The sequence below is a fragment of the Thermococcus chitonophagus genome (assembly GCF_002214605.1).
GTDB classification, from domain to species: domain Archaea; phylum Methanobacteriota_B; class Thermococci; order Thermococcales; family Thermococcaceae; genus Pyrococcus; species Pyrococcus chitonophagus.
Window position 1 is genome coordinate 1,163,706 of record NZ_CP015193.1, and the last position, 111,178, is coordinate 1,274,883.

A 111,178-nucleotide genomic window follows, 5' to 3' on the forward strand; every position below is an offset into this window, starting at 1 on the left:
GGAGAGGCTGAGTGCTCCAAAAACTCCAGCAATCTTGGGGCTAAACAAGTTAACTGCCAAGAGGGGTCCAACGGCGTTAGCAACTTCATTTGCTCCAAGGTTGAATGCCATATAAGCCCCTCCCGTTATGGCCACCCACTTGTAAACTATTTCAAGCACCTTAATGCTTTTTATTCTCCTAAAAACTCTGGAGTACATCCTAAAAAGCAGAAAACTAAAAACTCCAGCCAATATTGGAGAGGCCACCCAGGCGATAATGATTTTTAGGAGAGTAATCCAATTGATCCTCAGACCTAGAGCCAAGGCAACCCCGATAGAACTACCAATTATAGCCTGAGCTGTGGATACTGGCAACCCTCTTATCGTCGCAAGCGTCATCATTAATCCCGCTGTCAGCAAAACTACTATTGCAACCTCAGGGGTTATCTGAACAATTCCCTTGCCAACCGTTTCCATAACCTTACTACCCTTCAGGTATGCCCCTAGGGTCGTAAATATCACAACTATTAGGGTTGCCTGCCTAAAGCTCAGGACTCCCGAGCCAACCGAAGTCCCCATGACGTTCGCCGAGCCGTTCGCGCCTATGTTCCACGCGAGATAGAAGGTTACTGCCAGTAGGGGAATGATCAGGCTCATTAGCTCCACCTCTACTGTTTAAAAAGCCCTAAAGCCAATTGTGTTCGATAAGGGAGCCTATATACTCTATATAGTTTATAGATCCCATGTTAAAAAGGGTGAGAATAGGTTAATAAATTTTAAGGATCAGAAAAATTAACTCGTGTAATCCTCAAGAGTTTTGGCTTTAACTGTGATCTCGCTTTTGTATGAGATTTCAACAAGGCCATCATTTTCAAGCTGTTTAAGAGTTTGAAGGAGTCTTGGCATAGAAGTTTCAAGCTCAGAGCTTAGCTTCTTTAAGCTTACGGCCTTCTTCTTTGTGGCCAAAACTTTATACACAAACTCCTTTGAATGCATGCAGAACACCAAATAATAATTTGAAAAAGGAGGTTAATTAATATTTTTGGACAATTATGTCCATCACGATTCGGGGACTCCTTCCCTGAACCATCTGGTCATATTGTTAATAGCACTAACAGCCTTTGTATTGTTGAAGGGTAGAATGTACTGGCCGGCACTTATAATCAAGATTACACCCTTGTTCTTCATGGCCTCTTTTACAATCTTCGGAATTAACTTCGGATCTATCTCACCCTCAATTATTGCGTACAGTTTCCCATCGTAGAATACCCCAATTAGAGGAACTCCTTGAACACCGATCAGGCGAGAAAAGTTATAGTATATTTGGAAGTTCTTTTCGTTGCTACGAACTTCGTAGAAAGTTAAGCTACCGTTACCAAAGTATTCGGGCAGTAGCTTTTTCATCTTCTGGCAGTGAGGGCAGGTATCAAGACCATAGATATAGAAGTGAAACTTTGATTTGTCTAATCCCTGAAGCCAGTCTTGAGTTGTCGTGCTACTTGGAGTTTGAGCCATTGTTCCCTGGGTTCCAGTGCTACTTGAAATTTGAGTTTGAGATTGAGTTTGATTTGAGGATATGCATCCGAGGGAAAAGGACGCGAGCAAAAGTACGAGTAGGATAACCCTGACGAACTTCATTTTAAACCCCCACACCGAATGGCAATGCCCCTTAATATATCTATCCCAAGAAATCAAGCAGTGTTTTTGCTTTCATTTTCTTTTTAAGCTCGTTGTACGCTTCACTTCCATCGCACTCTGGAGCATAGGAAAGCCCTGCCTCTTCTAAAATGAACTTCATAATCCCAAAAGCCATGACAGCTTTTCTGCCCTCCATTTCAACGACAATGAAGGGAACTCCGTTTCTTCTTCCGTATACAACATCAAAGTTTATCCCATCGCATATGCTCACGTCAATAAAACTCACTTTCTCCCCAGTTTTAGTTTTTCGAGTTAGGGCCCCAGGGAACTTTCTTTTTAGCTTTTCAATTACTCTTACTACCTTATTAAGATCTTCCTCTGAGAGTTCCTCCCTTAACTTTATTCTCTCTATCATCCCACCACCGGGTATCACTAACCCTGGGGACTTAAATTTTTAAGGAAAACTAAGGTCGCACGAGAAAACATGACGGCCAGCGGTGTAGCGATTAGTAGTCCAAGGAACAGTCCCACGGCCCCTAGGTTGACCGTTATTAGTGTCATTCGGAATTGAGAGGAATAAAGTTAAGCCTCCATATTTTACCGCGTACTCTAGGTACTCTCCCCCACTCAGGGATAACTTCAGGCTTTTTCCAATGGCCTCCTCGACCTTTACACCGTACAGAATGATAAGGTACGGCGTGGCATAGAGGAAGTAGCCAATGCCAATGACAACGACGAATGCAAATATAAGCCCTAGGGGACCGAGGAATACCAAGGTTCCGACTACAAGCGAGACCAGAAAGAGGAGGAGATCGAACTTCAAGAACTCCAAGAAATATCTGTTAGCCGTGCTAAGGAAGCTATCCCATGAAAACTCATCCCTGTTTATCGCTCCCAAAAATCCGGCCGAGAGGTAAGCTGAGATTACCGCAACGAGCAGTCCAAAAAGGAGCGAAAAGGGAATAGGAAGACCACCTCTTGGAGGAGAAACGAATGACCAGAGCGTTGGAAGGGCCTCTGGTAGCGTTATCCTAATTCCTACATATTTTCATGGAAATTCACAACCCTAGCAACACTATCAAGGGAAATAATGCTGGCAATGACTGGAATCACTATTATCCCAGGATTTCTCACTGTATATTTCCACCCCTCATTTAACAACCTGAGGAATTTTACCATACAACCACCTGAAGTTAATTAAAGTTACTTCTTAAAAGGATATCGAAGTACTGACAATTATCCTGTCTGGATAAGAGTATACATTTGATCGCTGTCCTATTTCGTTAACCCATAATTTTTTTAAGCATTCGACGAAGCTACTAACGGTGATCGTCGATGGTTCAAATAATTGACACGACGTTTAGAGATGCCCACCAATCTCTTCTTGCAACTAGATTGAAAACTGAGGACATGCTTCCAATCGCTGAAGATATGGATAAGATAGGCTTCTACTCAATGGAGGTTTGGGGAGGGGCAACTTTTGATGTTTGCATCCGCTATTTAAAGGAGGATCCCTGGGAGAGGCTCAAGGATTTAAGGGAGAGAATAAGGAAGACAAAGCTACAGATGCTACTTAGGGGAAAGAACCTCGTCGGCTACAAACACTATCCAGATGAAGTTATCGTGAAGTTCATCGAGAAGGCGTACGAGAATGGGATAGATATCTTCAGGATTTTTGATGCACTTAACGACGTAAGAAACATGGAGCTTGCAATAAAAACCGTCAAAAGCGTCGGTGCAGAAGTCCAGGGAGTTATAGCCTATACTACTGGGCCCGTATTCACTCTCGAGTATTATCTGCAGAAGGTTGAGGAGCTTATAGGGCTAGATGTTGACGTGATAACTATAAAGGACATGGCTGGCCTTTTAACTCCCCAGATGGCCTACGATCTCGTTAGGGAAATAAAGCTGAGTTATGGAGTTCCTGTAAACGTTCACACTCACTCAACGACCGGCATGGCAGTGGCAACGTACCTTAAGGCGGTGGAGGCAGGGGCTGATTTTATCGATACTTCAATAAGTCCCCTAGCGTTTGGAACCGCCCAACCCGGGATTCAAACTATCTATCACGCCCTTCCAGAAAAAGACAGGCCAAACTTAAATCTTGATGCCATTAGGAGCGTTTCAAAGTACCTAGAGAAAATCCTAGAGGAGAAGTATTCGTGCCTGCTGAGCAAGAAAGTTTTACAGGTAAATCCCGAAGTTCTAACCTATCAAGTTCCCGGGGGCATGATGTCAAATTTGATTGCTCAACTCAGGGAAATGAATGCTCTAGATAGGTTAAATGAAGTGCTAGAAGAGATACCAAGGGTTAGAGAAGACTTAGGATGGCCTCCACTGGTTACTCCCGCGAGCCAGATAGTTGGAACCCAGGCGGTGTTAAACGTTCTCTTTGGGAGGTACAGAATGCTAACCAAAGAAGTTAAGGCATACCTCCTGGGTAAGTACGGCAAGCCTCCGGCCAGGATCAAAGAAGATCTAGTGGGAAGGGTTAAAGATGAGGGAGTTAGGGAGGAGAACAAGGGAATAGAAGAGTGCAGGAAGGAGCTAATCGAGATGGGCTTCATAAGGGAGAGCGAGTGCGAGGAGGATGTGCTAACTTACTGCCTCTTTCCCCAGGTTGCCATCGAGTTCTTCAAGGCAAGGAGAAAGGGAATTAATGGAAATGCTATCCCCAGGGAGGCTAAAAAGTTTAAATTGTTCATCAATGGAGTTGAATTCGATGTGGGCATACTGGAGCAGTGATGAAGGGATTAGCCCCGCTGAGGTGGTGATGAGGCTGGCCCATCGCCGAGCTCCCTCTTAAACCTCATGGCATCCTCACACATATTTGAATTGTTGAAGTATACGAAGCTCTCCTCAACGTGAAAGGCGAGGACCTTATCTCGTATTTTCCTAAGCTCTTCATCGCTGTACCTATGAGAATAGATTATCCTATCGTTCTCGTACCTACCATGGAGCCTGTAATAGTTTACATCTCCGCGGTGGAGGGGAATCGCAACGAGTGGATCCACAACATCAATAACATCAAACTCCTTCACGAACTTCTTTCTTCCCTTTTCACTCCATCCCCTCAGCTCAACTGCTATCTCAATATCCCTTTCTATCTTTGAGAAGAACTTTTCGGCGTTAGTAAAACTCTCATCGCTCTCCTTGAAGCTCTTGGGGAGTTGAATTAAGATGAATCTAGCATTAAGTAGCTTTGCTTCATGTAGCGTTATCCTCCAGTAGTGCAGGACTTCGGAAGTGGGCTTAAGCAGGCCAACGTTCTTACTAGGCCTAACGTTACTCCTTCTCCAAGTCGGGCTATTAGGAGGATGCGTGATTCCCTGAAATGCCTTAATCGAGAACACAAAATCCTTCGGAGCCTTCTTCCTCCATCTCTCTAGCGTTTTGTCTTGGAGTATCCTATAGAAGGTCTGCTGTATCTCTACGGTCTTGAAGTCTTGGAAGTACTTTTCTTGCTTCTCGCAAAAGCCACATGTTCCAACGAGGATCATAACCATCCCAAAAGGATTTTGAACTTTCCTTTAATATCACTTTTCGGGCCGATGACGAAGGTGGGCACTCGCCGATTTGATGAGGTCGTGGGGGGAGGAGCCAGAGGCCCTCCCAAAGATTATTAAACGGTTGGGCGAAGGAGGGTTAGGTGAGCCTAATGAAGACGGAGAGAGCAAAGGAGATACTCCTCCAACTTCTCAAGATACCCTCTCCTTCCGGGAGAGAGGACAGGATAGCCCTTTACATAATGGAATTCCTCCACAGGCTTGACTATGATGTTCACATAGAGAGCGACGGCGAGATAATTGATCTTGTTGTTAATCCAGAAGCGGAGTTATTTTTCGAAGTTCACATGGACACGATAGAGCCTAGAGCAGAGCCATTTGTGAGGGGAAACATAGTCTATGGAACGGGAGCCAGCGACATAAAGGGAGGGATTGCATCAATCCTTCTAATGCTTGAGCAACTGAAAAAAGAGGGCAAGAATCTGAACGTTGGAATAGTTTTCGTTAGCGACGAGGAGAAAGGAGGAAGGGGCTCCGCTTTATTCATGGAGCGCTACAAGCCGAAGATGGCGGTGGTTCTTGAGCCTACGGATTTGGAGGTCCACATAGCGCATGCAGGAAACATAGAGGCGTACTTTGAAGTTGATGGGAAAGAGGCACATGGAGCATGCCCCGAGAGTGGTGTGAACGCTATTGAGCAGGTCTTTGAGATGTTGCAAAAGCTTAAGGAGCTCGAACCCTTCAAGGTGAAGGGGAAGTACTTCGATCCACACATAGGTATACAGGAGCTAATATGTGAGAACCCCTACTACCTAATTCCCGCGCTGTGTAGGGGAAGGCTTGAGGCCAGACTTCTGCCAGAACAAGAAGTCGAGGACGTTCTAGACTTAATTGACCCAATACTTGATGAGTACACGCTGAAGTACGAGTACACGGAGATATGGGATGGTTATGAGCTGAGTGAAGATGAAGAGATAGTTCAGATAGCAAAGCAGGCGATGGATGTCGTTGGCCTCGATGAGTTTGGGGCAATGAGGAGCTGGACTGACGCAATAAACTTCACATACAACGGGACTAAGACGATAGTATTTGGCCCAGGAAACCTTGATATCTCACACACCAAGTTCGAGAGAATTGATGTAAGGGACGTCGTCAAGGCTAGTGAATTTCTCATGGCAATAAACGAAATATATGGATCGAAGTAGCTCTAAATGGGAATTATAAAACTAAAAAAACTACCAAGCAATTCATGATAATGCTAACCTCTTTCTAAATTTTTAACGTAGAGATATCAATTAATGCCAAGGAGAACTTCTAACTCCATTTAAGGGCATTGTAACAAATACACCGATATTCTCGAGAGGAAAATAAGTCAAGAGAAAGGAGCGTGTTTCTGACCAGCTCATCGTTTAAGGTTATAAGATAAGTCTAACTTTTTCGAGAACTTCCCTGGGGTTCTTCCCAAAGATTATAATCATTGGCTCCTTCCCTATGTCACCTAGGTGGTATATTATATCTGGCCTGTTCTTTGCTCTTTTTACCGCAGTTTCAATGCCCCAGGGTATCGTGGCTCCTTCCTTCTCTTTAACCTCTATTGGCTCCTCCCTTCTGTCATAGAAGGAAACCTTAAGCCCCTGTTCCTTGGCCAGCTCAACTATCTCCTCGCTGTACCTTACGTTTATCGCGCTCCTGTATTCTGGGTAGAACCTCATATACGCGAGGACGGCCCTAGCTAAGTGATCACTCACTCCGAACTCTACTGGGCCTACGGCCTTCACTGAGTTTCCATACTTCACTATCCTTCCCTTAACTCCAGCAACATCTTCGATAGTTCTGGCGTAGGGAAGCGGTAAGGAGTATACAAAGTTCGTGCCAACCTCTGGGATAAGATGAACAGGGCTCATTTCCTCAAACTTCCTGACTGCCTCGCTCAATTCCTTGTAAATTCTCCACTTTTCAGCTGGAATTTCTATCCATGCGGACTGGTTCACGGGACAGTGACCGTGGCCTATTCTATGACCGGTGGCAATTCCCAGGGTTATGAATTTCTTTGCCACTCCTATCGCATCCTCCAGACCAAGCCCCTTGGCGAGGTTGGCAGTTATTGCAGCTGAGAAGGAACAGCCTGTTCCGTGCGTACAGCCCTCCACCTTGGGAGCCCTGTACTCCTTAAAGGTGCCGTTGTGGTACAGAACGTCTATCGCATACTCTCCGGACAGGTGGCCTCCCTTTACAATTACCGCTTTCGCTCCAGTCTCTTCAGCGATTTTCTTCGCTGCTCTTCTCGCATCTTCCACGGTTTTTATCTCCATCCCGCTGAGCTTCTCAGCTTCAAACCTGTTTGGAGTTACCAATGTAGCCAGCGGGAGGATGTACTTGACCAGGGCATCAACGGCATCTTCCCTCAGAAGAGGAGCCCCGCTCTTGGCTATCATTACCGGATCAACGACCAATGGAAAGTCGTACTTCTCCACGGTCTTTGCGACGGCCTTTATTATCTCGGCATTGCTCAACATCCCTGTCTTTGCTGCATCAACCCCTATATCCTCAACAACCGCCCTTATCTGCTCAGCAACCACCTCAGGAGGTATATCGTGGATGGCCGTTACTGAGGTTGTATTCTGGGCGGTGACCGAGGTTATTGCAACCAGCCCGTGAACGCCGAATGCCGTGAATGTCTTCAGATCGGCCTCAATCCCCGCTCCTCCTCCGCTGTCGCTACCGGCAATTGTTAATGCAGTCTTAACGAGCCTCATCCTAACACCTCCTCCACGATTTTTCTTAACTCCTCAGTTGCTCTCTTAACATCATCGGCCCCCATAACGGCCGATATCACCGCTATTCCATCTACCCCCGTCTTCAAGACTTCACGTGCGTTCTCTCTGTTTATCCCACCGATGGCCACTACTGGAATGGAAACACTCTCAACAATTCTTCTCAGGCCCTCAAGTCCAATAACTCTCACATCACTTTTAGTTTTAGTTGGAAAAACTGAGCCAGCTCCCAGATAGTCCGCCCCTTTAGCCTCGGCATCTAGGGCCTCCTCTAGGGAATACACGGAGGCTCCAATTAGAAGACTAGGGGCAATTTCCTTGGCAACCTCAATTGGCATATCCTCAGGGCCAAGCTGAACTCCATCGGCATCTACAGCTAAGGCGACATCAATCCTGTCATCAACGAAGAATAGGGCATCGTATTCCCTCGTCAACTTCCTGAGCTCTCTCCCCATCTTGTACATCTCTCTCGTTGGAGCATCTTTTATCCTCATCTGGATAGCGGTAGCCCCGCCTTCGAGTGCCTGCCTAACTGATTCAACTTCGGGTTTAAGCCTCCTGTCCGTTATAACGTAAAGCTTGAGGTACTTCTTAAAGCTCAATCTCCCTCACCCTTGCGAGCTTTTCCACATCTTCAGGCTTCAGAAGGTAGAGCCAGTCGTAAAGCCTTACGTGGAAGCTTCCTGGGGTCTTAGCTTCCTCATAAGCTTTCTCGGCGGCAATTCCGAAAGTTGCTATGGCACTTACAGCCCCAATGAGAGGTTCAACGACTGCTATGAATGCCCCTGTAATTGCCGACACCATGCAACCCGTTCCAGTGACTCTACCAAGCATTTCGTGACCGTTGTAAACAGCGTATACCCTTTTTCCATCACTTACGTAGTCAACTTTTCCGGTTACAGCAACTACCGTTGAGAACTCCTCTGCAGCTTTAAGTGCCAGTTCCTTAGCTTTCTCCTCGTTATATTCGGCAGAATCAACCCCTCTAGTTTTGCCGTGCTCTCCGAGGAGGGCCGATATCTCACCAAAATTCCCCCTTAGAACGGTAACACCCAGCTCGAGTATCTTTAGAGCGGTTTCCGTTCTCAGCCTTGTTGCACCAGCCCCCACGGGATCTAGAACTATGGGCTTATTAAGGTCATTGGCTACTTTGGTAGCCTTAATCATCGAGTCTATCCAGAACTTGTCAAGAGTTCCTATGTTTATAACTACGGAATCTGCAATTCCAATCATCTCCTCGAGTTCTTCCTGGGCATGAGCCATTACAGGGGAAGCTCCTATGGCCAAAAGTGCATTCGCAGTTGAGTTCATGACAACGAAGTTGGTTATGTTATGAACTAAGGGCCTTTTCTTCCTTACGAGCTTTAATGCTTCCCTTATCACCTCAACCACCTCTCAAGAATGTAGTATAGAACTGCCGAGGTCACGAATACGGGAATACTTGCTCCAATTTGGTTTCCAATCGAGCTGAGCCCAGGAATGTGGACTCCCACTAAGCTCTCCATTGTTAGACCCAGGTACAATAAGAATCCCATAACCCACGCAATAATACCTGAGACCTTTACTGATTCATCGGAGAGAAGCTTATCTGCATCGTACTTCTTCTTGACTAAGAAGTAGTCCGTTATCATTATCGCGGCCAGAGGCACGAAGGCTCCACCGATTAGTAGTAGGAATGCCTCGTACTTATCTACCGGGAATATCAAGGCTAAAACTGTTCCCACGATGCCTACCAGTATGACGTGTAGCTTGGCATTCGCCCTTGGATTGACGTTCTTCCACGTTATTGAGGCCGAGTAGATGTCCATGAATGTTGTATTGAGCGTTGAAACTAGCACAATAAGCATCGCCGGTATTCCGAGGCCGTATGCAGCTATTATGCTTATGGGATCTGGCTGTTTAATTGCAACATTGCTCAAAGCCCCCAGGAAGTAACAGAACGCTGAACCTGCCAAGTGGCCTAAGTAAGTCCCCCAGGCAGCATCTTCCTTTGTCTTCGCGAACCTCGCGTAGTCGGCTATCGTTGGTGCCCAGCTCAAGGGCATGGCAATTACTAGGTCTAAAGCTATAAGGAGTGGCAGGCCTCCCTCTCCGGGCTTGTTCCAGAGCTCTAAGAACGAGTACTTGGAGAATATCACGTACAGCAGCCAGATGCTGAGCACTCCTAAGAGAGCGACTGAAACTTTCTCTAGCCACCTCCACTTCTCGGGTCCTACAAGTGTCCAGACCGTAACTAGAATACCTAGGATGATCACCCAAGCGGAGTATGTTCCTGGGAAAATGGCATCTAGGGCCTTGGCACCTACAAGTAGCATTATCGCCGTCCATCCTATGAGCTGGAGGTAATTAAGAATCGATGGTAGCACAGAACCTCTTCCCCCAAGGGGCCCCCTAGATAAAACCATCGTAGGCAATCCAGTTTCCTGACCCTCCACAGCTATCAAGCTCATAACGGCGTTACCTAAGAGGTGTCCAATGATTATCACCAGAAGGGCCTGCTTGAGGGAGAGGTAAGGCGTTAACAGTGCCCCGGCCCATATCACTGCTATTCCAAAGTCCGCTCCGAACCATATTGAAAAGTTACTCCAAAAGTCGAATATTTTATCCCTAACTGGCTTTATCTCGTACATCCTCACTCACCCCCAATATCCCAGAATATCAACTCAAACTTTGAGACCTCAAGGAATACCTCCTTTGCCTTTCTTCTCTCAAACTCTCCATGCTGCTCAGCGAGCTCGTTGAGAATTGACCCAAGTTTTCTCACATACTCTCCAAATTCTTCAGAGCTCCAGTGGTCTATAAACTCCTGATATGGGCTCTTCTCCTTTTGGTGGCTTTTGACCCAGGACCAAGCCTCATAGTACGCTTTCTCCTCACAGTAAAACGCCGTAAATCCCTCCAAGAAGCTTCCCAGGCTTGCAACGTTCAGGAGGTAGTTTACGTAGGCCTTTGCCCTCCAGTCAATCTCTCCCTCTAGTGAGATGCCGAGAGCTCTAGCTTTAGACTCGAACATCTCGAGCTCCTTCGATATGTAGTAGATAGACTCTGCGAAGAATTGAAGGAGATTGTCGGGAGCTTTAGCCATTAAGATTGCCATGAACCTCAACGCGTTCTTCACGAAGTAGTAGTCGTTTACAAGCCATTTAGCAAAGTTTTCCTGGGGAAGCCTGTTCTCTGCTATCCTAATGAGGAAATTATGAGGTAAGAACTCGCTCCAGATGGGTCTTGCTTCCCTTAAAAGCTCCTCAGAAAACATCTCCACCCCTCCAAGCCATCTCCCAGAATGCTAACTCAAATTTGCTTCCCGTGATGAATATCCTTTTCATTCTCTCGTAGTCCCCAGGATGTCCATCTATGAGTTCCCTCAGCCTTTTAACAAGCCCTAAGTACTCGTCGCTCAGGTAAACCTGGGCCCACTCCCTATAAATCTCGTTTTCATTGTTCTTGAGGGCGTCTATGTGATATTCAGCTATCTCAGCATAGCTCCAGAAGCACGGCAACAACGCAGTCAACCCTTCAACCCAGCTCCCCTTATACGCCGTGGAGAGCATGAAGTCCATGTAGGCGGAGTTTACTAGAGTTGGCTCGGTTTTTACTGCATCCTCAAGTGTAAACCCTAGCTTATTAAGCAACTCCTCATAGTTCTTCATCTCCGTGGTTATCTCCTCCCTCGCCAGCTCAAGTATCTCGGCCATTATTGGATACTCAGCTTTAGATGCTATAACCGAGAGTGCCCTAGTTAGACCTACGAGGTAGTTGAAGTCCTGAAGAACGTAGAACTTGAACTTCTCGATTGGTAAATCTCCCCCGTAAAGGTGAACGACGAAGGGATGCTCAAAAATTCTCCTCCATATGGCATCGGCCTCCTTCCTGAGCCTCTCAGTCACCATTAGGCTCACCAGAAATTCCTAACTCCAGAATTTTATAACCTTTTTGTTGAATTTTAAAACCTAGTTATATACTGGAGCAAAAAATAACGATCAGCGCTCATACGTCCCAACTAGCTCGGCCTCGGCGATAACGTGCCCTTTCATGGCCTCTTCCAGTTCCTTTCTAGTAGATCCTGGGGCCAAATTTAGGGTTATGTCGAGGGCATAGACCTTAAAGTGGTAGTGGTGAACCCCATGTCCTGGAGGAGGGCAGGGGCCGTCATAGCCTATCCTCCCGAAGTCGTTAATGCCTTGAATCATTTTCACCGGACTCTCTACTTCACCTTTTTTGGGAATGCCTTCGGGGATCTCCTTAACTGGAGGGATGTCCCAAGCTATCCAATGCGTGAAAGTTCCCCTGGGAGCATCAGGGTCGTCAACTATTATGACGAGAGATTTTGCATTTTCAGGAATGTTCGAAATGTAGAGGGGAGGGTTAATGTTAATACCGTCACATGTATACTTTTTTGGAATTGGCTCATTCTCCTGAAAAACTGATGAAATTGAAAACTTTGACTCGCTCTTTTCTCCCAAACAGCCAGATAGGAGTACAACAGTCATTAAAATTAGGGGAATTACTCTCTTCATATTTCATCACCTAAAATATCCCTCACAGAAATTCTGACTTCCTTTATCTTGGCTTTAAGGGCCCAGGAATCCTTTATCATTGTGAAAACTATCGTGTCCCTGTCCTGTGTTACCCTGACAACCGATGTTGCCAATTCCTCTATTACAGGGATGGGCCTCGTTGAAAGGTTCTCCATGAGATCAAGCTCAAAGAAGTAGAACGCAAGCCTGTTTTTATTAGTTATGTATGTCTTTATAGAATTTATAAGCTCAGAGGTTCCCATTGGAGTGTCGTTTAAAGCAAAGAGTCTATCCAAGCCGAACACAAGATCTATGAAGTTCTCCTTGGGAGAAACAGAATAAAATGCCTCCCTGTATCTACTTAAGTATACCCTTAAGTCAGTCTCAAACCTGAGCTTCTCGGCTATTCTTCCAACGTCATCCGAACCACCTATCTTTAGTATCTTGGAATTCTCAAGGTTAAGGTTACCTAGGATCAGTTCAAGATGCCTAGCGTATATAGGGAATGTATCTAATATGTCCTCAATTAATAGGGGGATATCGTTGGCCCTAGAGTACTCAATAAGGGAAAGTAAAAGGGCTTCAATCCCTAAGGAAGTTTGGTTCTCGACTATGACAGTTTCCCCGAACTTCTTATCTTTTATAACCTCCCACAGTAGTCCAAACTTCATTGCTTACCACCAACATCAACCGTTATCTCTTTTCCAACTAGTTCGGGATTTGGACTCTTGACTATATACAGATGAGCCCCTGTGGTGTAGGGTTTCGTATTCACTATTGTACTTGCTATTCTACTCAGCTCCACCCTTGCTATGCTCGGGAGTGCGTTGAATATCCTCTCATTAATTAGGTAAACTGATTTCCTATTTTTATTTCCAAGGGCTTTTTGAATCTCGAATATTGCCAAATAGAGCTCTTGTGGTGTTGTTAGCCTGCTGAGGACTGATTCCACTCCCACAGATATTGTTATACATTCTTTAAATTTTGAAAAAACCTTGTCCATAGTTTCCCTGTACTCCTTGAGATAAACCCTAGGATCTGGATGGTATCTTATCTTCGCAATAACGTTTCCAACGTTGATACTTCCTCCGGTTTTTACGACATAAACGGTATTGGTGTCAAAACTTACCCCAAGAGCTTCAAGGTGGGAAACTATGATGGGAAATGCGTCAAAGTTGTCGTCTATAATCACTGGGACCCCTTTTGATTTCGCATACTCGACTATTTGAAGAATTGTAAACTCGGGAACGTATGAGGGCGGGTACTTTATTAGGACTACTTCCCCATATTTTACTCCGTCCAAAAGCCCCTCTAATATATCCAATAGACCCCACCAAATGTATATTAATGACTAGGGGTATAAATTTATTGCACCGCCTTTTCCGTATTCTCCGATACTTCATATAGAGATTCCCAATCGACACAATGATCAGAAGCTCTAACTGTTTTCATATGCTTCCTGCAGAGGCCATAGCTCAGAACACAGGAATCTATATACCCAAACCACCTGCACGTTCTGCACGACTTCATGTAACCACCAAAGGTAAAAATAAAAGGGAGTATTTATCCTTTATGTCTCCCTGAAGAGTCCGTACTTCTTCGGGTCATAGAAAGGCGGAGTTACAGTCACTGCCTTCTTCCTCTGTCCCCTTATGTCAACCTCAATTTCAATTCCAGGCTTCGCATACTCCTCTTTGACGAATGCTATTCCGATTCCTATGCCTAGGAGCGGCGAAAGCGTTCCGCTTGTGACTTCACCTATGAGCTCCCCATTGGCGTAAACCTTGTAGCCTTCTCTCGGAATTCCCTTGTCTACCATCTTAAAGTGAACCAGCTTCCTCCCAAGTCCGCGCTCCTTCTGCTTGAGGAGTGCGTCTTTTCCTATGAAGTCCTTGTCCCAGTAAATCGCGAACTCAAGGTTTGCTTGAAGAGGCGTTACCTCATCGATATCGGTGCTTAGTAGCTGAAGCTCTTTGGTTTCGTTTCCATATAACGTGTAACCCGCCTCAAGCCTGAGTGTGTCCCTTGCTCCTAGACCAGCGGGCTTTATGCCGTACTTCTTACCCTCTTCGAGGATCCTCTCCCACACGTGGAGGGCCTTTTCAGGCTCTCCCCTTTTGCTTTCGTCTGGGTGGTAGGGATTCGCATCCTCTATGTAAACCTCGAAACCGTTCTCACCGGTGTAACCGCTTCTTGAGAGGAGCATTTTTACTCCGTCAAGCTCAACCCACCTAGCCTGGAACCACCACATTTCGTTTATGTCGATTCCAAACAAGTCCTGAGCTAGATCCCTCGCCTTCGGTCCTTGGACGGCGAACATTGCAATATCGTAGGTCTTAAGTTCAATCTCAAGATCAAGCTTCGTAAACTGCTCAATTGTCCTCTTTAGGTATGTGAACCAAGCATACAGCTTCTCAAATGCGTCAGCGTCACACACCATAAAGTACTCATCGTTGCCCATGTTAAAGACGAGTGTCTCATCTTTTATTGCGCCCCTCTCGTTGAGAACGAGAGTGTAAGTTCCGCTTATCGCTGGAGGCTTGCTTACATCGTTGGTAGTTACATATTGTAAGAACTTGAGGGCGTCCTTACCCCTAAATACTATCTCTCCCATATGGGATACGTCGAATACTCCAACTGCATTCCTAACGGCGAGGTGTTCCTCCTTTATGCTAGAATACCATATGGGCATTTCCCAACCGGCGAATTCCTCTATCTTTTTGGCATGTTCCTTATGCCAGTCGAAGAGATGAACTCTCTTGGCCATTTCGATCACCATCTTAAGCTATTTCATTTACGTAATATAATTTTTGTGTCCGAAATTTCGTGAAAACAATAGGCTATCCCCGAAAATATTCCAATAGTTCCTGTCATACATTCAACCAATATCCTCATAAAGATTTAAGGCAACCACAGAACGATGGAAGCGGAAATACCCTACATAATTTTTCAGACTAAGAGGGGCAAATTCGCAATCGATGCATACTTAGTAACGAGAATAGAGAAGCTAGAGAGAGTTGCTACTCTAATTCGTAAGGCAGAAAGTGTTGAAAAAATATCTACACCTCCCCAAATTGCAAAAGATTTTGAGAGAGAATTTGAGGAGTTCCTAGAGAGACTAATGAGAATAACAAGAAGCAGGGCAGGTAGGCTAATGAACAAAAGACTCGGCAAGATGAGGAGGTGGAACATCTTCAGGTTTCTAGGCATTCCAACGGGTCATTCTAGGCACATATCGGAAGAAGAAAGACTCGCAAAGGACAATAGGGAAGCACTTCTCGCCTTAAGCATACTCGAGAACGTGATTTCAGAAAATATAGAGGTTATTGGTTATGGAACTGCAAAAGTAGAGATAAAAGGGAAGGCAGTATATCTAAATGGAAAACTTGACCCAGTCTATACGGAACTCCTAAAGACGGATATGCGAGCCGCGCTGGCACTTCTTGAACTTGTTAAATGAGCTCTCTCTCAGTCTTTGTTAGCCTTTTTGCCCCGCTCTTTGTTATAACTACAGTATCTTCTATCCTGACACCACCAAATTTTGGAATGTATATTCCCGGTTCTATCGTTATAACCATTCCTTCTTTGAGTACCGTTTCGTCATACTGACTTATTCTTGGCCATTCATGGATCTCAAGACCAACTCCATGTCCCAGGGAGTGTATGAAGTAATCCCCATAACCGTACTCTTTTATAACGTCCCTGGCAATACTATCTAGCTCCTTCGCAGTCATTCCCGGCTTTGCAGCTTCAACAGCCTTTTTCTGAGCTTCGAGAACTATCTCGTATATCTCCCTCTGCTTCTCATTAGGTGAACCAACCACTATAGTTCTCGTGATGTCGGAGTTGTAGTGGTTGTAGAGGGCTCCAAGGTCTATCACCACTAGGTCGCCCTTTTCTATTCTTTTATCGCTCGCAACACCGTGGGGCAACGCAGACCTGTACCCGCTCGCAATTATAGTGTCGAAAGCTGGTTTTTCAGCACCATTCATCTTCATCAAGTATTCAACTTTTGCAGCTACTTCTCTCTCCCTCTTTCCTTCAGTGATCTCCTCTATGGCAGCCATAACAGCTTTGTCAGCTATCTCACAAGCCTTTTCTATTATTTCCAGCTCCTCATGGGTTTTCACTATTCTGAGCTCTTTTATCGTGTCGTCAATTTTCTTGAAATCTTTTATACCTGCCTTTTCTTTGAGCTCGCTTACAAAGGAATATGATAAGCTTCCCTCAATTCCCAGTGAATCTACTCCTTTGAGCTTCTCGTACAATTCGTCTATTTTCTTGAACTTTTCAACATTCACACTGCTCTCCTCTTTGGCCATTTCATACTCTAGCTCAGGAACGTATAGTGTTGCTCCAGAATCCATTACAATGAGGTATCCACCCGCGAGAGGCGATGCTCCAGAGAAATAATAAACATTTGGAGCTTTTGCGAGGAATATCGCATCAATATTGTTTTTTTCTAGAGAGTTAATAAGTTTCTCAATTCTTTCTTTCATTTTATGTCCCCCGTTTGGCATATATAATAGCTATAAAAATGTTTTTTGTTCCCAAAGCTTTAATACCACGCACAGAAGATTCATACAGGTGTTGCAATGTTTGGCTGGAGAGGAAGGTTTGGGCTTATAGTGCCGTCTTCAAACACAACAATGGAGATGGAGTTTCACAGATATCTTCCAGAGGGAGTATCACTCCACACTGCCAGAATGCCACTTCGAAATGTAAACGAGGAAGAGCTAACTAAAATGACCACATTCGCAGTTGATGCGGCAAAGCTTCTAGCGGATGCTGGAGTTGAATTAATAGCCTTTGGTTGCACAAGTGGGTCTTTTATTGGGGGTAAGGACTTTGAGAAAGAGCTCGAGATAAAGATCGAAGAGGAGGTTAACATTGAAACTTTCACAACGAGTACCGCAGTTCTGGAGGCCCTTAACACCCTCGATGTGCAGTCCCTGCTCGTGATAACCCCCTACATAGATGAAATAAACCAGAAGGAGAAGGAATTCTTAGAGGCTAATGGCTTTGAAGTTCTTGACATACGGGGGCTTGGAATTGAGGAAAACCTTGAGATAGGTCGACTTGAGCCCTACACAGCGTACAGACTTGCGAAGGCAACGTTTACGGATGAAGCAGATGGAATATTCATAAGCTGCACAAACTGGAGGACATTCGAAATAATAGAGAAAATTGAGACAGATCTTAGAGTCCCAGTAGTCACGAGCAACCAAGCAACATTGTGGATGGCCTTGAGAGCATTAGACGTGAGAGATAAATTGCCCCTAGGCAAGCTACTAAGGGAATACTAAAATGATAGAGGTAATATTCCTGGGAACGGGAGGAATAAAGCCCACACCTGAAAGAAATGTGCCTGGGATAGCTATCAAAATAGGAAAGGAGATTATTTTATTTGACGCTGGGGAGGGAACATTAAAGCAAATGGAAATTGCAGGACTTAGCCCCATGAGGATAAGCAGAATATTTATCACTCACTTTCACGGAGATCACTACCTTGGTATTCCCTCCCTTATCCAGACCATGAACCTATGGCACAGGGAGGCTCCCCTCTATATATATGGGCCTCCAGGAACTGTTGACTTCATAAGAAATCTTTTAAATAGTGGATACTTTAGGCCGAGCTTTAAGGTCATTGTTACGGAGTTAGTTGAGGGAGAAGAGGTTAAAGGAAGGGAATACAGGATAAAACCGTTCCAAGTTCTTCATGGAATCCCAGCTTTTGGCTATGTATTCAAGGAGAAGGATAGGAGGGGTAATTTCAACTTAGAAAAGATAAGGGCAATGGGTTTAAAGCCCGGTCCATGGATGAAGGAGCTGGAGAGAAAGGGGAAGGTAAAGGTTAATGAGATCGAGATAAAGCTTGAAGATGTTACAGGACCAAAGAAAAAAGGTGCAAAAATCGTATACACCGGAGACACGGAACCGATGCCCTTAGGGGGTATAGCGGAAGATGCAGACTTACTAATCCATGATGCAACTTATTTAACGGAGCACGAGAAGAGAGATAGCTATCACTCAACAGTAAGGGAAGCATGTGAAGTTGGGAGAGAATGTGGAGTGGAGCTTTTAGTTCTCTTTCACAGGGCTCCGAGGTACAGGTATGTAGAATACAAGAGAGAAGCCTTAAAGATATGCCCTTCAGCCTATGTCCCCAGGGATTTCGACAGGATATTGGTGGGTAATGGAAATGTCGTACTTAAGGTACGTTAAAGTTATCGGAACTGTACATGTTCTTCCTGAAAGCGTGGAGGAGGTAAGGAGGAGCATACTTCAGGAGTCCCCGGATGCCGTCGCAATAGAGCTGGACTATGGCAGGTTAATGGCGCTTCTCGGGAGGGAGGAGCTGACACTAGCACAGGCCCTGAAGCTAGGAAGGGTTGGGATTCTTGGATACATACTTCAGGAAATTGAAAAGTTCCTGGGAAAGGATTTTGGAGCTCTTCCTGGGGAGGAAATGATTGAGGCTTATGAACTCGCTACTTCCCTGGGAATTCCTATATATTTAATCGATCAGCCAGTCCAAATAACCTTACAGAAGCTTCTCTCTGGCCCAAGGATTGAGATACTGAGGGGGCTTGCAGAAGTTGTACTTCTCCCCTTCTCGGGAAGGGAAGTCGATATAAGGGATTATAGGTTACTTGAGCATGAATTCAGAATCAAGTATCCGTACTTTTATAAGGTCTTGGTAGAAGAGAGGAACATTTACATGGCCAGAAACTTAATGATGATAGTTGATTCCATTCTAACTAAGAAGAAAAAAGCAAAGGTAATTGCAGTTGTTGGCCTAGGACATAAAAGGGGGATAGAGAGAATTTTAAACCGCTACACTCCCAGGGCGTTGAAGAGCATGTCCCTGTAGATTCTTAGTCTCCTGAACTCCTTCTGCGTGATTCTGTCCATTCTGCTAACTTCCTCGTAGAACTGCTCGAGCTCCCTGAGAACCTCGTCGACAACTTCAAAAGAGCCGTTTGCAATCACCTTCAATTTCCCTCTCAGAAAAGGCATAACTTCTTTTGGCCTTCCAAGATATGCCCAATACAGGCCTTCCCTTAGAACCGCCTCCAAAATTTCAACGTTCGGTTTCTCCACCCCTCCTTGCCATACTAATCACCAAAGGATTATTCTCCTTGAAAATGTATATAAGAATTTCCCAAAGAGACTTGGAAAAATGATAAATTCAACTGGTCTCGTCATAAACAACTCCAGCAAATTGACCGTCGTCTAGTGTTACAAAGCTAACTTTAACCTTCTTGCCCGTCTTTGGATCAACAACAACGAAGTCGGGCTTCTTTAGATACTCGCTTGAGGGAATCCTCATAACGACATCGTAGTGCCTTCTAAGCTCCTTCAAAAACCTTTCAGGGTTCTTCTTTATAACAACCATCTTCTCACCCCCATTAATATCTACTACTTTATAGTATAAAAGAGTTTCCATAGCCATTTGTTAAAAATTGATTAGACAATCGACGAAAAGTTAACCCTTAGGAACACCCGCAGCCTCGAAGAGCTCACTGACTAGAACGAGAGGATAGAGTCTGTACCCTTCCCTCTCTATTGCCTCTTTCGCTCCCTCTTCCCTGTCAACAACTACAAAGATGCCAACTACCTCAGCTCCGTTCTCCTTTAAAATTCTTGCAGCCCTAAGAACGCTTCCTCCCGTTGTTGTGACATCTTCAACGAGCAGGACTTTATCCCCAGGCTTGATTTCTCCCTCAATCTGCTTTCCAGTTCCGTGCTCCTTCTTTTTCTTCCTCACTATCAAGAGAGGCCTCCCCGTTTCTAGGGCTAATGCTGTGGCTATTGGAACTGCTCCAAGCTCAGGGCCAGCGACCTTGTCATAGCTAAGCCCAAGTTCCTGGGCCCTCTCAGATATAAGCCTAGCTATCAACTTTAGGGCCCTTGGATTTGTTATCAGCTTCTTTACATCTATGTAATAGTTGCTCTCCTTGCCGGACGTCAGAACGAAGTGGCCAAACTTAATGCATTCTTCCTCAATTATCATCTTTATAAGCTCGTCCTTCATACCGATCACCGCATTCTATTCCTCAGAAAAATTTTATAAATGCTCCATTTCAACCAAGCTTGAAGCTAGGGGTAAAGACCCCGAGGTTTTGGGAGTAAAAAGGAGACATATTCGAGCTTGTACACACCTATAATATGAGGAGGGAGTTGGTATGGTTCAGAAGGCTCACAGCTTTAGGAGAAAAACTAGGAAAAAGTTGAGGAAGCATCCCAGGAGAAGGGGGCTTCCTCCACTCACTAGGTTCCTTCAAGAGTTTGAAGTGGGGCAGAGGGTTCACATAGTAATCGAGCCCAGCTACCACAAAGGCATGCCAGACCCAAGGTTCCACGGCAGAACTGGTACCGTCGTTGGCAAGAGGGGAGACGCCTACATAGTTGAAGTTCCGGACGGTAATAAGGTAAAGACACTCTTCATCCACCCAGTCCACCTTAGGCCCCAGAAGTGACGGGCCATGATAGGGAGAAAAAAGCTCGGACAAAGGTACATAACAATCGCAGAGGCTAAAGAGATACTCCTCAAGAGACATGAAGAAGGATTAAAGGCTGGAATAGAAGAGCCCCTGTACTATGAAGCTAGACTTGCCCTCGAGCATGCAGAAAAATTTGCAAAGTTGCCAGCAGAAAAGGCGAGAGATGCTGTGGAAGAGCTAATGAACACCTTTGAGTGGATGAATGACTGGCTTGCAGCCAAGATAGTCGATATAATGCCAGAAGACACCTTCGATTTAAGGGTTATCTTCGCTAAGGAAGAGTACCAGCCAACTCAGGATGAGATGAAGAAAATCATTGAGATACTTGACAAATACAGGGGATAATTCCTCCGGGTTCTTTTCTTCCCCCAATCTTTATTCTTCCTGTGAATGAAAAGCGTTTTATACTCCCTTGTTTTTACTTATGAATGGGTGAGATTGATGGAAATCATGACAATTGGCCTTAAAGTTCCGTTTGACAAAAAAGGCCTCATTCTAAGGAAGCTTGCAAATCTCGTTGAAGGTAGGATTAGAAAGGCAAAGCTCCTCCCTCCAGACAAATTTGGATATAATGAGATAATAATAAACCTGGAGACAAAGAATCCAAGAAAGGTCATAATGGAAATCTCAAAGGTGGGAAAGGTAGAGTTCCTAAGCCATTAATAAGTTTTCAATTATCTTAACTGCCTCTGCGATTCTCTTTTCTGGTTTCTCGTCGCTCCTTGGTAACTCGAGGTTTATTACAACTTTTTCCTCGTTCCCTTCTTCTTCTATCTCATATATTTCTGGCTCCTCTATATCAACACTCTCAAAGAATGCCTCTAACTCTGGAGTTAGTATCTTCCTGTTACTCCCATAGACTTCAACCCTAACGAGATCATCTCTCGATGAGACTATGACAGCAACTTCATAATCTCCTATCCTCTTGGTGAACTTTATCGCCTCTCCATATCCAAGGGATTCCTCGTTAAATCCCATCTCACTGAGAGCTCTCCTGATTCTCTCCATCTTGCTTCTCATTCTCCTTAAGATTCTCTCCCTCAGCTTTGTACTTTCCCCAATAGCCTTCTTAATAGCCTCACCAACTTCTTCTATGTCTCCCTCCCATATACCGACAAGCTTAATCCCGGAGCTTGTAGATCTTATTTCAAGCTTAATCTCGCTAGTGTTAAATTCAGAAAGATCCTCTATTCTAAGCTCGCCAAGACGTAATATTTCAAATTCAAGCTTAACAGTTCTGCCAAAAGTGCTCCCTCGGAATTTCATAAAGGGCATCACCCACTGGAGGAGAGGGAGGATTATTTAAAAACGTTGCTAATGAATGAAGTTCGGTGGTGTTCGTGAAAATAGGAAGAGTAGAGAGATACATTCACGAAAAGCTTGAAGAGAATAAGTTGCACTTCGTTTTAATAGACCCTGACGATACTTCTCCCGACGAGGCATCAAAAATAGCTAAACTTTGTGAGGAGGTTGGAGTTGACGCAATAATGGTTGGAGGATCAACCGGCGCTGAGGGGAATATTCTCGATGAGGTTGTTAGAGCTATAAAAGAGAGCTCTTCTCTTCCAGTTATCCTATTCCCAGGGTCACATGGGGGGATAAGCAAGTACGCAGATGCAATATTCTTTATGAGCCTCCTGAACTCGAGGAACCCATTCTTCATTACAGGAGCCCAAGCCCTCGGAGCGTTTACAGTGAAGAAGTTTGGACTAGAGCCAATACCGATGGCGTACATAATAATAGAGCCGGGAGAAACTGTTGGATGGGTAGGAGACGCCAAACCCATCCCAAGACACAAGCCAAAGATAGCTGCAGCGTATGCACTCGCTGGTCAGTACTTAGGGATGAGACTGATTTACCTCGAGGCCGGAAGCGGAGCTCCTGAACCAGTCCCCCCGGAAATGGTTAGGGTAGTAAAGTCAGCCATTGACGTTCCTTTAATTGTTGGAGGAGGAATAAGAAATGGTAATCAGGCTAGAGAGTTAGTGAAGGCGGGAGCAGACATTATCGTGACTGGGACGGCAATCGAAAGTGCAAAGTCTATTGAAGAGGCCAAAGTCAGGCTAAAGCATCTCAGAGAGGGGATTAAAGCTTGAAAGGCTCCTATATTTTACTATTGTATCTTCCCCAGGACAGCGAGATAAAAACTAGGGCAAAGATATTCGCCTTGAAAAGGGGTTACTATGCCTACGTTGGTTCAGCCATGAATTCGCTCGAGAAGAGGGTTGAGAGGCACTTTAAGAAAGAGAAGAGGCTTCACTGGCACATAGACTACCTAACTCTCAAAACTGAACCCCTAACAGCGTATTTAATACCTTCAAGCGTGAGGCTTGAAGAGATCCTATCAAAAGAGATCGCAAAAATAGGGGAAGTAGTCAGGGGATTTGGAGCCTCAGATTTAAACGTCCCAGGGAATCTCTTCTATTTCAACCACGATCCTAGGTATTTGGTTGAGAAGCTTCTCCAGAGCTTGGGATTAACTTACATAGAATTTCGGGCTTCAGAAGAGTAAATGCAAATACCACAGATACTGGAATTGAAATCTTGATGGACCCACCTAGAAGAACCATGGCGTTGGAAATTGGTGTTATAACATTCACGAAACCATTAGGTAAACAATTCCAAGGAGCGTCCTTTTCCCTGGGCCTGATACATTGTTTGATAATCAGAAAACTGACTTTTTTTCTTTTTGGGAGCTTTGTCCTTTAGGGCGGGATGCAGTGATTGGAGGTTTAACTCCTTTAACTCAAAACTATTTTTATATCTTGACAGCGTAATATGGCCTCGAAGAGGACACTCCAAGTCTATCGCGTCCTCCCCTCATTAGGAGGATGATGCCGTAAGAAGTCCAAGGATATTGAAATACTTTGTCCTTATAGAAATTTTGCTAGTTTATGAATGCTGACAACAATAAGGAGAAATTGAAAGTGAGAGAAACTTCAAAGTGAGGCCCAAATGGTCAGGCCTTCGTCGAGATATCTTTTAAGCAACTTACCAACAGGCGAGCTCTTTGAAACTTTCACTACCCCCTTCTTACTAGGTGTCGCTGTGAAAACGTAGTCATTGCCCGCGTAGAACCTCAAAGGCTTTCTTGAATAGTCAGGAGAGACTCTAAGGACTATGCTCTTCTTCTTTTCCTCTATTTCTACCGGGATTTTCTCTCTGACCTCTGGCTGCTTCTCTGCAAAGCTCTTTACATCAATGCTTATTCCAAGTCTTTTTTCTAATTCTTGTATCCTCTTCCCCTTCTTCCCTATTATCGCTGGAATGTCGAACTCGTCAGCATATATAACGGCCTTGTGTGGGCTGACAACCTCTACTTCCGTATAGACATCTGGCAGGAACCTCTGTATCTCCTGCTTAAGCCTCTTTTCCGCAAGCTTTAGAGCCGGTGCCTTCTCTTCTTTCTTTATTGGAACAACGCTAACCTCTTCACCGAACGTGTAAATCTCGTATTCTAGCTGACCAGTTTCAAAGTCCCTGACCTCTATCACGGGCCTCGCGAGATCTTCCTCTTTCATTCCCGTGGGCACTTTCACTTTGTACTCGAGCGTTAGAACCTTGGCGACCCTACCAGCTTTGATGAATATTACAGTGTCAACTATCTGGGGAATCATACCTAACTCCACCCTGCCTATGAACCTCTGAATAGCATCTATGGGCTTGGTCGCGTGAACAACTCCGACCATTCCAACGCCTGCGAGCCTTAGATCTGTATAGATTAGGAAGTCACTAGTCTTTCTCATCTCATCGAATATCGTGTAGTCTGGTCTGACTAGTAAGAGTACATCTCCAGTCTTCTCCATGCTACCGTTAAGGGCTGTGTACTGAGTTATCTCCTCACTAACTTGGAGATCCCTAGGCTTCTCCATTGTTTTTACTATCTTACCCATTGAAGCATACCACTCAGCTAACGCCTGAACGAAAGTCGTTTTACCTGCTCCTGGAGGTCCTGCGACCAAGATTCCCTCAGCTTTCTCCTTTAATCTCTCAAGAAGCCTCTCACTTAGGTTATAATCATCTATACTGAGCTTCTTAACTGGCCTTACAGCGGTGATCTCAATTCTATCCGAGAATGGAGGCCTAGCTATGACGATTCTGTAACTCCTAAGCTGAACAACAGTTGCCCCCGGCTCGTCAAGTTCTATGAAGCTCTCTGGATCTCTCCTCGCTCTCTCCACTATATCATCGGCTATTTCCTCAAGCTCCTCCTCGGTCAGCGGTTCATCCCTTATTGGAACTAGCCTCCACTCTCCAGGTCTTCCTTTCTTTGCCAGAGGCTTAACTCCAGCCTTTAGGTGAACGCTCATTGTTTCTTTGTCAAAGAAGTCCTCCAGTCTTGTCTTTGGCTCCTTTTTGCTCTCGAGGTATATTACCTCAATGCCCTTAGCTATCGCTATGTCCCTCTGAACTTGATCTCCAGTTATTAGGACAGCATTAAGCTCCCTTGCAACCTCTCTCACCATGTGATCTATTTCTCCCGCCTTTGCCCTCCTTATTTGCCACAACTCAGGTCTCTCACCGTAGAACTCCAATAATATTCTGCCCTTATTGGCCATTTCTCTAAGCTTCTTGAGCTCCTCGAGTCCAGTATGTCCTATTGCTTTCCCTTCATTAGCCTGGTGCTCTATTTCAGCAATGACAGCCTCGGGTACTACGACCTTTACTTTCTCTTTTACTCGCTTTAGATACTGAGTGAGCCTACCATCTACGATCACGCTCGTGTCCGGGACTATCACTCTCACATCTCTCACCTCAGCCAAAGGTGATATGCTCACTTTATTAGGGTTTCCTCGGAAAACTTTTAAATACTAAAGGTTATTAAAAACTTGGAGGTGGTAAAGATGACGCTGGTGGAGACTGTTAGGAGGATTAAGGAGGCAGAAGAGAAGGCTCTAAAGGACTACAAAGATCTCTTAAAGGAGCTCAAAAAGCCAGAAGATGCTGAGCTTAAGAGAGTAGTGCTAAGATTAGCTGTAGACAAAATATTTCACAAGGAGTTGATGGAAGCTATTGAGAGGGCATACAAAGAGGCCTCTGCACTTCTAAAGGAGCATTTGGAGCCTTTCTATCCAGAGCTTGAACCAATAAGAGAATCAGTTATGGAGTTAGATGAGGGACTCGCGCTACTCCCAGGTGTACCATCCCTCTTGCTACCCTTAGACTTTGGAAAGGTTGGATATAGGATACCTCCTGAAGAAGTTCTTGAAGAGCTTGTGAAATCATTCCCCGAAGTCTCAATAATTCCTCAGGATAAGCTTGATAAGATAATGGAGAAATTTAACGATGTTATTGAAAGAGAAAAAGAAATGCAAGAGGGATACAAAGAACTAGAGAACAGGGCAAAGCATCCAATTATTAAGGAGTTATCAAAGGCAGTTCTTCACAATGAAGAGCAACACAATGCTATCCTAACAAAGGTTGTTGGCAAGTTTAGAAAATAGCATAATCCTTTATTATTCTTTAATTTTGTTATAGGACTTTTCACCTAGAATGTTTAGTAAAGTTTTTTAACTTAAACCCAAACCCCCGAGTTAGTATGAAGGTTAGGAGTGGTCTTAAAACTCTAGATCAAATATTGGGTGATGGATTTGAAAAAACACACAATATTGCAATAGTGGGTGGTATTGATAATGACCATGTGTTACTTCTTCATCAATTGGTTATGTCATTCTTATCACAAGGGCATAAGGTCCTCTTGATAGAGTTCAGACAGGATGTAAACTCGCTATTAAAGTGGCTGAAATCCTATAGAATAGACTACGATAAGTATGTAGAGTCGGGAATGCTAAAAATATTAGATGGTTTCTCTAACTTATATTCTCCCACCCATGTGACAGGAGCAAATGTGCTTCCAAATCCCATGGATCTTAGTATAACTACAGCGATAATAAGAGATAGTGTTGTCAAAGAAGAATATGATTTTGTTGTTATAGATGATCTCACATCCTTATATACCCTCCAGACTGATCAAAAGGCATATATAAGAATCGTGGTGAGACTGGCTAATTCCATTAAAAGATTCGGAGCTTCAACACTAGCCTCCCTTAATTCAGATGTACTTTCTCCTCAAGATTTATCGATGCTACTTATTCCGTTTGAATACGTTCTGGAGACTAAGAACGAGAACATTATTATTAGGAGGTCATTTCTACCCCTAAAGGTCAATCAAACTGTAATACCTTATATAAGAACAAACAAGGGGATAATACCATCTCAAGATGCCTTTAAGAGCATTGACAAAGTTCGAGAATCCCTAGTCCTCGACAATACGGGAGCATTAATGATGGGCGGAGTAAGAGTTCAAATAATTGAAGAATACTCAGAATCTGCCCTAATAGAATTTATATACCAATTCCTGGGACCAGAAGAAGGGAAGGAGTTTCTGTACAGGTGGGGGAAATATGAGATGATGAATGTTCCTATAGATTCAGAATTAATGAGTTATTCTAAAGAGGAAGCAATAAAGAAGGTTTTAGACGACAGTTTTGAATTCACAAAAGCAACCGGAGGAGGACTAATGAAGCTCATAGACATATCGGAAGATAGAATAGTCATTGAAGGAAAGAACTTATTCCCAGGGCTGAGAAACTTTCCTTATCCTGCTCATCTCAACTATGTTGGGGCCCTAACAAAGCTCATAGAAAAACTCACCGGGGAGATATGGGAGGGAGATGAAATAGAATGTGAAAGCCAAGGACATAGCAGATGTCTCTTTGTAATCAAAAGATTATCCCAAGGTAGCATTAAAAGGAACCTCCAAAGTTCCAAAAAGTGAGTCCGCGTAAATTCCCCCACTTGCCCACCATTTTATTTCCTTGGTTTTATTCTCCACTAGAATCCTAACGAAATCTGTTGGAACATTTGAGTAATAGATTGTGAAATTTACAGGGATAGTGAACTTCTCCCCTGGATCCAAGACTATCGTTCTGTTAAACGTATATTCGCCGATGTATATTTTCTCAGCGTACAAATCAATTTTGACTCCATCCATTGAAACTTTCTTCTTCGTTGGATTTGAAATTTCAAGTATGGCAACTATCTGAGCATTATCAGTTTCAATGTGCGAGACATAAACGTCAACAAGCCTAACCTCACAGTCATTGATGGGACCTAGGGCTATGTACCTGAATATGAAGTACCCAAAGTTAACAAGCGGAACTGAGACCAACAATAGTATTAGGATTGTAACACTACGTCTCATCCTCCTCCACCCTCAACTTGAGTCCAGTATGCTCCTGCTTAATTCTTTCCACAAGATTCACTATCTCTTCGGTAACACCTTTTAACTTGTTTGCAAGGTTTTCAAGCTCCTTTACTACCTCTTCAAATGTTCTTTCCATCTGCTCAACTTCCTCCATAGCCAAAGCTAATTTCTCTTCTTCTTCCTTCCTGTAAACTTCTATCTTAAGGGTCCTTGGATCCCACACTATCTTATCACCATCGATACTAAAATCAAGCGATATTCTGACAACATCCTCCTTTCTCACGCCTAGCTCTTGGAGCTTGTCAAATATATACTTATTAATCTCAGCACTAACCCGTACAACTTCTTCAGGAGGAACCTTACCCCTAGTCGCGGCAAATAAAACCTTCCTGACCTTATTAGCATAACCGCTAGCTCTCACGAATCCTGTTAGCAACTTGGGCATAAACCCCACCGTATTATTTTTAGGATTTAGAGATATAAATTCTTGTTGGTGCTTTCGCAATGAACATCCTTATCTTTGGCCCTCCCGGAAGTGGTAAGTCCACACAAGCCAGAAAAATAACTGAAAGGTATGACTTAACTTATATCGCTTCGGGCGACATAATAAGGGCAGAAATACAGGCCGGAACGCCCCTTGGAAGAGAGATGGAAATGTATCTTTCTAGAGGAGACTTGATTCCAGATACGATAGTCAACACACTCATAATATCGAAGCTGAGAAGGGTAAGAGAGAACTTTATCATGGATGGTTATCCAAGGACACCAGAGCAGGTCATAGCCCTCGAGAATTATCTCTACGACCATGGAATAAAGATAGACGTGGCAATAGACATATACATAACAAAAGAAGAAAGTATTAGGAGGATTTCGGGGAGGAGAATCTGTAAGAACTGTGGAGCAGTGTATCACGTAGAGTTCAATCCTCCAAAGGTTCCTGGGAAGTGCGACATTTGTGGAGGAGAGATAATTCAAAGGAAAGACGATCGCCCAGAAATTGTCGGTAAAAGGTACGATATATACTCGAAGAACATGAAGCCAATTATAAAGTTCTATCAAAAGCAGGGGATTTACGTAAAAATTGACGGACACGGAAGTATAAATGAAGTTTGGGAGAGGATAAGACCTCTGCTCGATTACATTTATAACCAAGAAAAACGGCGATGATTTGACTCCGGAAAATCTGAGCGATGATGAAGTCCAGCCCGAATGAGCCGAGGTGAGATGATGTTCAGGTTCGAAATTAAGGCTAGAGACGCAGCTGGAAGAATAGGAAAGCTCGAAGTTAACGGAAAGAAGATAGAAACCCCAGCGATAATGCCCGTTGTGAATCCGAAGCAAATGATCGTTGAGCCTAAAGAGCTTGAGAAAATGGGCTTCAAGATAATAATCACGAACTCCTACATCATATACAAAGATCCAAAGCTGAGGGAGGAGGCCCTAGAGAAGGGAATACATAGGCTATTAAACTACGACGGCATCGTTGAAGTTGACTCTGGATCATTCCAGCTCATGAGATATGGAAAAGTTGAGGTAACGAACAGGGAGATCATAGAGTTTCAGCACAAGATAGGGGTCGATATAGGAACCTTCCTTGACATCCCAACACCGCCAGACGCGCCGAGGAAGCAGGCAGAGGAGGATCTAAAGATAACACTGGAAAGGGCGAGGGAAGCAGAGGAGATAAAAGGGATACCAATGAACGCTACCATTCAAGGCTCAACATACACAGACTTGAGGAGGTACGCTGCTAGAGTTTTGAGTGGGATGAATTTTGAGATACACCCCATAGGGGCTGTAGTCCCCCTTCTCGAGTCCTATAGGTTTAGAGAGCTTGTTGATGTTGTAATATCATCAAAGATAGGCCTTAGGCCCGATAGGCCAGTACACCTGTTTGGTGCGGGCCACCCAATAATCTTTGCCCTAGCAGTTGCTATGGGAATTGACTTATTTGATTCAGCAAGCTACGCCCTCTACGCAAAGGACGACAGATATCTAACCCCCCAAGGGACGAAAAGGCTTGATGAGCTTGAATATTTCCCATGCTCCTGCCCGGTCTGCTCTAGATACAGCCCCCAGGAACTAAGAGAGATGCCCAAAGAGGAGAGAACAAGACTGCTCGCGATACATAACCTGTGGGTCATAAGGGAGGAAATTGAGAGAGTAAAGCAAGCAATAAAAGAGGGAGAACTATGGAGGCTTGTTGATGAAAGGGCTAGAGCCCATCCAAAGCTGTACGCCGCGTACAGGAGACTGCTCGAGCATTATTCCTACTTAGAGGAGTTTGAGCCTATAACGAAGAAATCAGCGTTCTTCAAGGTCAGTCAAGAAAGCCTAAACTGGCCAATAGTTAGGAGGGCAAGGGAGAGGGCAGAGAGAGTGAAGGAAAAATTTAAGGAAACGATAAAACATCCAATATTCGGTGAAATTCCAAAGTACCTTAGTCTCACATACCCCTTCGCTCAGAGTGAGGGAGAGGAAGATTTTGAAATTGTGAAACCGACAAAGGAAAATGTTCTGAACTACATAAAGGCGATAGCAGAGTACCAGTTCGGAGAGAACGCCTCTAAGGCGTTTGAAGGAGCACAAGTTGAGCTGGCAAGGACGGGAATGCCGAGACAGGTAAAGCTCAATGGAAAGAGGCTAGCAACGGTTAGGGCGGATGATGGATTGTTAACGCTAGGAATAGAAGGAGCAAAGAGGTTGCACTCAGTACTCCCATACCCCAGGATGAGGGTAGTAGTCAACACGGACGCTGAACCATTTGCAAGAAAAGGCAAGGATGTCTTTGCGAAGTTTGTCGTCTTTGCTGATCCTGGGATAAGGCCCTATGATGAAGTTCTGATCGTGAATGAGAGGGACGAATTATTGGCAACGGGACAAGCCTTTCTTTCAGGAAGAGAGATGATAGTTTTCCAAATGGGAAGAGCAGTGAAAGTTAGGAAAGGTGTAGAAGGATAACCAAAACCTTATTACCAAAGAAGTGATTAAAGAGAAGGTGGTGGAGAAGTATGGATCTGAACTTAATGGGAATAACAGGCGACGTTGGGGTAGGGGCTTTGGTCGGATTCATAATAGGGTATGCACTCAAGAAGTTCATGAAGATCGTGATGGCTTTAATTGGAGCATATGTCTTAAGCCTTTTCTGGCTACAACAGAAGGGGGTTATAACGATAAACACAGACGCATTATTCAACTTAACAAAGCAAGCAACGGAAGCGACATTAAGCCTCGCAGATAAGGCCTTAGGCATACTTCCAGGTAGCACTGCCTTCATTGCAGGGTTCTACCTCGGGTTTAAAAAGGGTTAAATTAGGGGTTCTCCCTTCATTTCTCCCCTCTTTTGAACTCCAAAGAACTCCAAGATCGTAGGGGCTATATCGTAGAGGCTTGTTTCCTCTCTCTTTACATCCAAACCCCATATTATAAGGGGGACTTTCTTTACCCTCTCGTTCAGAGAGCCGTGCATGCCTTTGACCCAGTAGCTTATCCCCTTAACTCCCCTGCATTCCCTGTGGTGACAGAACCAGTAGCCGCTCTTGGCAGAAACTATCAAGTCCCCGCTAACGGGCACATCAAGGTAGGGGAGATCCTCCCTAAAGAAAACAGCCTTGACCCCTGGGGCCCTTCTTAGGAGTTGGTAAGCTTCCTCCCTTTCCTCTGGATTCTTGAGGTAAACGTGAACTCCCCCACCGGACGAAACTCTAAGAACTTCAATTCCATTATTCCTCAAGTACTCCTTTAGATTAACCCAAGTGTGAACTTCCTCCTGCCCATGATCCGCAAATATTATGAAGGCATACTCATCCTTAAGTCTCTCCCAGAGGGTTCTAACAGCTGAATCGGCAATTTCAACTGCTTTAAGAGCCCCCTTACTCTCTGGCCCATACTCGTGTTGCATCCCATCTATTGAGGCAAAGTGAACTAACAATAGATCCGGCTTGCATTCCTCATACAGGTAGAGAGCAGAGTTCAGAACCCACACGTCCTTCTTCCAGTCCCTTCCATGTTTCCTATAAAGCTCGTCCCCGGCAAAGAAAGGTGGAAAAATTCTAACGTCGACATTGCTAAAGGGAGGCATTGTATAGCCAGAAACACTTGCCACTCTTATTCCCCTCTGCCTTAACAGGTCTTGAATTAGAGGGGCTTTTATGACCTTATGGGGATTAAAGGCAACCTCATAATCATAAAATTTAACCCTAACACCACTCAGCCTGTCATAATAGCCGTTCTCAACTACCCAGTGAATCCTGGGCTCAACGCCCGTCATTACGGTAGTGTGGACTAAATCCGTAAGGGTGGGAAATATAGATTCAACTTCAAAAAAGTAGCCTTCCTCGGCGAGCTCACTCAAGAACGGCATGTACTTAAGGTTGTACACTCCGTTCCCGTCAAGGCTTATCAGGGCAAGCTTCATGCTTCCACCTCAGCCGGTAGGTGGCTCATCACACTTCAGCCGGGAGTAGCTCATCATCGTCGGTGACCTTTTTAGCCATTGATTTCATAAACTTAACCGATGGGAGCGAGGGAGGCACTACCAAAGTACTTCGCTATCCTTGAAGGTGAAGACATCCCTAACTTCCTCTTGGCGAGAAAAGTTAAGGTTAGCTTTGACGACAATGCTGATCTTCAAGAGCTTTGGGAGGTTCATGATGAGGGCATGGACAGGCTGAGGGAGAACGATTTAAGCGAGAACCCCAGGAAAAATTTACTCGATTTAAAGGCTAAAATAGCCGATAGAATACTTGAGAGCTGTCACCTCTGTGAGATAAGGTGTGGGATAAACAGAAAAGAGAGCACTGGTTACTGCAGGGTTAAGGAGAGCTTGGTTGCGAGTGATTTCCTACACTATGGAGAGGAGCCCGAGTTAGTTCCATCATACACTGTTTTCTTCTCAGGATGCAACTTCCGTTGCGTCTTCTGTCAGAACTGGGATATAAGCCAGTTTAGGGTTGGCCTCGAAATAATCCCAGAGTACATGGCCTTAAAGATCGAGAGGGCTTATAGGTTTGGTGCAAAGAACGTGAACTTCGTGGGTGGAGAGCCCACCCCTAACCTTCCCTTCATCCTTGAGACGTTAAGGCACGTCAGGGTTCCAATTCCCGTTATTTGGAACTCAAACATGTACATGAGCGTTGAGGCGATGAAGCTCCTTGACGGGGTTGTTGATGTATATCTAGGAGACTTCAAGTACGGGAACGATGAATGTGCAAGAAAATACTCAAAGGTTCCAAGGTACTGGGAAGTAGTTACAAGGAACTTCCTTCTAGCTAAGGATCACTTTAGGGCGGAGTTCCTAATAAGGCACCTTGTAATGCCAAATCATTTAGAGTGTTGCACCAAGCCCATACTAACGTGGATTGCGGAGAACCTTGGCAGAGATGTCAGGGTAAACGTTATGTTCCAGTATAGGCCAGAGTACAGAGCCCAAGAATATAGGGAGATTGCAAGGATGCTGACACTTGAAGAGATGGAAGAGGCCGAGAGGATAGTAAGAGAAGTAGGACTGAAAAATGCACTTGTCGGATAGTCTCTTTCGAACGGTGATAGGGATGCTAATTAATGAAACCAAAGAACTCGTATGGGGAGGCGAGGTTAAATTTGCGGACACTTTCATTAAAAGGTTCCTGGGGCTAATGTTTCGAAAGCCAAGATACGCTCTCATATTCGTACTACCCACGGAAACCAGAATTAACGCCTCAATTCATGGCTTTTTCATGAGAGAAGCTATAGATGTTATCTTCCTGGATTCAAAGAGGAAAGTAGTTGATTTTACTATATTAAGGCCTTGGCGCTTGTACACCCCTAAAAGGCCCGCGAAATACATCATTGAAGGGCCAAAGGGTATGCTCCAAACCCTTAGAGTTGAAGTTGGCGATGTAATTAAATGGTAACATAATTAAATAATCGAACAAAAATGCCATTATGTACAATTTTCCAAACCTCCTAGGTTTTAAGAAAGAACCAAATCATTTAAAAGTCCGAGCTGAGATTGAGGAGCGATGGGAGAGATAAGGTGGGCTACCAAGGAGTACACTGATGAAGAGATATATTCAATCCTCGATCCCGTGGTTAGAGAGTGGTTTAGGAGGAAGTTTAAATCGTTCACCCCACCCCAGAGGTATGCTATAGTTGAGATACATAAAGGAGAGAACGTTCTAATTTCATCGCCCACCGGTTCAGGTAAAACACTCTCTGCATTTCTGGCTATAATAAGCGAGCTTATATCCTTGGGAAGAAAGGGAGAGCTCGAGGACAAGATATACTGCGTGTATGTTTCTCCCCTAAGAGCTCTAAACAACGACATAAGGAGGAATCTTGAGGAGCCTCTAGCTGAGATCAAGAAAATGGCCCAAGAGCTTGGAGAAGAGATACCGGAGATTAAGGTGGCTGTGAGAACTAGCGACACTACAAGCTACGAGAAGAGCAAGATGGTCAAAAAGCCCCCACACATACTCATTACTACCCCCGAAAGCTTGGCTATAGCGTTGAATGCTCCGAAGTTCAGAGAAAGGCTCAAAGATACGAGGTGGGTTATAGTTGACGAAGTTCATGCTTTGGCGGAGAACAAGAGGGGTTCCCACTTAGCCCTAACACTAGAAAGGCTTAGGGAGCTAACAGGAGAGGATTTCGTGAGGATAGGCCTGAGCGCCACCATACATCCCTTAGAGGAAGTCGGGAAGTTTGTGTTCGGCTTTGAAAATGGGAAGCCGAGGCCGGGATTGATTGTAGACGTCAGCTTCGCAAAGAGAACAAAGATAACTGTGGAGAGCGTGGTTGAGGATCTCGTATACACTCCAGCAGATGTACTTAGCCAGGCCCTCTACAGAAGGATAGGGGAGCTCGTCAAGAACAGGAAAACTACCTTAATTTTTACGAACACGAGGAGCGGAACCGAGAGGGTTGTTTACCATTTAAAGAAGATGTTTCCCGAATGGGCAGATAAAATAGAGGCTCATCATTCCTCCCTATCTAGAGAGGTTAGACTAGAGGTCGAGGAAAGGTTAAAGCGGGGAGAACTTAAAATTATCGTAAGCTCAACGAGCCTCGAGCTCGGGATTGACATAGGGAGCATTGACCTCGTAATCCTAATTGGGTCTCCCAAGAGCGTTAACAGAGCCCTCCAGAGGATAGGAAGGGCTGGGCATAGACTTCACGAGGTAAGTGAGGGGGTTATCTTAGCGCTCGACAGGGACGACTTAGTTGAGGTCACTGTTTTGGCTCATAACGCAAGGAACAGGAAACTTGACAGAATTAGGATACCAAAGAACCCCTTAGATGTTTTAGTTCAGCATGTCCTGGGGATGGCCCTAGAGAGAGTTTGGGATGTTAACGAGGCTTATAACGTGGTGAGAAGGGCATATCCTTTCAAAGATTTACCTTTTGAGGACTTCATGAACGTTCTTAAGTATTTAGCTGGAGAGTACGCCGGCTTAGAGGAGAAGAAGGTCTACGCAAAGATATGGCTTGAGGATAGGAAGTTCGGAAAGAGAGGAAAGATGACGAGGGCAATTTACTACATGAACACAGGGACAATTCCTGACGAAGCGAAAATAGACGTCTTCACGGTAGATAAGAGGTACATAGGAACCGTCGAGGAAGAGTTTGCGGAGCACCTGATGCCAGGAGACATCTTCGTCTTAGCAGGAAGAACATACGAGTTCGTTAAGAGCAGGGGTAACAGGATATACGTCATATCTAGGGAAGGTGCGAAACCAACGATACCCTCATGGTTCTCGGAAATGCTACCTCTAAGTTTTGATCTAGCCTTGGATATACAGCAGTTTAGGAGGGAGGTAAAGTCCTTACTGGGCAATAAGAGAGCAAGATCATTCCTCATGAAGAAATATGGTATCGACAAGATCACGGCAAAGGCAATACTCTCCTACTTCAGGGAGCAGGCCAAGTACTCAATAATCCCGGACGATGAAACAGTTTTGGTAGAGGTAGTTAGGGATGAAAGAGTGGTCAAGTACTTCTTCCACACCCTCATCGGTAGGAGGGCAAATGATGCCCTAAGCAGGGCCTTTGCCTACATCATAAGCCGGAAGAAAAAGTGTAATGTCGGAGTTGCGATAACGGATAACGGCTTCATGCTCAAAGTTCCCGAGGATAAAGCCCTAACCCAGGGAGAACTTGTCGAATTATTTAAGCTGGAGAACCTTAGGGAAACCCTAAAGAGAGCCTTGGACAATACAGAACTGTTAAAGAGGAGATTTAGGCACGTAGCGAACAGAGGATTACTAGTTCTAAGGAGGTACATGGGAAGGGAGAGGAGCCTAAGTAGACAACAAATGAACGCCCAAACCCTTCTAAACTTCCTCAAGAAGAATTATCCAGACTTTCCGCTGCTTAAAGAGGTGTACAGAGAAATAATGGAGGATAAGATGGACGTTGAGAGTGCCGAACTGTTCTTGAGCTGGATAAAGGAGGGCAAGATAAAGGTCATCGTTAAGGAGCACGAGTATCCAAGCCCATTCGCGTTCAACTTAGAGGTAGTTGGGGCTAGTGATGTGGTTTTAATGGAAGACAGGAGAGAATTAATTAGACAACTGCACCAGAAGATAATGGCAATAATTAGTAGCAAGAGCACTGGGGGCTAAAGGGGAGAGGCCAAAAACAATGCCAAAGAGAGAATACACAGAAGAATCTCTGTAATTATTAGGGCTGTTCTATTTCCACCAAGGTTGTGCAACTCTCCAATGGAATCGACAATTCCATGGAGTACAATGAGAATTATAAGCCACGTTATCCCACCATATGTCAGTATGACAGAAGTAACAATATGGAAGAGTGTTGCAAAGTATCTCTCCCATATGCCGAGCCATGGAGTTTTCTCCACTAAACTTTTCATATGTTCTGGGAGATCCTCTTTGTAGAGAACCATTGGAGCTGCATATAGGGCTTCAAACAATCCTATACCGAGACCAAATGCTACCGCTACACTAATGTCTTTCCCATTGAGAAGGACATACTTTACAAGTTCCTGGGAAAATCCTGCTGAAAGGCCCAGCCCTACAGCTACAGGCCCTGTACTTAGCCCGAGTTTATCCCTAAGGAATATGACGGAGAATTGAAGCGGAAATTGAATTACAAGGGCAATTATCATGCCTAGAATTCCGAAGAGGAAGGATTTCAGTGAGGGTGTATATCCAAGAAGGTACATGCTGACAGCGGCTAACAGGTATCCTACAATAACAGAGGCTATCCCCACGACTTTGTCCTTCTCCATTTAATCACCAACACTAGAATTACAATTCACATATAAAATTTAGGGTGTCCCCTCCCCGACCGCCCCCCGGTCACCTTTCGCGGGGGTGTGAGAGGGGAGGGGCATTGAAAGGTATCACAGGGGAACTTAAATCTTTAACCCAACAACCTCTCATGCTCCCTCCTTATGCATCTGTGAGCAACGGCAATTAGACCAGCTTCCTTGGCCCTTTTGAAAGCTTCCCTATTGTACGTGTTGAACTGGAACCACACTACTTTTGCCCCTTTCTTTATCGCCTGTTCCACATACTCCATTGTAAGCTCTGGCCTTATGAACAGGTCTACTATTTCAACTTTATCGGGGATATCAAGAACTGAAGGGTAGCATTTCCTACCTAAAACTTCCTCGTACTTCGGATTAACGGGATAAACCTCATAACCATGCTCGAGCAGGTACCTCATGACTTCATTGGCGTCCCTTTCAGGTTTTGGTGAGGCTCCGACAAGCGCTATCTTCTTGTACTTCGTAAGTATCTCTCGGATGTCATCGTCGCTTAACCTGTCAACAGGCATTATCCTAACCATGATATCACCATGAATTAGTTCGTTAAGAAAGTTTAAGAGGCTTTAACGTATCCAACTAAAAGGTATTGCACTAGCTTAGAAAGATCCATCATGACGAGGAATATCAAGAGAAGAACGGCAGTAGCAGTCCAGAATGATGAACTCTTTATGAAGCTTAATAGAGAATAGAGGAGAAAAGCCGTTATTAGGGCTAGAATTAAATGAAATGCTTCTTCGCTCTTTTTGCCTTGGATTAACTTCCATAACCCTTTCGCATCCTTGACCCAGTATACTTCTCCCACGTATCTGCAGTCTTCTGAGAGTATTACTTTGCCTTCGCACTTAATGAGGCAAAATTCCCTCCTAAACTCCATGAAAGGTTCAATCCTGAGTTCAATCTCATATTCCGAGTTCCCCAGGATAACGTAAGATCCCCTAACTATCTCTTTGCATGGCTCATTTATTGCCAGAACTTTTACCAGGTACTTCCCCCTAAATAGCATAAGAGCCACCCTTAACTGGAAATCCTGCTTGCAGGGTTCCTGGGATTGGAGTCAGTATTGACTTCTCGAGCTTGACTTCTACATTTTCATGGTTTAATCTTGGCAGGACTTCTTTATAGAACGCTCTCATCCACTCCCCATCTCTCCTTACTATGATGTGAAATCCTCCCTTGGTTTCGCTTATCCATCTAGCAGGAATTGAGTAATTATTTAATTGTTCAATTATATAGTCAACCAATTGCGTGTTTTTAGAGTCTACATCGATTATGAAGTAGGGTTTCCTCCCAGGGGACTTTTGAAGGTTCGATAGGAACACTCTATTAAACTTCTTCAACTTACCAACGTTCTCTTGAAACGCAAGCAGGTTTATGAAATCCTGTAACGTCTTAACTACACCCTTCTTGATGTCCCTGGGGATCACATCAACGTACAGGGCCATTGCACTTACTGGAATGCACTCCTCAGTTCTTACGTCAATGTATGCACATTCCTGGGGAACTAACCTTAAAACAGCCCGGTAAAACCTTTTAAAATCAAACTCAGTCAAAACTTTATAGTCAAGCAACTCATAGTTTGAGCTCAGCCTCGAAAACCACTTCCTTCTGGTCATTAGGAACAACGTGTATACCTCTTCCTCCTTTAGCTCCACTAAAACTTTCTCGAAAAATTTCTTCATTAGGCCGAGATCATATATCATGAAAAAACATTTAGAAAACTACTTTAAACGATTTCTCTAAGGCCATTGTGGTGAAAGTATGAGAATTAGGTATAGACCCCAGGACCTAACAAAGCTCCCGAGGAGTGTTGAGTATAGGAGCGGGATAGTTTACATGATAAACCAACAGTTACTCCCAAGGGAATTCAAGGTTGAAGAGTTTAGAACAGTTGAAAGCGTTGCTGAGGCCATAAAAAACATGACCGTCAGGGGAGCTCCAGCAATAGGTGCAGCGGCAGCTTTCGGATTGGCTCTGTACGCAGAAACATCCAAAGCGAAGACAAAAGAAGAGTTTTTTGATGGGTTCTATAAGGCCTATGAAACGCTTAAGAATACGAGGCCCACAGCTGTTAACCTCTTCTGGGCTTTAAACAGAATTAAGAACCTCGTTGAGGAGCACAGGGAAGATTCCCTTGACGAAATAAGAAGGCTGATAGTTCAAGAGGCCCAGAAAATAGCGGATGAAGATGTTGAGGCAAACTTAAGGATGGGACACTATGGAGCTGAAGTTCTCCCAGAGGGCAACGTACTTACTCACTGCAATGCTGGAAGCTTGGCAACCGTCCATCTGGGAACTGTGGGGGCCGTAGTCAGGGTTATGCACAAGGATGGAACGCTAAAGCTACTGTGGCTCGATGAAACTAGACCAGTCCTTCAAGGTGCAAGGTTGAGTGCTTGGGAGTACAGCTATGACGGCTTAAATGTGAAGTTAATAGCTGACAATGCGGCAGCATTTGTAATGCAACAGGGCCTTGTCGATGCAATAATTGTTGGTGCTGATAGGATAGTTGCAAATGGGGACTTTGCAAACAAAATAGGAACGTATATGCTTGCTGTTCTTGCGAGGGAGCATGGAATTCCGTTTTTCACAGTCGCTCCACTCTCTACCATTGATATGAACCTGAAAAGCGGTAAGGAGATACCCATCGAAGAGAGATCACCTGAGGAAGTGTTAACATGTGGCGGGTGCAGAATAGCCCCGGACGTTCCAGTTTACAATCCCGCATTTGATGTAACCCCCAATAAATATCTAACAGGGATAATTACCGACAGAGGGGTTGTATGGCCACCGTTTAAGAGAAACTTGAAGAAGTTGTTCTACTCTCTTTAACTTTGAAATTTTTCTAACAAATAAAGGCAATAATTTGGAAAAATTTTAAAATCTGTGTAGGATAATATTTCTCAGATGATAGCTATGGAAACGTTCAAAGTTGTTCCAAGTGATGGTGCAGTTGTGTCAATAATTTACGATACATACTCTTCAGGGTGGCAATTGTTCTTCGGAACAATAGCTGAGCTACTTGAGCAGGGCAAATTTGTAGTCCTGTCAAACTACAATCAGCCCCTAAAGACACTCTTCAAGCTAGCTTCTGCTGTCGGAATAGACATAGAGGAGGAACTCAAAAACGACAACATGGCAATAATAGACGTATTTGGATCTAAATATGAGACTTATTTTGATATACCCAATGTTTATTACCTTCATGGTGTTGTAGACGTTGATACCATAAACCCTAAGATTCTGTTCGTATTTGAAAGACTCCAACCAAAATTCAAGAAGAGAGGGTTAGTCCGGGCCATTTATGCCCTTGAAGGAGCAACCTTCATGTTTGGAGAAGAGGAAACCCTAAAGCTGATAAACGCGGATCTAGCTCATAAGTCAAAGTACCATCCCGACACGATTTTCATGTTCCTGATGAACAGCGACATTCTCTCCAGAAAGTTCATAGCATGGGTTTCCGGGATTAGTGATTATGTAATAGTGACCAAGTCAAAACTCGAGCCAGACGGAATTATTGAGAGGCTTTATGTAGTAAGAAGCCCAGATGAAGGATTTAGGCCATTGGCCTTTAAGCTACACGTTGCAGATGAGCTTACCAAGGAGAGAATTAAGATAGAGAAGCTCTTCTGACTCATAAATTGGTTCAGAATATAAACCCTTTTCGAATTCTTTATAAACTCACGATGACCCTCGCCTATCCTCGATGAAGGGTATGAAAAGTAAGAGAAGTAGAAATATCGTGATGCTGAAATCAAGGGAGAAAGCTACAAGAAAGATCAAGCATGGTAGGTGGTTCTATTCTTTCATTCCGTTCAAAGTGTTCACAGGAGGCATGTCCCAGCTGATCCCAATCTTAGCTATCCAAGAAGGGGGAACTCCAGTTGATCTCGGATATTTGGGAAGCGCCGGTAGCCTTGCTTCAATGATAGGAGGAGTATTTTGGGGCAGAATAAGCGATAAAGTGGGAAGAAGGAAGATATTCCTAATCTCAGGATTCATCGGTAGCTCTATATTGGGTATAGCACTTGCCTTTATGACCTCAATAAAGGGCCTAATACTGCTTACCTTCCTTTACACATTCTTCGTTGCGGCAACTATTCCAATCCCAGTCTCTCTAATCTCAAGGGAGTTCAACAAGCCCAAGATTGGGGAAGCCACAGGAAAGTTTAATGAAATAGGAGGATGGGGTTGGGTTGCAGGGCTGCTGCTGGGTCTAATACTTATAGCCACGATCCCTATAAGATCTATTCCAATAGTCCTGGGCCTAATTGGGATGTTCTCAGTGATAATTGCCGCAAAGAACATTAGGGAAGGCCCGATATACATCAGAAGAGTGTCTCCCTCAACCTTCTTCTACCTCCCGCGCAGGATTTCCATCCCCAGGATCTCAACGCTAAGGGGAGATTTAATGCCCCTCTTCCTATCTTCAACCCTGCTCTGGGCCGGTTCAATGCTCCTCTTAACACAGTTCCCAATGCTGGCCAAGGAGAAAGGATTCGATGGAAAGTTCCTCTACGTTTTAGGTCTGGCGAGCTCGACAATTTCTGCGACGACGTACTTAAAGGTTGGCAGATCCCTTAGGAAGGATGGAACTTACGACTTCATCTTGGGCCAGGGCGTGAGGTTGCTGGGGCTCTTAGTCCTAATACTCTCCCTAGCACTCACAGGATACGCCTTCCTTGGGGTGGCAGTACTCGGATACATGCTCCTCGGCTACAGCTGGTCCCTGATTAGTGTTTCATCCGCAACGATAATATCAAACAGAAGTCCAGAAAAGAACAGGGGAAGAATAGCGGGAGCATACAACTTTGTCTCCTCGGGAGGAGCTATAGCCGGAAACATTGTAAGCGGATACCTGGCTAGTACAATTGGCATTCCTGGAGACTTTACTGCTGGAGTTGCATTGGCGGGACTCTCACTTCTTCCAATGATAAAAATGATAAAAGCGGAGGGTCACCCTCTGAACTTCGGCCTCTTGCTGAGGAGCAGGGGCAGGGGCCTTGGTTTGTAAGGGAAGCCCTCGACCTTCGACCTTATCTCCTTGATTAGCTCCTCTATTCTAGTCTCGTACTGCTTTCCATCTTCCCTTCTCCTTACGGTTATCGTTCCAGTCTCCTTTTCTTTTGCTCCAACTACGACTATGTAGGGAATCCACTCCTTCTCTGCCCTCCTGATCTTCTTGCTGAGTCTCTCATCTTCATCATCAACATCAACCCTTACTTTTGCTCCTTCAAGCTTGCCCGCAATGTACAGTGCATAGTCGAGGTACTCCTGACTCACTGGAATTACCCTGACCTGTATTGGGCTGAGCCAGAGCGGGAACATCGGCTTCTTTCCTTCCTGCATGAGCTTTGCCTGCTTTTCCAGTATTGCGTACATTACTCTTTCAATGGCACCACTTGGGGAGCAGTGGAGGATTAATGGGTACTTCTCCTCACCATTCTCGTCGTAGTATGTGATTCCAAACCTCTCCGCATTCTCAACGTCAATCTGCACAGTGCTCAAAGCTGCGGCCTTGTCTAGGTTGTCAACGAAGTTGAACTCGAACTTGAGTATGAAGTAGAAGAACCTCTGCCTCCACATCTCTATTAGAACAGGCTTTCCGATGAGCTTGACAAGCTCAATTATGAAGTCCTTGTGCTCCTTCCAGAAGTCCTCCGTAAACCTTATCGCTACTTCATAATCCTCAGGGTTAAGGCCAACTCCCTTGAGAACTTCCATGCTGAGCTTGAACTGCTTCTTGAACTCGTCCTTGGCCTGCTCTATGTCTTTGGCCAGTGTGTGCATGTCCGGCATTGTAAATGCCCTAAGCCTCCTTAGCCCAGAAAGCTCGCCCCTCTTCTCCCTCCTGAATGAATAGCGAGTAAGCTCGTACATTCTAAGCGGGAGGTTGCGGTAGCTTATTATTGCGTCCTTCTTTATCATGAACTGGCCAAAGCATGCAGCAAATCTGAGGAAGTACTTTTTATCTCCGCTGAGAACTATGTACTGCCTCGCCGGGAACCTGTTTAGGTACTTCTCAAGTGCTGGATGCTCGAAGTCATACATAATGGGAGTCTCGACTTCCATGGCCCCGTACTCTATCACCTTCTCGGTAACGTACTGCTCGAGTAGCGATTTAATCAGCCTACCCTTTGGATAGTAGCGCAAATTTCCAGGATCACTTCCAGGCTCATAATCAACGAGCTCGTGCTCGAGCATCAACTTAACGTGAGGAGGCTCCCTATCCGCAATTCTGTTCTTCGCTATCTCATAGTTTACGAACTTTCTCAAGTTCTCATAGCCAGTAAAGTCGAACTTATCGACCTCAATAAGCTCACCTTCTGGAGTTAAGATGTACCAGTAGCTCACTAACTCGGTTTCTTCCTTCTTCAAAGCCTCTGGAACTTCCTCTTCTTTTGCGGCCTCTGGAACTATGGTCCTGCTGAGCTCAGCCAGTGGGTGGCCCTTACAGCTTATCTTAAATGCCTTGTAGTAGCCAAATGGTGCCCTCCCGACGTTATAGCCTTTCTCTTTGAGCTTCTCTTCAATCTTCTTAAGGACTTCTAGAGCCACAGAAGGCTTTGCAAGTTCGCTACTCAGGTGGGCGAAGGGATAAACAAATAGGTTCTCAGCCTTTACCTGCTTTGCGACGTTTACAATTTCCTCAACCGCCTTCTCCACAACTTCTTCTGGATTTTTCTCGTCCACTTTCTCAACACTTATGAAGGCAACGAGAACTTCATCCATTCGACCCTTTTTCATTTCATCAGGAATGGGCTCAGGGTTCTTCAGGGCCTTATCCTTGACTTCATACTCTATGTAGTCGCTGTGTATGAGGAGAACCCTCACGCTATCACCCCCAAGGACTTGTAAACTTCTTCTTTATAAGGTCTTTTATAGGGATAAGGTTTTTAAATAATCTCCTGTAAGAGCTCTTAGCTTTCATCCCGAATTCTGGAGGTGAGAAAATGAAGGCGCCAATCTGTGAGGTTTGTCTCAAAACAGACGATATTCTTTGTCCCGCTGATGAAAAGAAGCTAGAACAGGGCATTATAACCGAGCTTGACGTTAAAATATCACGCATGCTTTACAAGTTGCTTGGAGATGCCGATGTAGAGTTCAAGAAGGCAGTTGAGGCAGGAGATCTAATAGTCCTAATAGTTGGAGAAGGGGACGTTCCACTTGTTATTGGAAAAGGTGGCAAGAATATAAAGTTCCTCATGAGAGAATTAGGCAAGAGAGTTAGAGTAATCGAAGGTAGAGACATAAAGGGAACCGATGACGTTAAGAAGCTCGCAATGGATCTTCTATATCCAGCAGGAGTATTTGGTGTAAATATCGTTTACAAGCCTGGAGGGGAGCAGTACTACAAAGTTTTGGTATTTAGCAGAGACAGAAACAAGCTCCCGGAGAAAGCTGAAATATTAGAAAGCATTTTAAGCCAGATTACAGGCGTAGAAACAAGGATCTCCTTTATTTAAATTATAATTTTTGAGAACAATGAGGATAATTATTAAACCTGACAAAGGGTTTGGTAAGATCGTTCTTGAAATTGATGAAGATTTAGCTTCAAGAATAACTGAGATTAGCAGGAAGTTTAACATCTCCGTCGAAGATGTTATAGTCAGGGCATTATCTGGGAATTTTAGGCAACCAAGGAGGAATTTAGGGAATCTGGAAAAGGAAGTCAAGGAACTCGAGAAAAAAGTATGGGAACTTGAAAAGGAATATGCACCACTCAGATTTAAGGCCTACGGGGTTTCTGAGGATAATAAGCTCCTCGCGATTGAACTCATCGGACTAATGGCCGAAAATGCCCAGCTAAGAAGGTTCTTAAGGATGAAGATAGAGAGAAATGAAGAGTTAAGGAATATCGTTAGGTACTACTTAAGCGGATGATGAGTATTGAGTGCCGAGGGATGATGAGCCCTATGAGCGCTGACGCTTTAAAGGGATTTCATAAAATATATGTCCGTGATGCATTATGTTAAGTCTCGCTGAGATTGAAAGGAAAGCCTTTGATTTAATGGCAACGTCCATAAGAAAACATGCATTTCTCCCGACCTGGGATTTTGAAGGAAAAAGCATTAACTTACCCTTCGAGGTAGAGGCTAAACCTGGGGATTTCATTAGACTAAAAACAACAGTAGAAGTTCCCAGAGATGGTTTAAAGTGGTTCATTAAAGTTTGTATGGAAGGTAATGCTCTCGTTAGACTGGACGGGATGGCCTATGGGACAATAGATGACGTCCACACTTACATCCCGATAAGACCCGGAAGACACGAGCTGGAACTTATAATATCACCACTAACGATGTTTGGTTATCACAAGTGGAGAATAAAGATAGAGTACGCAATGCTTGTTGGGATAATGTGGGAGCCCTACGTACTAGCTCAAAGGCTCCTCGATCTAATAAGCTTCATTGAAGTGCTTCAGGAGGAGGATCTGAGAGAAGCTCTACTAAAGGAGCTCTCTGACATCTTAATAACGGTAAAAACAGTTCCAAGTTTGAGGCAAATAACCCTGCTTAGAATGCTTCTCTATGATGGAGGACTCGGGATCAAGGAGCTCAAGCTCGGAAGGTTTGACATCAGAGAAGTGAGAACAGACTACATGTTCTTGTCGGCTGTTTATGGAATTGGAGAGTTGAAAGGATACATAGAGGATATACCGAGACCAAGCAAAGAAGAATACCTAAGTGAAATTAGCGACGTTGAAGAAAAGCTCGAGAAAGCCCTAGCTAGGCTTAGAAAAGCTTTTCCAAAGGTTGGAAAAGCTTACGCTTTTGCCCATTCTCATATAGATGCAGCTTGGCTGTGGACGTATGCGGAGACAAAGCAAAAGATTCTCAGAACGTTTTCGACGATAGAGAGGCTCATGAGGAGGTACGGAATAACCTACGTCCAGAGCTCAGCCCAGTACTATGAGTGGCTTGAGGAGTTAGACAAAGACCTCTTTGAGAAAGTGAAAAGGTTCATTGAGGAAGGAAAGTGGATATTAGTTGGCGGGATGTGGGTTGAGAGTGATGTTCAGCTTATAGATGGAGAGTCAATAGCAAGACAACTCCTCTATGGACAGAGGTACTTTAAGGAGAAGTTCAATAAAACGGCAAGAATAGGTTGGCTTCCAGATACCTTCGGGTTCCCAGCTTCTCTTCCCCAGTTTTTGAAGAAAAGCGGTCTTGAGATGTTTGCGACGTACAAACTACTGTGGAACGAGAGAAACGAATTTCCTTATCACGCTTTCATATGGAAGGGAGTTGATGGGACGGAAATTCCAGTCCACTTAATGATGAGCTATAAATCATCAATGACAGCTAAAAGCCTGTACAAGCAGTGGAAGAGATACAAGAACAAGTACGAAGTTCCCTTCTTGCTGTATGCCTACGGTTACGGGGATGGGGGAGGAGGAATAACATGGGAAATGGTAGAGATGATGAAGCACATGAACAAAGTCCCGTACATTCCAAAGTTGATTAAGGGAACAGAAGAGGAGTACTTGAGGGAACTCAAGGAGCACGTTAGCGAGATGCCAACCTGGGAAGGGGAGCTCTACGTCGAGGTTCATAGAGGGACGTACACAACAAACCTGAACGTGAAAAAGCTAATGGCTGAGGCTGAATCAAAGCTCAGGAGCGCGGAGATATGGGCTTCCCTCGCTCACTCTATGGGTATAATGGAGTATCCAAAAGACAAGTTAGAGAAGTTGTGGAAGAGAACCCTACTTCATCAATTCCATGACGTTCTCCCAGGATCCTCAATAAAGGAAGTCTACGACGAAGTGATAAGGGATCTTGAGGACGTAATAAGAGAGGCTGATGAGATAATTAGAGAAGCGACGGAGAGAATAGCTCAAGGTGAATCACTAGTGTTCAATGACTTACCCTGGGAGAGGGAGGAGGTAATTGAAATAGATGGAAAGCCCGTTCTCGTAAAGGCCTATCCACTAGGATGGTCTTCTCTTAAGCCAATTGATGAAGGATTCGTGAAAGCGTACAGAGAAGATGACACTTTCATCCTTGAGAACGACTACCTTAGAGTGAAGATAAACGATGAAGGGGAGATAATATCACTGTACAACAAGGAGCTCAAATGGGAAGGAATAAGGAGCCCCAGCAACGTGATAATGGCCCATGTAGACACACCGGGAATGTGGGATGCTTGGGATGTGAATGAGGACTTCCTAATCCAAGGCAAGAAACTCAAAACAGTTAGGGTGGAGATAACTCGGAATGATGGCTATATTGCCGAAATAACTGTGGAGAAAATCTATGGGAACTCTAAAGTTATTCAGAGGATAAGGCTAAAGAGGAAGTCAAAACTGTTAGAGTTTCACACAGAGGTTGACTGGTGGGACAAAGAGGTTCTCCTGAAGGCGTGGTTCAACTTTAACACTCACAACTGGAGCGCCTACTATGACATCCCCTACGGAGTAATAAGGAGACCCGCAGTTAGGAACACTCCCTGGGAGCAGGCAAAGTTTGAAGTTCCAGCATTGAGGTGGGCAGACGTTAGCGATGGAGAACACGGAGTTGCCATAATATGCACATCAAGGCATGGCTACACAAACTGGGACTCCAAGATAGGTTTAAGCTTGCTGAAGTCTCCAATATACCCCAATCCATGGAGCGATACTGGAAAGGGAGAGTTTACATACTACCTATATCCCCACAAGGGCTACTGGTTCGAGGGTGAGGTGTACAAGAGAGCCCTTGAAGTTTGGTCACCCCTTAGAGTAACCGAGGGGAGCCCAGGAAAGAGGAAGTTTTCCTTGATGAGAACGGATGCTGTAGTAGGTGCAATAAAGCTCAGCGAGGATGGAGATGGATACATCATCAGACTATATAACCCATCCAAAGGCGACCTAGAAGTTGAAATACCGAGCGAGGGAGTTGAGGTAGATATTCCCGAGCTTAAAGTTCTCGGGAAAGTCAAGAATAGGGTAAAGCTGGGAGCCTTTGAGATAAAGACGATTAAAGTTTCTTCCTTGGCAAAAGCCTAACAGGACTGCCACAGTCCGGGCAAACACCCTCAGGAGGAAGTTCCCTAAACTTCCTACCGCAACCTATGCAGACGTATCTCCACTTAATCTTCCTCTTTATTCCCTTCTTCATCGTCTTAAACTTCAGCCCCAGGAACTTTGCAACGTTCTGAACGTTGTAGTCGTCGGTGAATATAACGGCTTTAAGCTCATAGGCAAGCGCAAGAACCTCTATATCTGCTCTACTGAGCTCGTTAAGTTCTCCAGTCTCTTTCGCTACCCTTTTAACGGTACTTATGGCGTCAGCAGAAGGTTCTATCACCTTAACCTTTCCCGCAGATATCAAGCCTTCAAGGAATATCCTAGATTCTCGATCCTTAACTTCCTCAACAACTCCTGGGGTAGTGTAGCCTTCAACGTCAATACCTTGAATAAAAACTGAAGAATCAAGAACGAGGATCAAGCCTTACAACACCCCTCCTTCTTTTCAACGGGAACTATTTCCTTAAAGCCCGTGTACTTCCACAGGACTTTCGGTATCTTTACCGTTCCATCCTCTTGTTGGTGGTTCTCAAGTATTGCAACGATTGCTCTTGAAGTAGCTATGGCCGTTGAGTTCAGGGTGTGGACGTAGCGGGGCTTCTCATCTGTTCTGTCCCTGAACCTTATGTTCAGCCTTCTGGCCTGCCAGTCCGTACAGTTGCTCGCGGAAACTACTTCCCTAAATCTTCCCTGCCCCGGCATCCATGCCTCGATGTCATACTTCTTCGCTGCAACATAGCCTAAATCTCCAGTGCAGATGTTCACCACTCTGTAGGGAATTTCAAGTTCCTGGAAGAGTTCCTCAGCGTTCCTTATTATCTTCTCGTGCCACTCCCAGCTCTCCTCAGGTCTTGAATATACGAACTGCTCCACCTTGTGGAACTGGTGAACCCTAAAGATGCCCTTGGTATCCTTTCCTGCCGTTCCCGCTTCCTTCCTAAAGCATGGGCTGAATGCCACATACAATAAAGGCAGGTCTTTTCCATCAAGGATCTCGTTAGCATGCAGGCCAGCCAATGGATGTTCGGCAGTTGGTATTAAATATAGGTCTTCTCCCTCCACCTTATAGATCACATCCTCGAAATCCTCAAATGTCGTTGCACCTTCCTCCACGAACCTTCTGACCATGTAGGGTGGAATTACTGGTGTGAATCCCTTCTCTATTAGTTTATCTAGAGCGAATCTTATCAAGGCCAAGTCAAGGATTACGATCTCGTTAAGCAGATAGTAGAACCTTGAGCCACTAACCTTAGCAGCCCTTGCAAAGTCGGCTCCTCCTAAGATTTCCAAGAGGTCAACGTGAAGCCTAGGCTTCCATTCCAATACTTCATACTCCATCTTTCCTTGGCTCTGCTCAAGGAACCTTTCTAGATGGCCCTTCCAGACCTTCGCCTTCCCCCAGAATCTTATGGGCACGTTATCGTTCTCGTCTTTACCCACAGGGACACTTGGGTGTGTTATGTTAGGTAGTCTCCAGAGATAGTAGTCTATCTTCTTTCTAAGTTCATCAACTTCCTTCTCTAGAGTTTCAATTCTCTTAACGATCTCCTTACTCCTGGCTAATAACTCATCAACTGGCTCCCCAGCTTTTCTTTTCTTTCCGATCTCTATAGCGATCTTGTTCCGCTCATGCCTTAGCTTATTTATTTCCTTGAGCTTAGCTCTCCACTCTGCATCAAGTTTTAGTATCTCATCTATCCACTTAACCTTCTCTAACTCTCCCCTCTTTATCAGGTCATTCTTAACTAGATCTGGATTTTCTCTTATGAGCTTAATATCAAGCATGCCTATCCCCTAATCCTCAAAGAGATCTCTGCTTAAAATAATTATCATGGAGGCACCAAACTATTTAAATTGGATTTTCCACATAAGTATTTGGATATACTCAAAAATTAATCAAGGAGGCATAGTAAACAATGGATCGACTACAACTACTTCAAATTCAGAGATGTGAAGAAGAGTTTGAGAAAGCCCTGGCCCTTGGTCAATATGATAGAGCAAGGCTAATAGCCTTGAGATGTTCAGAGTTGCTTAGAAGGCTGGCTAGCGAGAACTTATCCGTATCCCACATTCTCTTGGAGCAAGCAAGAGCTTGGGAACAGAAAGCCAAAAACATTCACAAGAGAAAAGAAAAAAGGAAGGATGAATACGTTGATAAGATAAAAATCCTAATTAAGAAAAGTACTGTAACTTGGAATGACATAGGGGGACTTAGTGAGGCTAAAAAACTAGTTTCCCAGGCCGTCGGTTTGAGCATAGCAAAATCCCCTGTAGAACCTCCACAGGGGATCCTCCTCTTTGGACCTCCAGGAACGGGAAAAAGCCTCTTAGCAAGTGCAGTTGCCAATGGCCTAAATGCAACTTTCTTTAGTGTCAAGGCAAGTGATTTACTGAGTAAGTATTTTGGAGAATCTTCAAAGTTAGTCTCAGCATTATTTTCCTTAGCCAGGCAACTTAGCCCTAGTGTAATTTTCATAGATGAAGTAGATTCCCTAACCATGAAGAGAACTAGCCTAGATGACGCCGCTAGGAGAATGATAGGGACGCTTCTAGCAGAGATAGATGGATTTAAAGACAGTACGGGGAAGGTAATATTGTTAACAGCTACAAATGCTCCTTGGGATCTTGATGAGGCGATGTTATCAAGGTTGCCAATAAGAATTTACGTTCCTCTTCCTGACGTCAAGGCTGCTGTTGAGATATTTAAGATACACCTCAGAGGCCTACAATACAAGCTGAACTTGATAAAGCTAGCCAAGGAAGCCGTGAAAAGGCTATACTCTGGAAGGGAAATAGCAAATGTTGTTAAATTGGCTTCAATGAAAATGCTTGAAGAGATGAATCCAGAGTTAATGGATCCTCTGAAAATACCCTCACTCACGGGAAAAGAACTTGCCGTGAGACCATTGGAGATGAATGACTTTAAGGAAGCATTTAAGAAAGTTAAAAGCCCTGTTACGAAAATGGAGATAAGAAAGTATGAAAAGTGGGCGAGAGAGTTTGCAATCTGATCACTCGAGCTTCGTAACTTTCTCAAGCTCTGAAATGACGAAGTCAAGGCCAAGCTTCTGAAGGGTTTCCTTCTTCGGAATTCCCCTCTCGTCCCAGCCCCTAATCCTGTAGTACTCTGAGAGCAGTGCATCGTACTTCTCCTTGTCAAGGTGCTGGCCCTTGTATGGACCACTCTTGAGGGAATCAACGAACCACCTCTTTGGTGGATAGTCCTTGGTTCTATCCCAGTTGCCATTGAACTCCCTAACCCAGTAAGCCCTGATAAGTGCATAGAGCCTGTCAGCTGCCGTGTACAGGTCATCCCATGTGTATGTAACCCCAGTTATCGCCTTGAGGAGCTTTGGATAGTAGTCTAGGCTCAAGCCGATTTCAACCCATGGGAGCCTACATGCGGTGAGCATCTCAAAGAGTCCACCCCTGAGCCTCTGCAACTCAACGACTTTCTGAGCCTTTATTGGATCATAGGTTATCTTGTACTCGACCTTCTTAGCCTGCTCTCCCTCAATTGGTGCCGTTCCTATCTCCCATGCTATTACCCAAGCCTCCTTGTGGTGGGCACCTATTGATGAAGTTCCGTAAGCTAGGGCCATTGCAGGATAGATGTAGCTGTTGTATCCGCTAACCTCTAGGCCCTTAACGTGCATTGCGAAGCTGTCATCCCCCAGCTTCTCTGCCATTCTCATGACTCCCTCGGCTGCGAAGTTGCCAAGTTCGCCTCTTCTGTAGGCTATGTCATAAGCGAGTTGTTTAGCACCTTTGAAGTCACCAAACTCTGGACCTTCCTTGAGAAGTCCTTTCTCCTTAGCCTCCATGACAAATCCTATTGAGACTCCAAGGCTTATCGTATCCATACCCATGTCATCTGCAATCCTGTTAAGGACAGCTACTTCATTTAGCTTTCCAATCCCAAGGTTTGAGCCTAATAAGGCAACGTTCTCATAGTCAAGTTCGCTCTCCTGTCCTTCAGCATCCAGGACAACGTTTCCACAGGGCATGTTACAGTACGGACAGCCTCTCTGCTTGACCTTCATTCCCTCTAGCGTATAACCATCAATTGACCTTGCGAATTCGAACTGGCCATCCTGGAAGTTTCTCGTTGGCAGTGCATAGTTCTCGTTAGTCCACTCTACTGCAGCCATTGTTCCCTGTCTCTTCCAGAACGGATATCCTGGGGCGTTGAGAATTGCCTCATAAGCCTCCTGGCTGAGCTTTCTTAGTTCATCCTTGTCAGCAACTGGTATTTCCTTTGTACCCTTAATTACCACAGCCTTCAGGTTCTTGCTTCCCATTACAGCACCCATTCCGGGCCTTCCTGCGGCCCTTCCCTCCTGTGACATTACAACAGCGTACCTAACTAGGTTCTCACCGGCGGGACCTATGCTGAGAATTCCAACATTCTTCCCATGTATCTTCTTAAGCTCCCTCTCGGTCTCGAAGGTTCCCTTACCCCACAATCCTTCAGCACTCAAAATGCTCACGTTATCATCTTCAATGTAGATGTAAACGGGTTTCTTTGCCTTACCCTCAACAACCAAAGCATCGTAACCAGCCTTTCTCAGGTGAACGGTTGCCATTGTACCTAGGTTACCGTCACCATAACCGCCCGTGAGGGGGCTCTTGGCTGCGACAACCATCTTTCCACCGCTTGGAGTTGGGAGACCGTTGAAGGGGCCTGAAGCAAATATTAATTTGTTCTCGGGGCTGAGAGGATCAACGTTCTTAACTTCATTCCACAAAATCCACGCGGCTAATCCCCTACCTCCAATGAACTTTTTTGCAATTTCTTCGGGATATTCCTGAACTTTTACTTCTCCCGTGGTCAAGTTAACTCTAAGAATCCTTCCCCACCAGCCTTTCATTGTAATCCACCACTTGACGTTTGTTAAGGCATTCTAATAAATGTTTTGTAGTCCGAAAATATTTACAACATTTGAAAGTTGTAAACAGGTTTGTTGACCCTCCCTCAACATTTAAAGCTAATAAGCGTTTCGTAGTAGGGGGTGGAATATATGGCAAGAATACCTCAATTATATGTTGAAGCAACATATGACGAATGCTTTGATGAAGATGGAAGGGCCAAGTATGACTGCATAGTCATCCAAGACAACATCGAGCTCAGACTAAAGAAAGGAGAAAAGCTTCCGGAGTTTATAAACAAGGACAGAGCAAAGTTTTTAGCAAAAGAGGTTTACGATAGGTTCCACTTCTACGTTGATCAGTACGAGCACAGGATGAAGGTGGATGCGATTATAATTTATCCAGATAGAAGAACTAGAATAGAGCTCAAGAAAGGAGACGAACTCCTACTGCTTCCGGTAGAAGGGTACGTAGTTACCCTAATAGCAGACGTTGGAAACAGAGTTAGGACTGGAGATGCATTCGCAGCTGTAACTACTAAGAAGGGAGAGATTCACTATATGAAGCCTCCAAGGCCAGGAACTGTCGTCTACATAGATGAGTTCACGAATAGGCCAAACTACGTCTACTACATACTTCCGGAAGAGTGAGGGAGGTGGTCATGGTATCCCTGCTGATAGTTGGCATACTTCCCTATGATTCAGGTAAGACAACGTTAGCACTATCCCTAATAAGAGAGGCCCTAGAGCATGGAATCGACGTTGGAGTAGCAAAGCCAGTAAGTGGTTTCAATGGATGGTACCAGTATGAATATCTTCTCAAAAGTGTGGAGTTTGGATTTTTGATAGGTGAGGACTCTTACAAGTTACACATAACGGCAAAAAGCTCGGATCCAGTACACCTTGAGAGCCCCGTTACGGCACTTCTACTACCTCCAGATCCCGAGAGAGTTGGATGGAAGAGCTCTTCATACACTGCAATATCATACCACACGAACGTTGTTCTCTTAAGAATCCTTGAAGATCACTTTTACGTTCCTGATAACATTAAGAAGCTCACACGGCCAATGCAAGAGATCATAGAGCCATTAATAGAGACTACAAAACCCATTGAAATAAAGGCCGATGAAGTTCAATACCTAGTGATGAGAGGACGAGAGGAAGCAGATAAGGCTTTGGGAATTATACAGAACCACCATGAACTGACCATAATTGAGTCCTACAACAATCTCGCCGCTCCCTGCACTTCAGCTCTAGCTTCCGATCTCATAATAGCTGTAGCCCCAGGGAAGGCCGTTCTTTTTGATGGAGACCAGTACAAAAAGGCCATTTATGCCATTTCAAGCATTAAGGAACCGTGGAGAGTTGTCACAGAAGATTTAATGCCTCTATTAAAGCCTCTCAAAAAGTTCGAGTTTAAACCTGGGGAAGTAAGTGGCCTGCTTAATAGTGTATTGGAGATTCTTGAAGCGAAAACTTTTTAAATGCGATTTGGGGGAGAACTATTGGGCGTGCCCCGGTGGTGTAGCCCGGTCAATCATGCGGGACTCTCGATCCCGCGACCCGGGTTCAAATCCCGGCCGGGGCACCAGCATGGGCCCGTGGCTCAGCCTGGTTAGAGCGCCCGCCTGATAAGCGGGAGGTCCGGGGTTCGAAGCCCCGCGGGCCCACCAGAACTAGTCTTCACATTAAAACGTCCCATACTTTGTTTCCTATTTTTTTTCGATAATTAAACTAAAAAGACCACCAAGGACTTAAAATATCCTTCACTTCTTCAACGATTTTAAGCGTTTCATAGCTAGGTTGCCCATTGTCTTTGGCTTCTTTTTCCTCATAACCCTTAACAAAAGCAGGGAACCCTCTCTTTAGACCAACATCATAACCTCCCTCAAATATCATAGCAACAGGGTACCTTCTAAGAGAGGCTCCGGCATAAGAGAAGAACTTCTCAGTAAGCTTAAGGGTTGTTAACCCATCCCCTTTAAATCCATCAAACCCGGCAGACACTAAAACAACCTTGGGCTTAACATTTTCCAGGATAGAAACAACTATCTCATCCCAGGCAAATATATAATCCGAATCATTAGAATAATGAGGCATGGGAATATTTATTTTACTTCCTTTAGCTAATCCTCCACCTATCTCCCTTTCATAGCCAGTCCAAGGATAAATGTCCCGCTCATGGATGTCTATATGGATAACATCGGGATCCTGCCAGAATATTTCTTGAGTTCCATTTCCATGGTGGGCGTCAAAATCGATTATAACAATCTTTTCGAGATCTTCCTCCCTCAGAGCCAGAACTGCAGCGGCGACGTTGTTGAATATGCAAAAGCCGAGTGTTGGGGCACCCATCGCTTTTCCCCTCTTTCCTGCATGATGCCCTGGCGGTCTAACAAGAGCCATGTTTAGCCCTCCATATCGCAATGCCGCTAATGCTGCTAATTTTGATGCCCCCAAGGCCATGAGGGCTGCTTCCCAAGTTCCTGGGCACACGTAAGTGTCTGGATCAAGATACTTTCTCCCCTCCTCGACGGCCCTTTTAACGAGCTCAACGTATGCAGGGTCGTGAATCCTCTTAACAAAAGACTCGTCCACAGGGATTGGCTCAATAATTCTGTCATCGAGCATGAGTTCTCTTATAGCGGACATCAAAATCCATAATCTCCCAGGATTTTCTGGATGATAGTTTTCTGGCTTATGCTGTAGGAACTTTCGTGAGTAGTAAATCTCGCCTATCATAAGAAGCACCCTCTAAAGTTAAAACCCCTAGAGGTATATAGAAAAGCTCCTTATAAGGGTTTTTCAAAACAAAATTAGAAGGATCAGGCCAGGCTTATGCCGGCCTGTTCGAGGGCCTGCTTAACTTCCTCGTCGCTGGCGCCCCTTGGAATGTTGACCTTCTCCGGAAGGGGCTCGATGTGCTTGATGTTCATCCTCCTCCTCTTAACCTTGTTGAGGCCAGCCCCAGTAACCAGAACGAAGTTCTTGTCTATTATGTCCACAACAACTACCTTCTGACCAGCCCTTCTACCTGCAATAACTACAGCGATCCTACCAACCTCAATTGCAGGCATTCATCCCACCTCCTATTCTTTTTTCGACCCCGCGTCGCCGACGGGGTCAAGGTGGTCGATGGCAGCCTTCACAATTGCGAAGACCCCATCGGGCGACCATTTAGAGGTGTCAATTATCAAATCGTAAATCGAAAGGTCGTTGATGTCGATACCATACAGGTTTAAATACCTTTTCCTGTTCTGCTTTTCCCTCTCGGCTATCTTCATAAACGCCTCTTCAACACTAATACCTTCCCTTCTAGCAACCCTCTCAGCTCTAACCCTGATTGGAGCATCAAGCCATATTTTCAAGTCAGCGTTCTTGACCATCCATCCGGCCAATCTGCCCTCTATAACAACATTGCATTCCTTTGCAGCCTCGATCTGCCTCCTATCGACTTCTCTGTCAATCTCGGGGTGAAGCTCAGCATACTTCTGAAACTCTTCTAAGCTCATGCCCATTTCCTTGGCCATCTGCCTGAATATTAACCCGGCATAGACGTGCTTAAGGCCGTAGTGCTGAGCAAGCTTCCTACATAGCGTGGTCGTTCCTGAGCCAGCCAAACCGCTGACCGTTATGACGAGGCACCCCTTTGGCATGGGGCACCCCTTCAGGCAACGAGCTGAGATCTAATCTGCTCCTTCATTACCCTACGCATGCACTTGGGGCAGAGGTATGGCATTGGCCTCTCTGGCCTCTTCTTGGTCTTTGGTAACTTCCTCATCTCAACGGGCCTGCCCCTTGGTATTCCGTTGAGAGGTCTGCCGCAGATGGCACAGTGAGCTATCTTAGGCTTTCTTCTCTCGAAGTGTACTACAACCCTCCCTCCTGGGGTCCTGACGTACTTCCTCCTCCATGACCTTGACCTGTACATTGGCTTCATTCTCTCCACCTCGCTTTAGGCATTAAGAGGGATGTTTTTAAATTTAACCAAAGGCTTAAATTTAAAAGCCCACGACCCAAGCAGGGTGTGATGACGATGGAGCCAAAGCCGATGATATTCGAGGGAGATCCCGAAGTAATAGGTGGGGCGGAAGAGGAAGTTGATGCGGGGGAAGAAACCGTTGAGCAATTCTTCGCTCACAGCAAGGGAAATACGATCTATGTATCTTTCGCGACAACCGATATGAAGATAACCATAGGAATTTCTCACGACAAGGCAACTTTAGAAGAACTCGTAAAGGCCGTGAAAGAATTACTCTTGGAGTTTAAGAGGAAGTGACATTGTTCATGCATATGAACGAAATGCATGCATATTGTTCATGCATGTGAACAAGAAAAGTTTGAGGTCTCGATTTTAAGTGGAATAAAAGCAAGAAAAATAGGAGATATATTTATTGGACAACTTTGTCCCATAGAACTCTTGTGACAAATGCAAGCAAATCGGTGAGCTCCCTTGCCCTCGTTTCAGGTGAAGCACCCATGTGACCACTCTTAGTTTCGACCCTAAGGTACACTGGGGCATTAACTTCCTTGAGCTTCATGAAGAACTTCAATGCATGAGCAGGGTGAACCCTGTCATCGTGCAGGCCAGTGTAGATAAGGGTTGGGGGATATTTCTGAGGCTTAACGTTGTGGTAGGGCGAGTACTTCAGCAGAAACTCCCTGTCCTTTGGATCATCGGGATTTCCATATTCCGGAATCCAGACGCTTCCTATGTACAGCTTGTGGAACCTGAGCATGTCAATCACTGGATAGCCAATTAGGGCGGCATCCATAACATCCGGCCTTTGAACGAGCGTTGCTGAGACCAAAAGCCCTCCGTTACTCCTTCCCCAAGCTGCAACCTTGTAGCCTTCAGCTTTAAGTTTGCTCAGAACGGCGATAAAGTCGTCAAAGACGTTCTGCTTGTTCTCCCTCATTCCTGCACGATGCCACTCCTCCCCGTACTCGCTACCTCCCCTCAAGTTGGCCATCGCAAATACTCCACCGCGCTTTATGAACGGAATTACCTGGGGGAAGAACCTTGGCGTTAGAGAGATGTTGAAGCCACCGTAGCCAAAGACCCAGGCTTTCTTTTCATCTTTCTCCCCCTTCACGATGAAGTAGTGGATCCTCGTTCCGTCCTTAGATATTGCAAAGTCCTCCTCAACCTTGAAGTTGCCCTCGATTCTTTTTTCATCGATTAACCTTAGTTCATCCTTCAGCTCGTATATTCTGTAGGGAACAGTAAAGCTCTCGTACCTTAAGATAACCCTTTCATCGTCTTTATCCAAGGGATAAACGCTCCCAGGGAAGTCAAAAGTGAAATCCCTCACCTTCTTGCCGTCCAAGGTGTAAACTTCAATCCTGTGACTCGCGTGAACGAGCCTTCCCGCTACCATCTTGTCCTTAACGATGACCGCCCACTCAAGGGGGAACTGGCCTTCCGGAACTACTTCCTCCACCTGGCCATCCTTTAATGCGATGATCTTCCCGAGACCTTCCCCCTCCCTTGTCAGGATGAAGAGCTTCCCATCAACTACATCTATGGGCTCCGCCGGAACCTCCGCCGAATAAACTTTCTTCCACTCTTCAGGCTTGTCAATAGGTCCAAGGTATATCTCGGCCTTGTTCCACCCGTACGTTACCGTGAGCATTGCGTACTTCTCATCCGAACTCTTTGAAAGCCCCATAAAGTAGCCCGAGCCAAGGCCCTCGCCGAATACCATCTTTTCCCCTTCTTCGTCCTTCCAGAAAAGCCTCTCAGCTGGGGGATTTACACCGTCAGGAGTCTTCTCCTTCCTATAAAAGCGAGCGAAGTAGTAGCCATTTCCCAGGAACACTATGTTCCAGACCGAGGGTGTTATCTCCTCTATTACATCTCCTGTTTCGAGGTCTATTATCTTCGTTGTTCCCTCATCGGCACCTCCTATTGAGAAGCTGTACGCCAACCTCTTTCCCTCCCTGTCTGTAGTGAAGCCCTGCAAGAGAACCTCATCGCCAATTTCCTTTTCTAGCTCCTTGGAGTCAACTATAACCTCACCGTTAAGCCATCTTATGACCTGCCTGTCCTTCTCCCTCATCGAGACTATTATTCCCCTCTTAGTTATCCTCGCCGAACCTACAGTTGGTATAGAGAAGTACTCCCAAACTTCCGGGAACAGTTTATCGCTCAGTTCTCCCACGAACTCCTTGAACCTTCTGTTTTCCTCTTCGACTAGCTTTAGAACCCTTTCATCCTGCAGGTTTTCCATCCAAATGTAGGGATCTTCCATGAAAACCACCATCTGAACGTTAAGCTTTGGGATTAATAAGCTTTGATGAGAAGGTTTAAATTTAATAACATAATATTTAATATTATGGTATTAAAATTTATCGACAGAGAGTTTGAGCTGGAAGAGCTAGAAAAGAGGTACAAAGAAAGTAGGACTCACCTAATTCTGATCTACGGAAGGAGAAGAATAGGAAAGACGGAGCTAGTTAAACAGTTCATAAGGGATAAGAAAAGCTTCTACTTCCTTGCGCGGAAGGAGCCAATGGAACTTGAAATCAGCAGGCTAATAAAAAGCTTCAACAGGAAGTTCAACGTGTTCATAGAGGCTGAAAGTTTGGAGGAGTTCTTCGCGGAGCTTAAGAAGTTCGGGAAGATAGTTGTCGTGATTGACGAGTTTCCATATTGGATTGAGGAGGACAAATCAATCCCCTCACTCTTCCAGTATATCTGGGACGAAATATTGAAAGATTCAGAGGTAATGCTAATACTCCTAGGGTCATCCATCTCCACAATGGAAAGCCTTCTCAGCTATAAAAATCCCCTGTACGGGAGAAGAACAGCCCAGATAAAGCTATCCCCTCTAAGCTTTTTTCACCTCAGAGAGGCGTTTCCTAAGTATTCGTGGGAGGATCTCGTAAAAGTTTATGGTGTAATAGACGGTATTCCCGCGTATCTCCAGTACTTTGACGACTCACTAATGGTTGAGGAGAACATAGAGAGGAACTTCTATAACAAAGTCAGCGTTCTCTATGAGGACGCTGAGAGACTGCTCAAGGACGAGCTCAGAGAGCCGGTGACATATCTTAACATCCTGAAAGCAATAAACGATGGAAAAACTAAGCTAACGGAGATTGCAAACGAGACGAAAGTCGCAGTAACGAACCTTCCAAAGTACCTGAAAGTTCTCGAAACGCTCGACCTAATATACAAGGAGTTTCCGGTGACGGTAAGGGAGAGGAAGAGGTTTGGAATATACAGAGTTAAGGACTTTTACTACAAGTTCTGGCTTCGCTTCGTCTATCCATATAAGGACGATATTGAAATAGGGGCAATAACATTCTCAGACCTCCAAGAGGACTTCAACAAGTACCTCGGCGAGGTCTTTGAGAGGGTGTGCAGGGAGTTTCTAATAAGGATAAATGGAAAGAAATTGCCCTTCAAGTTCACCAAGATAGGAAGATGGTGGGATAAGGAACAGGAGATTGATATAGTTGCAATTAACAGTTTAACTGGAAATTCAGCATTTTTTGAGGTTAAATGGAGGACTCTTAACTATAGAGAGACAATAAAAATACTGAAGGAGTTAATTGAAAAGAGCGAAAGGGTGAACGTTAAAGGGAAAAAGTTTTATGGAATAATCGGAAAAGGGATCAAGGAAAAGGAAAAGCTTAAGGAGAGAGGTTTCTTGGTCTTTGACCTTTCAGACTTCGAATGGGTCCTCAGAGAGCCTGGGTCGAGGGAACGATGACGGCCCGGTACCTCGATGACGAGGGCTCATATCCAAGAATATCAGAAGTGTCGAAACTAAGTACGCTAGAGGGACAAGCAATAACGCCCTTTTGTAGCCTGCGATATCTATGAGCTTTCCGACAACGTAGGGACCAATTGTAGCTCCAAAAAACCCGACCATGTTCACGAAACCCATGACAACCCCCAAGTTTTCCTTTCCAGCCTTCTCTGATGTGTATGCAGTTATTATTCCACCAACCGAGTAAAGGAAGAAGCCAAGAGGTATTAAAAGGATTGGATTCGGCCAAATAAGTATAAGGAATGTAAAGAGAGCATTCATAAGAAAGGCCAGAGAAACGCTGACCTTCCCTATCCTATCGTAAAGGAAGCCAGCCGAAATGGAGCCCAAAATCCCTATCATCGAGAGCAGAGAGAACATTGCAGAAGCTTTTTCAAGGCTAGCTCCCTGGGAGACTAAGTACGAAACCAAGAAAGTTAGAAGGGCGAAGAACGCTCCAAGGCCCAGGAAATTTGCTAGGCTTAAGAGGAAGACATTTCCTGGGATTGAAAACCTCACAACTTCAGGCTTAGAAACCTCTCCTCTTACAGCAAAGGCAAGCAAAACCGCGACAAAGGAGCTCATAAGTGAGAGAACTAAGAATGAAAGCCTCCAGTTAAAGGTTAGAGCTATTGGAACGACTATTAGTGGGGTTACCCCGGTCCCTATTGCGGGACCAACCATGAAGAATCCAAGGGCCGAGCCCTTCTTCTCCCTGAAGACCTCGCTTATTAGGGCAGTTGCTGGTGCATAATATAATCCGGCAAATAATCCGTAGATAAATCTAACGATGAGCATGTCCCAATAATCCTTTGTGAGTACTATAAACGCTGACGATAGAGAATAACCAAGTATGCTGAGAACGAGCAACCTCTTCCTCCCGATTTTGTCTCCAATGTATCCCGCGGGAACCTGAATTAAGGCGTAAGGTAAGAGTAGGGACGTCATCAACAAGCCTATCTCAGCATTTGTAATATGAAGATCATCTCTTATTAGAGGTGCAAGGGAAGGAACTGCCATTCTGTGGGAGTAATTGAATATCCAGCCTAAGCTGACCAGTACTAGAATTATTAGCTTTCGCATGTTTAAACCAATATCTTAACGCTTAAAAATTTAACTTACTAAGAGCCTTTAATTTCTAGGTACACCCTATTTCCGCCAAAGACTCCAGGAGCGCTGAAGTTGTAGTACTGATTAAGCGTAACTTCACACGTAAACCCCGGAACTACATATGCTTCAAGTTTAATATAGCCTATGATCGTTGTTGAAGACGCAGATGTTTGAAGATATGTTGTTGTGTCATTGAGAGTAACTCCACCCTCTATTAATATTTCAGATGTTCTCTCACTTGTATTTTCTATCCATGCTCTAAATTTGAACCATTCAAATCCACTACAGTTAGTTGATACTAGCTTTAGCCATAAGGATACGGATTGAGCGGGTTCGCTCCAAATGTCCAAGGATATTAGCTCACTTTTAAATGCATATACATCTCCTCCAATGACGGTGTTATCTGGGGGATTCCAAAGAGTTACCGTATTCCCGTATTGGTCTGCTATTTTTATATACACAGTGCCTCCGAGACTTGTACCGTTTACTATGAATGTACAATCCTTAGGATTGCCTGTAGGACAGGATATTATCGCAGGAAGAGATATTGGAACTTTGGCAACTCCCGAAGAATCAACAGTGGCAGAAGACACATTATATTGAGTGGTCCCTACCTCTACCAAAATTGAGACGCTCCAATTTGGAGGAAGATTAGTAAAGTATACGTACTCAGGGCTTTTGTTTACAGTTATTATAAGGTTGTCAAAACTGACATTTAGTGTACCTGAAAGGTAGTAAGAGCCAATGGCGGCGTATGTAGGGGATATAACATTGTCATAAACTGGTCCGACTATCAATGTTCCATTAACCTTTAGGCTATGATCGCCTAAAGAATAGTTTCCCAGCATGCTATACCAATTTCCAGTAGAAATATTGTAGTAAGTCGAATTTAGTGTTGTCCATGTCCCATTATACCTTCTTATTTCCCCTCCAGAGACAACACTCGCAGAGCCCCCATAAAGGGTCCCATTTACTGACACTCCAGTTGCAAGAGCCGCATAATAAGCACTAGATCCTCCGCTCTGGGGGGCAAAATTAAGCTCTCTTGAAGGAGATGCCGAAGTATTGTATATGTATATCTCACTGTTATCAGTACCATATATAATGCTTGAGCCTGCCCAATCTAGCTGAGTCCATCCTGCAGGTGTTGAATTCACGTGAATTGTAAGATTTGAGACTATATTCGTGAGATCAACTGTAAAACTAGCATTTACATCCATATTAGTGGCTACGACATTACCATTGACCTTAACACTAATGACATAAATATCCGTGAATGATAATGTCCCGTCATAGTTATTTATCCATAAAGCAAAATATCCCGTCCCTGTAGAGCCGTCATGGTAATCTGATATATCAAATTCGACAACATCTCCGGGGGATACAGAATACAGAGTAACTCCATTGGACGTTATAGTACCAGCCCCCGTTGCCGTGACAATAATAGTTCCATAAACTTCAGAGTATCTACCATCAATGTTAAGAGTAAAATTATCATAAAGGGCACTACCGTTTATATTTCTATAAATTCCATAGGCATAAAGACCATCGAAGGTACTATTTAACAGCACAACATCAGAATAGCCGTATCCATCTAAAATACTCGAAACCACCCCAATAAATATTGGACTCCCCAGAATCTGTTTTGGAACATAAGCTATGCATTCACCACTCCCCGTTGGTGAAGAAGTTTGGGTGATATATACAAACTTCCCTGTTGAGTTATACTGCCACGCGCACGTAACATTTATGAGAGCTCCAGAAACGAAAGGATCACTATCAAAGGTATCCGCAAAAACAGCAGATCTTTCTACTCTTTGGAATGTAGAGTTTGCATAGATTATAGCTGTTGTATTGTAATCTCTTAAGTCCACTTCAGTTTGAGTAGTATTCTGACCAGAGAGCCACAGCACAGGAGTATCAACAGATATCGTGACATATAAGATACGCTCAGTGAATACGGTTGCCATAACAAATGAAATTAAGAGGATTATCAGTATAAACCCCCTTATTTTATCCATTCTGTTCACCCCATATCCTGTAATAATCCCCTAATAAATAGCCAAATAGAATCATCAGACTCAAGAAAAATATCCAGTATATAAACCTAAATTTTGAAAGGAGTGTATACATAAAAGTGTATGTAATGACAGGTTCATTGAAATACAAGACTCCTCCACTTCCAGAAACTTTCAATTGAGGAAGTAAAACAGGCAATATATCATCAACTGTCAGTCTTATGAGGGACATTAAAATCGAAAACATTAAAAGATTAGCAAGCAAAGCGAGGATTAAATATTTATCTAAGTTTCGGATCCAGTACAAAGTTAAAAAGACGAACGTTAGTATTATGTTGCCAAGCACAAGAACTGATAAAAAAGAGGTAGCGTCAAGTGCCTTAAACTCAACAGAAGTTCCAAAGTATGAGAGCTTGGATGATATCATTGAAACCATCCCGGAGACTGCATACCCTTCAAATCGGACTATGGGGAAGAACAGAGAAACTAGAGATAAACCTGATGTAATGCCAATATTAATAATTATCACACTCTTTAGATCTAATCTCCTCATTTTACCTTTACCCCCTTTCCCCTTTTCAAACCCCATAGAACATAATTGATTCTTATAAAATCAGCATTGTTACACTTTGTACCATTTGAAGGATATAGCTGTGTTGAAGAAAATGCTGGCAGAATAACACGTTTGCTACAGATAAGTTTTGTTGAGATATCGTTAGTTTTTATGAATTCCACATAAACGGGTATCGGAATTGGATTTTGATTTGTCAAAATTATCGTTCCATTGATATTTCTAAGAGCTAAATCTTCAAGCACTACACTTACTGGGAACTTCAATTTTAAATTACCATGGTTCAATTTCATGTCACATCTAACGAGAAATGATAGAGTCCCTTTAGTAATCAAAGTGGAAGATGTTTTGTTAATGCGCTCTTCACTCTCCTTATACACTTCTAAAAATATGTCAGAAGGCAGCTTTATGAAGACCTTGCTTCCATTGACCCACGAAGTAACGTTCTTGTATTCCCAAACATCGCAACTTACACTTTCAATGTTCATTTTGAGCTTTGAGTTGGTAATATAGACGTCAAATACAAGGAGGCTTTGGTTGTATATTATCTTATACCCACCGAATTCAGGAGTGGGAGGTTCGTATTTGAGCTCCCATTGAGGCACATAAAAAGCACCAAGGATGCCAAGACTCAGAGTAGTGTACACTATAATCATAGACCCTACACTAGGAAACTCCCTTATAACGATGACAAATAAAAGGATTAGCAAGATACCCAATACCCACATCGGAAAATCAGCCACAAGAACGTATTTTATATTGCCCTTTCTAATATTTACCTCTTGGTTAGCTCCAAGCGAATGCAGTACTAAAGAATCTCCCAAATTCGTAATAACTTTGCCGGAAATACATGCAGTATGAAAGAGGTCCATACAAGCCAGGACGGTATTTCCAGCCGATACATTCCTCAAGTATGTGGCTTCGCCAATACCCAGCCTATACTCAGGAGCATCAGAGACTATTATTAAGGCTATTGGGAAGCTTATAAGCTTGCCCATAAGGGTAAATACAAGAAAACCGAAAATAAGAAAAAGTAACAGAGATCGCTTATTGGCTATAACCACTTATTCATCACCTTGGTTGTTCAGTTGATTGCTGTGATACGTAGAATGCTAGTTTGAAGGAGTCAGTTGCAGTTGCAGAGTACTCTAGGTTGATATCAATTTGCCAAGCTGTCCCATTATTCATTGTTATGGGGGTTGTACCATAGATTATGCTCCCAGTCTTTACATCAATCTTCGCTATGAGTGTGCCATCAGAAGCATTGTAAATCATTACATATCCTGAGATCGCTGAAGTTGAACCCAGGGTAGATACCACTTTTGGCCAAACATAAACAGTCTGCCCTCCAAGGTTTCCAAATCCAACAACATCCTTTATATACCAAGTTCCAACTGTTATCGGAACTGTTATCGTTACCGAATCATAAAGTGTATCTCCACCAGCAGTAGTACATACTGCACTACCTTTAGTAACTGAAATTGTGTTAGTCCCATAAGTCTGGGCATTTGCGTTTGTTCCTGCAGAGGGTAGATTGGGGGCATCACCAGCTGTGAAAAATCCCACACAAGATACCCCCGACGTTGAAGTTCCAACGTTTATCGTTGTGGTCATTCCTCTATAAACGAATACTGCTGCACTGACAAGTGCTATTACTGAAACAAATGTAAATATAATGACAACATATACCTTTTTCTTTAACTCATGTTTGGACATGTTAATACCACCCCATCAATGTGAGTATTATCCAAATATTTGCTATACCTGCTACATATCCTGCAATATCAATAATATTAAGGCTGAACATTATATAAGGATTATGAACGAAAGATTGAATTCTAATCAATATTTTATACAGGAGATTACATAGACATTTATAGACCACCTTGATCTAAAACACCATATCAAGGAATTGCTTTATATAACATAACATATAGTCACTACTTCATCTTAAAAAATTTGCAAAATGTAGGTATATGAAAACCCCTCATAAAATCTAAAAACTAGTCCGAGAGTAGAACAATTGGCAAATTCGAAATTTAGCTTTTAAGAAGTTTTATTACGGCCTCAACGTGTGGTGTATGCGGGAACATGTCAACTAGCATAACCTCTCTAATTTTGTATGCTCTAGCAAGATAATTTTGATAATCAAGAACGAACTTCTTAGGATTGCAAGATACATAAATTAGTATTTCAGGACCCTCTCTTACTATTTTCTCTGCAAAATATCCAAGACCTTTCCGAGGTGGATCAACTATTATGGTATCATAACCAGACAAATTTTCATTCTCTGCATTTTGAACCTTAAACTCCACTTCAAGTGAGTTAAATTCAGCGCTCTTTCTTGCCGCAGAAACTGAAAACTCATTAATCTCAACTCCCCTAACTTTAAAACCCTCACTCGCTAAGTACAGAGAGAAAGTTCCTATGCCGGAGTACAAGTCTAGAACTTTCTCTCCCTCAACATAGTCCCTAACCACCTTTAGAAGGTGTGACAGGGCATAGCTATTAGTCTGGAAGAAGGAAGAGGGATGAATAAAATAGTATATCCCCTCAATAAGCTCCTTGATGAACTCCTCACCATGAATACGGATCGGAACTCCCCTGGGGTCATCTCTCTTGTCCCTTTTAACGCTCCAATATATTGAGTCTACGAAGTCAAATGCCTCTACAAGGATTTTCTTTACCCTTTCGGTTGGCTCAAGGTGAGCTACCACATTGACCATTACCTCTCCAGTGAACTTCATCTCTCTTATCTGAACGTAATGCACTTCCCCTTCTTTCCAGTTCCACGGCCTAAGCTTGGATTCTCTGAGGAACTCCTTTATCGCCTCCACATAAATAGGAAAGTCCTTGGAGAAGACGGGGCACTCCCTTAGGGGAACGACGGTCTTCGGCCTCGCGAACTCCTTCATGCCAACCCCGTTAACGGTAACTATAAGGTTCGTGATATTCCTGAAGCCGTATATCCTGGGGGAAGGCTTTATCTCCGCGTTGATTCCAGTTATTCTCTCGAAGAGCTCAGCTTTGAGCCTTAGTTGCTCCCTATATTTCAACCCCTGCCACAGGCAACCACCGCACCTTCCAAAGTGCATGCATTTGGGTCTTCCCCTAAGAGAAGAAGATTTAAGAAGTGTAAACTCTCCAATTTCTTTTCCGAACCTTCTTCTAGTTTTCACAACTTCCACTACGTCCCCAGGATACGCAAATGGCAACAGTATACCTTCAAGCATGCCAAGACCATCCTCACTAACATCCCTAACTTCGCCCCTCATCGTTCCTTGGGATCTACTACTGGATAAATATTCATTATCCTTAACAAACATGAAACTCAAACCCAAGGGTAGTTCTTTGGCTACTTAGGCTCGAGGTGGGCTTTCTTTATCAGTAGTTTTCCAGAGAGACCTTCCCAAATTCTCTCGGCTTCATCAACTACTATTCTGTACTTAAATAAGGGCATGTCAAGAACGAAGGTCTCAAACTCTCCACCCTCCCCCGCCACATGAATGTTGTACTTATCTCTTAATTTCGCGAGCTCATCTATAATGGCATCATCCACTACTCTCCCAAGCCATTCCTGGGTTAGGCCGTAAGCAGAAACCCCAACGAATATGAACTTGAAGCCAATCCTAACAAGCTCCCTCATGTATTCCTCAGGATCTCTACCCCATGCTGGAGCGTAGACCTTAAGCCCGAGTTCCTTGGCTATCCTCTCTATCCTCTCCCTCTGGTACCTGCTTGCCAAAGCCCCAGCAACAATTCCTTCAATCTTGAGACCTTCAAGGACTCTCTTTAGATCCTCAACTTCCTTCTCCTTTTCTCCTGTGGTGAATCCCTTCACGAGGGGTATTCCAAGGGCCTTGGCTTGCAGGTCTGTGAGGTTTATGTTTGGGGTGTGGTACATGTAGCTTTCCTCGTTCTCGCTCACCATTGAAACCAAGAACCTGACGTTTAATCCATTTTTGACGGCCCAGTACAAAGCGTAGTTAGAATCCTTGCCGCCAGAATAGAGGACGGCAACAGGGACATCAGCTAAGCCCACCATTCATCATCCCATCAGGGTCCTGGCTGTTTCATCATCAAAAATTAAAATCACTGAGAGAGCTTGGCGTACTTCTTCTTGAGCCTCTTCCCCTTTGGCTTGCCCCTGCCGAAGAGCCAGCCGTGAGCCTTGTTAACGTGCTTTATGTAGTCCTTCCTCCTCTTGAACACCATCCCGCACCTTGGGCACCTGAGGAACTCCTCGCCGTCCCTATCCTTAACAATGATCGCCTTGAGCCTCACCATTATTAACCCCCCGCATGCTTGAGTTGGTGAGTTGCTTATAAATTTTCTCCTCAAGCTTAAAAGTTCAAAGGTCCTATATCGCTTCATGAAGCTCGTAGTCCTCAACGACAACGTTCCCTCCAAGGGCTTGAAAAATGATTGGGGATGGAGCATCTTAGCCGGGAAAATACTGTTCGATGCCGACACGAATCCTTTAGTTCTGGCGTACAATTCCAAAGTCCTCGGAGTTGAGCTTAAAGGGCTGAAGTTCGCCGTGCTGAGTCACTGGCACTACGATCACTATGGAGGTTTACCCTACGTTGCGGAGCTGAATCCCGGACTAAAGCTCTATGCTCCCCTTGAAGGGATGCCAATGGCAATGAGGTGGGGCTTCAATCCAGTTCCGGTTATGAGCCCAGGGGAAATTGATAAGAGGGTTTACACTTCTGGAGCCCTTGATAACTTTGAGCACGCAATAGGAATCGAAACGAGTTCGGGCTTAGTAGTTATAGTGGGGTGCAGCCATCCTGGGGTTGATAGGCTGAGTAGAGCAGTCCTCGAAGCTAGCGGTTACGAGAGGGCGTATCTAGTTATAGGAGGCTTCCACTCTCCTCCCCTATGGAGGATAGATAACCTAGCAGAGATGACGGAGTTAATTGCTCCAGCCCATTGCTCTGGGGATATGGCGAAGGAGTACGTAAAGAGGAAGTACAAGGAGAAGTTCGTTAGTGTCAGAACTGGAACAATCATTGAGGTTTAAAAGATAATAACGGTCAAGAACCGTTTCTGCTACCTGTTATAGTGCAACAGGTGTGGTTGGCCTCGTACTCCCATCCACATTGGGGTTATTGGCCACCTCAGACGGGAAGTCATTAGCTTTAAGGCCGAATGTAAACGGCCCACAAAACAAAACCTACGACCACAAAAACAAATAAAAATACCAACCAGAATCAGAGAACAGCCTGCTACATGTTCCTTTGAATGCCCTTCTTTTCCTGAACCTGTTTCCACAGCTCATCAAAGTTCTCAATAACCCTCTGAAGTGCAACCTTTAGGTCCCTAGTCCTCGTAAAGAAAGCCACTTTATCGCTCTGATCCCTTATCCTCAGGAAGTTGGGACCCATTCTGAATGCTGCCAAAACATCTACATCTCTAAGCTGTTCAATTATAGCCCTAAACTTCCTGGGGTCTCCATGGCCCTCATCTTCTTCCTCCATCTCCTTCGCTTTGTTCGTCCTCTTTTCCAGCAACCTATAGCTACCGTCCTCACAGATCTCGTAGATCGCAAAGAAGTTTGAGTCTCCATAGTGAGCGTCTATGAGCTTTTCATCGTCCTCCATTCCGAACGCAACTTTTAGGCATCTCATTTGCACCACCGAAAATTAGGTCAGCCTAACATTTAAAAATCCTTCCTAGGCTTACAAGTGATTTTTTATACATACGATTTTCATGTTTCTGGGGGATCGCATGAATACAACGACACTCTTCATAAATGCCCTCGCCGTTATCTGCCTGATTCTCGGTCTTAGAAAGGACAGGGAAAAGACAAAGCATGCACTAAAAATCGCAGTTATGTCGTTCATCAAGATTCTGCCGACGATGCTGGCAATAATCCTCATTATAGGCTTAATGTCCGGATTCGTGCCCCCAAAGACAATCTCCAAAATAGTGGGGCAAGAAGCAGGATTTAAGGGCATTTTGATAGTGGGAGCACTTGGTGCGGTACTCCACATCCCCTCGCTAATAGCCTTTCCACTCGCGGCCTCTCTGCTTGAGAAGGGAGCCTCAGTGACGTCAGTCGCGGTCTTCATAACCACACTGACGATGATAGGCTTCGTTACCCTGCCCCTCGAGATAAGGATTCTGGGGAAGAAGTTCGCAGTACTCAGGAACGTGCTGAGCTTCATCATGGCTTTGATAATAGGCATCTTGGTGGGGGTGATACTGTGAGGCCGAACGGTACCCCAGGAAAGGCAATGAAGAACCAGAAAAAGGCGTTCCTGCGTGATATAATTTTCCTTGGGGTTGTGGCGCTGATAACGGCCATTCTGCTAATGATGCACCCGGAAAAGAGAGCTCCTGTTTTCTCTGCATCAGAGAACTTCCTCGTAGAGATGCTCCTCATAATGCCAGCCGTAATGATACTTATGGGTCTCTTCTCGGTATTCGTTCCAGACGAGCTGATAGTCAAGTACCTCGGGAGGAGTTCAGGGTTTAAGGGCATGCTCTTGGCGATACTAATTGGAGCTTTCCCCACGGGCCCGCTCTACGTGGCGTTTCCGATAGCTGCCTCACTGCTGAAGAAAGGCGCCCGAGTTGCCAGTGTCGTTGCATTCCTCTCGGCCTGGGCCTGCATAAAGATTCCACAGGAACTAGTGGAGCTCCAGTTTCTAGGTGCAAAGTTCATGTTGGCAAGGCTAAGCCTAACGGTGGTTTTCGTCATGGTTATGGGACTAATTATCGAGCAGATCCTGGGGAGGAGGTCTGGTAAGTAGTAAAACTCAACGCAGTCTTCCAGTCAATGACATCCAAACCCTCAGGCATCCTTGGAAGAGCCCTCCTGTCGGGGACTATCAGTACCTTTTTCTTGGCCTCAATTTTTTCAAGTTTGTCTTCGGCCTTCCTAATGTCCCTTTCCCTTATCTTCTCTTTCCACTTAACCTCAGCTACAAGGTACAGTTTTCTGTTCCTAACCAAAGACACATCAATTTCCAGTTCAGGTTTCTCTATCCTAACGGGCTGGAGGGAATACTCCCTAGCCAGCAACCTCTCAAAGAACACCTCAACGTACTGAGGCATTCTCTCCTCGAGCAACCTTTTGACGGTCTCTTCAGGAATTTCAGTCTCAAAGAAGCCGTATTTAGCATTGAGGTAGTACGCGAAATCCACTACTGGTGAAATATGCCTATACTTAAAAGTAGCTCTTCTCTTTCCAAAGATCTTAATCCTCTCTAAGAGGCCCATTTCAATCAAAGTCTCCAAGTACGGAGTCACTGCACTGTTCGTTTCCTTATTTATGAGGCCTCGTGAATACAGCTCTCTAGCAATTTCCCCAACTCCCGATTTTCCATCGGCAACTGCCTCTAATATTGCCCAGTACCTCTTAGTTAGCTCCCGTTCCTCCTCTCTAAAGATTTCTCCAACCAAGCTTGGAACGGTCTGTCGAAGAGAATCTCCAAATGTAGAGAAAACGTTCTCCCCAAGAGCCTCAATCGCAGGGGCCAGCCATGGTTCCTGGGCTAGAACCGCTAATTCTACAGCTAACTTTCTCTCAAAGCCTAATCTGTCAATGAAGCTAAGGGCATCCCTAGGATCTATAAGTCCTACCTCTTTAATATAAAAGAGGCCCAAGAGGGGACTGCTGCTCCCTACAATCCTCTTGAAGTAGTGTCTAGTGGACGTTATCAAGATTATCCTCCCTTTACCTGAGAGGCCCTGGAGGAGTGAGAAAAATGGTTCCCTCAGCCTATGAAATTCATCAACTACTATCCTACCCTGGGAAAGAAAATGAGGCAATAGGCGTATAAATTCACTAAAAGAGTATATCTCGTTGCTCTTAAGCTCAATTATTGAGCCTCCCGTAGTTACGAGGAAGTATTTGAAATAATCCGCCTTTTCCCTCACATAGAATGTTTTTCCCGTTTTCCTCCTCCCATAAAGGAGTAACCACTTGGCATTCAAAACATTATCAAGATCGCGACGCTCGATAATTACCATTATGCTAACCACCATTAGGCTAATCATGGTTAGCATGATATAACCTTTATGGAATTAGGCTAACCGAAAACTTTATATTTGTGAGCATATGCACAAAATATTGGTGGTGACCATGGTAAGGGTTGCGGTTCCAACGAATGGTGGGGGTTTGGAGGACACTGTCGCTCCTGTATTTGCGAGAGCTCCAGCCTTCCTGATTGCTGACGTTGACGAGAACGGAAACATTACGAATACTAAGGTAATCCAGAACCCAGCTGCTACAGCTGCAGGTGGCGCAGGCCCACTAGCTGTGCAAACGCTCATAAATGAAGGGGTAGAGGCAATAGTCGCTCCTCAAGTTGGGCCAAACGCAATGAGCGCAATTCAGGCAGCTGGAATAAGGCTCTACACGGTAGCCCCAGGAACGAAGGTTGAGGATGCAGTTAAGATGGTCACCCAGGGAGCTCCAGCCCAGCCCAGGGTATTCGCTCCAGCACCTGCAGTTGCTCCAGCTCCAGCTACCCCAACAGCCCCTGCAACCCCAGTAGCTCCAGCCTACTACTGGTGGGGCCCAGGATGGGGCTGGGGCCGCGGCTGGGGTAGAGGAAGAGGATGGGGAAGAGGCTGGGGCAGAGGAGGCAGAGGCTGGGGAGCAAGACTGGGCTACTGTCCATGGACAGGAATGCCAAGCAGAAGAACCCTGAGATGGCTGTACGGCTGGTGGTGAGGTAGTTGCCAAGAGGCATGGGTAGAGGTTACGGAAGGGGCTTTTTCCCTTATTCCCCATTTGGCGGCTTGTACTGGCTGATTGACGTAATACTACTAGTCGCAATGCTGTGCATACTCTTCAAGCTCTTCCTAGTTGCTGCCCCGTACGTAATAGCCCTAGTCGTGATCATGCTAATTAGGAGCTTCCTGAGGCCAAGGCCCTTTTTCGGTCCACGCTCTTGGTTCTAGCCTTTCCTTCCCACTACAAGCCTCACAATGCCCCTGTAGTATTTTTCTTCGAGCTCAACATCGAAGAACTCTTTAATTAGATCGTAAGTTCTCCTTAGCGTGCTGTCATCTATCAGATAGCCAAGAATCCGATCAAGAGGTTTAAGGAAGATGAAATTCAAGAGATCGCTATCGCTTATTGTGTGCTCCAGGAAAACTGCCCTCCCGCCGGGCTTCAGAACTCTCCTTATTTCCTCCATCCCCTTCCTGGGGTTTGGGACGGTACAGAAGACGAAGGAGGAAATTACCGTATCGAAGAAGTTATCCGGGAATGGCAACTTTTCGACATCTCCAACGAAGAATTTCACGGTAAGTCCAAGCTCTTTGGCTCTCCTCTTGGCAATCTTTATCATTTCCTCGCTACCATCTATTGCATAAAGCTCAACGTTCCTAGGATAATACTTAAGTGTTTTCCCGGTTCCCACTCCTACCTCCAGCGTTCTTCCCTGAGCTAGGCTCACCGCCTTCTTCCTCAAGGGATTGAAGTACCTATCGAGTGGAATCTCGAGAACCTCGTATCTCTCTCCGAGCCTGTTGTACTTCTCTCTGTACATGAAAAAGGAATTTCGGTGTAGGCTTAAATAAGTTTTTTGAAGGAATTTTCAGGAGAACAAAAGCTTGGCTTCGAGCTTTAGTATCTCCCTGTTCATGAGGATGTGCAGGAATATCAGAACCATCATGAACAATCCGTATCTAGCCCTGAGCTGGAGGAAATCCAGCCTTGTCATCCCCATGAAGCTCCCCGTTTTCGTCGCAATGATCGTCCCAACGGTGATGAACACAACTCCCAGGAAACCTACAACGAGGATCAAAGAGAGCACTGCTTTGACCTTCAGCTTCCTCCTCATTTTGGGATTGCCCATTGCTTCTTCAAAGGCCTTCTTCATCAGGTTCATCCGATCACCGAAAGTTTAATGACACGTGTCATCTAAAAGCGTTTCCAAAACTAAAGGTGAAAAACGAAAGGTCACATGCCGCCGCTGACTGCTAGCTCGATTATTTTCCTTATCTCGACTAAGAACTCTATTGGGATGTCCTTGAGCATCGGCTCTAGGAAGCCCTTAACGATGAGCTGAGTCGCCTTTTCCTCGCTTAGTCCCCTTGACATGAGGTAGAAGAGTTCCTCCTCCCTTATCTTACCTATCGCGGCCTCGTGGCTAAGCTCGGCATCATCCACTAGACTAACTAACCCTGGATAGGTCTCCATCCTGGCCTTATCGCTCATAAGCAGGGCATCACAGCTTATGTGTCCCTTGGTCTTTGGAGCTTCGGCAACGATCTTACCCCTCGTTATAACTGTCGATTCGTCCATGATCACCGCTTTGCTGGCGTTTATCCCCCTTGCACCCTCGCCCTGAAGGTACATCTCTCCTCCCAAGTCAATGTACCAGTCCTTTTGTCCCAGTATTATACCGTTAAGCTCCACGTAACCGTTTTCACTAACCCAATACTTTGGATTCGCTATGTTGCTCTTTCCGGCCCCAAGGCCAACTGTCGTATTCAAGAACTGAGCATTCTTTCCTATCTTAGCCCTGGTCATCGGTCTTGTATGAACGTACTCGGGCCAGTTTTGCAAAACCGTTAACCTGACCTTGGCGTTATCGTGCAGGTAAGCTTCGGTCATGTCCAAGTGAAGGGAGTGTCTAACAAGTATAGGCGCAGTACAGCCTTCTATCAGGTGAACCTCACTGTTTTTCTCCGCTATTATAATTATGTGGGGCGCCTGGGCTAGGGAGCTCTCTTGGATAAGGAAGAATAAGTGCAAGGGGAAGGGAACCTTGAGGTTCTCTTTGAGGTATAGGAATATCCCACCGTTCCAGACCGCGGTGTGGTACGCGGTAAGCTTGCTTTCTCCAGCCTTAAACAGCTTGAGGAAGTGTTCCCTCACGACATCTGGGTATTTTCTTACTGCTTCCTCCGTTGGCAGGACAATTAACCCTTTCTTAGCCCACTCTTGGAGGAATTGGTTATAGATTACCCCAGTATCAGTTTGGACTGCCAAACCAGCTATATACTTTTGCTCAACTTCATTAATGCCGAGCCTGTCGAGCAGGGCCTTCATCTCAGGGGGCAGGTCATCTAGACTCTCAATCTTCTCGGGCAGGCCCTCAATTTCTGGCTTCGCTATGAAGTGGAGGAGAGTTTGCTCGTCGATGACTGGATCATTAAGAGGAGCACGCATGAACTCCTCAAGAGCCTTGTACCTTATCCTCGTCATCCACTCTGGCTCCCTATTCCTCCTCGCGAGCTCCTCAATCTGGTTCTCAATTATTGATTTAGCGTCAGAGAGTGTTAGGGTTTCACTCACCGTTCTCACCCCCAAAGACAGCCTTGAATCCTTCCCTCTCGATTAGGTCAACAAGCTCAGCCCCTCCGCTCTTCACTATCTTACCGTTCCTCATGACATGAACCTTAAGGTTCTCCTTATCGATGTGTTTGAGTATCCTGCCGTAGTGCGTGATCAGGATTATTGAAACCCCCTTCTTGTGTAACTCCTCAATTTTTCTGCTTATGACGCTTAGAGAATCGACGTCAACCCCGCTGTCGGGCTCATCCAGAAGGAGAAGCTTTGGCTCCAATAGTAAGGCTTGAAGTAGCTCAAGCCTTTTCCTTTCACCTCCAGAAAAGCCAACATTGACGAACCTTCTTAGGTCCTCTTCCTTGAACCAGAGCTCTTCGGCTTTCTTCTTTATGAGCTCATAGGCCTCCCCTATGTCAATCCCCTTAACCTCACCAAGAACCTGGGTAAGGAAGTCAATTATCCTCACACCCTCAACCTCGGGAGGCACTTGGAATGCCAGCAAAATCCCTTTCTTGGCCCTCTCATCAGGGGGTAGATCAGTTATGTCCTCACCTTCAAAGGTTATCTTTCCATGGGTTACCCTGTACTTTGGATGGCCGGCAATTGTAAGGGCGAGTGTTGATTTTCCGGAACCATTCGGCCCCATTATAACGTGAAACTCGCCCCTACCAACCTCAAGGCTCACGCCTTTCAGTATCTCCTTACTCTTCACGGCAACATGAAGATCATCAACTTTGAGCATTAAATCACCTCCGTGTGTAACTGGAAGGGGCATTTTTTAAGCATTTTGGGACAATTTTGTGTATCAACTTCTGAGCTCCATAAAGACCTTAACGTGCTCATAGGAGCGTTGTCCTATTTTTGTGGATCACCTAATCCTTTGCACCAGGATATGTGCATAAGCAAAAATTTAAATTAGGTTCACCTAACTCTTCTCGGAGGTGATGAGATGAGATTCATAGTAGCGACCGTAACCGGAGGGTTAAACGATAGGGTGAACCAAGCATTTGGAAGAACACCAACGTTCACGATAGTCGATGTGGATGAAAACGGGAACATAGTCAACGTTCAGGTAGTGGAAAATCCGGGCTACTCACAGCCAAGGGGAGCAGGAGTTACAGCAGCACAGTTCTGCATTGATCAGGGAGCTGACGTTGTAATAGCAGGCCAGTTTGGGCCAAACTCGTATGGAGTTCTTCAGGCAGCGGGCATGAAGTTCGTCTCAGCGCCGCCAACGATGACCGTGAAGGAAGCCATTGAAGCCTACCTTAGGGGAGAACTGACTCAGGCGATAATGGGCCAGGGGGGCGGAGGAAGAGGCATGGGCCGTGGCATGGGTAGAGGGATGGGAAGAGGAAGAGGTTGGGGTCGAGAAGGCTGGTGACCTTTTTATACTTCTTTGGTGAGTTAAATCTATGACGATCGGTAGGATATGGCACGGAAAGGTTCCAAGAGAAAAGGCCGATGAATATGAGAAATTCCTAATCGAAAGGGCCGCCCCAGATTACTCCTCCGTTGAAGGGCTAAAAAAGATGTACTTCACAAGGAGGGACGAGAGGGATGTTACCCACTTTCTCCTAATCACGGTGTGGGAATCGATGGAAGCAATAAAGAAGTTCGCTGGAGATAATCCCGAGTTAGCTAAATACTATCCCGAAGATGATTATTTCCTCCTTGAGAAGGAGAAGTTCGTGAAGCACTACAAGGTTTTCTTTGAGAGGTGACTGGCTATGAAGGTAACGATAGTTTTTGAGAACCATGCCGGCTACAGGAAGGGTTTAATTGGCTATCACGGCTTTTCCGCGCTAGTTGAGCACAATGGATATAAGGTTCTAGTTGACACCGGAACCGATGGAGATGTTTTGCTCAACAACATGAGGGAACTCGGCATCGATCCAAAAGATATAGATGCCCTATTCATAACCCACGGCCACTATGACCACACGGGTGGCCTGAAGGCCCTTCTGGAAGCTAGAGGAAAACCACTCGATATCTATGCACATCCTGGGATATTTGAGAAGAGAATAGCCCTAAAACCAAGGAGGAGGGAGATAGGCATTCCCTTTGCAAGGGAGGAGCTTGAGGAGCTGGGAGCAAGGTTTCACCTTAGTAATAGGCCCCAGGAATTCCTTCCTGGGTTCATGAGCTCTGGGGAGATTGAGAGGACTACCTGGGACAGGGCTGTCGGCTACTTCCCTAACGGGAGGAAGGATCCGGTTAGAGATGACATTGCCCTAATAGTCAAGGCAGACAGGGGAATTGTAGTGATAAGCGGTTGTGGGCATAGTGGAATAATAAACATCGTGAGGCATGCAATTAATTTGACAGGAGAGAGAATACTCACCCTTATAGGGGGGTTCCATCTGAAAGGGGCCAACAAGGAGATCCTAGAGGATACCGTGAGGGAACTTAAGAAGCTTGATATGGAGAGGCTCTATCCTGGGCACTGTACAGGCTTAGAAGAGTTCGCATACCTTTACTCGAGGCTTGAAAACGTTGAAGGAATATATGTAGGAAAAGAAATAAAGATTTGATCACTCGCCTTCTCCCTTTATCCTCATTATCTTGATCCTTCCGAGAGTTTCCCAGTACTCAACGTTTATTCCTTCCTTAAGTTGATCCCTTATTTCCTCAGCGACACCCGTGTCAAGGGGCACCTCGAACATCTCGTAGGTTTCCATATCCATTATCTGAACTGTATCTGGAGTGATCGCTATTACCTGAGCAGTCTTCTTGTCGATGATTGGAACGTCAACTTCAGCGCTTGTCGGCTTCACGATACTCCTAACCTTGCCATCAAAGATACCTACAGCCTCAATTCTAGCCTTTGCTGAACCGTGCTTTCCTGGAGAGGAGACTGTTATGTTCACTATCCTGCAGGGCTCGTCATCGATGATTATGTACCTTCCAGGCTTGAGCTTGCTTACCTGAACCTTCGTCTTGTCGCCCATTTTCACCACCTCTTCCTTTTTCGTGGGGTTTTGAGGAGTTCAATTTATTAGTTTTTTCATTACCTAGCCGTTTTAATCAGCATCTTGTTGAACACCAGCGGTACCAATAGCATTAGTCCTACTATTATGCCGAGTATACCAACGTCTCCATTAACACCTATCGTTAATCCAACGGTAACTAAGCCCAAACCTATGAGGAGTGCCATTAATACGTAAATCTTCCCTGGGCTCTCCTCAGCTCTTGAAGCAGGAAACAGCTCAATCGCTGTGTATATTGGTATTAAGCCAGCAATAGTGCTCAGTAAAACGCCCCTAATTGAATCAGAGTACGTAAAGCCTGCAAGCACGGCTGAGATTAACGCAACTACTATGAGCGCATTTCTTCTAGTTGTCTGGAAGGTATCCATTGCTATTTGTGCTCCCGTCTCAAAGAGAACCAAGAGTGTTGTGAATCCAGCAAGAAATAGTGCCAAGGAGAGCGCAACTGCATAAGTTGTCAAGCCACCTATTCTTAAGATTGAGGGGATTCCATAGGTTGCATCAACGGCTGTTGTCACTCTGGTGATGTTAAACTCCCAGAGAGGCATGAAGTACTCTGTATATAGTCTGATAGATTCCTCGGCTTCTCCAAACTGAAACGCTGTTGAATATGCTTGATGAGCAATAGAAAGAGAGTATGTCATGGTCAGTGCTGTTGTGAAAGATAGCAAAACTTGAATGGCTAGTATTATCAGTATCAGCTTTTTGGCGCTGACTTTAACGGAGGACATCGAAAATCCTATCACGTAGTAGAACCCGATTCCAAGCCCAAAGACAAGAATTGCTACAAGGAATGACATCACTATTAGATCTGAGGTCAGATGAAAGCTACTTAAACTGAACATTCTGCTTAGAGCAATCTCCGTAAACTGTCGGGAAGTATCACTCGTAACTACCTCATCGAACTTTGACTTCAAAAACATCGGAACAGACACAGTTATTATTAACAATATCACCGAAAATATCACAATAAGGTCAAGAGATCTAGACCTTGCTATTAGCAATAACCCCAAAGCCAATAATGCCGCTATTATTCCTGCACCCACGATTTTAATTCCCAAAATACCACTCAATGCAACTCCTGTATAGTGAGCAACTATAGCTGCAACTATGAAAAGGAAGCTTAGAAGTATCATTGAAATAGCAGGTGTCCTTCCAACTTTCGTCATGAACTCGTGAATTCTGTACCCCTTTTTCATTACGGCATTAATTTCAGTAACAACGATTGCACTTGCTACTGAGAAGAACACTAGCAACACCAAGAGACTTGCTATCCCTGTTTCCATTATAATTCCTGGTATCATTGAGAATGTCCATAGGCTGATTGTATAGGCTATAAATATAAAGATGAAATACAACAACTTCTTCATCTTTCATCCCTCTGTGGTTTTTACCTTACTTTAACTTCACATTGGGGAGGTTTATAAAGCTACTTTTTTATAACTTCCCATTCATAAGACACTATAACCTCATTAACAATAGTCCAAGCCATTAAAGGCTCCCTATATAAGCTGATCTTAACGCCATCAATCTTGCTCTTAAAATCTCCATGAGGAAAACCTCCCACTACGACTACTGGTTTTTTAAACTTTGATAAAAGCTTGCCAAAGTGCTTTGGTATCATGAACTCACCATTTTCGTGCATAATAAAAACCGCATCTGGATTTATTTCTGAGATAAGCTCGTTTAATGACTTCTTTTCTAGTTTAAGTAATTTTAGATCTTCTGGCACAGCTCCTTTCTCAAATAAGCTCTCCATTAATCCTATGAATCTATTGTAATTTCGTGGAAGTCTGGTAGAAGGGTCAACATAGATTACATAGTCATTCCTCGTGTGAACGTAAACCCTCAACCGGTCCTCCTTATTCAGTATGCTATCAAGGGCGTTTAAAAGGCATATATGAACTATGTCCGGCCTCCCCCTTCTTTCACCATCTTCAAGCTGTCTAAGCGCGGAGTGATGGTATGTTGAATCTAAGATAATCCTTTCTGGCTTCTTCTTTCTTCTCTTGGCATAGTTGACTATTGCTGGGTGATCTATTATTGATTCTGGGACAGTCTCTAGCTCCGAATCGGCAATTACTAGATGTAATATTTTCTTCTCCATTAAATCACCCAGGAATAGAAAGGTTTAAGGATGATAAAAACCTAGCTAAAAGCCGTGTGGATATTGACAAAAAAGATCAAGATACCAGAGGACGTTAGACTTTCCCAAAAGAAGATACTACATATTAGCGATACCCCCGAATCCATATATAAATTTCTTGAGAAGCTCCTGAAAGAAGTCCAACCTGACATAGTGATACACACAGGAGACCTAGTTGATAATATAAAGCTAGAGAGAAAACCATGGTTAGAGAAAACATATCGGAGGAAACTTGCCGTGCTGAAGCAGGTTCTCTCTAAGAGTAGTCAACTGTACATAATACCAGGAAATGAGGACAAAGAAGATATCATAAGGGAAACTTTTCAAAATTCTGCAATAATTGTAAAACCAGGCACGGTACTCAATATCTGGGGAAAAAGCATAGGAGTAGGGCATAAACCAGAAGACGTTTTTGGTCTAAAGGCAGATTTTTTATTATATGGGCATGATCCCAAAGAAAAATTTGGTCTAAATGGGGTACGTTCTGTAAATATAATAACATATCCAAACTGGAAAGTTTTTATGCTTCCTTATCCCCCAGGGACAAATTTTGACAGGGGATATAGATTGCCGAGGGGATTGTAATGAGGTTCATACGATTAGGTCCAGCAATTTTCTTCGTCGAGGGAGAATTGGAAACTACTGGAGAAATTATGGCACCAGAGGATGCATTTAGATTATCAAATGAACTTGAAACAATCCTGGTACTTAAAGAGAAGGGGACTGCTATATTAATCAGAGATCATCCTTGGAAAGTTCTCACAGATATAATTAACTCGAAAGCCCAGACCAAAATAAAAATAACTCCCGCAGCTCCAATGATTATAGTCAGAGTTCCAGATGCAAAAAAAGGAGCAGAACTTCTAAAAGAAAAACTTGAAGGACAAATTCTTGATCCCTATGATGCTATCCTTACGTCTTCTCCTTCAACTACTCTTGTTATGGTGACTGAAAAACCTCTCACAAGAGCTCTTTCATTTGAAGATATTGCAAAAGCCCTAGTGGTAGCAAAGAACTTTCATGAAGTTTACAAAACAATAGTACTCGAAGCGCCAGTAATTATGCTGGAAACAAAGCCAGAATGGAATGAAATTACGATAAAGCTATATGACGCCCTTGGCCATTATAAGGAGAATATAGAGCGGCTTGTGATAACGATAGAAGATTTAGACCTGGGGTTTATAGTAGCGGAGGGTTGGGACTGGGATTACCCCAGACCGCTTCTCAAGGTTCCAGTTTATAAGTTAAGGCTAATAACTTGGGAAAAGCCTGAAAGGATAAAATTCCTGCTCAAAGGCTTAGAGTATAAAGGATATAAACGACTCTGTGACATCGATGTGATAGTAAAAGGTGAAAAGCTCAGCTGGATTAAAATTGGGAAGTTCTCTTCAAAGTTCGAACTTGCAACTAAAGCGAGAAATGAGCTCGAAAGTATGTTGAGTGAAGATGCTCTGAAAAGAATTTTAGAGCTTGAGGAAAAACTATTTAAAATGGAGCCTGAAAACCAAAGCGAGCTGGGTGAGAGCGGTGAATCCGGAAAATAAAATGATGCTCATAGCATATGCAATATTCACGATAGCAGGAATTATAAGTGGAGTCGCATCAGCCTATGCTCCACTGGGGTGGATAATTGGGTGGGCGATCTATGTAATTTCTCCAAAGATCATCATGGGATTAGTAAAGGATATCCCAGAAGAGTTAAAGAATGAAAGAGTGCTACTCAAGAAAACATTCTGGAGCTTTTTCTTCTTCTGGCTGTACTTTACTGGGATGACGTACACGATAATGATAAACTACCAACCAGTAGCCTATTATAACCAGACTATATACTACAATATAACGAAGGGATGAAAAATGAACATCGAGGACATGAAGAGAGCGGTGGCCAAAGAGGCATTAAAGTATGTAGAAGATGAAATGGTAATCGGCCTAGGCACGGGTTCAACAACGGCTTACTTTATTCAATTTCTAGGGGAGAAGATCCAGAAAGGGGAGCTTGAGGAAGTTTATGGGGTGCCAACATCATATCAAGCAAAGATACTTGCAATGGAATATGGAGTTCCCGTTGTTAGCCTTGACCAAGTTGACGCAATAGACATCGCAGTTGATGGAGCAGATGAAGTTGATCCAAACTTAAATTTAATTAAAGGCAGAGGAGCAGCCCTAACGATGGAAAAGATCATAGAGTATAGGGCAGGGACATTCGTAGTCCTTGTTGATGAAACAAAACTGGTAGAGTACCTCTGCCAGAAGATGCCGGTTCCAATTGAAGTAATTCCTGCAGCGTGGAAGGCAATTCTCGAAGAGCTCAACATATTCAACGCCGAGGCAGAGCTGAGAATGGGAAAGAAGAAAGATGGACCCATAGTAACTGAAAACGGTAACTTCATAATAGATGCAAAGTTTCCAAAAATAGAAGACCCGCTAGATATGGAGATAGAGCTAAATACTATCCCTGGAGTCGTTGAAAATGGCATATTTGCTGATATAGCTGATATAGTTCTTGTAGGAACCAAAGAAGGAGTTAAGAAGATGGAGAGATGATAGACAAGCTCATTTCCCTTGGCTATTCTAAAACTTTTGCAGAGAGATATTATCAACTCTGGGGAGAAAGGGCTTACAGGATAGCCCAAGCCATGGAAAAACCCCTGCCGAGATGCTTTAGAGTTAACACACTTAAGACGACAATAGCCGAGCTAACAAAAAGGCTCACAAAAAAAGGATTCCAGTTCAGGAGAGTACCATGGGCTAGAGAAGGCTTCTGCTTAACGAGAGAGCCGTTTTCAATAACTTCAACTCCTGAATACCTAACCGGTTTAATCTACATTCAAGAGGCTAGCTCTATGTATCCCCCAATAGCCTTAGATCCGAAACCTGGGGAAGTGGTGGCTGATATGGCAGCCGCCCCTGGAGGAAAAACTTCCCACATGGCACAGCTGATGGAGAATAAAGGTGTAATATACGCCTTCGACGTTGGTGAAGACAGATTGAAGGAAACAAGACTAAACCTATCAAGGCTTGGAGTTACTAATACGATTCTCTTCCACAAATCATCCCTATATATAGACGAGCTTGGGGTCGAGTTTGACAAAATCCTTCTAGATGCTCCCTGCACTGGGAGCGGGACGATCCACAAGAATCCCGAAAGGAAGCACAATAGAACCATGGAAGACGTAAAGTACTGCCAAGGACTGCAGATGAGAATGATCGAAAAGGCATTAGGTGTTCTAAAGTCAGATGGGATACTCATCTATTCAACATGCTCACTGGAGCCTGAAGAAAATGAATTCGTCATTCAGTGGGTTTTAGACAACTTCGATGTTGAGCTAGTTCCTCTCAGATATGGGGAGCCGGCCTTAAATGCACCATTTGGAATCGAGCTTGATGAAGAGATAAGAAAGGCAAGGAGATTTTATCCAGATACCCACAAAACGAGCGGATTTTTCATTGCAAAAATTAAGAAGCTCTAGAGGAATGCATGCCTATGCTTTGTCAGAGAGTAAATTCCGTAAGTCAGCAGGGCAAAATCCACAATTGAAAGCAAGATCACTATCCAGCTGTACGCTATGATAAAGCTCTCACTTTTCCCAAGAACTTCGGCAGCTTTTTTTATTGCCTCGGGATTACTTAAAACCGCATGAAACATCCGTACAAGCATTACGCTCTGTATTATTGGAATGGGAGCAACAGCATACGCAAGCATAAGGCCAGTATATCCTCTCCTCTGAAGGCTCAACATCGAAAGTATCGCTGGTATTGCCAGTATTAGAGCAGTAACTGCAAGTTCAGATCTGGTCGATAGCCCTGCAAGAACGAAGTATAAGGCCATCCCATATATAAATGTCCTGTAAGCCCTTCTAAGTTCTTTGAGTTTTGTCGGCTTGAAGTCATAAAAGGCAGTCTTTGAGTACAGATTCATTTTTTCAATGCTCTTTATGTACTCATTTTCTCCGATCCTCTCTATTGCTCTATCTGAGGTGTTGTTCTTTATTTCAACTGATCTTTTCCTTAAAAACTCAGCCATTTCAGTGTTGTCTTTTTCAACTTCTCCACTTAGTTTCAAAAAATTTTCAACAGCTTCGTTCAGCAACTTTATTGCTTTCTCTTTCTTTTTCTGTTCGAGAATTTTAACTCTTTGTAATCGCTCTATGGTAAGCTTTAAGTTCTCTGCAACTTCTCTGAGAATATCAGGGCTTTTCACACCTACACCCCCAAACTAAAAAGAAGAAAAGAAAATTTAAAGGTTCAGCCCTGCTGGGCCTTCATAAGTTTCGCTATGCTCCATCCCATCATTATGAATATTACAAGCCAAGCTATTGCCATGTACACTGCCCACATCTTTGCCACCTCAGACCTTTATAATTACCTCGTTCTTTTCTAACTCTTCACCGTACTTCTTCTTGATGGAGTAGTATGCTTCAATTGCACCGATTGCCAACATTGAAATTATTGCAATCTTGGCTGGCCATCCTAGCGTCTTGCTGACTAAATCGCTGAACGTTCCAAAGAGCGGTAATGCGATGAATATTGGTGCTACTATAACTGTAATCCACTTGTATATCTCTGGAACATTAATGAGGGCACCTTCGTGTAACTCCCTCCAGAAGTTATCAGGCTTGAATAGCCACACGCCAACTATTATGTCGAAGAGTGCGAGCAGTGCAAGCTGGAAGCTTATCCAAGCATCCACTTGGTCAAGGTAGCCGTTGATGTACACTACAGGTATTCCGAGGAGGAAGTATATCACGAAGACGATCCATGTTCCTGTCTTCCTGGGTATTCCTAGATCCTCCTCAAGGAGTGCAGTTAGGTAGTTGTACATTGCTATTGCTGAAGTGAATCCTGCAAACCACAAGAGGAGGAACCACAGTGCTCCAAAGAACCTTCCGGCTGATCCCATCTGGACAAATATGTTTGGTAGGCTAGTGTAGGAGAATCCGAGACCGAAGTTCTCTGAAATCCACTGTAACGCGGCATCGCTACCCTTGGCGAGTACATCTGGAGGCACTATCTTTGGAGCGTAAGCTACTGCTAGTGGAACGGCAATTGAACCTCCTAAGACTACCTCTGCAAACTCGTTTAGTGACACCGTTGCTAGACCTGAGAGTGCAACATCATCCTTTGGCCCTAAGTATGAGGCATAGTTCTGGATGATACCCATACCTAATGACAGCGTGAAGAATATCTGACCACTTGCAGCTAACATTACGCTCCACAGGTGCTCCTTGAGGTAAGCCCAGTTTGGTGACCAGATGAACTCAAATCCTTTGAGCGTTGACCACCTGGGATCACCGAGTGGAGAGCCTAGTGTGAAGACGTAGATAACTAGGATGATTGCAAACACGTACAGGAGGGGCATCATTACCTTAACCCATCTCTCGATACCCTTGCTTACACCTTGACCAACTGCAATGCCTAAGAGAACTACCGTTATGCCCCAGAATAGAAATACCTGAGCGTGGTTGCTCAGATATTGGCTGAAGAACTCTGCAGTATTCTTCCCATAGTATGCCCCAGTAATGCTGAACCATGAGTAGGCGGCAGACCATCCAATTAGATGGAGATAACCCCCATGTTTGTCAGTTATGCTCCTGCTGTAATCCTTGCTGGAGGGAAACCTGTCGAAGTGCCAACATATGAAGAGAACGAATTCAGATTAAGCGTTGACGATCTTGAGAAGTACGTCACTAACAAAACAAGAGCGTTAATAATAAACTCCCCAAACAATCCAACAGGTTCAGTACTAACCAAAAGAGATCTTGAAGAGATAGCTGATTTCGCAGTAGAGCACGATCTAATGATTATAAGCGATGAAGTCTACGAACACTTCATATATGAGGACGCAAAGCACTACAGTATAGCTGCTCTTGATGGAATGTTTGAAAGAACTATCACCGTTAATGGGTTCTCCAAGACATTTGCAATGACGGGATGGAGGTTAGGTTTTGTTGCAGCTCCTTCTTGGGTCATCGAGAAAATGGTTAGGTTCCAGATGTACAATGCAACCTGTCCTGTAACATTCATCCAATACGCAGCTGCAAAAGCACTAAGGGATGAGAGGAGCTGGAAAGCCGTCGAAGAAATGAGAAAGGAGTACGACAGGAGAAGAAAGCTTGTATGGAAGAGGCTTAACGAGATGGGTCTACCAACAGTGAAGCCCAAGGGAGCGTTCTATATATTCCCCCGGATTAAAGACACGGGCCTAACAAGCAAGGAGTTTAGCGAGTTAATGCTCAAAGAGGCAAGAGTTGCAGTAGTTCCTGGGAACGCATTTGGAAAGGCGGGAGAAGGCTATGTGAGGATAAGTTACGCAACGGCCTACGAAAAGCTCGAGGAAGCCATGGATAGAATGGAGAAAGTACTAAAAGATAAAAAGCTAACGTAAATCTCTCGTGAGAAACCTGACATAAGCTATTGAGAACGGAAATAACAGCTCTATAAGTAGAGCAGCCAAGTTGTTAATTGCATAACCAAGGCTATCCGAGAGTGGCAGGTAGTCATTATAGCCCTCCTCCCCAGCAAAGGTGTAGATCATCAATTGGGCAAAGTGCATTGCCGGATTTAGTATATTTATCCTTCTCTCCCATACTGACACTTCTTCTTTCCATTCCCTGTATATTTCAGCACAGTTATCATGGGAAGGCCCAACAGACTCTATTACTTGTCCATTTGTCTCAACCTGCCTGACAACTGTTATGGTATGGCATTCAGGAGGTTCACCTACTATCGAAGTAGCTAGTGAGCCGGCAAGTATTGGGTAGACTATGATGAAGAAGATAACTAGACCTATGCTAACTAATATTGAGGTCTCCGGACTTCTAATGAGCGTTGATATCATAGTTCCCAAGCTCAGGAATACAAGGGTATATATGAATATGAAAATTGACAATATGAAGAGCCTAACTAAAGAGAGTCCCTCCATGGGAATTCCAAATATTAGGGCAGTTGCTATAGTGAATATGAAGCCAATGAAAACTACAATTAAGAGAGCAAGTGCATTCCCCAGGAATTTGCCATTTATAACTTCATCCCTATAAACAGGATGTCCAAGTAAAACCTTTATCGTTCCCTCTTGAATCTCTCTATTTATTGAATCAGCCCCAAGCAAGATGCCCAGCAAAGCCCCAAAGAACATCCACAACATTGAGTTGTTCATAAAGATTGAGGATATTGGAGTTTCATACACAACTCCACTAGCTCCCATTATACTTCTATGTACGATGTAACCATAGCTACCTTCTGCAGTCACGTCGAACCTCGTAAAGTATACTGAGAGAGCTAAAAAGATTAAATAAACGGAAAGTAGGATTATGAACCTCTTGGTCTTCACAGCCAAGTACAGCTCTTTGTTTGCTATATTCTGAATGGCATTCATCTTCTCCCTACCCTCCTTATCATCAGTATTACACTAAGGAAGGCAAGGATCAATAGTAGGAGGCCAATGTAAGCGAAAGTCGATTTTTGCCTAACTACTACTCTAATCGAGTCACTCCATTCTTGTTGATCAGACTTAATGGTTATCCTTACCCTATAGTCCCCAGCAGGAGTTCCCTTAGGCACCTTTATTTTTATCACGGCGCTTGTAGACTTCTTTGGATCAAGTATCGGGATTGATTGAGGCTCAACGTAGACCTCCCATCCCTTTGGTGCAGAAGCTGATATCCTAATATTGGTTATTGGTGCCGTTCCAAAGTTGTATATGCTTATGGTAGTCTCCCTTTCTTCACCTGCGGTTATGGTTAACCTGTAGTTCATTAGATTAACATCCATCTGGTAAATCCCCGTTAAGTCTATTTTTATTGGCACTTTTTTGACTAAACCGCTAGAACTGCGAACTACTAACGTGATGTTATACTTCCCAGGCTTGGCGTTTAGAGAGGGATATACTTTAAGGTAAACAGTTTCCGATTTTCCAGCCTCAACTTTTATTTTAGTTATTTGAAGTGCACTTTCGGGCGACTGTGTGAACATTGCATTCCAATTACTCGGGAGACCTAATATGCTTAGCTTATACTCGTCATCGTTTCTACCCAAATTCTCTATCGTAATCGCAAAGGGAGATGAAGCACTTCCAAGTGTTATTGGATACACATCTGACTCCGTATCGACAACAAAGTAATAGGCCTCCTTTCTTATCATTATTTTTAACTCCTTAACCTCACCATCCTCCAGCTTGACGTTCTCTTCAGCTTTTTCAAAGCCATCCTTGGTGACTACTACCTTGTACTCCCCAGGATTCAGCTCAACTTCTAATATCCCATTGATGTCCGTCCCGTATGTTTCATTTCCTATCTTAACGGTGGCCTTTGGAACGGGCATCCCGCTGTCGTCCACTACCATCAATTTGAGAGTCGCTTTTTGTCCCTTGTAGGTCTTGTACACGTTAATAACAAACACTAAATCTTTTGTAATGATTTCCTGAGAACTCTCAACCGTTACTCTAACTTTCACCTCATGAGTTCCCAAATCTGCATTTCTTGGGACTTCTACAACTACATCAAAAGCAGCACTCTCCCCCTTCCTAAGGGAAACCTCGGATACTCTCATATTCTGATACGTTGAGTAAGCTTTCCAGTCAACCGGAGGCTGAATAGACAGGGAAATATTGACATCATAAGGTGTTGATATGACCAATGGAAACCTCGCAGACTCCCCAGCTTCAACCTCTTGGACGAGTATTGGGGTATACACTTTCACTTCTTCTACCTCACTCAGCCCTTTTACTGTAACTTTAAGTGTGAGTGTTTTGTCATTTAGTGAAAACTTAATGTAGTGTACTCCTGAGGCATTCTGCGGTATCGAGAGCCGCAATTCTAAGGAAAGGGTTGATTTGGCCTCAAGATCCATTGAGCCTATTTCAACTCCCTGATAGTAGAGGCCAACGTCCCAATCAGCGGGAGCGCTTAAGATGGCTGCTTTTACCGTGGTTTTTTCAGATCCATTATTAGTTACGAGGACTGGTAACTGGACTGTCTCCCCAGGAGAAACTGTGATTTCCCTATAGGGGAATGAGACTACTAGCTCAGCCCCACTGGTACTTACCACAATTTTGGGCAATTCGTATAGAACTATGGTGCTTCCAGTGAACTCTAAAAGGTACGAGCCGATTCTAGCTGAAGAGTTTACAGGCAAGGTTAGGATCTCCCTACTGTACTTTATCTTGACTGTGTTATTCGTTACATTCAATATTTCAAAACCCTTAAAATATAACCCAGGCTCTGCTTTATGTTCCTCACCAGCGACTTTATAGTTAACTACAATGAATAAACCTTTTTCGCTATCATAGCTACCTGGGGTAACCTTTATGTTTTCATATTCCAAACTTGCACCAAAATCCGCTTTAAAGAACGTTCCCCACTCGGTACCCTTCTTAATAAAGATATAAGGAGAGCCGTCGATACTCTGCTTCACCGTAATTGTGTAATCTCCAACGCTTAAGATATCTCCCGGCTTTAAATAGCCCGTATAAACAACGACCCACTTGTCGGAGCTTGATAAGACCGGGAAGTTCACCAGCAAAAGGGAAACAAGGATAATAGAAAGGAAGATTTTTTTCATGATTATTCCCTCCTATAAATCGTCCTAAGGAACACATCCTCTAAGCTGGGCTCTTCAATTTCTAAGCTAAGTATCGTGATCCCCTTGGAAGACAGCATTTCACTTATCTCCTCCCTTATATCGCTCTTTGCAAATATTATCGCCCTATTGTCGGCGAGTTTCTCGATTCTTATTATCTCAGGATGTTCAATTTCAGGGAGTGCCTGTTTAGTTTCTATCTTTATTTCGTAACCTTCAAGTTCCATGAACTGCTTCTTTATTTCATCAAGTGTTCCAACGGTTCTCAACTTTCCTTTTACTATAATGCCCACTTTATCTGCTAATTCTTCGACCTCGCTTAGTATGTGGGACGAGAAGAATATTGTCTTGCCAGCCTTCCTTTGCTCCCTAATTATGGTTTTAACAAGATGAGCCCCTTCTGGGTCAAGCCCACTTGTTGGTTCATCAAGTATTAGGAGCTCGGGATCATTTATTAACGCTTGAGCCAACAAAAGTCTCTGCTTCATACCCTTGGAGAACGTCTTTACCTTCCTATACCTTGCGTCCCAAAGACCAACGAGCTTGAGTAACTCTTCAATTCTCCTCTCTTTTTCTGCCTTCGACATATTGTAGAAGCTTGCAAAGAAGTCAAGGTTCCTCCACGCCGTCAGCTCTTCGTATATTGTGGCGTTTTCTGGTAGGAATCCGAGCCTTTCCTTGGCTTTTATTGGCTCCCTAAATATGTCATATCCCATGATCCTTATCTCCCCACTGTCTGGGATTATTAAGCCGAGCATGCTTAATATGGTCGTGGTTTTCCCAGCACCATTTGGCCCCAAAAACCCAAAGACTATCCCCTTTTCGACCATTAGATTTAGATTGTCCACAGCTTTAAACTTCCCATAGCTTTTTGTTAGGTTTTTAATCTCAATGGCATTCATAATTCATCACCTCAAATCAATCTTGGCAAATTTTAGATAAGCTGGGATAAGGAACACAAAAAGGGAGATAATAAGGGCAACGATATTCCCAACGACTAAGCTTAGCGCTTCTCCTATTGATCTATCCTCCACGAGCTTGTAGCCTCTTTCCTCCATACTTGCCAACTGACCTATCGCACCGAGGATATCCTCTGTTGTCTTTCTTCCGAATATTATTCCCGAGATTTCATCAAAGTGATAAGTCAGGGAAACATACATGACTTTCCTATAAGCGTTCATATATTTCTCCATCCACTGCATAAACTCCCTATCCTCAAAGGGGTTATAAGTAATCTCGACTGAAGATCCATTCGACGAATTTATTGTTTGAAACTCTGAGGATGAAAATTGCGGGGTCCCTGCAATGACAAAAGCTATAAGGGGAGCTAAGATCATTGGAATTATTATTGCCACAAAGAGGAAAGCCAAGATGCCAGCAACTATGCTGTTGAGTGGGGTTTTAATCAATACCGATAATAGCAGTCCAAGTGAGTAGAAAGCCGCGCCGTAAAGGATAGTGAAAGGATATATAACAAGTAACCTTAAGATGTCGTATTCTGTTACTGGCTTTCCGAATATGAGAGCTATTCCGATCATGAAGATATAGAACAGACCAACAGTCACTGCTATCGTTAAAATTCCTCCTACCAATTTGCCCCAAATAATTGTATCCCTGTATATTGGTTTTGAGTACAAAACCTTTATCGTTCCATCCCTAATCTCTTGGTTTATTGAGGTAGCCCCCAATAGGACCGCAAGGAGTGCAACGGCATAATTAAATGCCGATGAAAGGGATGAGAAGAAGAGTGCCTGGAAGGGGGTGTTGTATAGGTCTTCTAGATTGAGGGAAAAATTACCCGCCATACTTGTTACTTTTATGAAGACTAGAGCCAACACAAAGAACACAGCGATTGTCGCATAAAACCTTCTCGTTCTAATCCCCACCTCAAACTCTTTTATTGCGATATTTAGTACTCCCATTTTACCACCCTATCTTGGAAGTGTTATTATTAAGTTAAAAGTTTTCCTATACACATCATTGTTAAACCAAATGTTAAGTATACTTTACATTGAGAAAATAAAAATAGGGAAATAAATCAGCCCATCTGAAGGGCTGTACTTCTCAGTTCTCCCCTCTCAAACCTATAGGGATCGTACCACTCAACGGGCAAAACTGATTTGCCTTTAGTTATCAGGTCAGCGACCATTTCAGCAACCGCTGGAGCCATCATGAAACCATGTCCACTGAATCCCGCTACTATGTAGTAGTCACTAAGCTCCTTAATCTTTCCTATCGCCGGATTGCTGTCTGGTGTCTTCGCGTAGTAACCAGCCCACGTTCTCAAGATTAGGAGATCCTTTAAGGCTGGGATTATCTTCGTGAAGTAATAGCTGACCTCCCTGAGGAACTCATATGTTGGCGTTAGATCGTATGTTGGGCCTATCTCGTACCCGACACCACCGATAACCCCACCGTGTGACGTTTGGGTTAAGTAAGCATGGCCGTACTTGAAGGATATGACCATCGGCTTTATTGTACCCCTCTTTATTGGTTGCGTAATTACGGCCTGATGTTTGTACGGCTCAATTGGAATATGCACCTTAATTCCGGCCATTGCATTGATGAGCTTGGCCCAAGCATTCGTTGCATTAACAACGATCCCTGTCTTAATAACACCCCTGCTAGTCTTAACTCCTTTTATCTCGTCATTCTCGATTATGAATCCCTTTACCTCGGTATACTCCAGCAACTTAGCACCGTACTCTTTCGCCTTTAGGGCAAAGGCAGCTGTCGAGGCAAAGGGGTCGGCTTTTCCATCGGTGGGATTCCATGAAGCAGCGATTACTTCACTTATATCTAGCAGAGGCACTATATCTTTAGCTTCCTCGGGCGTTATGAGCCTCGTCGGCACGCCAAACTTATTCTGGATTTTTATGTTCCTCTTGAACTCTTCAACTTCCTCGTCATCGTACAGGAGGAAAAGATAACCCGTCTGCTCGAATGAAAAGTTGTATTCTTCGCTGTACTTCTTCCAAAGCTCAACGGATCTTTTCATGACTTTAACGTTCGCCTCATCGTTAAATTGCTGCCTAATTCCAGTTCCGCAACGAAAAGTTGAGCCGGAACCTATGAACCTCTTCTCCAAAACTACTACATCCTCCCCTCTCCTCGCAAGCTCATGGGCTATTGTGACTCCCACTATTCCCCCACCAATAACAACGATCTCAGCTTTGTCGGGTAGCATAGAATCACCTCCTAGCGAGAACGCCCATTCTAACATTCTTTATAGGTGACCTAGCAACGGGAAGGTCTATCTCGCTCAACTTTTTCCCAGTTCTTTGGGCAACGACGACGGCCCCATTAAATAGGCAGTACCTGCCCTGGCAGAAACCCATAGCCAGATGAGTGAGCCTCTTTATTATCTGGAGATCCGTTATTCCCCTCCTAACGACGTCATCAACCTTCTTTAGGGAAACATCACAACCGCATATCTGAACGTCCTCAAGATTGAACTTATCAAAGGGTATCCGCGGAATTTGAAGTGCTTCAGGCTCGTACTCTTTGAGCTTTTCTTCGTAAACACAGGGTTCACCGTCAAATCCAAATTCCCTCAAGATGTAGGCTCCAACGAGTCTGCCCTCTATGTAGTTAGCATAGTGGGACTTGATGGAAACAGCGCTTCCAGCAACGTAAATTCCATGCTTTATCCTGTGTTGCTGATCTATCACCGGCCTAAAATAGCCTCTCCTAAAGAACAGCCTCCCTCCCGCTTGAGTTATCGGGTTTATGTCCGGCCTCCTTCCATCGGCGAAGACTAAGGCATCAACCCTATATTCATTATCGTTCATATCTATAACTTTCTCAACTTTCTCTCTCCCCTCTACCCTCTTCACGTTTGGAATATGAAGGTAGTCAATTCCCCATCTTTCAAACTCTTCGATGACCTCCTCTGCTCTGCTTCCAGTTACAGCCACGTTCCATCCTGGGGCAACCTCCCAAACGTTCATTACTTCCAATGCAAAGTCTCTCCTAAAGACTCCAGGCATGTCATTGTTTTCGAAGAGCATTATGCTCTCAACGGCTCCTGTTGCGAGAACTACCCTCTTGGCCAATACCTCGATTAACTCGTTGCCTTTAACAACCGGAATTAAGAAGTACTCCCCCTTCTCGAAAATGCCAAGGGCAGAGCTACCCAAGAATACCTTCACGTTTTCATTCAGCTTATTCACCATGTCCTCGACAGCCTTTTTAGGATCTCCAAACCCTTCAACTTTTACGCCTCTTATCCATAAATCCCCTCCAAGCCATCCTTTTTCCTCAATTAAGGCTACCATCAAGCTATCTTGAAGCTCAAGTGTTGCTCCTAGACCCGAAGGTCCGCCCCCAATAACCGCAACGTCAACAACAACTTCTTTAACGCTCCCAGAGTAGTCTCCAACTGGCTCCTCCTGAAACTCACCGTAAACCTGCCTCTCAACTCTCATGCCATCTTGAACCTTTGTTTTTCTGGCATCAACGTTCCTAACGCCGTTAACTATCATGGGAACAGGGCCAAATGTAAAAGCTCCTCTCTTTCTACCTTCAGTACTAGTTGTTAGCCAGTAAATTCCATTAGCAAGTAGGGAAACCGTGATTTTCTCACCTTCGTAAGCCTCAAGCTCCTTTCCCTCGAAGAATATTTTGAGTTTTCTACCTCTCTTTTCTGTGAGATCTAATGGTCTCAATCTTATCACCTCGAAAATAGTTTACACATGTAAAATATTGAAACCGCATTTATAAAACATTAGGTTTGCCAAAAAAGGTTTGAAACAAAAAGTAAAATCAAATGAGACCAGAGGAAGTTGCAAAGGCAAACACGTTTTCTACTTGGCTCATTGTCCTTGCGATAGCTCTCTTTTCCGTCTTCTCAACTGGTACTTTTGTGAAGAGTTGCTCATGTAGCCTGACTACATCCTCGGGGGGCTTCGTGAGGAGGCTGACTATTATGATTATGAAGAAGGTAACGAAGAAGTTTATAAAGAACACTGGGACACCATCGAATATCCTTCCAAGGGTTCCAAAGAACCCTGGAGCGTTTGGATTGAATGCCCATCCGTAGATCTTTGCTTCCAAGATTACCTCACTTACTAGACCATAGGCCATTCCGACTATCCCTGCCTCCTTCGTTACTCTTTTCCACCATAGGCTGAGAGTTAGTATCGGGCCGAAGCCTACTGCAAGGCCTCCCCATGCGGTTGCAACCATCTCATATATGACTCCTGGACCCTTTATCGCAAATATCAGAGCAACTAAAGCAACGGTGGCAACAACAATTCTAGATATATTCACCATCTGCTTCTTCCCTAGTTCCTGACCTAGAACCTTGTGGTAGATATCCCTCGCTATTGCAGACGAAGCAACTAACAACTGTGAATCTGCAGTACTCATCACCGCAGATATTATTCCAGCGATAACAAAACCTGCAAGCCAACTTGGTAAGAAGTGAACTGCCAAGGCTGGAACTATCTTTTCAGGATCATCAACTTTGATCAAACCCTTAACAACCATTGCATATCCAAGGAAGCCCGCAAAGAAAGCACCCCAAAGAACTATTGTGGTCCAGATTCCACTAATGAATATCCCGGGCCTTCTGAGCTTCCTAGGATCCTCAACACTCATGTACCTTGTAACTATGTGTGGCTGTCCGAGATAACCAACTATCCATGAAGCATAGCCTATTGCAAATATCAACGCTGCAAAACCAGTTTTACCTCCAAACGGATGGAGTTTTGCTGGATCAACTGAAGCTATTGCAGCAGTGGCAGAATCAAGGCCACCAACTTCAACTAGCGCCAAAATTGGGACTATTATTAGGGTCATCAGCATAAACATTGCTTGAACTACATCGGTCCAAACTACGGCAAAGAAACCTCCAGTAATAACATAAGCAGTTAAGATTATCACCGTAATCAATATACCAGTTGTGACGCTTACTCCAAAACCCTCAGCGAAGGTCTTTCCTCCCGCAGTGAACTGAGCAGCAACGTAAGCTGTCATGAATACTAGAATTATAGCTGCACTTAGAACTCGGATGAGCTTTGTGTTATCCCTTAGCCTTGCCTCTAGATAGTCAGGTAGTGTTATTGCTCTAAACTTTCCTGCATATATCCTTAACCTTGGACCTATCAGCAGATAGTCAGCCAAGGTTCCGTAGAGACAGCCTATTGCAGCCCAGAAAGCACCAAGGCCTGCTTTAAATGCACTCCCAGGATAACCAAGCATTAACCATCCTGAAAAATCACTTGCCTTATCTGAGAGAGTTGCTGCGAGAACGTGAACTTTCCTGCCGCCAACGAAGTACTGATCTTCAGTCCTCGTATACCTATTGGCCCACCATCCTATATATGCAAGTATTACTAAATATACCAAGAACCCAAAGAGCACACCGAAGTTCATTTGCCCCCCTCCTTGAGGAGGTCTTCGTCGTATGCAAGAATCTCCTCATCTACGTAGTACTCCTTTCCAGTAATTTTGTCCCAGAAGCCATAGAGGACCATTACAACAAATGCCAAAGCAGTAGGCACTAGCAAGGTTGCCCAAGCGGCATTACTGAGACCCATGCAAACACCTCCATTAAGTTTACAAAATTAATTAGGAGGAATTCTATCTTATAAATGTTAAGTGAATTTGTAAAACGTGAAGTATTATAAGGGGGTGAAAACTTGATAAAAGTAAAGGTTATGAGACCTATATTCAGACCAGAAAGTGATGACAATTTCATACTTTATCCATATTGGATATTTCACCTGCGTTTATTTTACAAACGTCTAAAGATGAAGGACAAAATATTTGATTATTTCGCTTATATTGATGCTTACAGGTTCGGGGCGGAGAGAGGGACATTATTCATTGAAACTGAAGAATGGGAAGTTCCGGAAAACACTATTATGGAGTACTTAGTTGATTTCGAGGAAGCAAAACAAAAGGCTATTGAAACAGCAATAATATGGGGAAATTCGAGAATAATCTCTTGGTGGTATCCTAGAGTTGAGGTCATAAGATGGGAAAAAGCTTACAAAGTCTTCTGGATTACTAAGAGTTCAATAATCGATAGTTTAACGGGCGAGGAATACCCCATAGAAAACATTCGAAAAGCATTTAAGCATTCGAATAATAAATCAATATGATTGAAAATTCGAACCAAAGGTGAATGAAATGCCAACAATAGGATTTGCGAAAATAAATGGTGGGCCCGAGGAGGCCGTAGAATTCGTGTTGAAGAAGTTAAAGGAGAAAGGACATGAAATCACCTTTCATAGGCACCATTGGGCAGGGGACATGCCTTTTGGGCTTGTTATAGTTGAAACTAATAAGGGAAAGGTTGCGGTTAGATGGTACCTTGGAGATGAATTTACCTTTAGGCTAGAGGAAGTGAGTGATGAAGCATTTGAAGACTTCATCGATGAAACCTTGGACTACATTGGAGGTGACTAATTATGGAAAAACTTGATTATGTAATTAAAGAATTCAATAAGTGGCATGGAAGCGAGGCCCAAGCTAAAATACTCAAAGTGAAAGAAGATGAAGTTATAATAGAGTTCAAGGGCACATTCTGCAAAACATGTGGATTGTATGATTACTTTGATGATATAGCCTGGGAGGCTATTGATTTCGGATTAAAAATTAAGCCAGTTGAAATAATTGAGAGCGAGGAAGACTTTGAAGAGGGAAGGTATGTAGTTAGATATAAAGTTGAGAGGGAGTGAAGTTGTTTTCAGCTTGCATGAGAGATTGCTATGATACATGTTCGATAATCTCAGAATTTAAGAACGGCAGACTCACTGTTAGGGGAAATCCAGAACATCCAATAACGCGAGGATTTCTCTGTCCAAAGGGGGCATTACTACCCAAGTGGTTCCATTCTAAGGACAGGCTAAAGAAACCATTAATCCTCGAAGGGAAGAAGGGAAGTGGAGAGTTTAGGGAGGCAAGCTGGAAAGAGGCACTAAATATCATTGCAGAGAACATTAATAGCATTATAAGGGAGCATGGAAGTTATTCTGTACTCGTTTACAAATATGCGGGAGATAGAGGAGTTGTGAGCTATTACTTTCCCATGAGATTATTCCACTACCTAAATGCTTCAACAATAGATGGGGCAATCTGCGACAGGGCTGGACAAGAAGCCCTAAAAGATATTTATGGAACGGCAGTAGGAATTGATCCAGAAAAGTTAAGGGAGAATAGGTTAATAGTTTACTGGGGAATTAACGCCTTCTGGACGAACTTGCACGGTTTCATGTTAGCGAAAAAGTATGGGCTCGAAATCTGGACGGTTGATGTCGTAAGAACAGAAACAGCTAAGAGGAGTGATAAATTCTTCCAGATAAGGCCCGATACAGATGTTCTTTTTGCCCTTGGAGTGGCAAAGGTGATTATCGAGGATGGGTTGTACGATAAGAAGTTCGTTAGGAACAAAGTCTATAGATTTAAAGAATTCATGAATTATGTAAAAACATTATCATTGGATTACGTGGCCCAGGAAACAGGGCTTAGCGTTGAGAAAATTGAAGAGTTTGCGAGGGAATTCGCTGAGAAGAAAGGGATAATTCATATAGGTTATGGCTTCCAACGCTCATTAGCAGGAGGGGAAGCGGTAAGGGCAATTGCAATCCTTCCAGCTTTGGTTGGCCATAAATTTGGATTTATCTATGATATGAAGACAATAGACAAGAGCTACGCCCAGGCGAAATTCCTGAGAACTAAGCCTGAAAATCGAATACCTCAAATGGAGCTCGCTGAGGCTATCGAAGATGGCAAGGTTAAATTCCTCTATATCTACAACACTAACCCCTTAGCGAGTTATCCAAACCAGAACAGGCTGAGAAGGGCGATCAAGAAAAGCGACGTATTCATAGTTACCCATGATATATTTCTGACCGATACAGCTCTATACTCGGACGTAGTCTTACCGGCCAACACTTTCTTTGAAAGGCTTGATATAGTGGACTCCTACTATCACAGGTACGTTCTACTAAATGAGCCGGTCGCAAAGGGACCAGGGAAGAGCAACAGCGAGGTAACTAGGTTAATAGCTAAGGCACTAGTCATAAAGAACAGGTATTTATATGAGAGCGATGAAGCCGTGATAAAGAGAGTTCTCGCGGACAATGGGATCAGCTGGGAAGAACTAAAAAAGAGAGGATTCGTTAAAATCCCTGAAAGGCCTAGGAAGTGGAATACACCAAGCGGAAAGATAGAATTCTATTCTCAAAGAGCCGTTAGAAGGGGGCTAACCCCATTCCCCCAGTACAAGAAATACTCAGGGAATTACCCATTAAGGCTCCTAAGTCCCACCCACAGGATGACCATAACAAGTCAATATCACAACACTCACGGAATGATAGACCCATATCTCTACATGAACCCCAAGGATGCCTATGAAAGGGGACTTAAAGATGGGGATAAGGTAAAAGTCTTCAATGAGGTAGGAGATATAGTAACAACGGTAAAGCTCACAGAGGATGTTCCCCAGGGGGTGGTTTTGCTGTACAAAGCCTTTTGGCCTTCAATACTTGGATGGAACGTCAACTTCCTAACAACTGATAAGAAGGTAGAAAAGTACGGGAAGGGCTCAGCATTTCACTCAACATGGGTTGAGGTCACTCGATATAGTGAACCTGGGGAAGGGTAGTTAGCTTCAGGGGCTCACCGAATGCTCTGTCACCTGCATCTCCAAGACCTGGCAGGATGTAGCCCTTGTCATCTAATTCTCTATCTATCTTTGCTACAAATATCTCAACGTCAGGGAACTTGCTCTTTATCTTTGTAATTCCCTCCGGTGCTGCGAGAACACCAACGATTATAGTCCTCTTTGGCTCACCGTACTTTTTGACTTCTTCGAGGACTTTCGTTAAAGTTGAACCCGTAGCTATCATGGGATCGGCGACTATTACAGTATCTTCAGGCTTTATCTGAGGTACCTTCACGTAATCCATCTCAATTTCAAACTTCGGAGCCTTGCCCCTTACGGCTGACACAATTCCAACCCTTGCGTGCTCGAATACCTTAATTAATCCTTCCATTAACGGAATTGCGGCTCTGAGAACTGTGACTATCACTACATTTCTCCTGTCTTTAACTATTATTCCCTCAGTCTCCTCGAGTGGAGTTTCGATCTTCACGGTCTCAGTCTCCATTGTTTTCGTAATTTCATAGGCCATGTACCTTCCAAGCTTGACTAGACCCTTCCTAAAGGCTATGCTGTCCGTGTTCTTATCCCTAAGCTGAGTCAGTATCTCCATAATAAATGGGGAATCCTCAAAGGAGTAAACCTTCTCCCACCTCTTATCCTCAATCATATTATCACCTCAGCAGTTGATCTAAAACTATCGCCGTAATAGCACCAACCGCCATTCCAGATTCTAGTATACTTGCGATTATCCTAGGGAAGTGCTCGAGGAACTCTGGAGGTAGCTGGGGTGCACCAAGTCCGGCTATTAAGGCCGCGGCAAGTATCAATGTATTCCTGTCATCGAGTTCAACCTTTTCCTTAATTAGCCTTAGGCCAGTCACGCTGATCATTCCATACAAGGCCAGCGTTAATCCACCCAATACCGGAGCGGGCATCGATGCTAAAATCCCGGCAAACTTAGGAAACATCGCAATGACGATTAGAATCAAACCACCGATCTGAACTACATACCTACTAGCTACCTTAGTCAAGGCAACTAATCCAATGTTCTCGGAGTAGCTCGTTGTACCACAGGCTCCAAGAATACCAGCTATCGAACAGGCAATTCCCTCACTCATTATCCCCCTGTTTATGTGCCTATTAGTGATTGGGGCCTCTGCTATAGCGGAGATAGCATGGTAATCACCAACGCTCTCTATTATGCTCACCATGAACGCGAAGAGCAGTGTTATTATTGCTGTTGCATCGAACACAGGAGTTCCCCATGGAAACAGCTTTGGAACACTTATAGCGGGAAGCTCGTGAACTAGCTGGAAGTTCGTAAGCCCCAGTGGGATGCTTACGATATAACCAACAAATGCCCCAACTATAACAGGCATTGCCCTTAAAGCTCCCCTAGCCTTTAAGGCTATGTAGATCGTTGTCGCGAAGGTTATTAGGGCAACTAAGGTAGCCTTAGGGATGCTTGCCCCTGAAGGATCTGCGTAGTAGTTGAAGAAGTACTTGACTGCAACGTCTGCCAGGGAGAATCCTATCAGCATTATCGTAACTCCCGTGACGAGCGGTGTGAAGAGCTTCTTCACCTTCCCCACTATGCCGAGGCCACCAACTAAGGCCTCAATAATTCCTCCGACTATCAGGGCCCCTTGAGTTGCCGCCATGCCAAGGCTGTTTCCTATGCTTATGAGCCCAGGGATGAAGGCGAAGCTCGATCCCTGAACTATCGGATACCTCGAGCCTATCGTGGTCTGGAGCAGGGTTGCAATGCCCATGGCCAAGAGAACCGCCTGAATCATCAAAGCTATCTCGTGCTTTGAAAGACCGACTGCAGTTCCGACAACTAAAGGCACCGTCACTGTAGCTCCGAACATTGCAAGGACATGCTGAAGGCCAAAGAGAACAGCTTTTTTAGGTTCAACCTTTTCATCTATTTTAACCCTAACACCTGGAACCATGAAAACCCGCCAAAAGTGTGTTCGCAATGCCTTAAAAATTTTTAGAAAGGTTTTTAACTTAACCTTGGAGGGCTTGAAAGTTGATCAAGATAATCAGGAAAAAGGTAAAGACACTGTATACTAGGTCAAAAATTTAGGTCAAAAATTCCTGGGATAGAGTGGAGCGTTAATCAGTACGGTGGCTGCCAATTTGCCTGTAAGTACTGCTATGCCAAGGAAATAGTTAAAAGGGAAGAACCCTGGGGAACATGGGCTGAAGTTAAGGTTAATGCACCTGATCTGGCGAGGAAGAGGGTTAAAGGTACTGTTCTAATGTCCTCTGTAAGCGATCCATACCAGCCGATAGAGGCCAAGCTCAAACTTACGAGGAACGTTCTTAGGTTCATGGACAAGAGAAACGAGCTCATGATCCTGACTAAATCACCATTGGTTGTCAGGGATGTAGATGTACTAAGGCTATTTCCCAGGGTAGAGGTTGGACTTACAGTGAATTCCTTCGAGGGGAGAGAGAAGAGACTTTTTGAGCCCCTAACACCCATCCAAAAGGCAAGAATCAACGCGCTGAAGGTTCTGCATGAGGAGGGGATAAAGAACTACGCTTTTATTAGCCCGATAATTCCTGGGATAACGGACGTTGAGGCAATTATAAGGGAAACTAGGGACTTCGTTGATTGGTACTTCCTAGAATTCCTGAACTTAAGGAAAGCCGGAGAGGAGTTCAGGAGAATTTTGGAGGAAGAGTTCCCAGAGAGCTACACCCTGCTAACCGATAACGAGAAATTTAGGGAATATCTAAAGAACCTTACAGGGATCTTAAAAAGGTTGAACGCTAAAGTGGAAGGAATCGAAACTCACAAATAGGAGTTTTATGAAGGAGATTTCATGCTGTACGAGGAAACCGTGCAGAGCAGTAAGTATAACTTATTCTTGGCAATACTATTTGCCCCAATCCTGATAGTCCTCTTTGCCGTTAGAAACAACCCGCCAGCTGTCAAGATAGTTAGCATAGAAGCGATAATAGTGTTCGCAATAATATGGGACATTTCAGCCCTCAACATCAGAATAACCCATGAAGAAATAAAGATAAGGGGAAGGCTTGGTCTTCTGGTTAGGAAGACTATTAAAATAGGTGAAATAAAAAGTTACTCCGTAAAGGAAGGCTGGATGAGCTGTTCCGGCTTACTCCACCTCACGCTTCCAGCCAAGGCGTGCGTACTCATAACGAGAAAGAAAGGAATATCTGTCTCTTTTTCGACTAACAGGCCCGAGGAGATAGCTTACGTCCTCTCGACCCTCAATATACCCAGGGCACCATAATACCTTGTTATAACAATGTTTTTATATTGCAAAACCAAGTTTTTGCGGGGATGTCCATGCTGAGGGACGTGATAATTAGCAGGGCTATAATCGAGAGCTACTTCAAGGATCTACTCAACAATCTCGAGCTCGACGTTGCCATAGTTGGGGCCGGCCCCTCGGGAATGGTTGCCGCATATTACTTGGCGAAGGGAGGAGCCAAGGTAGCGATCTTCGAGAAGAAGCTCTCAATAGGTGGAGGGATCTGGGGAGGTGCAATGGGCTTCAACAAGATCGTGGTTCAGGAAGAAGCTAAAGAGATTCTCGACGAATTTGGAATAAGGTACGAGAAGTTTGAAGAAGGCTACTACGTGGCTGACGCTATTGAAGTGGCAACAACCATAGCCAGCAAGGTCGTGAAAGCGGGGGTTAAGATATTCAACATGATCGAGGTTGAAGATCTGGTTGTGAAGAACAACAGGGTTTCTGGTATAGTGATTAACTGGACTCCAATTCACATGACGGGACTTCACGTTGATCCTCTGACAGTAGAGGCAAAGTATGTAATAGATTCAACGGGACACGGAGCCCAGATAACTCAGTTCCTCCTCAAGAGGGGGTTGATAGAGAGAATTCCTGGGGAAGGCCCAATGTGGGCAGATCAGGGTGAGAAGCTAACGGTAGAGAATACCAGAGAAGTGTACCCAGGACTGTACGTTACCGGAATGGCAGCCAATGCCGTGAGTGGAGCCCCCAGAATGGGTCCAATCTTCGGTGGAATGTTCTTAAGCGGCAGAAAAGCTGCCCAAGAGATTCTTTCCAAGCTCTGACCCTTCTCCTTTTTGTAGTCACCTTCAGTTAACGGCAATCTTTATATGCAAGTTTTAACTTGATATGCATTGAAAGCTTAGACTTGAGGTGATTTGTATGGACAAGCTGAAGGTGATAATGGAGAAAGGGACTGAGAGGCTGAAGAGGGGCTTTGCAAAGATGGTGAAAGGCGGAGTCATCATGGACGTTACAAATGCCGAGCAGGCAAGGATTGCTGAGGAGGCCGGAGCGGTTTCAGTTATGGCCCTCCACAAGGTTCCTGCAGACATAAGGAAGGCCGGCGGAGTTGCGAGGATGGCTCCCGTGGAGAAGATTCAGGAGATAATGGATGCAGTAACGATCCCCGTTATGGCCAAGGTAAGAATTGGACATGAAGCTGAAGCAAGGATTCTCGAGGCATTGGGAGTTGACATGATTGATGAGAGCGAAGTTCTAACCCCAGCAGACCCGTTCTTCCACATCTACAAGAAGAAGTTCACAGTCCCATTCGTTTGCGGTGCGAGGAACCTTGGTGAGGCAGTTAGGAGGATCTGGGAAGGAGCTGCGATGATAAGAACCAAGGGAGAGGCGGGAACTGGAAACATAATAGAGGCGGTAAGGCACGTAAGGCTGGTGAACGAGAACATAAAGCTCATTCAGAGGATGACGGATGAAGAAATTTACGGAGTCGCCGAAAAGTTTGCCGAGCCCTACCTGAGGCTTGCATTCAGTGTCAAAGAGATAAGTGGCCTTCCAAAGAGGGTTCTAGAGAACGAGCCAATTTACGAAGGCTTCACGTACAGGGAGATAGTAGAGGGACTCTATAAGATCCTACTCGAGATCAAGAAGCTCGGCAGGCTACCAGTCGTTAACTTCGCCGCTGGTGGAGTAGCTACTCCGGCTGACGCAGCCTTGATGATGGCAATGGGAATGGACGGAGTGTTCGTAGGTTCAGGAATCTTCAAGAGCTCAAATCCACCAGCGATGGCGAGGGCAATAGTTGAAGCCGTTAACCACTGGGACGAGCCAGATGTCCTTGCGGAGATAAGCAGGGAGATAGGAGAGCCAATGAGAGGCCAGGATATAGCGGAACTCGAGGTAAGGATGGAGGAGAGGGGTGTTTAGTCCTTAATTCTCCTTTCTTTTTGGAGGTTTTAGGATGAAGGTAGGAGTTATAGGATTGCAGGGAGATGTCAGTGAGCATATAGAGGCAACGAAGAGGGCTATGGAAAGCCTTGGCGTTTCCGGTGACGTCATTTGGCTCAGGAAGCCTGAACAGCTCGAAGGCATTAGTGCGATAATAATCCCGGGAGGGGAGAGCACTACGATCTCAAGGCTCATGCAGAAAACCGGCCTCTTCGAGCCCGTAAAGAAGCTGATTGAAAATGGACTGCCAGTGATGGGAACCTGTGCAGGGTTAATAATGCTGTCCAAGGAGGTAGTTGGGGCAACTCCCGAGCAGAAATTCTTAGAGGTTCTCGACGTGAAGGTAAACAGAAACGCCTACGGAAGGCAGGTGGACAGCTTTGAGGCACCTGTGAAGCTTGCCTTTGACGATGAGCCTTTCATAGGAGTCTTCATAAGGGCTCCCAGGATACTTGAGTTGCTTAGCGACAAAGTGAAGCCCTTAGCGTGGCTTGAGGACAGGGTTGTTGGCGTTGAGCAGGACAATATCATAGGCTTGGAGTTCCACCCAGAGCTAACAGATGACACAAGGGTTCATGAGTACTTCCTGAAGAAGGCTCTCTGACTCTTCTTTTATTCAGAAAAACGTGATATACCCCTAGCAAATTATTTTTGGGAGTAATCATGATAAGGGAGCTTGAGATTGAGAATTTTAAGTCGATTAAGAAGCTTGACCTTGATTGCAAAATTATTAGCATCTTCATAGGAGAGCCCAAAGTTGGGAAGTCAAATACACTTGAGGCAATTTGGGCTTCTCAAGAGTGGGAGAGAGCTGCACGCAATAATAAGCCACAACCTCACAGCATTTTCTGAAGTGCTGGGAACCCTTATGAAATCAAAGGAGCTTTTCTTTCTGAAAGATAATATTCAAGCAGGAACTTCCAGAGGGGGATAAGCTCGATCTCAACGCCTCCTTTCTCTATCCTCCCATCCCTATCCCAAGTTATGAGCTTTGCATTTCTGAATCCGAGCTCCGCAGATGCCTTCTTTAATGCCCTCACCTCCCGTTCAAAAGTTTCTGGACTGGTTACATCGTAGCTGACCTGAATGAGAGTTTCCTTTTCCGGTAGCACGAAGTCAACCTCCCAGTTATCTCCCGAGGCGTAGTTTATTTCCTCCCCTCTCCTCCTGAGCTCAATGAAAACAGCATTCTCCATCAACCTACCAAAGTTCCCGCTGAACCTTACGCTTAGGAAGGTCAAGAAGGATGTATCTACAAAATAGACCTTTTTAGGATACTTCATCCTGTTTGGAGAGTACACTTCGAGTGGAAACACGAAATATACTTCTTCAAGGTATCTGAGGTAATTGGAGAGTGTCGACTTTGAAATCGAGTATCCACTGCTCTTTAAAGCCTTAACAGCTTTGCCAAGGCTTGTATATTCGGAATTCAGGAGGAGCCTAATGAACGCTCTAAGGTCCTCTGGGTTCCTTATGGAGTACCTTTCCACAACGTCCAAGGCTATTATCGTGTTGAAATAATCCCGAACGATTAATCGCTTGATCCTAACATTCTCAGCCAAGACAACTTCGGGAAAGCCTCCGTAGAGGACGTACTCCCTTAGTAAGTTCAAAAGTATTGGCTTCTTTGAGCTGAATTCGATTTTCTCAGGAATATCGAACCCTTTAAATCTTAGGAACTCCCCAAAGTTCAGAGGGAACACCTCAAACGTTAAAGCCCTTCCACGTAGGGAGGTCGGAATCTCCCTACTCGACAATTTTGATGAGGATCCGCTCAAAAAGAGCCTTATATCCTTTCGCGAGTCATAAACCCTCCTAACCCAGGAATCCCAGTTGGGGATGTTCTGGATTTCATCTAGAAAAAGATACAGCTCCTCCTCCTTGCCATAGAGCTCCTCAATTGTGGGGATTAAGTCTGTTAGAGTCCCAATATTTTTCTCCAGCCTTTCATCTTCAAAATTTATGTAGAATATCCTCTCCCTAGGAACTACCCTTGAAAGTTCATTAATAAGCTGGAACATCAGGTACGTCTTTCCGACCCTCCTACAACCAGCGAAAGTTATTACCTTTCTGGGCCTCTTGGGGATGAGAGAGAAGTCAAAGTCCCTCTCGATTAACTCTGGTGTCCAGCTCTCTTGCCACTCCACCAAGATCTTTGCGAGTTCTTCCCTCATAGTTGTCCAGTATATCGAACACCTTTTTATAAATTGCTGTCCAGTTAACTTGCCCAATTAGTTTAACATAAACTGGTCAATTTTGACCAAAAATCTTTATATTTTTAACTTATTCATGTTTATTGGTGGTAGCGTGATAAAGGTGGTTTGTCCTTACTGTGGCTTTGGCTGTAACCTCCTCATCAATCCTAAAACCCTAAAGGTAACTCCCTACAAGGGAGAGCCCAATAGAGGGAAGCTCTGCCCGAAGGGACTGCATGCTCTGGAGTTCGTACTCTCCAAGGACAGGCTCAAGTATCCCTTAAAGAGAGTGGGTGATGACTTCGTTAGAATAGGCTGGAATGAGGCCATAAGGGAGATTTCATCGAAGCTCCTCGAGATAAGGGAGAATTACGGCCCGGATGCCATTGCATTTATCGCTTCTTCGAAGGTGTCAAATGAGGAAAACTACCTCCTCCAAAAGATCGCTAGGCTTTTTGGAACGAACAACATCGATAACTGTGCCCGTTTGTGCCATGAAGCCAGTGTTCACGCTTTGAAAATGACGCTTGGAACCGGAGCCCAAACCAATCCCTACTCCGACCTGGAGAACGTTAGGGCCATACTCATTTGGGGCTACAATCCGGCCGAAACCCACCCCGTCGTCATGGACTACATCCTGAAGGCGAAGAAGAAGGGGGCGAAGATAATAGTTGTCGACGTGAGGGGAACCACGACCATGAGGCTCGCGGACTACAAGATTATCATCAAGCCCGGAACGGACATAACACTTGCAAATGCAATAATGAACGTCATAATATCTGAGGACCTGTACGACAAGGACTTCGTTAAGACGAGAACTACCGGGTTCTCGGAGGTCAAGATGGGTGTTAAGAAGTATACCCCTGAGTACGCGGAGAAGGTTACTGGTGTTGATTCCAGGCTAATAAGGGAGGTGGCAAGGATCTTTGCAAAGGCTGGAAGTGGGGCAATAATGTGGGGCATGGGCCTAACGCAGCACGTTTCTGGGGTGGAGAACGTTCTCGCAGTAATAGACATAGCCCTCCTCCTGGGATATATAGGGGACAAAGGCGGCCTTTACCCAATGAGGGGCCAGAACAACGTTCAGGGAGCCGCTTATATGGGGGCCCTGAGTGAATTCCTCCCGGGGTACATACCCTTAAACGATGAGAATTTCAGGAAGAGGGTTGCTAGGCTTTGGGGGGTTGAAGACCTCCCAACGGAGAGGGGGCTCTACCTGACAGAGCTCTGGGATGCCATACTTGAAGGCGAAGTTAAGGCCCTCTACATAGTTGGAGAGAATCCGGCCGTGAGCGAGGCCAACGTCTTAAAGGTCAGGAAAGCCCTAACGAAGCTTGACCTACTTGTAGTTCAGGACATATTCCTCACGAGAACAGCTAGATTTGCCCACTACGTTCTTCCAGCAGCAGCTTTCTGCGAGAAGGAAGGGAGCTACATGAACAGTGAAAGGAGGATTCAGTGGAGCTCTAAGGTTTGCGATCCCCCAGGGGAAGTAAAGCCTGACTGGGTAATCCTGAGCGAGCTTGGCAAAGCCCTAGGATTGCCGGGCTTCAACTACTCAAGAGTCGAGGAGATAACGGAGGAGTACTTCAAGATGTTTCCAGAGCTTGAGGGAAGAAGTGCTGAAGAGTTAAAGAACTCAGAGGGGATAATAATTCCTTACAGGAGGTTACACACAATCCAGTTCTCAACGCCAGATGGCAAAGCGAGGATGTACGCTGTGGAACAGATAATGCCCTGGGAAACTCCCAACGGAGAGTATCCGCTGATATTGACTACGGTCAGGGTGATAAGCCACTACAACACTGGAGAGATGACACTGAGAAGTCCATCCCTCGTGAGACTGATGAGCGAGCCCGTGGTTTACATAAGCAGAGAAGATGCCAAGAAATACGGAATAAGGGATGGAGATCTAGTTAAGGTTGAAACCAGGAGGGGTAGCTTAATCCTGAAGGCGAAGATAGCCAACGTGAAGGAAGGTGTAATAGTGGTTCCCTTTCACTTCGATGCAAATGTTCTGACTAACGATGCATTAAATAAGGCCGGAACTCCGGAATTGAAGTTTTCGGCTGCAAGGATAGTTAAGCTTTAATTTTCCCGTGCATCTTAAATATGGGGGAGAAAGATGTTCTTCGACAGGGAGAGGGAGCTTAAGGAGCTTATGAATTTGATCACATATGAGCCAAACATGATAATTTTTGTCTATGGACCAATAAATTCCGGAAAAACTACACTGATGGATGAATTTATTGGCAGACTTTCTGATAAGTATGTAGCCTTTTCTATAAACCTAAGGGGGAGGTTCATCCCAACATATGAAGAGTTTATAAATGTCATGTTTAGCATTAAAAAGGAATCCATGGCCGAGATAATATCCGAGATCATAAAAAGTGGTTTGGCTTATAGAGGCATTCCTGTACCGGAGAGCATCCTGAGAAAGCTTCTCAAATACGAGGAAGATCCCTTTGTGTTCCTCGAAGGTTACTTCAATAGCCTAAAAGAAAAAGGTAAAATTCCAATTTTAATTCTCGATGAATTACAAGTTATTGGAGATTTGAAAGTTGATGGGCCCTTTATCTACAGCCTCTTTAACTTCTTCATAAGGCTAACGAAGGAGTTGCATTTGGCCCACGTATTCGTAATAACATCCGACAGCCTGTTCCTTGAGAAGATATATGGAGAGGCAATGCTCTACGGAAGAGCTGACTACTTCCTAGTCGATGATCTAGATAAAACCACTACACTCAAGTTTCTGAAAGAATTGGGACTTGAAGATGAGGAAGCAGAGTTCGTTTGGAGCTATTTTGGAGGCAAGCCAGTTTACCTCATTGAAGCAGTTAAACACAGAGAGAGATTGAAGGAATGGTGCGAGAAGCAACTTAGGATTAGAACCCAGATGATAAACAGTATTATAGATATGCCAGGCATTGCTGATGTCCTGAGGGAGTTCTTAAGTAAAGAATCCATCCCATTTGACGGCAAAATATCAGAGCCGGTAAGAGAGCTTGTGAGGAAGAACGTTCTGTTTGTTGATCCGCCAAACGGAGTAATAAGACCCCAGGGGAGGTTGGAGTTGTTAGCCATTAGAAACGCTTTAAAAAGGAACACTGACCTTGAATCATGAGAAGGATTATCCTAGCACTTCCGGCCTTTGCGTTCCTGCTTACCTTCTTCTACCTCCCTCTGCTCTCGATCATAGGTTTGGGCTTTGATCCCAAGGCTATATTTCAAATTCTCTCAGATTCTTACCATAAGAGGGTGATATCCTTCACATTCGCCCAAGCCCTAGCATCAACTCTTCTGACCCTCGCCATAGGTCTTCCTGGGGCCTACATCTTTGGGAAGTACGACTTTCCTGGGAAGAGAGTCCTGAAAGCGGTAATGACGATTCCTTTCGTGATGCCCAGCGTAATGGTGGCCCTGGGTTTTATACTCCTATTTGGGAAGGGTGGGC

At 44.4% G+C, this 111,178-nt stretch carries 123 protein-coding genes, 2 tRNA genes and 3 pseudogenes (2 of these 128 only partly in view); 59 read left to right on the plus strand and 69 right to left on the minus strand.

All coding sequences use genetic code 11. The features are described from left to right. The 6 genes from A3L04_RS06560 to A3L04_RS11015 form a co-directional block, all read right to left on the minus strand. Positions 1–636 carry the 5' portion of an inorganic phosphate transporter gene (locus tag A3L04_RS06560; protein ID WP_068578089.1) on the minus strand. It extends 318 nt beyond the left edge of the window, so 636 of the gene's 954 nt are visible here — the first part of the coding sequence; its start codon is at positions 634–636; its stop codon lies beyond the left edge, outside the window. A gap of 135 nt (positions 637–771) precedes the next feature. Then, positions 772–975 (minus strand): helix-turn-helix domain-containing protein, encoded by a 204-nt coding sequence (locus A3L04_RS06565; protein ID WP_068578091.1) that lies wholly within the window; start codon positions 973–975, stop codon positions 772–774. A 63-nt stretch (positions 976–1,038) separates the two neighbouring features. After that, entirely contained in the window at positions 1,039–1,617 is a 579-nt protein-coding gene (locus tag A3L04_RS06570; RefSeq protein ID WP_068578093.1) for a thioredoxin domain-containing protein, read from the minus strand. 40 nt (positions 1,618–1,657) lie between these two features. Further along, complete coding sequence (locus tag A3L04_RS06575; RefSeq protein WP_068578095.1) at positions 1,658–2,032, minus strand: hypothetical protein; 375 nt, start codon at positions 2,030–2,032, stop codon at positions 1,658–1,660. Positions 2,033–2,071: 39 nt separating this feature from the next. Continuing rightward, entirely contained in the window at positions 2,072–2,440 is a 369-nt protein-coding gene (locus A3L04_RS06580) for a hypothetical protein (protein ID WP_157895689.1), read from the minus strand. Between the two features lie 215 nt (positions 2,441–2,655). After that, positions 2,656–2,796: a hypothetical protein gene (locus A3L04_RS11015; RefSeq protein WP_157092433.1), complete on the minus strand. Its 141-nt coding sequence runs from the start codon at positions 2,794–2,796 to the stop codon at positions 2,656–2,658. A 156-nt stretch (positions 2,797–2,952) separates the two neighbouring features. On the opposite strand from A3L04_RS11015, the gene A3L04_RS06585 reads away from it, so the two are divergent. Then, positions 2,953–4,362 (plus strand): pyruvate carboxylase subunit B, encoded by a 1,410-nt coding sequence (locus tag A3L04_RS06585; protein WP_068578098.1) that lies wholly within the window; start codon positions 2,953–2,955, stop codon positions 4,360–4,362. 8 nt (positions 4,363–4,370) lie between these two features. Here A3L04_RS06585 and A3L04_RS06590 read toward each other — a convergent pair whose 3' ends face one another. Further along, positions 4,371–5,117 (minus strand): DUF72 domain-containing protein, encoded by a 747-nt coding sequence (locus A3L04_RS06590; protein ID WP_068578100.1) that lies wholly within the window; start codon positions 5,115–5,117, stop codon positions 4,371–4,373. 158 nt (positions 5,118–5,275) lie between these two features. Between A3L04_RS06590 and A3L04_RS06595 the strand changes: the two genes are divergently transcribed. Next, the gene (locus A3L04_RS06595; protein WP_068578102.1) at positions 5,276–6,328 is read left to right on the plus strand and encodes a M20/M25/M40 family metallo-hydrolase; all 1,053 of its coding nucleotides are present in this window, start codon (positions 5,276–5,278) and stop codon (positions 6,326–6,328) included. 210 nt (positions 6,329–6,538) lie between these two features. Here A3L04_RS06595 and A3L04_RS06600 read toward each other — a convergent pair whose 3' ends face one another. The 10 genes from A3L04_RS06600 to gcvT form a co-directional block, all read right to left on the minus strand. Next, a complete protein-coding gene (locus A3L04_RS06600; protein WP_068578104.1) occupies positions 6,539–7,879 on the minus strand; it encodes a bifunctional hydroxymethylpyrimidine kinase/phosphomethylpyrimidine kinase in 1,341 nt (446 codons plus the stop codon). After that, entirely contained in the window at positions 7,876–8,499 is a 624-nt protein-coding gene (gene thiE, locus A3L04_RS06605) for a thiamine phosphate synthase (RefSeq protein WP_068578106.1), read from the minus strand. The genes A3L04_RS06600 and thiE overlap by 4 nt, the downstream gene beginning before the upstream one ends. After that, positions 8,489–9,280, minus strand: a complete 792-nt coding sequence (gene thiM / locus A3L04_RS06610) for a hydroxyethylthiazole kinase (RefSeq protein WP_394326719.1) — start codon at positions 9,278–9,280, stop codon at positions 8,489–8,491. The genes thiE and thiM overlap by 11 nt, the downstream gene beginning before the upstream one ends. After that, positions 9,277–10,527 (minus strand): putative hydroxymethylpyrimidine transporter CytX, encoded by a 1,251-nt coding sequence (cytX, locus tag A3L04_RS06615; protein ID WP_068578110.1) that lies wholly within the window; start codon positions 10,525–10,527, stop codon positions 9,277–9,279. Before cytX ends, thiM begins: the two co-directional genes overlap by 4 nt. A gap of 2 nt (positions 10,528–10,529) precedes the next feature. Then, complete coding sequence (locus A3L04_RS06620; RefSeq protein WP_068578111.1) at positions 10,530–11,153, minus strand: TenA family protein; 624 nt, start codon at positions 11,151–11,153, stop codon at positions 10,530–10,532. Next, complete coding sequence (gene tenA / locus A3L04_RS06625) at positions 11,143–11,787, minus strand: thiaminase II (RefSeq protein WP_068578113.1); 645 nt, start codon at positions 11,785–11,787, stop codon at positions 11,143–11,145. The genes A3L04_RS06620 and tenA overlap by 11 nt, the downstream gene beginning before the upstream one ends. Before the next feature lie 90 nt (positions 11,788–11,877). After that, positions 11,878–12,414 carry a YbhB/YbcL family Raf kinase inhibitor-like protein gene (locus A3L04_RS06630; RefSeq protein ID WP_068578115.1) on the minus strand — a complete coding sequence of 179 codons (537 nt, stop codon included), beginning with the start codon at positions 12,412–12,414 and terminating at the stop codon, positions 11,878–11,880. Then, a complete protein-coding gene (locus tag A3L04_RS06635; RefSeq protein ID WP_068578117.1) occupies positions 12,411–13,085 on the minus strand; it encodes a DUF257 family protein in 675 nt (224 codons plus the stop codon). Before A3L04_RS06635 ends, A3L04_RS06630 begins: the two co-directional genes overlap by 4 nt. Then, positions 13,082–13,738 carry a DUF257 family protein gene (locus A3L04_RS06640; RefSeq protein ID WP_157895690.1) on the minus strand — a complete coding sequence of 219 codons (657 nt, stop codon included), beginning with the start codon at positions 13,736–13,738 and terminating at the stop codon, positions 13,082–13,084. The genes A3L04_RS06635 and A3L04_RS06640 overlap by 4 nt, the downstream gene beginning before the upstream one ends. A 246-nt stretch (positions 13,739–13,984) precedes the next feature. Further along, entirely contained in the window at positions 13,985–15,181 is a 1,197-nt protein-coding gene (gene gcvT, locus A3L04_RS06645; protein WP_068578121.1) for a glycine cleavage system aminomethyltransferase GcvT, read from the minus strand. Positions 15,182–15,334: 153 nt separating this feature from the next. On the opposite strand from gcvT, the gene A3L04_RS06650 reads away from it, so the two are divergent. Beyond that, positions 15,335–15,874, plus strand: coding sequence for a hypothetical protein (locus A3L04_RS06650; protein WP_068578123.1), 540 nt, complete (start codon positions 15,335–15,337; stop codon positions 15,872–15,874). Here A3L04_RS06650 and pepQ read toward each other — a convergent pair. Beyond that, positions 15,867–16,913, minus strand: a complete 1,047-nt coding sequence (pepQ, locus tag A3L04_RS06655) for a Xaa-Pro dipeptidase PepQ (RefSeq protein WP_068578124.1) — start codon at positions 16,911–16,913, stop codon at positions 15,867–15,869. The genes A3L04_RS06650 and pepQ overlap by 8 nt on opposite strands. A gap of 96 nt (positions 16,914–17,009) precedes the next feature. On the opposite strand from pepQ, the gene A3L04_RS06660 reads away from it, so the two are divergent. Genes A3L04_RS06660 through A3L04_RS06670 form a run of 3 tightly spaced genes read left to right on the plus strand, consistent with a single transcriptional unit; the run spans position 17,010 to position 19,288 of the window. Further along, positions 17,010–17,720, plus strand: a complete 711-nt coding sequence (locus tag A3L04_RS06660; RefSeq protein WP_068578126.1) for a maleate cis-trans isomerase family protein — start codon at positions 17,010–17,012, stop codon at positions 17,718–17,720. Position 17,721: 1 nt separating this feature from the next. After that, positions 17,722–18,639, plus strand: a complete 918-nt coding sequence (gene rnz / locus A3L04_RS06665) for a ribonuclease Z (RefSeq protein WP_068578128.1) — start codon at positions 17,722–17,724, stop codon at positions 18,637–18,639. Continuing rightward, positions 18,617–19,288 carry a TraB domain-containing protein gene (locus A3L04_RS06670; protein WP_068578130.1) on the plus strand — a complete coding sequence of 224 codons (672 nt, stop codon included), beginning with the start codon at positions 18,617–18,619 and terminating at the stop codon, positions 19,286–19,288. Before rnz ends, A3L04_RS06670 begins: the two co-directional genes overlap by 23 nt. On the opposite strand, the gene A3L04_RS06675 is transcribed toward A3L04_RS06670, so the two are convergent. The 3 genes from A3L04_RS06675 to pyrE form a co-directional block, all read right to left on the minus strand. Next, complete coding sequence (locus tag A3L04_RS06675; RefSeq protein ID WP_068578131.1) at positions 19,252–19,518, minus strand: hypothetical protein; 267 nt, start codon at positions 19,516–19,518, stop codon at positions 19,252–19,254. The two genes, A3L04_RS06670 and A3L04_RS06675, sit on opposite strands and share 37 nt — an antisense overlap. A gap of 88 nt (positions 19,519–19,606) precedes the next feature. Continuing rightward, positions 19,607–19,813, minus strand: a complete 207-nt coding sequence (locus A3L04_RS06680) for a hypothetical protein (RefSeq protein WP_068578133.1) — start codon at positions 19,811–19,813, stop codon at positions 19,607–19,609. Between the two features lie 90 nt (positions 19,814–19,903). Further along, positions 19,904–20,452, minus strand: coding sequence for an orotate phosphoribosyltransferase (gene pyrE / locus A3L04_RS06685; protein WP_068578135.1), 549 nt, complete (start codon positions 20,450–20,452; stop codon positions 19,904–19,906). Positions 20,453–20,603: 151 nt separating this feature from the next. Between pyrE and A3L04_RS06690 the strand changes: the two genes are divergently transcribed. From A3L04_RS06690 to A3L04_RS06700, 3 genes are all read left to right on the plus strand, one after another. After that, positions 20,604–20,897: a 50S ribosomal protein L21e gene (locus tag A3L04_RS06690; RefSeq protein ID WP_010868223.1), complete on the plus strand. Its 294-nt coding sequence runs from the start codon at positions 20,604–20,606 to the stop codon at positions 20,895–20,897. A gap of 6 nt (positions 20,898–20,903) precedes the next feature. Beyond that, a complete protein-coding gene (locus A3L04_RS06695; protein WP_068578136.1) occupies positions 20,904–21,266 on the plus strand; it encodes an RNA polymerase Rpb4 family protein in 363 nt (120 codons plus the stop codon). Positions 21,267–21,362: 96 nt separating this feature from the next. Then, entirely contained in the window at positions 21,363–21,584 is a 222-nt protein-coding gene (locus tag A3L04_RS06700) for a hypothetical protein (RefSeq protein WP_088859118.1), read from the plus strand. Here A3L04_RS06700 and A3L04_RS06705 read toward each other — a convergent pair. Further along, positions 21,573–22,187 carry a hypothetical protein gene (locus A3L04_RS06705; RefSeq protein ID WP_068578141.1) on the minus strand — a complete coding sequence of 205 codons (615 nt, stop codon included), beginning with the start codon at positions 22,185–22,187 and terminating at the stop codon, positions 21,573–21,575. The two genes, A3L04_RS06700 and A3L04_RS06705, sit on opposite strands and share 12 nt — an antisense overlap. A 74-nt stretch (positions 22,188–22,261) precedes the next feature. Between A3L04_RS06705 and A3L04_RS06710 the strand changes: the two genes are divergently transcribed. Together A3L04_RS06710 and A3L04_RS06715 are read left to right on the plus strand one after the other, a co-directional pair. Beyond that, a complete protein-coding gene (locus A3L04_RS06710; protein ID WP_394326733.1) occupies positions 22,262–23,017 on the plus strand; it encodes a geranylgeranylglyceryl/heptaprenylglyceryl phosphate synthase in 756 nt (251 codons plus the stop codon). After that, positions 23,014–23,433, plus strand: coding sequence for a GIY-YIG nuclease family protein (locus A3L04_RS06715; RefSeq protein WP_068578142.1), 420 nt, complete (start codon positions 23,014–23,016; stop codon positions 23,431–23,433). The genes A3L04_RS06710 and A3L04_RS06715 overlap by 4 nt, the downstream gene beginning before the upstream one ends. 427 nt (positions 23,434–23,860) lie before the next feature. On the opposite strand, the gene A3L04_RS06720 is transcribed toward A3L04_RS06715, so the two are convergent. Then, complete coding sequence (locus tag A3L04_RS06720; protein ID WP_068578144.1) at positions 23,861–25,666, minus strand: PINc/VapC family ATPase; 1,806 nt, start codon at positions 25,664–25,666, stop codon at positions 23,861–23,863. Positions 25,667–25,765: 99 nt separating this feature from the next. Between A3L04_RS06720 and A3L04_RS06725 the strand changes: the two genes are divergently transcribed. After that, positions 25,766–26,365: a rubrerythrin family protein gene (locus A3L04_RS06725; protein ID WP_068578146.1), complete on the plus strand. Its 600-nt coding sequence runs from the start codon at positions 25,766–25,768 to the stop codon at positions 26,363–26,365. 95 nt (positions 26,366–26,460) lie between these two features. Further along, complete coding sequence (locus tag A3L04_RS06730; protein ID WP_068578148.1) at positions 26,461–27,699, plus strand: V4R domain-containing protein; 1,239 nt, start codon at positions 26,461–26,463, stop codon at positions 27,697–27,699. Here A3L04_RS06730 and A3L04_RS06735 read toward each other — a convergent pair. Further along, on the minus strand, positions 27,652–28,125 hold the full coding sequence (locus tag A3L04_RS06735; protein ID WP_068578149.1) for an LEA type 2 family protein: 474 nt from the start codon (positions 28,123–28,125) through the stop codon (positions 27,652–27,654). The genes A3L04_RS06730 and A3L04_RS06735 overlap by 48 nt on opposite strands. Continuing rightward, positions 28,115–28,573: a single- stranded DNA-binding family protein gene (locus tag A3L04_RS06740; RefSeq protein WP_068578151.1), complete on the minus strand. Its 459-nt coding sequence runs from the start codon at positions 28,571–28,573 to the stop codon at positions 28,115–28,117. The genes A3L04_RS06735 and A3L04_RS06740 overlap by 11 nt, the downstream gene beginning before the upstream one ends. Before the next feature lie 59 nt (positions 28,574–28,632). Between A3L04_RS06740 and A3L04_RS06745 the strand changes: the two genes are divergently transcribed. Genes A3L04_RS06745 through A3L04_RS06755 form a run of 3 tightly spaced genes read left to right on the plus strand, consistent with a single transcriptional unit; the run spans position 28,633 to position 31,439 of the window. After that, positions 28,633–29,295, plus strand: coding sequence for an adenylate kinase (locus tag A3L04_RS06745; RefSeq protein ID WP_068578152.1), 663 nt, complete (start codon positions 28,633–28,635; stop codon positions 29,293–29,295). 42 nt (positions 29,296–29,337) lie between these two features. After that, positions 29,338–31,089, plus strand: coding sequence for a tRNA guanosine(15) transglycosylase TgtA (gene tgtA, locus A3L04_RS06750; RefSeq protein WP_068578153.1), 1,752 nt, complete (start codon positions 29,338–29,340; stop codon positions 31,087–31,089). A gap of 50 nt (positions 31,090–31,139) precedes the next feature. Then, the gene (locus tag A3L04_RS06755; RefSeq protein WP_068578155.1) at positions 31,140–31,439 is read left to right on the plus strand and encodes an FUN14 domain-containing protein; all 300 of its coding nucleotides are present in this window, start codon (positions 31,140–31,142) and stop codon (positions 31,437–31,439) included. On the opposite strand, the gene A3L04_RS06760 is transcribed toward A3L04_RS06755, so the two are convergent. Continuing rightward, on the minus strand, positions 31,436–32,545 hold the full coding sequence (locus A3L04_RS06760; protein WP_068578158.1) for an alkaline phosphatase family protein: 1,110 nt from the start codon (positions 32,543–32,545) through the stop codon (positions 31,436–31,438). The genes A3L04_RS06755 and A3L04_RS06760 overlap by 4 nt on opposite strands. A gap of 99 nt (positions 32,546–32,644) precedes the next feature. On the opposite strand from A3L04_RS06760, the gene A3L04_RS06765 reads away from it, so the two are divergent. From A3L04_RS06765 to A3L04_RS06775, 3 genes are all read left to right on the plus strand, one after another. Next, positions 32,645–33,658, plus strand: coding sequence for a radical SAM protein (locus tag A3L04_RS06765; RefSeq protein ID WP_068578159.1), 1,014 nt, complete (start codon positions 32,645–32,647; stop codon positions 33,656–33,658). Positions 33,659–33,680: 22 nt separating this feature from the next. Then, the gene (locus A3L04_RS06770; protein WP_068578161.1) at positions 33,681–34,022 is read left to right on the plus strand and encodes a DUF192 domain-containing protein; all 342 of its coding nucleotides are present in this window, start codon (positions 33,681–33,683) and stop codon (positions 34,020–34,022) included. A gap of 108 nt (positions 34,023–34,130) precedes the next feature. Further along, on the plus strand, positions 34,131–36,731 hold the full coding sequence (locus A3L04_RS06775) for an ATP-dependent helicase (RefSeq protein ID WP_068578163.1): 2,601 nt from the start codon (positions 34,131–34,133) through the stop codon (positions 36,729–36,731). Here A3L04_RS06775 and A3L04_RS06780 read toward each other — a convergent pair. From A3L04_RS06780 to A3L04_RS06795, 4 genes are all read right to left on the minus strand, one after another. Next, positions 36,728–37,360, minus strand: a complete 633-nt coding sequence (locus A3L04_RS06780) for a hypothetical protein (RefSeq protein WP_068578165.1) — start codon at positions 37,358–37,360, stop codon at positions 36,728–36,730. The genes A3L04_RS06775 and A3L04_RS06780 overlap by 4 nt on opposite strands. Positions 37,361–37,494: 134 nt before the next feature. After that, positions 37,495–37,923, minus strand: a complete 429-nt coding sequence (locus A3L04_RS06785; RefSeq protein WP_068578167.1) for a CoA-binding protein — start codon at positions 37,921–37,923, stop codon at positions 37,495–37,497. Between the two features lie 32 nt (positions 37,924–37,955). After that, complete coding sequence (locus tag A3L04_RS06790; protein WP_068578169.1) at positions 37,956–38,405, minus strand: hypothetical protein; 450 nt, start codon at positions 38,403–38,405, stop codon at positions 37,956–37,958. Continuing rightward, the gene (locus tag A3L04_RS06795; RefSeq protein WP_068578172.1) at positions 38,395–39,102 is read right to left on the minus strand and encodes a hypothetical protein; all 708 of its coding nucleotides are present in this window, start codon (positions 39,100–39,102) and stop codon (positions 38,395–38,397) included. Before A3L04_RS06795 ends, A3L04_RS06790 begins: the two co-directional genes overlap by 11 nt. 58 nt (positions 39,103–39,160) lie before the next feature. On the opposite strand from A3L04_RS06795, the gene mtnA reads away from it, so the two are divergent. The 3 genes from mtnA (at position 39,161) to A3L04_RS06810 (ending at position 42,413) form a co-directional block, all read left to right on the plus strand. Beyond that, a complete protein-coding gene (mtnA, locus tag A3L04_RS06800; protein ID WP_068578173.1) occupies positions 39,161–40,231 on the plus strand; it encodes an S-methyl-5-thioribose-1-phosphate isomerase in 1,071 nt (356 codons plus the stop codon). A gap of 75 nt (positions 40,232–40,306) precedes the next feature. Beyond that, complete coding sequence (locus tag A3L04_RS06805; RefSeq protein WP_231963766.1) at positions 40,307–41,032, plus strand: hypothetical protein; 726 nt, start codon at positions 40,307–40,309, stop codon at positions 41,030–41,032. Positions 41,033–41,105: 73 nt separating this feature from the next. Further along, a complete protein-coding gene (locus tag A3L04_RS06810) occupies positions 41,106–42,413 on the plus strand; it encodes an MFS transporter (RefSeq protein WP_231963767.1) in 1,308 nt (435 codons plus the stop codon). Here the strand turns inward: A3L04_RS06810 and A3L04_RS06815 are convergent. Further along, positions 42,356–44,233, minus strand: coding sequence for a threonine--tRNA ligase (locus tag A3L04_RS06815; protein ID WP_068578179.1), 1,878 nt, complete (start codon positions 44,231–44,233; stop codon positions 42,356–42,358). The two genes, A3L04_RS06810 and A3L04_RS06815, sit on opposite strands and share 58 nt — an antisense overlap. 119 nt (positions 44,234–44,352) lie before the next feature. Here A3L04_RS06815 and A3L04_RS06820 point away from each other — a divergent pair, with 119 nt between their 5' ends. The 3 genes from A3L04_RS06820 to A3L04_RS06830 all read left to right on the plus strand — a co-directional run bounded on the left by A3L04_RS06820 (position 44,353) and on the right by A3L04_RS06830 (position 48,386). Further along, positions 44,353–44,865, plus strand: coding sequence for a KH domain-containing protein (locus tag A3L04_RS06820; RefSeq protein ID WP_068578181.1), 513 nt, complete (start codon positions 44,353–44,355; stop codon positions 44,863–44,865). 19 nt (positions 44,866–44,884) lie between these two features. Beyond that, complete coding sequence (locus tag A3L04_RS06825; protein ID WP_068578183.1) at positions 44,885–45,283, plus strand: hypothetical protein; 399 nt, start codon at positions 44,885–44,887, stop codon at positions 45,281–45,283. 85 nt (positions 45,284–45,368) lie between these two features. Then, the gene (locus tag A3L04_RS06830) at positions 45,369–48,386 is read left to right on the plus strand and encodes an alpha-mannosidase (RefSeq protein ID WP_068578185.1); all 3,018 of its coding nucleotides are present in this window, start codon (positions 45,369–45,371) and stop codon (positions 48,384–48,386) included. On the opposite strand, the gene A3L04_RS06835 is transcribed toward A3L04_RS06830, so the two are convergent. Together A3L04_RS06835 and serS are read right to left on the minus strand one after the other, a co-directional pair. Next, positions 48,358–48,828: a type II toxin-antitoxin system VapC family toxin gene (locus A3L04_RS06835; protein ID WP_068578187.1), complete on the minus strand. Its 471-nt coding sequence runs from the start codon at positions 48,826–48,828 to the stop codon at positions 48,358–48,360. The genes A3L04_RS06830 and A3L04_RS06835 overlap by 29 nt on opposite strands. After that, positions 48,825–50,192 carry a serine--tRNA ligase gene (gene serS, locus A3L04_RS06840; protein ID WP_068578189.1) on the minus strand — a complete coding sequence of 456 codons (1,368 nt, stop codon included), beginning with the start codon at positions 50,190–50,192 and terminating at the stop codon, positions 48,825–48,827. The genes A3L04_RS06835 and serS overlap by 4 nt, the downstream gene beginning before the upstream one ends. Positions 50,193–50,323: 131 nt before the next feature. Here serS and A3L04_RS06845 point away from each other — a divergent pair, with 131 nt between their 5' ends. Then, positions 50,324–51,418, plus strand: a complete 1,095-nt coding sequence (locus A3L04_RS06845; protein ID WP_068578190.1) for an ATP-binding protein — start codon at positions 50,324–50,326, stop codon at positions 51,416–51,418. Here A3L04_RS06845 and for read toward each other — a convergent pair whose 3' ends face one another. Continuing rightward, on the minus strand, positions 51,419–53,278 hold the full coding sequence (for, locus tag A3L04_RS06850; RefSeq protein ID WP_068578192.1) for a tungsten-containing formaldehyde ferredoxin oxidoreductase: 1,860 nt from the start codon (positions 53,276–53,278) through the stop codon (positions 51,419–51,421). Between the two features lie 150 nt (positions 53,279–53,428). Between for and A3L04_RS06855 the strand changes: the two genes are divergently transcribed. The 4 genes from A3L04_RS06855 (at position 53,429) to A3L04_RS06870 (ending at position 54,948) form a co-directional block, all read left to right on the plus strand. Continuing rightward, complete coding sequence (locus tag A3L04_RS06855) at positions 53,429–53,926, plus strand: DUF2118 family protein (RefSeq protein ID WP_068578194.1); 498 nt, start codon at positions 53,429–53,431, stop codon at positions 53,924–53,926. Between the two features lie 11 nt (positions 53,927–53,937). Further along, positions 53,938–54,759: an ATPase gene (locus A3L04_RS06860; RefSeq protein ID WP_068578196.1), complete on the plus strand. Its 822-nt coding sequence runs from the start codon at positions 53,938–53,940 to the stop codon at positions 54,757–54,759. A gap of 29 nt (positions 54,760–54,788) precedes the next feature. Continuing rightward, positions 54,789–54,866: transfer RNA gene (locus A3L04_RS06865), tRNA-Glu, on the plus strand. A 4-nt stretch (positions 54,867–54,870) separates the two neighbouring features. Continuing rightward, positions 54,871–54,948 (plus strand) — tRNA-Ile (locus tag A3L04_RS06870). Positions 54,949–55,009: 61 nt separating this feature from the next. Here the strand turns inward: A3L04_RS06870 and A3L04_RS06875 are convergent. The 4 genes from A3L04_RS06875 to A3L04_RS06890 all read right to left on the minus strand — a co-directional run bounded on the left by A3L04_RS06875 (position 55,010) and on the right by A3L04_RS06890 (position 57,215). Continuing rightward, a complete protein-coding gene (locus A3L04_RS06875; RefSeq protein WP_068578198.1) occupies positions 55,010–56,017 on the minus strand; it encodes a histone deacetylase family protein in 1,008 nt (335 codons plus the stop codon). Positions 56,018–56,100: 83 nt separating this feature from the next. Next, positions 56,101–56,352, minus strand: coding sequence for a 50S ribosomal protein L14e (locus A3L04_RS06880; protein WP_068578199.1), 252 nt, complete (start codon positions 56,350–56,352; stop codon positions 56,101–56,103). Between the two features lie 12 nt (positions 56,353–56,364). Next, a complete protein-coding gene (gene cmk / locus A3L04_RS06885) occupies positions 56,365–56,931 on the minus strand; it encodes a (d)CMP kinase (RefSeq protein ID WP_068578201.1) in 567 nt (188 codons plus the stop codon). An 11-nt stretch (positions 56,932–56,942) separates the two neighbouring features. Then, the gene (locus tag A3L04_RS06890) at positions 56,943–57,215 is read right to left on the minus strand and encodes a 50S ribosomal protein L34e (RefSeq protein WP_068578203.1); all 273 of its coding nucleotides are present in this window, start codon (positions 57,213–57,215) and stop codon (positions 56,943–56,945) included. 96 nt (positions 57,216–57,311) lie between these two features. Here A3L04_RS06890 and A3L04_RS06895 point away from each other — a divergent pair, with 96 nt between their 5' ends. Continuing rightward, positions 57,312–57,554 carry a hypothetical protein gene (locus tag A3L04_RS06895; protein WP_068578205.1) on the plus strand — a complete coding sequence of 81 codons (243 nt, stop codon included), beginning with the start codon at positions 57,312–57,314 and terminating at the stop codon, positions 57,552–57,554. A 112-nt stretch (positions 57,555–57,666) separates the two neighbouring features. On the opposite strand, the gene A3L04_RS06900 is transcribed toward A3L04_RS06895, so the two are convergent. Continuing rightward, positions 57,667–59,529, minus strand: coding sequence for a prolyl oligopeptidase family serine peptidase (locus tag A3L04_RS06900; protein ID WP_068578207.1), 1,863 nt, complete (start codon positions 59,527–59,529; stop codon positions 57,667–57,669). Between the two features lie 84 nt (positions 59,530–59,613). Here A3L04_RS06900 and A3L04_RS06905 point away from each other — a divergent pair, with 84 nt between their 5' ends. Then, complete coding sequence (locus tag A3L04_RS06905) at positions 59,614–60,996, plus strand: ATP-binding protein (RefSeq protein ID WP_068578209.1); 1,383 nt, start codon at positions 59,614–59,616, stop codon at positions 60,994–60,996. On the opposite strand, the gene A3L04_RS06910 is transcribed toward A3L04_RS06905, so the two are convergent. The 8 genes from A3L04_RS06910 to A3L04_RS06945 all read right to left on the minus strand — a co-directional run bounded on the left by A3L04_RS06910 (position 60,949) and on the right by A3L04_RS06945 (position 69,021). After that, positions 60,949–62,118, minus strand: a complete 1,170-nt coding sequence (locus tag A3L04_RS06910; RefSeq protein ID WP_068578211.1) for an MFS transporter — start codon at positions 62,116–62,118, stop codon at positions 60,949–60,951. The two genes, A3L04_RS06905 and A3L04_RS06910, sit on opposite strands and share 48 nt — an antisense overlap. 38 nt (positions 62,119–62,156) lie before the next feature. After that, entirely contained in the window at positions 62,157–64,166 is a 2,010-nt protein-coding gene (locus A3L04_RS06915) for a hypothetical protein (protein ID WP_068578212.1), read from the minus strand. Beyond that, positions 64,159–64,716, minus strand: coding sequence for a hypothetical protein (locus A3L04_RS06920; RefSeq protein WP_068578215.1), 558 nt, complete (start codon positions 64,714–64,716; stop codon positions 64,159–64,161). The genes A3L04_RS06915 and A3L04_RS06920 overlap by 8 nt, the downstream gene beginning before the upstream one ends. After that, positions 64,713–65,732: a hypothetical protein gene (locus A3L04_RS06925; protein WP_157895691.1), complete on the minus strand. Its 1,020-nt coding sequence runs from the start codon at positions 65,730–65,732 to the stop codon at positions 64,713–64,715. Before A3L04_RS06925 ends, A3L04_RS06920 begins: the two co-directional genes overlap by 4 nt. Before the next feature lie 73 nt (positions 65,733–65,805). Continuing rightward, positions 65,806–66,450, minus strand: coding sequence for a hypothetical protein (locus tag A3L04_RS06930; protein ID WP_068578219.1), 645 nt, complete (start codon positions 66,448–66,450; stop codon positions 65,806–65,808). A gap of 323 nt (positions 66,451–66,773) precedes the next feature. Further along, the gene (gene rlmD, locus A3L04_RS06935; protein WP_068578221.1) at positions 66,774–68,009 is read right to left on the minus strand and encodes a 23S rRNA (uracil(1939)-C(5))-methyltransferase RlmD; all 1,236 of its coding nucleotides are present in this window, start codon (positions 68,007–68,009) and stop codon (positions 66,774–66,776) included. An 80-nt stretch (positions 68,010–68,089) separates the two neighbouring features. Continuing rightward, positions 68,090–68,779 (minus strand): diphthine--ammonia ligase, encoded by a 690-nt coding sequence (locus A3L04_RS06940; protein WP_068578223.1) that lies wholly within the window; start codon positions 68,777–68,779, stop codon positions 68,090–68,092. A 47-nt stretch (positions 68,780–68,826) separates the two neighbouring features. Next, positions 68,827–69,021, minus strand: coding sequence for a C2H2-type zinc finger protein (locus A3L04_RS06945; RefSeq protein ID WP_068324533.1), 195 nt, complete (start codon positions 69,019–69,021; stop codon positions 68,827–68,829). Between the two features lie 85 nt (positions 69,022–69,106). On the opposite strand from A3L04_RS06945, the gene A3L04_RS06950 reads away from it, so the two are divergent. Next, positions 69,107–69,760 carry an MBL fold metallo-hydrolase gene (locus A3L04_RS06950; RefSeq protein ID WP_068579584.1) on the plus strand — a complete coding sequence of 218 codons (654 nt, stop codon included), beginning with the start codon at positions 69,107–69,109 and terminating at the stop codon, positions 69,758–69,760. 205 nt (positions 69,761–69,965) lie between these two features. On the opposite strand, the gene A3L04_RS06955 is transcribed toward A3L04_RS06950, so the two are convergent. Then, entirely contained in the window at positions 69,966–70,367 is a 402-nt protein-coding gene (locus tag A3L04_RS06955) for a NifB/NifX family molybdenum-iron cluster-binding protein (RefSeq protein ID WP_068578225.1), read from the minus strand. 100 nt (positions 70,368–70,467) lie between these two features. On the opposite strand from A3L04_RS06955, the gene A3L04_RS06960 reads away from it, so the two are divergent. Continuing rightward, on the plus strand, positions 70,468–70,950 hold the full coding sequence (locus tag A3L04_RS06960; RefSeq protein WP_068578228.1) for a permease: 483 nt from the start codon (positions 70,468–70,470) through the stop codon (positions 70,948–70,950). Further along, the gene (locus A3L04_RS06965; RefSeq protein WP_231963768.1) at positions 70,947–71,495 is read left to right on the plus strand and encodes a permease; all 549 of its coding nucleotides are present in this window, start codon (positions 70,947–70,949) and stop codon (positions 71,493–71,495) included. Before A3L04_RS06960 ends, A3L04_RS06965 begins: the two co-directional genes overlap by 4 nt. Here A3L04_RS06965 and A3L04_RS06970 read toward each other — a convergent pair. Next, positions 71,458–72,732 (minus strand): AAA family ATPase, encoded by a 1,275-nt coding sequence (locus A3L04_RS06970; protein WP_088859139.1) that lies wholly within the window; start codon positions 72,730–72,732, stop codon positions 71,458–71,460. The genes A3L04_RS06965 and A3L04_RS06970 overlap by 38 nt on opposite strands. Before the next feature lie 97 nt (positions 72,733–72,829). Between A3L04_RS06970 and A3L04_RS06975 the strand changes: the two genes are divergently transcribed. Both A3L04_RS06975 and A3L04_RS06980 read left to right on the plus strand, forming a co-directional pair. After that, a complete protein-coding gene (locus tag A3L04_RS06975; protein WP_068578231.1) occupies positions 72,830–73,423 on the plus strand; it encodes a NifB/NifX family molybdenum-iron cluster-binding protein in 594 nt (197 codons plus the stop codon). A gap of 5 nt (positions 73,424–73,428) precedes the next feature. After that, positions 73,429–73,653 (plus strand): hypothetical protein, encoded by a 225-nt coding sequence (locus A3L04_RS06980; RefSeq protein ID WP_068578233.1) that lies wholly within the window; start codon positions 73,429–73,431, stop codon positions 73,651–73,653. On the opposite strand, the gene A3L04_RS06985 is transcribed toward A3L04_RS06980, so the two are convergent. The 4 genes from A3L04_RS06985 to sufC form a co-directional block, all read right to left on the minus strand. Continuing rightward, on the minus strand, positions 73,650–74,246 hold the full coding sequence (locus A3L04_RS06985; RefSeq protein WP_068578235.1) for a class I SAM-dependent methyltransferase: 597 nt from the start codon (positions 74,244–74,246) through the stop codon (positions 73,650–73,652). The two genes, A3L04_RS06980 and A3L04_RS06985, sit on opposite strands and share 4 nt — an antisense overlap. Positions 74,247–74,294: 48 nt before the next feature. Further along, entirely contained in the window at positions 74,295–74,588 is a 294-nt protein-coding gene (locus tag A3L04_RS06990; protein WP_068578236.1) for a hypothetical protein, read from the minus strand. Positions 74,589–74,659: 71 nt separating this feature from the next. Next, a complete protein-coding gene (locus tag A3L04_RS06995) occupies positions 74,660–76,000 on the minus strand; it encodes an SUF-like minimal system protein SmsB (RefSeq protein ID WP_068578238.1) in 1,341 nt (446 codons plus the stop codon). Next, positions 75,993–76,736 (minus strand): Fe-S cluster assembly ATPase SufC, encoded by a 744-nt coding sequence (gene sufC / locus A3L04_RS07000; protein WP_068578239.1) that lies wholly within the window; start codon positions 76,734–76,736, stop codon positions 75,993–75,995. The genes A3L04_RS06995 and sufC overlap by 8 nt, the downstream gene beginning before the upstream one ends. Before the next feature lie 207 nt (positions 76,737–76,943). Between sufC and A3L04_RS07005 the strand changes: the two genes are divergently transcribed. From A3L04_RS07005 to A3L04_RS07015, 3 genes are read left to right on the plus strand one after another with little or no spacing between them, the layout of a single operon-like run. Further along, entirely contained in the window at positions 76,944–77,378 is a 435-nt protein-coding gene (locus tag A3L04_RS07005) for a NifB/NifX family molybdenum-iron cluster-binding protein (protein ID WP_068578241.1), read from the plus strand. A gap of 31 nt (positions 77,379–77,409) precedes the next feature. After that, positions 77,410–77,718, plus strand: coding sequence for an antibiotic biosynthesis monooxygenase (locus tag A3L04_RS07010; protein ID WP_068578243.1), 309 nt, complete (start codon positions 77,410–77,412; stop codon positions 77,716–77,718). A 6-nt stretch (positions 77,719–77,724) separates the two neighbouring features. Next, positions 77,725–78,528 carry an MBL fold metallo-hydrolase gene (locus tag A3L04_RS07015; RefSeq protein WP_084448890.1) on the plus strand — a complete coding sequence of 268 codons (804 nt, stop codon included), beginning with the start codon at positions 77,725–77,727 and terminating at the stop codon, positions 78,526–78,528. Here A3L04_RS07015 and A3L04_RS07020 read toward each other — a convergent pair whose 3' ends face one another. From A3L04_RS07020 to A3L04_RS07030, 3 genes are read right to left on the minus strand one after another with little or no spacing between them, the layout of a single operon-like run. Further along, positions 78,529–78,945 (minus strand): translation initiation factor IF-5A, encoded by a 417-nt coding sequence (locus A3L04_RS07020; protein WP_068578245.1) that lies wholly within the window; start codon positions 78,943–78,945, stop codon positions 78,529–78,531. It abuts the gene before it with no gap. 59 nt (positions 78,946–79,004) lie between these two features. Next, on the minus strand, positions 79,005–80,354 hold the full coding sequence (locus A3L04_RS07025; RefSeq protein ID WP_068578247.1) for a sodium-dependent transporter: 1,350 nt from the start codon (positions 80,352–80,354) through the stop codon (positions 79,005–79,007). A 59-nt stretch (positions 80,355–80,413) separates the two neighbouring features. Further along, positions 80,414–81,091 carry a 16S rRNA methyltransferase gene (locus A3L04_RS07030; RefSeq protein WP_068578249.1) on the minus strand — a complete coding sequence of 226 codons (678 nt, stop codon included), beginning with the start codon at positions 81,089–81,091 and terminating at the stop codon, positions 80,414–80,416. A gap of 54 nt (positions 81,092–81,145) precedes the next feature. Here A3L04_RS07030 and A3L04_RS07035 point away from each other — a divergent pair, with 54 nt between their 5' ends. Genes A3L04_RS07035 through A3L04_RS07055 form a run of 5 tightly spaced genes read left to right on the plus strand, consistent with a single transcriptional unit; the run spans position 81,146 to position 84,600 of the window. After that, positions 81,146–81,715 carry a metallophosphoesterase gene (locus tag A3L04_RS07035; RefSeq protein WP_068578252.1) on the plus strand — a complete coding sequence of 190 codons (570 nt, stop codon included), beginning with the start codon at positions 81,146–81,148 and terminating at the stop codon, positions 81,713–81,715. Continuing rightward, positions 81,715–82,674, plus strand: coding sequence for a hypothetical protein (locus A3L04_RS07040; RefSeq protein WP_068578254.1), 960 nt, complete (start codon positions 81,715–81,717; stop codon positions 82,672–82,674). Before A3L04_RS07035 ends, A3L04_RS07040 begins: the two co-directional genes overlap by 1 nt. Beyond that, entirely contained in the window at positions 82,658–82,981 is a 324-nt protein-coding gene (locus tag A3L04_RS07045; RefSeq protein WP_068578256.1) for a hypothetical protein, read from the plus strand. The genes A3L04_RS07040 and A3L04_RS07045 overlap by 17 nt, the downstream gene beginning before the upstream one ends. A 3-nt stretch (positions 82,982–82,984) precedes the next feature. Next, positions 82,985–83,674, plus strand: a complete 690-nt coding sequence (rpiA, locus tag A3L04_RS07050) for a ribose-5-phosphate isomerase RpiA (protein ID WP_172799789.1) — start codon at positions 82,985–82,987, stop codon at positions 83,672–83,674. Then, positions 83,671–84,600 carry an RsmB/NOP family class I SAM-dependent RNA methyltransferase gene (locus A3L04_RS07055; protein WP_068578257.1) on the plus strand — a complete coding sequence of 310 codons (930 nt, stop codon included), beginning with the start codon at positions 83,671–83,673 and terminating at the stop codon, positions 84,598–84,600. The genes rpiA and A3L04_RS07055 overlap by 4 nt, the downstream gene beginning before the upstream one ends. On the opposite strand, the gene A3L04_RS07060 is transcribed toward A3L04_RS07055, so the two are convergent. Together A3L04_RS07060 and A3L04_RS07065 are read right to left on the minus strand one after the other, a co-directional pair. Continuing rightward, positions 84,597–85,331 carry an alkaline-shock protein gene (locus tag A3L04_RS07060; protein ID WP_068578259.1) on the minus strand — a complete coding sequence of 245 codons (735 nt, stop codon included), beginning with the start codon at positions 85,329–85,331 and terminating at the stop codon, positions 84,597–84,599. The two genes, A3L04_RS07055 and A3L04_RS07060, sit on opposite strands and share 4 nt — an antisense overlap. A 147-nt stretch (positions 85,332–85,478) precedes the next feature. After that, positions 85,479–86,696 (minus strand): annotated as a pseudogene (locus A3L04_RS07065) (Na+dependent transporter); the annotation flags it as partial. On the opposite strand from A3L04_RS07065, the pseudogene A3L04_RS07070 reads away from it, so the two are divergent. Continuing rightward, a pseudogene (locus tag A3L04_RS07070) lies at positions 86,697–87,515 on the plus strand (pyridoxal phosphate-dependent aminotransferase); the annotation flags it as partial. Here A3L04_RS07070 and A3L04_RS07075 read toward each other — a convergent pair. From A3L04_RS07075 to A3L04_RS11140, 8 genes are all read right to left on the minus strand, one after another. Then, positions 87,507–88,505, minus strand: coding sequence for an ABC transporter permease (locus A3L04_RS07075; protein ID WP_068578261.1), 999 nt, complete (start codon positions 88,503–88,505; stop codon positions 87,507–87,509). The pseudogene A3L04_RS07070 and the gene A3L04_RS07075 sit on opposite strands and share 9 nt — an antisense overlap. Next, positions 88,502–90,688, minus strand: a complete 2,187-nt coding sequence (locus tag A3L04_RS07080) for a COG1470 family protein (RefSeq protein ID WP_068578264.1) — start codon at positions 90,686–90,688, stop codon at positions 88,502–88,504. Before A3L04_RS07080 ends, A3L04_RS07075 begins: the two co-directional genes overlap by 4 nt. A gap of 2 nt (positions 90,689–90,690) precedes the next feature. Continuing rightward, positions 90,691–91,608 (minus strand): ABC transporter ATP-binding protein, encoded by a 918-nt coding sequence (locus A3L04_RS07085; protein WP_068578266.1) that lies wholly within the window; start codon positions 91,606–91,608, stop codon positions 90,691–90,693. A gap of 6 nt (positions 91,609–91,614) precedes the next feature. Continuing rightward, positions 91,615–92,628, minus strand: a complete 1,014-nt coding sequence (locus A3L04_RS07090) for an ABC transporter permease (protein ID WP_068578268.1) — start codon at positions 92,626–92,628, stop codon at positions 91,615–91,617. 116 nt (positions 92,629–92,744) lie between these two features. After that, a complete protein-coding gene (locus A3L04_RS07095) occupies positions 92,745–93,893 on the minus strand; it encodes an NAD(P)/FAD-dependent oxidoreductase (protein WP_068578269.1) in 1,149 nt (382 codons plus the stop codon). 4 nt (positions 93,894–93,897) lie between these two features. Then, complete coding sequence (locus A3L04_RS07100) at positions 93,898–95,373, minus strand: FAD-dependent oxidoreductase (protein WP_068578270.1); 1,476 nt, start codon at positions 95,371–95,373, stop codon at positions 93,898–93,900. A gap of 97 nt (positions 95,374–95,470) precedes the next feature. Next, positions 95,471–97,084, minus strand: a complete 1,614-nt coding sequence (locus tag A3L04_RS07105) for a sodium/proline symporter (RefSeq protein ID WP_068578272.1) — start codon at positions 97,082–97,084, stop codon at positions 95,471–95,473. Then, positions 97,081–97,248 carry a hypothetical protein gene (locus tag A3L04_RS11140; RefSeq protein ID WP_172799790.1) on the minus strand — a complete coding sequence of 56 codons (168 nt, stop codon included), beginning with the start codon at positions 97,246–97,248 and terminating at the stop codon, positions 97,081–97,083. The genes A3L04_RS07105 and A3L04_RS11140 overlap by 4 nt, the downstream gene beginning before the upstream one ends. A 105-nt stretch (positions 97,249–97,353) precedes the next feature. Here A3L04_RS11140 and A3L04_RS07110 point away from each other — a divergent pair, with 105 nt between their 5' ends. The 4 genes from A3L04_RS07110 to A3L04_RS07125 are packed head-to-tail and all read left to right on the plus strand — an operon-like array spanning position 97,354 to position 100,322. Continuing rightward, the gene (locus A3L04_RS07110) at positions 97,354–97,815 is read left to right on the plus strand and encodes a hypothetical protein (protein ID WP_068579594.1); all 462 of its coding nucleotides are present in this window, start codon (positions 97,354–97,356) and stop codon (positions 97,813–97,815) included. Positions 97,816–97,843: 28 nt separating this feature from the next. After that, positions 97,844–98,122, plus strand: a complete 279-nt coding sequence (locus A3L04_RS07115; protein WP_068578274.1) for a hypothetical protein — start codon at positions 97,844–97,846, stop codon at positions 98,120–98,122. A gap of 2 nt (positions 98,123–98,124) precedes the next feature. After that, positions 98,125–98,394, plus strand: coding sequence for a hypothetical protein (locus A3L04_RS07120; RefSeq protein ID WP_068578276.1), 270 nt, complete (start codon positions 98,125–98,127; stop codon positions 98,392–98,394). A 17-nt stretch (positions 98,395–98,411) separates the two neighbouring features. Next, the gene (locus A3L04_RS07125) at positions 98,412–100,322 is read left to right on the plus strand and encodes a molybdopterin-dependent oxidoreductase (protein ID WP_172799791.1); all 1,911 of its coding nucleotides are present in this window, start codon (positions 98,412–98,414) and stop codon (positions 100,320–100,322) included. Here A3L04_RS07125 and upp read toward each other — a convergent pair. Both upp and A3L04_RS07135 read right to left on the minus strand, forming a co-directional pair. Next, positions 100,291–100,989: a uracil phosphoribosyltransferase gene (upp, locus tag A3L04_RS07130; RefSeq protein WP_068578280.1), complete on the minus strand. Its 699-nt coding sequence runs from the start codon at positions 100,987–100,989 to the stop codon at positions 100,291–100,293. The genes A3L04_RS07125 and upp overlap by 32 nt on opposite strands. A gap of 4 nt (positions 100,990–100,993) precedes the next feature. Beyond that, positions 100,994–102,277, minus strand: coding sequence for a uracil-xanthine permease family protein (locus A3L04_RS07135; RefSeq protein ID WP_068578282.1), 1,284 nt, complete (start codon positions 102,275–102,277; stop codon positions 100,994–100,996). 83 nt (positions 102,278–102,360) lie between these two features. Between A3L04_RS07135 and A3L04_RS07140 the strand changes: the two are divergent. The 6 genes and pseudogenes from A3L04_RS07140 to A3L04_RS07165 all read left to right on the plus strand — a co-directional run bounded on the left by A3L04_RS07140 (position 102,361) and on the right by A3L04_RS07165 (position 106,381). Then, positions 102,361–103,138 (plus strand): annotated as a pseudogene (locus tag A3L04_RS07140) (radical SAM protein). Between the two features lie 21 nt (positions 103,139–103,159). Then, a complete protein-coding gene (locus tag A3L04_RS07145; protein WP_068578284.1) occupies positions 103,160–103,594 on the plus strand; it encodes a hypothetical protein in 435 nt (144 codons plus the stop codon). Between the two features lie 56 nt (positions 103,595–103,650). Next, a complete protein-coding gene (locus tag A3L04_RS07150; protein ID WP_068578286.1) occupies positions 103,651–104,403 on the plus strand; it encodes a sulfide-dependent adenosine diphosphate thiazole synthase in 753 nt (250 codons plus the stop codon). A 97-nt stretch (positions 104,404–104,500) separates the two neighbouring features. Next, positions 104,501–105,508: a pyridoxal 5'-phosphate synthase lyase subunit PdxS gene (gene pdxS / locus A3L04_RS07155; RefSeq protein ID WP_068578288.1), complete on the plus strand. Its 1,008-nt coding sequence runs from the start codon at positions 104,501–104,503 to the stop codon at positions 105,506–105,508. A 34-nt stretch (positions 105,509–105,542) separates the two neighbouring features. Beyond that, on the plus strand, positions 105,543–106,133 hold the full coding sequence (gene pdxT, locus A3L04_RS07160; RefSeq protein ID WP_068578289.1) for a pyridoxal 5'-phosphate synthase glutaminase subunit PdxT: 591 nt from the start codon (positions 105,543–105,545) through the stop codon (positions 106,131–106,133). A 59-nt stretch (positions 106,134–106,192) separates the two neighbouring features. Beyond that, the gene (locus A3L04_RS07165) at positions 106,193–106,381 is read left to right on the plus strand and encodes an AAA family ATPase (RefSeq protein ID WP_068578292.1); all 189 of its coding nucleotides are present in this window, start codon (positions 106,193–106,195) and stop codon (positions 106,379–106,381) included. Positions 106,382–106,395: 14 nt separating this feature from the next. Here the strand turns inward: A3L04_RS07165 and A3L04_RS07170 are convergent, their stop codons facing one another. Next, complete coding sequence (locus A3L04_RS07170; RefSeq protein ID WP_068578293.1) at positions 106,396–107,703, minus strand: ATP-binding protein; 1,308 nt, start codon at positions 107,701–107,703, stop codon at positions 106,396–106,398. A gap of 115 nt (positions 107,704–107,818) precedes the next feature. On the opposite strand from A3L04_RS07170, the gene fdhF reads away from it, so the two are divergent. The 3 genes in view from fdhF to A3L04_RS07185 are tightly spaced (at most 33 nt apart) and all read left to right on the plus strand, a layout consistent with a single transcriptional unit that may run on beyond the window. Then, on the plus strand, positions 107,819–109,816 hold the full coding sequence (gene fdhF / locus A3L04_RS07175) for a formate dehydrogenase subunit alpha (protein ID WP_068579597.1): 1,998 nt from the start codon (positions 107,819–107,821) through the stop codon (positions 109,814–109,816). 33 nt (positions 109,817–109,849) lie between these two features. Beyond that, the gene (locus A3L04_RS07180) at positions 109,850–110,848 is read left to right on the plus strand and encodes an ATP-binding protein (RefSeq protein ID WP_068578295.1); all 999 of its coding nucleotides are present in this window, start codon (positions 109,850–109,852) and stop codon (positions 110,846–110,848) included. Then, a protein-coding gene (locus A3L04_RS07185) for an ABC transporter permease (RefSeq protein ID WP_068578297.1) crosses the window boundary here: on the plus strand, positions 110,845–111,178 show its beginning. The gene runs 1,238 nt beyond the window's last position; 334 of the gene's 1,572 nt are visible here — the first part of the coding sequence; its start codon is at positions 110,845–110,847; its stop codon lies off the right edge, out of view. Before A3L04_RS07180 ends, A3L04_RS07185 begins: the two co-directional genes overlap by 4 nt.

What these genes read in the sequence shown, in the direction of transcription:
- A3L04_RS07025 (WP_068578247.1), bottom strand. Translation starts at nt 80,354, where the DNA reads ATGAAGAAGTTGTTGTATTTCATCTTTATATTTATAGCCTATACAATC.
- A3L04_RS06875 (WP_068578198.1), bottom strand. Translation starts at nt 56,017, where the DNA reads ATGATAGGCGAGATTTACTACTCACGAAAGTTCCTACAGCATAAGCCA.
- pyrE (WP_068578135.1), bottom strand. Translation starts at nt 20,452, where the DNA reads ATGAAGGACGAGCTTATAAAGATGATAATTGAGGAAGAATGCATTAAG.
- A3L04_RS06570 (WP_068578093.1), bottom strand. Translation starts at nt 1,617, where the DNA reads ATGAAGTTCGTCAGGGTTATCCTACTCGTACTTTTGCTCGCGTCCTTT.
- A3L04_RS06600 (WP_068578104.1), bottom strand. Translation starts at nt 7,879, where the DNA reads ATGAGGCTCGTTAAGACTGCATTAACAATTGCCGGTAGCGACAGCGGA.
- for (WP_068578192.1), bottom strand. Translation starts at nt 53,278, where the DNA reads ATGAAAGGCTGGTGGGGAAGGATTCTTAGAGTTAACTTGACCACGGGA.
- A3L04_RS06585 (WP_068578098.1), top strand. Translation starts at nt 2,953, where the DNA reads ATGGTTCAAATAATTGACACGACGTTTAGAGATGCCCACCAATCTCTT.
- A3L04_RS07150 (WP_068578286.1), top strand. Translation starts at nt 103,651, where the DNA reads ATGCTGAGGGACGTGATAATTAGCAGGGCTATAATCGAGAGCTACTTC.
- A3L04_RS07080 (WP_068578264.1), bottom strand. Translation starts at nt 90,688, where the DNA reads ATGAAAAAAATCTTCCTTTCTATTATCCTTGTTTCCCTTTTGCTGGTG.
- A3L04_RS06780 (WP_068578165.1), bottom strand. Translation starts at nt 37,360, where the DNA reads ATGGAGAAGGACAAAGTCGTGGGGATAGCCTCTGTTATTGTAGGATAC.
- A3L04_RS06910 (WP_068578211.1), bottom strand. Translation starts at nt 62,118, where the DNA reads ATGCGAAAGCTAATAATTCTAGTACTGGTCAGCTTAGGCTGGATATTC.
- A3L04_RS06775 (WP_068578163.1), top strand. Translation starts at nt 34,131, where the DNA reads ATGGGAGAGATAAGGTGGGCTACCAAGGAGTACACTGATGAAGAGATA.
- mtnA (WP_068578173.1), top strand. Translation starts at nt 39,161, where the DNA reads ATGAGAATTAGGTATAGACCCCAGGACCTAACAAAGCTCCCGAGGAGT.
- A3L04_RS06880 (WP_068578199.1), bottom strand. Translation starts at nt 56,352, where the DNA reads ATGCCTGCAATTGAGGTTGGTAGGATCGCTGTAGTTATTGCAGGTAGA.
- A3L04_RS06950 (WP_068579584.1), top strand. Translation starts at nt 69,107, where the DNA reads ATGAAGCTCGTAGTCCTCAACGACAACGTTCCCTCCAAGGGCTTGAAA.
- A3L04_RS06620 (WP_068578111.1), bottom strand. Translation starts at nt 11,153, where the DNA reads ATGTTTTCTGAGGAGCTTTTAAGGGAAGCAAGACCCATCTGGAGCGAG.
- A3L04_RS06925 (WP_157895691.1), bottom strand. Translation starts at nt 65,732, where the DNA reads ATGGGCAAGCTTATAAGCTTCCCAATAGCCTTAATAATAGTCTCTGAT.
- A3L04_RS06830 (WP_068578185.1), top strand. Translation starts at nt 45,369, where the DNA reads ATGTTAAGTCTCGCTGAGATTGAAAGGAAAGCCTTTGATTTAATGGCA.
- A3L04_RS06635 (WP_068578117.1), bottom strand. Translation starts at nt 13,085, where the DNA reads ATGAAGTTTGGACTACTGTGGGAGGTTATAAAAGATAAGAAGTTCGGG.
- A3L04_RS06795 (WP_068578172.1), bottom strand. Translation starts at nt 39,102, where the DNA reads ATGATATATGATCTCGGCCTAATGAAGAAATTTTTCGAGAAAGTTTTA.
- A3L04_RS06825 (WP_068578183.1), top strand. Translation starts at nt 44,885, where the DNA reads ATGAGGATAATTATTAAACCTGACAAAGGGTTTGGTAAGATCGTTCTT.
- A3L04_RS06985 (WP_068578235.1), bottom strand. Translation starts at nt 74,246, where the DNA reads ATGTACAGAGAGAAGTACAACAGGCTCGGAGAGAGATACGAGGTTCTC.
- A3L04_RS06960 (WP_068578228.1), top strand. Translation starts at nt 70,468, where the DNA reads ATGAATACAACGACACTCTTCATAAATGCCCTCGCCGTTATCTGCCTG.
- A3L04_RS07020 (WP_068578245.1), bottom strand. Translation starts at nt 78,945, where the DNA reads ATGGGCGACAAGACGAAGGTTCAGGTAAGCAAGCTCAAGCCTGGAAGG.
- A3L04_RS07015 (WP_084448890.1), top strand. Translation starts at nt 77,725, where the DNA reads ATGAAGGTAACGATAGTTTTTGAGAACCATGCCGGCTACAGGAAGGGT.
- A3L04_RS06820 (WP_068578181.1), top strand. Translation starts at nt 44,353, where the DNA reads ATGAAGGCGCCAATCTGTGAGGTTTGTCTCAAAACAGACGATATTCTT.
- A3L04_RS06905 (WP_068578209.1), top strand. Translation starts at nt 59,614, where the DNA reads ATGGTATTAAAATTTATCGACAGAGAGTTTGAGCTGGAAGAGCTAGAA.
- A3L04_RS07085 (WP_068578266.1), bottom strand. Translation starts at nt 91,608, where the DNA reads ATGAATGCCATTGAGATTAAAAACCTAACAAAAAGCTATGGGAAGTTT.
- A3L04_RS06740 (WP_068578151.1), bottom strand. Translation starts at nt 28,573, where the DNA reads ATGCCCAAGTTGCTAACAGGATTCGTGAGAGCTAGCGGTTATGCTAAT.
- A3L04_RS06860 (WP_068578196.1), top strand. Translation starts at nt 53,938, where the DNA reads ATGGTATCCCTGCTGATAGTTGGCATACTTCCCTATGATTCAGGTAAG.
- A3L04_RS06695 (WP_068578136.1), top strand. Translation starts at nt 20,904, where the DNA reads ATGATAGGGAGAAAAAAGCTCGGACAAAGGTACATAACAATCGCAGAG.
- A3L04_RS07005 (WP_068578241.1), top strand. Translation starts at nt 76,944, where the DNA reads ATGAGATTCATAGTAGCGACCGTAACCGGAGGGTTAAACGATAGGGTG.
- A3L04_RS06955 (WP_068578225.1), bottom strand. Translation starts at nt 70,367, where the DNA reads ATGAGATGCCTAAAAGTTGCGTTCGGAATGGAGGACGATGAAAAGCTC.
- pepQ (WP_068578124.1), bottom strand. Translation starts at nt 16,913, where the DNA reads ATGAAAGAAAGAATTGAGAAACTTATTAACTCTCTAGAAAAAAACAAT.
- A3L04_RS11140 (WP_172799790.1), bottom strand. Translation starts at nt 97,248, where the DNA reads ATGGGTCTCAGTAATGCCGCTTGGGCAACCTTGCTAGTGCCTACTGCT.
- A3L04_RS06735 (WP_068578149.1), bottom strand. Translation starts at nt 28,125, where the DNA reads ATGAGACGTAGTGTTACAATCCTAATACTATTGTTGGTCTCAGTTCCG.
- A3L04_RS07135 (WP_068578282.1), bottom strand. Translation starts at nt 102,277, where the DNA reads ATGGTTCCAGGTGTTAGGGTTAAAATAGATGAAAAGGTTGAACCTAAA.
- A3L04_RS06745 (WP_068578152.1), top strand. Translation starts at nt 28,633, where the DNA reads ATGAACATCCTTATCTTTGGCCCTCCCGGAAGTGGTAAGTCCACACAA.
- A3L04_RS11015 (WP_157092433.1), bottom strand. Translation starts at nt 2,796, where the DNA reads ATGGTAAAATTCCTCAGGTTGTTAAATGAGGGGTGGAAATATACAGTG.
- fdhF (WP_068579597.1), top strand. Translation starts at nt 107,819, where the DNA reads ATGTTTATTGGTGGTAGCGTGATAAAGGTGGTTTGTCCTTACTGTGGC.
- A3L04_RS07120 (WP_068578276.1), top strand. Translation starts at nt 98,125, where the DNA reads ATGGAAAAACTTGATTATGTAATTAAAGAATTCAATAAGTGGCATGGA.
- A3L04_RS06660 (WP_068578126.1), top strand. Translation starts at nt 17,010, where the DNA reads ATGTTTGGCTGGAGAGGAAGGTTTGGGCTTATAGTGCCGTCTTCAAAC.
- A3L04_RS06765 (WP_068578159.1), top strand. Translation starts at nt 32,645, where the DNA reads ATGGGAGCGAGGGAGGCACTACCAAAGTACTTCGCTATCCTTGAAGGT.
- A3L04_RS07125 (WP_172799791.1), top strand. Translation starts at nt 98,412, where the DNA reads ATGAGAGATTGCTATGATACATGTTCGATAATCTCAGAATTTAAGAAC.
- A3L04_RS06810 (WP_231963767.1), top strand. Translation starts at nt 41,106, where the DNA reads ATGAAGGGTATGAAAAGTAAGAGAAGTAGAAATATCGTGATGCTGAAA.
- cmk (WP_068578201.1), bottom strand. Translation starts at nt 56,931, where the DNA reads ATGCCAAAGGGGTGCCTCGTCATAACGGTCAGCGGTTTGGCTGGCTCA.
- A3L04_RS06805 (WP_231963766.1), top strand. Translation starts at nt 40,307, where the DNA reads ATGATAGCTATGGAAACGTTCAAAGTTGTTCCAAGTGATGGTGCAGTT.
- A3L04_RS06725 (WP_068578146.1), top strand. Translation starts at nt 25,766, where the DNA reads ATGACGCTGGTGGAGACTGTTAGGAGGATTAAGGAGGCAGAAGAGAAG.
- A3L04_RS06565 (WP_068578091.1), bottom strand. Translation starts at nt 975, where the DNA reads ATGCATTCAAAGGAGTTTGTGTATAAAGTTTTGGCCACAAAGAAGAAG.
- tgtA (WP_068578153.1), top strand. Translation starts at nt 29,338, where the DNA reads ATGAGCCGAGGTGAGATGATGTTCAGGTTCGAAATTAAGGCTAGAGAC.
- A3L04_RS06730 (WP_068578148.1), top strand. Translation starts at nt 26,461, where the DNA reads ATGAAGGTTAGGAGTGGTCTTAAAACTCTAGATCAAATATTGGGTGAT.
- A3L04_RS07030 (WP_068578249.1), bottom strand. Translation starts at nt 81,091, where the DNA reads ATGGAGAAGAAAATATTACATCTAGTAATTGCCGATTCGGAGCTAGAG.
- A3L04_RS07075 (WP_068578261.1), bottom strand. Translation starts at nt 88,505, where the DNA reads ATGAATGCCATTCAGAATATAGCAAACAAAGAGCTGTACTTGGCTGTG.
- A3L04_RS06670 (WP_068578130.1), top strand. Translation starts at nt 18,617, where the DNA reads ATGTCGTACTTAAGGTACGTTAAAGTTATCGGAACTGTACATGTTCTT.
- upp (WP_068578280.1), bottom strand. Translation starts at nt 100,989, where the DNA reads ATGATTGAGGATAAGAGGTGGGAGAAGGTTTACTCCTTTGAGGATTCC.
- A3L04_RS06705 (WP_068578141.1), bottom strand. Translation starts at nt 22,187, where the DNA reads ATGAAATTCCGAGGGAGCACTTTTGGCAGAACTGTTAAGCTTGAATTT.
- A3L04_RS07010 (WP_068578243.1), top strand. Translation starts at nt 77,410, where the DNA reads ATGACGATCGGTAGGATATGGCACGGAAAGGTTCCAAGAGAAAAGGCC.
- A3L04_RS06845 (WP_068578190.1), top strand. Translation starts at nt 50,324, where the DNA reads ATGGATCGACTACAACTACTTCAAATTCAGAGATGTGAAGAAGAGTTT.
- sufC (WP_068578239.1), bottom strand. Translation starts at nt 76,736, where the DNA reads ATGCTCAAAGTTGATGATCTTCATGTTGCCGTGAAGAGTAAGGAGATA.
- A3L04_RS06760 (WP_068578158.1), bottom strand. Translation starts at nt 32,545, where the DNA reads ATGAAGCTTGCCCTGATAAGCCTTGACGGGAACGGAGTGTACAACCTT.
- A3L04_RS07040 (WP_068578254.1), top strand. Translation starts at nt 81,715, where the DNA reads ATGAGGTTCATACGATTAGGTCCAGCAATTTTCTTCGTCGAGGGAGAA.
- A3L04_RS07115 (WP_068578274.1), top strand. Translation starts at nt 97,844, where the DNA reads ATGCCAACAATAGGATTTGCGAAAATAAATGGTGGGCCCGAGGAGGCC.
- A3L04_RS06945 (WP_068324533.1), bottom strand. Translation starts at nt 69,021, where the DNA reads ATGGTGAGGCTCAAGGCGATCATTGTTAAGGATAGGGACGGCGAGGAG.
- rnz (WP_068578128.1), top strand. Translation starts at nt 17,722, where the DNA reads ATGATAGAGGTAATATTCCTGGGAACGGGAGGAATAAAGCCCACACCT.
- A3L04_RS06975 (WP_068578231.1), top strand. Translation starts at nt 72,830, where the DNA reads ATGGTAAGGGTTGCGGTTCCAACGAATGGTGGGGGTTTGGAGGACACT.
- pdxT (WP_068578289.1), top strand. Translation starts at nt 105,543, where the DNA reads ATGAAGGTAGGAGTTATAGGATTGCAGGGAGATGTCAGTGAGCATATA.
- rlmD (WP_068578221.1), bottom strand. Translation starts at nt 68,009, where the DNA reads ATGAGGGGCGAAGTTAGGGATGTTAGTGAGGATGGTCTTGGCATGCTT.
- A3L04_RS06940 (WP_068578223.1), bottom strand. Translation starts at nt 68,779, where the DNA reads ATGGTGGGCTTAGCTGATGTCCCTGTTGCCGTCCTCTATTCTGGCGGC.
- tenA (WP_068578113.1), bottom strand. Translation starts at nt 11,787, where the DNA reads ATGGTGACTGAGAGGCTCAGGAAGGAGGCCGATGCCATATGGAGGAGA.
- A3L04_RS06690 (WP_010868223.1), top strand. Translation starts at nt 20,604, where the DNA reads ATGGTTCAGAAGGCTCACAGCTTTAGGAGAAAAACTAGGAAAAAGTTG.
- A3L04_RS06900 (WP_068578207.1), bottom strand. Translation starts at nt 59,529, where the DNA reads ATGGAAGATCCCTACATTTGGATGGAAAACCTGCAGGATGAAAGGGTT.
- pdxS (WP_068578288.1), top strand. Translation starts at nt 104,501, where the DNA reads ATGGACAAGCTGAAGGTGATAATGGAGAAAGGGACTGAGAGGCTGAAG.
- A3L04_RS07105 (WP_068578272.1), bottom strand. Translation starts at nt 97,084, where the DNA reads ATGAACTTCGGTGTGCTCTTTGGGTTCTTGGTATATTTAGTAATACTT.
- A3L04_RS06770 (WP_068578161.1), top strand. Translation starts at nt 33,681, where the DNA reads ATGCTAATTAATGAAACCAAAGAACTCGTATGGGGAGGCGAGGTTAAA.
- A3L04_RS06895 (WP_068578205.1), top strand. Translation starts at nt 57,312, where the DNA reads ATGGAGCCAAAGCCGATGATATTCGAGGGAGATCCCGAAGTAATAGGT.
- A3L04_RS07090 (WP_068578268.1), bottom strand. Translation starts at nt 92,628, where the DNA reads ATGGGAGTACTAAATATCGCAATAAAAGAGTTTGAGGTGGGGATTAGA.
- A3L04_RS06575 (WP_068578095.1), bottom strand. Translation starts at nt 2,032, where the DNA reads ATGATAGAGAGAATAAAGTTAAGGGAGGAACTCTCAGAGGAAGATCTT.
- serS (WP_068578189.1), bottom strand. Translation starts at nt 50,192, where the DNA reads ATGCTTGATATTAAGCTCATAAGAGAAAATCCAGATCTAGTTAAGAAT.
- A3L04_RS06930 (WP_068578219.1), bottom strand. Translation starts at nt 66,450, where the DNA reads ATGTCCAAACATGAGTTAAAGAAAAAGGTATATGTTGTCATTATATTT.
- A3L04_RS07170 (WP_068578293.1), bottom strand. Translation starts at nt 107,703, where the DNA reads ATGAGGGAAGAACTCGCAAAGATCTTGGTGGAGTGGCAAGAGAGCTGG.
- A3L04_RS06970 (WP_088859139.1), bottom strand. Translation starts at nt 72,732, where the DNA reads ATGGTGGTTAGCATAATGGTAATTATCGAGCGTCGCGATCTTGATAAT.
- A3L04_RS06990 (WP_068578236.1), bottom strand. Translation starts at nt 74,588, where the DNA reads ATGAACCTGATGAAGAAGGCCTTTGAAGAAGCAATGGGCAATCCCAAA.
- A3L04_RS07165 (WP_068578292.1), top strand. Translation starts at nt 106,193, where the DNA reads ATGATAAGGGAGCTTGAGATTGAGAATTTTAAGTCGATTAAGAAGCTT.
- A3L04_RS06650 (WP_068578123.1), top strand. Translation starts at nt 15,335, where the DNA reads ATGGAAGCGGAAATACCCTACATAATTTTTCAGACTAAGAGGGGCAAA.
- A3L04_RS06890 (WP_068578203.1), bottom strand. Translation starts at nt 57,215, where the DNA reads ATGAAGCCAATGTACAGGTCAAGGTCATGGAGGAGGAAGTACGTCAGG.
- A3L04_RS06590 (WP_068578100.1), bottom strand. Translation starts at nt 5,117, where the DNA reads ATGATCCTCGTTGGAACATGTGGCTTTTGCGAGAAGCAAGAAAAGTAC.
- rpiA (WP_172799789.1), top strand. Translation starts at nt 82,985, where the DNA reads ATGAACATCGAGGACATGAAGAGAGCGGTGGCCAAAGAGGCATTAAAG.
- A3L04_RS06755 (WP_068578155.1), top strand. Translation starts at nt 31,140, where the DNA reads ATGGATCTGAACTTAATGGGAATAACAGGCGACGTTGGGGTAGGGGCT.
- A3L04_RS07180 (WP_068578295.1), top strand. Translation starts at nt 109,850, where the DNA reads ATGTTCTTCGACAGGGAGAGGGAGCTTAAGGAGCTTATGAATTTGATC.
- A3L04_RS06920 (WP_068578215.1), bottom strand. Translation starts at nt 64,716, where the DNA reads ATGAGGAGATTAGATCTAAAGAGTGTGATAATTATTAATATTGGCATT.
- A3L04_RS06790 (WP_068578169.1), bottom strand. Translation starts at nt 38,405, where the DNA reads ATGCTATTTAGGGGGAAGTACCTGGTAAAAGTTCTGGCAATAAATGAG.
- gcvT (WP_068578121.1), bottom strand. Translation starts at nt 15,181, where the DNA reads ATGGCCAAGAGAGTTCATCTCTTCGACTGGCATAAGGAACATGCCAAA.
- A3L04_RS07145 (WP_068578284.1), top strand. Translation starts at nt 103,160, where the DNA reads ATGCTGTACGAGGAAACCGTGCAGAGCAGTAAGTATAACTTATTCTTG.
- A3L04_RS06785 (WP_068578167.1), bottom strand. Translation starts at nt 37,923, where the DNA reads ATGGTTAGGATAATGCCTGTTGACAGGTTAAGCGACGATGACATCCGA.
- cytX (WP_068578110.1), bottom strand. Translation starts at nt 10,527, where the DNA reads ATGTACGAGATAAAGCCAGTTAGGGATAAAATATTCGACTTTTGGAGT.
- A3L04_RS07095 (WP_068578269.1), bottom strand. Translation starts at nt 93,893, where the DNA reads ATGCTACCCGACAAAGCTGAGATCGTTGTTATTGGTGGGGGAATAGTG.
- A3L04_RS06700 (WP_088859118.1), top strand. Translation starts at nt 21,363, where the DNA reads ATGGAAATCATGACAATTGGCCTTAAAGTTCCGTTTGACAAAAAAGGC.
- A3L04_RS07055 (WP_068578257.1), top strand. Translation starts at nt 83,671, where the DNA reads ATGATAGACAAGCTCATTTCCCTTGGCTATTCTAAAACTTTTGCAGAG.
- A3L04_RS06595 (WP_068578102.1), top strand. Translation starts at nt 5,276, where the DNA reads ATGAAGACGGAGAGAGCAAAGGAGATACTCCTCCAACTTCTCAAGATA.
- A3L04_RS06630 (WP_068578115.1), bottom strand. Translation starts at nt 12,414, where the DNA reads ATGAAGAGAGTAATTCCCCTAATTTTAATGACTGTTGTACTCCTATCT.
- A3L04_RS06680 (WP_068578133.1), bottom strand. Translation starts at nt 19,813, where the DNA reads ATGGTTGTTATAAAGAAGAACCCTGAAAGGTTTTTGAAGGAGCTTAGA.
- A3L04_RS06915 (WP_068578212.1), bottom strand. Translation starts at nt 64,166, where the DNA reads ATGGATAAAATAAGGGGGTTTATACTGATAATCCTCTTAATTTCATTT.
- A3L04_RS06855 (WP_068578194.1), top strand. Translation starts at nt 53,429, where the DNA reads ATGGCAAGAATACCTCAATTATATGTTGAAGCAACATATGACGAATGC.